This window comes from Chryseobacterium paludis (assembly GCF_025403485.1).
GTDB lineage: Bacteria > Bacteroidota > Bacteroidia > Flavobacteriales > Weeksellaceae > Chryseobacterium > Chryseobacterium paludis.
Map to the genome: position 1 here is coordinate 3,075,001 of NZ_CP099966.1, position 115,343 is coordinate 3,190,343.

The following is a 115,343-nucleotide window of genomic DNA, read 5'->3' on the forward strand; positions in this document are numbered from 1 at the left end:
CGACTAACCCTCAGCTGATTAGCATGGCTGAGGAAACCTTAGTCTTTCGGTGAGGGGGTTTCTCGCCCCTTTATCGTTACTTATGCCTACATTTTCTTTTCTGTACGCTCCACAATGGCTCGCGCCACTGCTTCTGTGCAAACAGAATGCTCCCCTACCAGATGTACATAAGTACAAATCCATAGCTTCGGTAATATGTTTATGCCCGATTATTATCCATGCCGGACCGCTCGACTAGTGAGCTGTTACGCACTCTTTAAATGAATGGCTGCTTCCAAGCCAACATCCTAGCTGTCAATGCAGTCCAACCGCGTTGCTTCAACTTAACATATATTTGGGGACCTTAGCTGTTGGTCTGGGTTCTTTCCCTCTCGGACATGGACCTTAGCACCCATGCCCTCACTGCCGTAGAACATTTATTAGCATTCGGAGTTTGTCAGGAATTGGTAGGCGATGAAACCCCCGCATCCAATCAGTAGCTCTACCTCTAATAAACTTATATACGACGCTGCACCTAAATGCATTTCGGGGAGTACGAGCTATCTCCCAGTTTGATTGGCCTTTCACCCCTACCCACAGGTCATCCGAAGACTTTTCAACGTCAACCGGTTCGGTCCTCCACTCTGTGTTACCAGAGCTTCAACCTGCCCATGGGTAGATCACAAGGTTTCGCGTCTAATCCTACTAACTATACGCCCTATTCAGACTCGCTTTCGCTCCGGCTCCGGACCTGAAGTCCTTAACCTCGCTAGTAAAATTAACTCGTAGGCTCATTATGCAAAAGGCACGCCGTCACCCAACATGTGGGCTCCGACCGCTTGTAGGCGTACGGTTTCAGGTTCTATTTCACCCTTCTATTCGAAGTGCTTTTCACCTTTCCTTCACAGTACTTGTTCACTATCGGTCTTTCAGGAGTATTTAGCCTTGGAGGATGGTCCCCCCATATTCAGACAGGATTTCACGTGTCCCGCCCTACTCATTTATCATCAAAATATACCTTTCAAATACGGGGCTATCACCCTCTATGGCTGTTCTTTCCAGAACATTCTTTTAAATATATAAAGACTTTTGGGCTAATCCGCGTTCGCTCGCCACTACTTACGGAATCTCTTCGATTTCTTTTCCTCCGGGTACTTAGATGTTTCAGTTCTCCGGGTTTGCTCCTCTTACGAGGTGACTGGTCTTCAACCAGCCGGGTTGCCCCATTCGGACATCTCGGGATCAATTCGTGTGTGCCAATCCCCCGAGCTTTTCGCAGCTTACCACGTCCTTCGTCGCCTCTGAAAGCCTAGGCATCCGCCATACGCCCTTAACGATTTCTTTCCTAATTATTAATTAGTTCAGTATTTTTTGCTCAGCATTGCTGCCAAGCTATTTTTTGTAAACTCAAACGCTTAATTGCGCTCGGTTTTCTCTTTGTGATATTTTTACCGTTAATGTCAATGATCTTAATGTCTTTCTGCTTGTCTGATGAATGAATATTTGTTTTGGCTCTATTCATTATACTTTTAAATCAGACTCACAAAACTGTGGAGAATAAGGGAGTCGAACCCTTGACCTCCTGCGTGCAAGGCAGGCGCTCTAGCCAGCTGAGCTAATTCCCCCTCTAGTCAGACTTCAGATTACAGATTACAGATCCCAGAATTAAATCTGATCCCTACCATCTATTATCTTCCCGTCTTTTTCAATTAGTAGTCTCGGGCAGGCTCGAACTGCCGACCTCTACATTATCAGTGTAGCGCTCTAACCAGCTGAGCTACGAGACTGTCTTGTTAGACTTTTAGATTAAAGACTCCAGATATCAGACCTCATTGTCTTTCTTCTTTTATCTTTCATCTTGCCTCTCTTCCCTATACTAATTTCTAGTGGGTTTTGTATTTTTATATATATAATCAACCAAATAAAAAACTAAAGCATACTTTAAGTAAGTACATGATACACTTAAGTATCTTTAATTTTGTTTATCGTCCCGAAAGACGCTCTAAAATGAGATGTTCCAGCCGCACCTTCCGGTACGGCTACCTTGTTACGACTTAGCCCTAGTTACCTGTTTTACCCTAGGCAGCTCCTTTTACGGTCACCGACTTCAGGTACCCCAGACTTCCATGGCTTGACGGGCGGTGTGTACAAGGCCCGGGAACGTATTCACCGCGCCATGGCTGATGCGCGATTACTAGCGATTCCAGCTTCATAGAGTCGAGTTGCAGACTCCAATCCGAACTGAGACCAGCTTTCGAGATTAGCATCCAGTCACCTGGTAGCAGCCCTCTGTACTGGCCATTGTATTACGTGTGTGGCCCAAGGCGTAAGGGCCGTGATGATTTGACGTCATCCCCACCTTCCTCTCTACTTGCGTAGGCAGTCTCACTAGAGTCCTCAACTTAATGCTAGCAACTAGTGACAGGGGTTGCGCTCGTTGCAGGACTTAACCTAACACCTCACGGCACGAGCTGACGACAACCATGCAGCACCTTGAAAATTGTCCGAAGAAAAGTCTATTTCTAAACCTGTCAATTCCCATTTAAGCCTTGGTAAGGTTCCTCGCGTATCATCGAATTAAACCACATAATCCACCGCTTGTGCGGGCCCCCGTCAATTCCTTTGAGTTTCAAACTTGCGTTCGTACTCCCCAGGTGGCTAACTTATCACTTTCGCTTAGTCTCTGAATCCGAAAACCCAAAAACGAGTTAGCATCGTTTACGGCGTGGACTACCAGGGTATCTAATCCTGTTCGCTCCCCACGCTTTCGTCCATCAGCGTCAGTTAAGACATGGTAACCTGCCTTCGCAATTGGTGTTCTAAGTAATATCTATGCATTTCACCGCTACACTACTTATTCCAGCTACCTCTACCTTACTCAAGACCCGCAGTATCAATGGCAGTTTCATAGTTAAGCTATGAGATTTCACCACTGACTTACGAGTCCGCCTACGGACCCTTTAAACCCAATAAATCCGGATAACGCTTGCACCCTCCGTATTACCGCGGCTGCTGGCACGGAGTTAGCCGGTGCTTATTCGTATAGTACCTTCAGCTTTCCACACGTGGAAAGGTTTATCCCTATACAAAAGAAGTTTACAACCCATAGGGCCGTCGTCCTTCACGCGGGATGGCTGGATCAGGCTCTCACCCATTGTCCAATATTCCTCACTGCTGCCTCCCGTAGGAGTCTGGTCCGTGTCTCAGTACCAGTGTGGGGGATCACCCTCTCAGGCCCCCTAAAGATCATTGACTTGGTGAGCCGTTACCTCACCAACTATCTAATCTTGCGCGTGCCCATCTCTATCCACCGGAGTTTTCAATATCTAATGATGCCATCAAATATATTATGGGGTATTAATCTTCCTTTCGAAAGGCTATCCCCCTGATAAAGGTAGGTTGCACACGTGTTCCGCACCCGTACGCCGCTCTCAAGATTCCGAAGAATCTCTACCGCTCGGCTTGCATGTGTTAGGCCTCCCGCTAGCGTTCATCCTGAGCCAGGATCAAACTCTCCATTGTATGTTTGTCTGACTCACTCAAAGTTATTTTACGCTTTAGTTTTTCCTTACTTGGTTGTTATATTATTTTTCAATGATCTCTCTTCTTCCGCTTTATACCGTAGCCTCATTTTCTGTCGTTTGGGCTACTGATTTGCGAGTGCAAAAGTAAATGTTTTTTTTGATGTGACCAAATTTTTCCGAAAGAAAATTTAAAGTTTTTTTAGTAACCTTAACCTCCATATCTTATTCAATCTCATACTCTCCTGCGCTCCCTTAATTGGGACTGCAAAGATACAAACTTTTATCAATTATCAAAATAAAATATTATTTATTTTTCTAACCTTCAGTCCTATTTACTTATCGTCTGCGCTACCTACTATCTCTCGTTTTCAGTGGGGCAAAAGTACATCTTATTAACACTACAATCCAAACTTATTTAACATAAAATTTACTTTTAATTCATATTTACTTTTAACTCCCTGAATTACAAGAACTAAAATTTTAACCCTATTTGCAAAGAACTGCCATACTGAGCTTGGGAATTAAGTAAAACCCAGTAGGCAGCAGGAGTCAGGTAAGAAAAATTAATGCTATAAAAGAAAAACAGAAGGTTTCGAGAGGGGAAATGGGAAAATTTCATTCAGAAATTAAAAAGAAATATTTTAAAAAGGCATATAGTAACAATGAATTGTTCTTCTAGTATACTATATAATAGATATAGTATTGAAAATTCTTTACTCTGTACTACTAGCTTGTTTCTATTAAGTGTACTGAGAACCGGCCAATCATAAATAAACCCCGAACTGAGCCGGGGTTTATTTATCTAACCTCTAAGAAAGAGGCTTATGAATTTTTTATTACTCTTTATCTAGTTTAATATAAATAAGACTTAAAAATTCTGCAAATGATTTCTCTAATCCTACAATATCTCCTGACTTTAAATTTAAACCACCTACTCCAGTATTATCTGATCTTACTTTTAAAGCAGATACTTGAAAATACTGATTTGTTTCGTTTGCTTTGGGTTGTACTTTAATGGTAGAACCTAAGAGTTTTTTAGTAGATATTGTATAAAGATCTCCCGGTACTGTTTTTATTATGAAAAAAGACCTCGGAGACAAGGTATAATCCTTCTTATTGACACTTATTCTTTGTTCTTTATCTGACGAAGCAAATAAATACAAATATCCTGTTTGTGAAATGAACTTTTCTTTGGGTAAATAGTACAAGCTCAATTTGTAATTGGAAGGGTTAAAAGCCTGCGGAGATCCATCCACATTTTCAAAGGGTTTTATCGAAATTGCATTTGCCCCTATTTCTTTTGCTTTTTTAAATATTAAAGAAAAAGTGCCTGCATCATCTTTTGAAAAACCCTGTACTTCAACTTCCCCTAAGTATTGAGCATCTTTTATTTCCTCATTTATTTTAAATAAAAATTTATCTGTGTTATCGCTTGTCTTTTCAACTTTAGTTAAGTATACATTCTGTGCACTAAAAAACTGAAGCAGTAAAAGAAAAATAAAAGTTAAAAGGTTTCTCATATCGTGTTTTATTATTGTAAAAGAATATTTACACATTCTTCCAGGCTGTTTTCCCAATGTTTTGGTTCTATTTTATACACTTCTTCTATCTTGTCTAAACACATAGTACTTCTTTTTGGCCTTTTCGCAGGCGTTGGATACTGTTCTGTGGTAAGAGAATTTAATTTGATTGAAGATTTAGAAAACTCAGCAATCTTTTTTGCAAATTCATACCATGTCGTCTCAGGATAATTTGAAAAATGAAAAATTCCAAAATTTAACTGAGGGTTTCTAACAATATCCATAATAGCCTCTGCTAAATCATTGGCATTTGTTGGCTGTCCAAATTGATCAGCTACAATTCCCAGTTCGTCTTTTTGTGAAAATAAATTCAGCATTGTTTTCACAAAGTTCTTATTAAACTCTGAATATAGCCAAGAGGTTCTTAGAATAATTGTTTTTGGATTGATCTCCATTGCTAATTCTTCCCCTTTCAATTTAGATTCTCCATATACTCCGATTGGATTTGTAAAATCATCTTCAGAATAACATAAATTCGTTTCTCCATCAAATACATAATCAGTAGAAACATGGATTAGAACGGCCTTATGATCGTAACATGCCTGAGCGAGATAAGCAACCCCATCAGCATTGACAGCAAAAGCCTTTTCTTTTTCTTTTTCGGCAAGATCTACAGCAGTGTATGCTGAAGCATTAATACAAAAGTCTGGTTTGCTATCATAAAAGAAAGCTTCAACCTGCCCTTCATTAGTAACATCTAAAGTTTGAGAGTCTGTGAAAATAAATTCATAATCACTTTCAAAATCCGGAGCAATTTTCTTAATACAATTCCCCAGTTGACCGTTACTTCCAATAACAACTATTTTTTTCATTATGAATTTTTTGCGTTTTGAGATCTTAAAAACTTAACTCTTGATTGAAAATCTTTCTGTTCTAAATCAACATAGAATTTATGGAAAATTTCTTTAACATCTTCAGGATGTATGTCAGACTTTCTTGTTTTAACATTAAAATAAATAACAGTAACCCATAAAACAGCATGAATTGTATTTTCGTCAAGACTCTTCATTAATATTTCAACTTTAGCAGTTCTATCCTGTATATCGATCGTCTTGCTGCTTATTACAACCTGAGTATTGTATCGCACTTCTCTTAAGTATGCTATTTCGTTTTGTATGGCAATCCAGGTACAACCAGTTTTCTTTGTATATTCTTCATAGGTAAAACCATAAAATGTTTCCACATGATCTTCTCTGGCATTAAACATATAATCCAAATATTTAACATTATTCAAATGCCCTATTGGATCGCAATCGCTGAATCTAACTTTGACCGTGGTTGATACTTCTTTTTCCATTTGGCAAAAATAAAAAAACCACCCCTAAAAGAGGTGGTTAGTTTTATAAATGTTTGTTAATTTGTTAAATTATTGAACACCTAATTCTTTTTTTACTGCTGGAGTAGCATCTGGACCTCCTTTGTAAACAAACGCAGAAGAGTTTGCATCCATGATAAAGTCATATCCGTTAGCTTTAGCAACTTTAGATACAGCTTCGTTAAGTTTTTTCTCAATAGGTTCATAAGCAAGATCTTGTTTAGCAACAAAATCTTTTTGAGCTTTATCGTTCATTTGCTGAATTTCTTCTTGCATTTTAGCTAATTCACCTTCTCTAGCTTTGTTTTCGTCGGCAGTTTTCTTAGGAGCCTCTTCAGAATATTGCTTTAATTTAGCTTGTCCTGCATCTGCTTTCTTTTTGATCTCTGCTTGCTTAGTATCTAAGAAAGTCTTTAAATCAGCATCTGCCTTTTTCTTTTCAGGCATTGCATTAAGAACACCTATAACATCTAAAGTAGCAATTTTTTGAGCTTTCGCCATACCTACAGATACAACCATCATTACTGCTGCAAATAATACACTTAATTTTTTCATAATTGGTAAATAAATAATTTAATTTGTTTTTAGATTTTTAATTTCAGTAAAAGTTAATTATAAAGATTACTTTTTACTTCTCGTATTAGTTTTTTCTTTTTTTTCTGTTGAAGTTCCTTTCAACAATATTGTTAATACTTTATCTGTATAATCATACCTTGGTAGTAGGAAAATAACATTATTATTATTGCTTTTATCAAGAACTATGCCCAATCCATTTTTCTCAGACATTGTTTTAACAGCGCCCCATATTTGATCCTGAAAAGGTTCAACGAGGTTAGATCTCAATTTTGTAATTTCTCCATTAGTCCCAAAACGTAAACTTGTAGTGGTTTTAATGTTTTTATCCAGATCCATTACTTCCTTCTCTCTTAATTTCAACTGATCCCCTACCAATAAAACTCTTTCATTTTCAAAGGCAGATCTTTTCTTTTCATATTCAGAATTTAAATTCTGAAGTTCTGATTGCCAAGTATCAATCTGCGAGTTTAATCTTGCTTCAGCTTCTTTATATTGTGGAAGCTTATTTAAGATATATTCTGTATCAACAACTCCAATTTTTTGGGCATTGCTAAAACCGAAAAGCAAAAATAATACAAATGTGAAAATGATTTTAAAGTTTTTCATATCGTGAATTATAATGATTGGTTCATCAAGAAGTGTGTCTTCCAACCTGAAGGCTCTGATCCATTAATTGGTTTATCAAATCCATAAGCAAAGTCAAATCCAATTAAACCAAATGCTCCCATATAAACTCTTACCCCTACCCCTACTGATCTCTTAAGTTGGAATGGATTGTAGTTACCCCATGAATTCCAAACATTACCTCCTTCCGCAAAAGTTAAAGCATAAATTTTAGCTGTCTGATTCAATGAGATCGGATATCTTAACTCTAGAGTAAATCTGTTATAAATTGTACCCCCTCCTTGAGGAGTAATATCTCCTTGGCTAGGATCTCCACCATAACTAGAGGCATTTTCATACCCTCGTAATGGAATTAATTCTCTACCATCATATCGTCCTCCAAAAAGTCCGGTACCTCCCATATAGAATCTTTCAAAAGGTGGTGCTCCCAATTGTTTGTTATACCCATCCATGAACCCCATTTCTGCAGAAGATCTAAGTACAAGTTTTCCAGCAATTTCGTTATAAACGTCAGCTTTGAATTTTATCTTATAAAATTCCATCCATTTATACTTATCCGTTGGAGTCATTGTAGCATAATTCTTATTCGTAAACAATGAATAAGGTGGAGTGAACTTTCCTGAAAGTTCGATATTAGAACCCATTGTAGGGAATATAGGATCAATACCAGCAGAGTTTCTGCTTAACCCTATATTTAAACTTAAGTTATTTGCAGTTCCATAGTTTTCTTGGGTTCCACCAAAATCAAATGGATAGTTCTTAAAATCATATTTCTGATATTGGATACCAGTATACAAAGAGAAATAGTCATCTGGCCATTTAAGTAATCTATTCAAACCAACAGAAGCTGAGAAAATATTCAATCTTGAAGCATCAGTACTCGTACTCGTAATAGATGTGCTATATCTAACAATTGAATTATTAATACTTACAGAAAGTGCTGTAGGCTTTGTTCCAAATAACCAAGGTTCAGTAAATGAAACTCCATAATTCTGGAAATACTGTCCAGCTTGAGCCTGAATAGACAATGTCTGCCCATCTCCCTGTGGTACAGGTCTGAAATCTTTAAACTTCAGGAAATTCTTTAGTGAGAAGTTATTAAACGTTAGCCCCAAGGTTCCAATAAAACTATTTCCACCATAACCGGCTTGTAATTGTACTTGTGATGATCCTTTTTCAACTAATTTCCAATTAACATCTACAGTATTATCTTGTTGGTTAGGCTGAATATCCTGACCAATTTGTTGTGGATCAAAGAAAGACATCCCTGCTAAATCGAAGTAGGTTCTTTTGATTTCAGTTTTCTTAAATAACTCTCCAGGTTTTGTTCTTAACGCTCTAAGGATAACATGGTCATGGGTCGTTGTATTTCCCTGCCATGTAACTCTATTCCAAGTTGCCTGCTCTCCTTCATTTACCCTAATTTCCAAATTAATAGAATCACCTGAAACAGATTTTTCAACTGGAGTTACATTAGAAAATAGGTAACCGTTATTCATATATACCGATTTGATATCTGAATCATCTTCTTTACCACCATCTTCACCAACCTTTTTGTTGAAACCTACAGCATCGTAAATATCTCCCTTCTTGTACCCTAAGAGTCTTTGTAAATATTCAGTAGAGTATACCGTGTTACCAGTGAAAGTAACATCTCCTATATAGTACTTTTTACCTTCTTTTAATTTTACGTTAATTTCGTAATTATTTCTTTTATTTCTCCAAACAGAATCAGATACAATAGTTGCATCTCTATATCCTAAAGAGTTATAATAGCTTATTAAACTTTGTTTGTCCTCTTGATATTTATCTTCAATGAATTTTGAAGATTTTAAAATACCACCGATACCAAATCTTTTTTGTTTCGTTTCCTTAAAGGCTTTATTTCTAAGCTTAGCATCACTCACACTTTCGTTTCCTTCGAACTCAATGTGATCGATCTTTACTCTTTTACCTTTTTCTACATTTATCGTCCAATCTACTAGAGCAGGGTCATTTGCATTTACTTTATCCTGAATGGATATTTTTGCATCTGCAAACCCTTTTTTAATATAATCTTTTGGGATATTTGTTTTAAGGCTTGAAACTAAATTTTGTGTAATTTTTGTTCCTGGCTTAAGGTTATTATCTTTCGCCATTTTTTCACTTTTAGATTTGCCAATTCCCCTTCCGGAAAATTTAACTTCTCCAAGCTCTTTTAAGTCCTGCAAGTAAAATTTCAAAACTACCGTTTCTCCTTCAATACTTTGAACGTAAACCTCTACTTCAGAAAATGATTGAGTATCCCAAAGCTTTTTGATAGCATTGCTAACTTTTTGCCCGGGGATATCTACACTTTCTCCTTTAGATAATCCTGTAAATCTTAAGATTTGTGCAGGTGTATACTTTTTAACCCCATCTACAACAATGTCTTTAAGAACGTAGGTTCCTGCTTGGTTTTCTGCATGCACAGGGTTATTCACTTTTGTGCTATCCTGTGGAGTTACCTGTCCATAAAAATGTGCAGAAGCAACAAACATGATGATGGGTAATAGTCTAAACTTCATTTTATCGTAGTCTTTCTTTTCTTAAAATTTTACTGGATTTTTATTTGTTCGCCGGTTAGGCCATATCGTCTTTCTTTGTTTTGATAATCTACAATACATTGAAAGAAAATATCTTTTGTAAAGTCTGGCCATAGAACATTTAAAAACTGCAGTTCTGCATAGGCGATCTGCCAAAGGAGGAAATTGCTAATTCTTGTTTCACCGCTAGTTCTTATAAGTAAATCCACTGGTGGAAAATCCTTTGTATAAAGATAGTTTTCAAATAATTTCTCATCGATATTCTCTACGTCTACCTTTCCTTCTTTTACATCGGAACTTATATTTTTCACGGCATTCAGTATCTCATTTTGAGAGCCATAGCTTATTGCTAGTACTAAATTTCCTTTTGTGTTTTCTTTTGTTAATTCTACCACTTTAAGCAATTGCTCTTTTACAAGTGATGGCAGTTTTTCTAAATTACCAATAACATGCATTCTTAAGCCTTTACTGAAAATCTCCTCAGCCTCTAACAATAATGTTTCTGTAAGTAAATTCATTAAAGTATTCACTTCATTAGAAGGGCGATTCCAGTTTTCCGAAGAAAAGGTATACAATGTTAAATATGGGATATCAATCTCATTACAAGCATTAATTGCATTTCTTACTGCATTAATTGCATTTTTGTGGCCAAAAGTTCTTTCTTCGCCACGAGATTTGGCCCATCTTCCGTTACCATCCATAATGATAGCAACATGCTTTGGTAAATTCTCTGAATTTATTTTATCTTTAATCAACGACATATTAATTACTCACAATAACATGGAGGTCTACCAAAGGAGAATGTAAGACCTAAACTAAAGGTATTCATCCAGTCTTTGGATTTAGTGTCTCCAATATTCCTATCTCTAATAAATGCAGTCTCTCTTTCTTTAGAAACAGCGTAATAATCTCCGGTTTGTAATAAAGACCCTCCGGTGGCAGGGTTTAAAATGTCTCCATTATAAGTAGATACTACATCTTTAGCCACTACTTTACTATGATCTAACTGATCTGTTAATGTATATCTAAATGTAGCTTCTGCAAATATTGCCCAGCTATGATTAAACTTATATTTCAATCCTACTCCAAAAGGAATGTGCATTGTTACTTTTTTGCCAAGTGAATATTCAGCTTTTGTTGTAAAGTCCATTTCATTAATTGGAGCTTGAGCCACACCATCTGCATCTCTTTTAAAATCATTAACAAGAGTAGCTTTAGGGGCGTCAAACATTAAACCTCCAATTCCTCCAAAGATATATGGACTTACCATACTTATCTGCTCATTATTCACAGGAAAAAAATTATATTCAAACATTAAACTAGCTTCATATACATTATTTTTCCCAAATGAGTTTCTGTTTCTTCTATAATCTTCTTTTGCTGCTTTATCACTAAACTGAACCTGATTATATCCTAAATCTAATCTAACAGTTTGATAGGGGTTAAAATTAAATCTATATAGAATACCTCCATAAAATGGAACTCCCCAATCTGATGCTCTGCTTAAATCCAACGGCTTTTGTAAAATATAACTCGTACTTCCTATATCACCCACTAGGTTACTCATACCTAGACGAACTCCCAATTCGTTTCTTTGTGCTTTCACACTCACCAATGTTCCAAGGACGGCAAGGAAGCTAAATAATAATTTTTTATTCATAAAAGAATATGGATTTATGGTTATTTTAAAATTTAATTTTTGCAAATATAAAACATTTTTATATTAATGATATTCTTAATGTTTAGTTAAAAACAAACAAAAAAACATAATTTGTTATAAAGTAAACGACAAAGTGCCGAAAATATTCTTTTTTTAATAGATTCAATAAATCTGATCTACAATAAACCCCCATTAAATGAGGGTTCAATGTATTATTTTTTATTAAATATGGTTTGTACCTTATTTCTTATTTTTATTAATAGTGGTTCTTTATAATTTTTATCTTCATCAAAATATCCGTACCCGTATCCATAACCATATCCATATCCGTATCCTTGCTTTATGATGTAATCGTTATAAACAAGACCTAAATTCTCAATTTCATTATTATGGTATTTTTCTGTAATCATCTTAAGCATATATTTCTCTGTATATTCATGACGAACCACATAGATATTGGTGTCCGAATATTTCATCAATTCATAAGAATCCGCCACAAGGCCTACAGGAGGGGAATCTATTATAATAAAATCATATATATTCTTGAGTTCTTCAATAAATTTAATATTCTTATTACTCATCAATAATTCAGATGGATTAGGTGGAATAGGTCCGGAAGTAGCAACATCCAGATTAGGAATATTTGTTTTATTAATAATTTGATCAATAGAAACTTCACCAGTTAAATAATTTGAAATTCCATATTTATTATCAATCTTAAAATCCCCAAAGATCTTTGGTTTTCTTAAGTCCATTCCTAATAAAATAGTTTTTTTATCACTTAGTCCAAGAACCGATGCAAGATTAATTGAAACATAAGTTTTACCTTCTCCACCAATAGACGACGTAATAAGCACTACCTTGCTTTTCTCATTTTCTCCGGATAGGAATCTCATATTTGCTCTTATCCCTCTAAATGCCTCCGAAACTGAAGATTTTGGCTGATCCAAAACAGTAAGCATATTTTCGTTGTTATTGTTACCTACCACTCCAAGTAGTGGAATTTTGGTTGCACTCAGTAATTCTTTAATATTTCTTACTTTATTGTCTAACAATTCTCCAATCAAGATAAATAATAAAGGCAGGAGTAATAACCCACCCATAATAAGAAGCTTAGTTCCTTTTATATTGGGTCCGATCGGAGATTGTCCCACATTTTTTGCAGGGTCAATCACAGAGATATCAGACTGATTGGTTGCCATTCTCATTTTAGTTTCATTCTGTCTTCCAAGTAAACTATTATAGGTAGCTTCAATCATATTATATCCCCTTTCTGCATCTAAATATCTTCTTTCTTTTTCAGGGTAAGCTTCAAGATCAGCATTAGCATCAGATACCTGCCTATTAATTTTATTGATCTCAATATTATATCCGTTATAATAGGTATTTAAAGAATTGGAAGAGCTTAGTTTGGCATCGCTGATAAGCCTGTTGATTTCTTTCATAGGCTCCGAATTCGGTGTATAAATTGTCGCCATCTCTCTTCTTTTAAGATACAATGCTTTCAGTTCGGAGACGGATGCTGAGAACATTCCATCATCAAAACCTGCGGCACTCGTGCTGATCATTTTATCAAAGTTCTGTGTCTCCAGAGTATTCTTGATCGTATTAAGAGAGCTTATTTTGCTCGTTAAGTCTGCTTTTTTAGCTTCTAAATCTTTGATCTTCGTTAAAGATTTTTCATCCCTATCTTTAATATCATATAATTTTTCTGAAGTTTTCAGGTAATTAAGAACGTTCGCACTCGAATCCAGTTTTTTTCTTATTCCTGTAAGATTATCCTGCAGATAGGTATCCGTATTTTTATCTACCGTAATTTTATCCAACAATCTTTTCTTCTGTAATTCACTTACAGATTTATTCAAAAAGTTAACTGTTCCGTTTAGATTAAGACCCGTTTTGGTAATAATCATAATTGAGTTGATTTCTTTGTCAAATTCAACTCCGATAGTAGAAACAATACCATTAACAGACTGATTTACTGTACTAAGGTTAACGATAATATTTTCTAGTTTTATACTTGGAGTCCCAGGATTCTGAAGTAATCTAAACTTTAAATTTGGAGCCGTAAACCACTCGCCTACTTTTATTATTTTATTTGCTGGCTTTTTGTAACCTTTAATATTTTGAAAACCTTCCAATTCGTAATTATACAAATTTGTTGATTCACCTTTTTCCGGTAGTATGACTTCGTATGTATTACCACTTTTAGGAATAAAAGTGATCGGATAATCCATCTGCTGTAGATGTTTCTTATCTATTTGTACAAAAACCGGTGAATCATCTTTATCGAGGTATGTAGATTTAATAGAACCTTTAGTTGAGTAATTTACAAATAGGTCTAATTCTTTGACTAAAAATTCATTGTGAGATCTCGACAAAAGCATTTTCTTCAAATAAATTCCATCTTGATTCCCTCCCTGTCCCCAAATAAAGTTAATTGATTGATTGGGCGTAAAATAGCTCGATGTATTATTGGAAACACTTAAGGATAGGTTTGAAGCGTAAATATTTTGTGCGTAATATTTCCCATACATCCAAGAGATACAATACCCAATTAATAGCATCAGAACAAACCAATACCAATTTTTTAATATTCTTCTTAAAAAATGTTCAATATCAAATAACTCAAAAGATCCGCTTTTGTCTTTTTGAGAATTATTTTTCTCAACAGTAGTTTCTTTTCCTGGAATCATGATATTAAAGTCTTGTTAGGATTAAATAAACTGACAACGCTGTAGTAATCAACGAAATCCCTGTTGTTATTGTTTGTACCGGGTCTTTACCCAATCCATTCAAGCTTTTTCCTCTTGTATTAAGATAAATTTCATCACCATTTTGTACATAGTAGTACGGCGAGTTCATTACATCTTCACGGGTTAGATCTATTTTGGCAATTTTGATTCCTTCCGGCAGCTTTCGATGAATAACCACCATTTTTCTGTCTACACTTTTATTTAGCCCGCCATTGATTGCCAAAGCCTCAGTGATTGTAAGTGTATTTTTATGAGTTACTTTCTCTCCAGTAATACCAACTGCTTCGGTATCTCCAAGAATGTAATATGTAATCCCATCTGTATTTAATCTTACCTGTGATTTTCCATCCTGAAAATTTTCATTTACTTTTTCCTGAATTTCTTTGGTAATTTCTTCAATAGTTCGTCCTTCTGCCTTGATGTATCCAATTCCAAAAACATTAATTTCTCCGTTCGAATCTACTTTCAATCCGTTAAAATAGAAATTGGTATTCCCACCACCATTACTTCCAGTACGTCCTAAAGTAGCTGCGGCATTAGCATTAACACCTGGAGCGACTGTGCTTCCTGAGGTATTTAGCGTAGAATAAAACTGTGCGGCATCCCCTTTAGGTGTTGTTACAATATTCAGATTTAATATATCGTTTTTTGTGATCCTGTAAACAGGAATATTGTAAGGAACAAGGCCTTCTTCATTAATCACAAGATTTTCATTGGGCTGCATATATCTTACATCTTTTTTTGTAATACAAGATGTAATAAAAAAAGGCAGTATTAAAAAGAGGGATAGATATTTAAAATTTCTTATCATAATCAAATGTTGTTCTACAAAAATAAAAATTTAATCGTTACTTCCTATTATTTCTCACGCTATAAATAAAATCGGGCAAATAAGCACCAGTAAAGCCTAATACGACAATAATCAGTAGCAAAAGGTTTACATTTAAATGTCTAAACCAGTAAGCAATTGTTACTATAAATAAATAATAGACTACTATATAAAATCCAGACCTCCTATGCGTCAAATTGAGTCTTAGTAGCTTATGGTGTATATGATTTTTATCTGCGTCAAATGGTGATTTCTTATTCCATAGTCTAACAATAATCACATTCAATGTGTCCACTATGGGTAAAATTAATATAGCAACGGCTATAGCTGGTGCAGATTGTAAATGATATCTTGGCACTTCCGGGAGTTTCTTATCAATAAATATATCAATAAAACAGATACTTGTGAATGCAAGCAAAAATCCGAGTAACATGGATCCGGTATCTCCCATAAATATTTTATTGGTCCTGTAATTAGAAAGATTATAATATAAAAATGCTAAAACAGCTCCAATTATTACTACTGACAATACAACCAAAGGGTAATTGTATTCGCCTAATCTATAATAGCTTATACCAAATAAAGCACTGCATATTACTGAATATCCTCCCGCCAGACCATCAATCCCATCGATCAGGTTGAACGCATTAATAAGAATGATAAAAGTTATAATACTAAAGATAATACTTACTGCATATTCTAATTCGTAAATACCAAAAATACCAAATAAACTTCTTATTCTGATATCTGAACCTGTAACAATAAGGGCTGATACAATAATTTGTGCAACCAGTTTTTTATAAGCCCTCATTACAACAATGTCATCCATTACCCCGATATACAGGAGAATAAGCAAAGATGCAAATAGAAATTTGTAAAGATCAAATAGTTCATATGCAAAAACAGAAGTACAGATTCCAATGGAGTAGAAAATAGCAATTCCGCCAAGATTTGGAATTTTTCTCAGATGAGAACTTCTCACACCTGGCTCATCCATAAGATTTTTTCTTCTGGATATTTTAATAATTGTAGGGATGGAGAAAAACGTGATTAAAAAAGAGAATAAGAAGCCTAATCCTATTTTCACGTAAAAAATAGAAATATCCATCTCGCTTAAGAACAATTCAAAATTCTTCATTTTTTTCTGGTTAAGTACATTACATTCTCGGCAAGAATTATTACAAGCCCGTTCTAAAATATAGCACGGAATTTTTAATACATCGAAACGGTAGTACTTACATTTGTGTTTACATCAATTTTCTTATCAATCTTTTTTGTCCTGCAAAAAATAACAGATAAAATAACTTTTTTTTCAGTGGCAAATATAAAATATAATTCTTACCAAAACGACTATAGTACAATATATCTTTAATTTTAATGTCTCTTTTAAGTATGAAAAGCTTTAACTGGTCAGCCATTTTATAAAAAGTATCGGTACTTTTAACGAACGCCAGATAAGCTAAAAATGTGTACACTCCTTCCAGGATCTGAAAGTTTTTCAACTCCTTCCTCTTTGTTGAATATTGGGATTTCTCAAATGCAGACTCAACATCACTCACTGCTTTTAAGATATCTAATCCTTTTTCTGTATGTGTTTTACTGATCGAATCTGTCCGTTCCAGATATTGATAATGGAAATTTTGAGTCTGTGCCAATATCCTACACTCCAGTAGAAGCTGCGGAATAAGCTGGATATCTTCGAAATGAATTCCTTTTTTAAATCTTTTCTGAGCAAAAAGTTCTTTTTTAAATAATTTATTACAGGCAAAATAACTTAGATCCGAAAAAACTGAAAAGTGATCTTCCAATATAATTTTTTCAGGCATATTGGGAATTTGTGTCAGCTTTTGTGTAATATTTCCATTCTCATCTACTTTTTGAATGTTACAAATTACCATTTCAGCATTGTGTCTTTCTGCTAAATACAACATTTCTTCAAACATTGTTTTTTTAACATAATCGTCACTATCTACAAAGCCTATATATTCGCCTGTTGCTTTATTAAGTCCAAAATTACGGGCATCACTTAAACCACCATTCTCTTTTTGATAGGCTTTTAATTTTTCTGGAAATTTCTTAACGTATTCTTGAATAATTTCTTCAGAATGATCTTTACTACCATCATTTACAATGATAACTTCAATGTTTTGAAGAGTCTGACTAACTAAAGAAGTAAGGCACTTTGCTAAATAATTTTCAACATTATAAACAGGGACTATGATAGAAACTTTTGGGGGAACAAGATTTGTCATATATTAAATTTTCGTCAGTCTTGCATTTAACCAGCCTTTTTTTGCTTCATCAAAATCTTTTCTTGAACATGGAATACAATTATCAATGTTTTCATCATCCCCAAAATACCATAAATTACTAAATGTATCTCTTTTAAAAGCATACTGATGATCATCAATAAGGACGTAAAACATTTCGTAATGCCTTTCTTTTGGGTGTGAATTCTGAATGTTGATTCCTTCGATCAGATACCAGATCATTTGTGCTAAAAGCTGGTGATTGAGCTGATTTTCTGAGTATATATTATAATTAAAAATCCCAACAGATTTCAAATTTTCGCTCAAACCAATTTCCTTCATATAAGCACATATCTCTCTCCTGTTTAATCCATTTACCTGAGGGTTCATTGAAAAAGGATCAGTAAAACTTTCGATAGCATCACAATTTACAGTAACTAAATCTGCTTTTCTAAAGAAGGGCTCTGTTTTTTCGGTAGTATTCATCATCTCCGCTAAGCGAATAATATCAAACTCAACTTCTTTGATTAATTTTACAGAGTCCATTTCATTCAAATGCTTCTGATACCCCAAATGATGATAATTTTTAATTGAGAAATTTTTAGCGCCTAAGATTTTACTCAAAAAAGTATGTTCATTGATACTCTCTCCTTGCTTAAGAGAAATTATATTACTGATTTGTGTGTAGTTAATATTTTTCTGATGAAAATTTAACCCCGAAAATAAGGAAAAAGCGAAATCATTCGACCCTCCTATAATTACTGGAATTGCTCTTTTATAATGACATGCAGATAGCACTTCCTGTAAGATATAATGAGAATCCTGAACTGATTTACCAGAAACAAGATCTCCCAGATCTATCAACGGGATTTCAAAATCTAATTGAGAAAGTTTATAAAACTCTTTTCTTATTGCTGTAAAATCCTGCACCTCCGCTTCACCGTTCGCTCCTCTGTAATCAGAAACAAACAAGAGAACAATGCTGTCTTCTTTTATTTCCTTCTTGATCTGATTTCCGATCTGCCAGCTTTCTGTTTTGAAATTTCTTGGTGAAATGATAAAATCTTCAAAATCCATTTATGTAATTAATCTAAATTATTTTACTTCTATAATATTCCATTCAACTTTCCAAATTCCAAATTCAACATTCATATTTTTGAATAAACATAAGGAAATCTTGATTTGTTACTCTTACGTAATAGATGTTTATAAGCTTTTTTTGCAATTAATATTTTTAATATACAGTTTCTAACTTTGCTTTTCACTTCATAATAAATCTATCACCTGAAAATAAATATATTCGTCTTAACCTTACGGGTAAACTAAATATCATATTTTGTAGCTTCCCTGATAAAGTAACATAATTTCTAATTTGTAATCTTTTTCATCAAAATATATTTCTCACAAACATACAAAAAACCTCATCAAGTAAAAACCTCGAAGCACATTTGTGCATGAAAAAACCGTTAACACACCATATTAACGGCTCCATATATCACATTAGCATTACTGCTTTTTTTAGACTTCTTTTTGATTGTTATAACAATTTTTCCTCTTTAATCCTGGAGCTTACAATTTCAAATATGAAAGAAGTTGAAGTTTCAAATTTCCCACCTTGTGTTGCGCCCACTAAAAATTTAGGTGTTTCCCCGTCTTTATCCATCAAAAGCATAGGACGTTCCAATCTCCCAAATCGGTTTAAGTTTTTTGGCGGGGTAGGCTCCTGAATATAATGTTGCATATTGAGATAAGCAATTTCCGGTTGTGACCAATGAAGTCCGTCTATTGTTGTTAAATGTAAACCATACTCATGATTGAAAAACCCCATATCACGTGCTATCATATGATATTTTCCGTTTTGTTTCCAGACAAAAGCATCTTCCAACTGCACATTATTAGGTAATGATGAGAAATCAATTACAGGATTTGAAGACACCTTTTCGTAAGGTCCCATTGGAGAATCAGCCTTTGCTAATCCATATTTTCTATTACCTCGTATGGAACCTTTTTGAGTTTCATATTCCTGAGTATTCCATGATTTATAAAACAGCCAATATTTACCATCATTCCCTTTTACAAAAGCAGGATTTGTAGTACAATGATCATCCCAGGAACCTTTTTCACCGGGAAGAAGTAAAGGATGTTCGGGTCTGGCCCAATCTCCGTCGAGATTTTTTGAAGTAGCAAGTCCTATTCTTTTAGTATTTGTTTTACCATTTGAATTCCCCATAAAGAACAAATAATATTGACCTTCTATTTCTTTGACCAAAGGATTGTGGCAAGTCGTTGCATCCCAAAATTCACCACCTCTTGGAGCCAAAACAACTTGTTTGTGCTGGAATTCAGCAAAAGGAGAATCCGCTTCTGCACGGCAAATTTCAGAACTATTTAGCCAACCACCCATTCCTTTTTCTTTTTTCCATCTGGAATAAAAAAGATGAACTTTTCCATCTTTACCCCAAATTGGACAACTGCACCAAATATAATATCCTTCCAAAGAAAATGATCGCCCGATTGGTTTTAAACTGAAATAGGGCTGGTTAGAAAAATCAGATAAATCTGTAAATGACGAACCCAAAACCATAGCCAAGATTCCCAATGCTGAAGTTTGTAAAAAATCTCTACGTGTGATATTTTTGCAATCGCTCATGCTGTCTATTTAACAGCTAATTTAATACAACCATTTAAATAGAGTATCCCGTACTTTGATGGTTTATTCTTTCTTTTGAAATAATCATTAAAATAAAAAAGGCACGGATTACGAATCCGTGCCTTTAAATATCTTCGAGCAATTTATTTCTTTTTAGCAACTGTTTTCTTTGCAGCCGGTAATTTTTTTGTTGTCGTTGTTTTTTTCGCAGCGGGTTTCTTTTTTTCTGCAAAAGCTTTAGGATCCTGATCTGTAATCCATTTTTTCACCTCATCTAAAGAAATTTCTTTCAAATCTTCAGCATCATATTTTGTATCATCTTTTTTCTTTGGTATTTTGAACATTGCTTTTCCAAATTTAATAAATGGACCCCATCTACCATTTTCAAGAGATATTTTTTCTTTTTCCCACTGCTGAATATATCTATTTGCTTCCTTTTCTAATTTAGCATCAATTAATTCGTTAATATCACTTTGAGAAAGATTATCAAAATCATATTTCTTAGGAACATTCACAAAGATGCTTTGATATTTAATGAAAGGCCCAAACCTTCCTGTTCCCTTTGTTACAGGCTCTCCTTTATAAGTAGCAATCGGAGCATCTGCTTTTTTCTTTTCTCCAATAATTTCTTCCGCCCGGTTTTGATCTACAGAAAGTGGATCTTCACCTTTTGGAATACTGATATAAGTTTCACCCCATTTTACATAAGGTCCAAACCTACCAACACCTACAGAAACAGTCTGATCCTCAAAATCTTTTAAATCAAAAGGTAATTTAAATAGTTCCAATGCATCTTCAAGACTAATTGTCGCAATATTCTGACCACTCATCAACGATGCGAAAGTAGGCTTTTCCTCATCTTCGGTTTCACCGATCTGAATCATTGCCCCAAATCTTCCGATCCTTGCATGAACGTTCTTACCTGTTTTAGGATCAATTCCTAATAATCTATCTCCATTAGCACGGTCTGCATTTTCTTCGACATCTGCAATTCTAGGGTGGAATTTGGAATAGAAATCGATCATCATTTCTTTCCACTTTTGTTCTCCATTAGCAATCTCATCAAAGCTTTCCTCCACTCTCGCGGTAAACCCATAATCTAAGATTTCTTTGAAATGATCGATCAGGAAGTCATTTACAACTTCTCCAATATCTGTGGGAACAAATTTATTTTTATCGCCACCAAACTTTTCATCAAGTATTACTTTTTTGATCTTGTCTTTAACCAAGGTCATTTTTACTACTTCACGCGTTTGTGGTTCTATTTCACGTTTATCAACATATTCACGATTTTGAATAGTTTGAATTGTTGGTGCATACGTTGAAGGACGGCCAATTCCTAATTCTTCAAGTTTTCTTACCAATCCTGCTTCTGTATACCTTGCACTAGGTCTAGTGAATTTCTCAGTTGCATTAATTGTTTTATAGCTTAAAATTTCTCCTACTTTTACTTTCGGAAGTAATTTCTCATTGTTTTCTTCATCTTCCTCTTCGGTTTTCACAATGCCATAGGCCTTTAAGAAACCATCAAAAATAATAACCTCACCTTGTGCTTCAAAATTCTGAGGCAGAACAGGATTTCCTATTTCAATAACTGTTTTCTCTATCTTGGCATTTGCCATTTGAGAAGCTAGTGTTCTTCTATATATTAACTGATAAAGCTTGTTTAATTGTGCATCCCCAATACTTTTAACAGCGAAGTCGGTTGGACGAATTGCTTCGTGAGCCTCCTGTGCTGATGCTGATTTAGTGGTATAATTTCTTGGAGAAGAATATGCTGCTCCATATTCCGATACAATCTGCTTTTTGGAACCTTCAATTGCTTCCTGAGAAAGATTTACTGAGTCGGTTCTCATATAGGTAATGTACCCTTCTTCATATAGTCTTTGTGCAAGACGCATTGTATTGGTTACATTATATCCTAATCTTGATGATGCTTCCTGTTGCAATGTAGAAGTCGTAAAAGGAGCCGAAGCAGTGCGTGTTCCGGGTTTTGTTTCAACATTCAGAACTTTAAATTCCGTAGTCTTAGCTTTTTCAAGGAATTTTTCAGCTTCATCTTCTTTTTCAAAATCCTTTTTAAGTTTTGCAGCAATTTCCTGGTCTCCACTATTTAAGAAAATTCCGTCCAGCTTAAAACTTGCTTTAGGAGTAAATACTCGTATTTCTTTTTCTCTTTCAACAACTAATCTCACAGCAACCGATTGAACTCTTCCTGCAGATAATCCTGGTTTTACTTTCTTCCAAAGAACCGGAGACATTTCAAAACCTACGATCCTATCCAAAACTCTTCTTGCCTGTTGTGCATTTACTAAATTTTGGTCGATATCTCTTGGATTTTCAATGGCCTTTAGAATCGCATTTTTAGTAATTTCGTGGAAAACAATTCGTTTTCTGTTTTCCGGTTTTAATTTTAATTCATCTGCCAAATGCCATGCTATAGCCTCACCTTCACGGTCTTCATCGGAAGCTAGCCAAACTATTTCAGCTTTCTTTACGGCAGATTTTAATTCTGTTACCAATTTCTTCTTGTCAGCAGAAACTTCGTAATCAGGACTGAAGGTCTCAAGGTCAATACCCATTCCTTTTTTAGGTAAATCACGGATGTGACCGAAGCTGGATTTTACTTCGAAATCTTTTCCTAAATATTTCTGAATAGTTTTTGCTTTGGCCGGGGACTCTACGATTACTAAATTTTTCGACATTCTAAAATTTTTGCAAAAGTAAAGCTTTTTTATTAGATAGGTTTTGTTACATCTGTTTAATTTAAAAACCGGATCACCTTAAAGAAGTTCATTTTGGGGGTTTTAGACTTTTTAAACTGATTATTTTGCTGAAATTATTGCATTCAAAATGACTTTATAGAATTTTTCTTCTATCATTATAAGATCGATAAATAATAGCATAATCAAAAAAAGCTGCTCCTAAAATGAAACAGCTTTTTTATTTTAAATAATATAGATAACTATTCTTTAATAATTTTAATAAAACTATCTGAATTATTAATTCTCATTAAATATGCCCCAGCAATCAATGATGAAAGATCGGTCTTCCCATCTAAAAATTTACCTGATTTCACTAACTGTCCGGACATATTATATATTTGATAATAGTAACCCTCATTATTATTTGATGCCTTAATGTGCAATTCATTTTTTATAGGATTAGGATATACGGAAACTCTTTCTTTAGCTAATATACCTTCAGCTTCATTTTCACTTAAAACAGTGGCCGCTTTTGTAACTGGCGAAGATGTAATCTGAAGCTTTGGAACGACCCCTTCTTCATTTCCATTTTCATCATATTTGATTTTTACACAACGGCAGCTCATTCCAAAATAAGGATCATTATTATCATGAAAAGTAATCATACGATTTGCACTTGAAGCTGCATCAAATAAAATACTAATTGGTCTCCCTATGTAGTTAGATACTAAAGCTCCTGTCCAAATTCCGGGATATTGAAAATTAAGCACATTGTAAGTCCCCTGTGCAGACTGATTTCCAGTCACACTCCTAAATCCTCTACTACCGGAATTGGGGTAATTTCCAGTATTGTAAGCGTAGTGGTTAAAAGTATATCCGATGGTTGAAGTGGTGCTCGGATTTCTAACCCTCACCCCTAAATAATCATTAACGATACTATATTGAGTAGCTACATTTTTATCTTTTTTATACCAGGGTGTCATTCCAAAATCCTTACCCGATACAATGGCAACACCAGAAACATCTGGAATTCTCCAACCTGCAGGACAGGGGTCGAATACGGACTTCTGACCTCCTCTTCCCCATCTATCTGCTCCCAGATTAGGTTCAGTTGATAACCAGTCTGTCCCATTGGTATAGTTGGGTACACTACTGTTGTAAGGAGCAAAAGTACTTGGAACCATATATACAAGAGGATTCCTTACAGAATAAGATAAAACCTTTGCAATTTTATCGGATGTTTTATCTGTGTCTAATAAATTAACATTAGCCGCATAACTATTATAAGGTACTATATAATTTCCTGAAATATTATTGTAGTTTGCAGCGGTAAGAGTAGTATAGCCGACAGCTCCACTAGCTGATACATTTCCCAAAAATACATTGTAAGAAGTTCTATTATCAGCATTTTGGAATGTAGGAATGGGATCTTTTCTTCCCCATTGATAATGTAATCCTGTAGATGCCCTTATTTTTGTCAACTCAGCAGAAGTTGGGGTAAGATTATTGACTACTGTTGGAAATGCATCAATTGCTCCTAAGTTTCTATCCATAAATTCTGTCTGTAAGATCACATCTGCTTTATCTACATAATTGATATAGTTGGTCACATTTCCAACAGGTAATTCTGTAGTATATATACGACTGTTAATAGGAGTATCCGTGACCCATATATGCCAGCTCCAATAAACAGGATTAGTAATTGCACCATTATGTAGGGTAATTACAGCATTTCCACTTTGATTAGGATTAATAACAACTAAAATTTTCGTGTTGCTTAAATCACTTAAAGATCCTGGAGTAGAATTAGCAATCGTTACATTACTGATCAGATTACTATTGGTTGTCCAAAGTACATTGCCTTTCAGGTTATTAAAATTAGCAGGGCTTAAAATATCATGATTATTAAGAATCTGACTCTGAACTGAGAACGCTTTACTAACAGGAATTTCAATAGTGGATACTGCATTAGTTTTTACTATCTGATAAGTATTAGGATTATCAATTCCTTCTCGGTACTCATCAGTAACATTTAAAAACTCAGTTGGAAAATCGTAACTATCGACAAGATATAAAGGATCTTTTATACATCTACAGCCATTAGCCTCAGAGGTATTCATGCTTGCTAATGGCATATATTGGAATCTCCCTTTTACGGTGGGGAAATTTGAATCAGGAACATCGGCCTGCCCTTTATCTGGAATCATAAATAGCCCCCTTGCAATGGTAGCTGGCGTTGTATCAAATTGTCTGGCCATAGTTGCCGTCCATATACTTGTATGATGCTGATCTGCATATTGACCAGCCTGCATATTTATAGCAATCTGACCGGTTCCTGGAAATATTCCCATATCATATCCACCTGTATCTGACAAATCAAATGCAATATTCGGATATAATTTAATACCCTGCATAAAGAGAGGCATACTTGAATCAGTGGGTTTTATAATATGATAACCATTGGATTCAAAAATATTTTTTGCCATATTGGTTCTGGTACCAAAAGGCGAGAAATCAATTCTGATATCATCGGTATAACTTGCCGAGGCCTGGTTAGCAACCAAAGCAGAGGGAATTCTCCAGCCATTTGGACATGGGTCATAAGAGGACTTATCTCGATAAGGCTGTGCTGCAGCATCAGTATTATAGTTTGTATTTAGTTTGCCCTGTGAATTATCAGACCATAAATTAAGTTCTGTAAGCTGACTATCTTTAAAATTAGATGACTTCCCAAACCAGTTAACCATTAGATTAGTATTGTTATTATAATATGCGGGACCAGAATTATCATCTTTATTTACATAGATAAGACTAAGTGGATTTCTTACCGCAAGTCTGATATTGTTCTTAACCTCAGCATCTGACAGTAATACAAATTTTCTAAGATCATCAATTTTAATAGCATTAGTAAAGTTTTTAGCACCACGATGTCTAACTCTCCCAATGGAACCTGACACTTCATAAAAATCATTACCTCTGTATACAAGGGGAGGTATTGGGTCTTTTCTTCCCCATTGATATAAAAGACCTCCATTTCTATTCCATTCTGTACCGGTTATAGTTCCGCTTACGGAGCCTAAATCCCTATCCATCCACCTCCAGTCCGAATCTGGAATAGCTTCAATAGTTCCATCATTCTTTTCTCTTGTTATACCTTCAAAACTTTTGTACGATGACCCATTTGTTGGATCATCGGTAACCCATATATGCCAGGACCAAAAAATATCACCATTTACTTTAAAAGCAATCACTGCATTTCCCTCTTTTGCTTTATTTATCGGAACTTTAATTTTTGCATTCTGTCCAGAATCTACTACTTCTAAGGAATAACTGTCTTCACTAATGATCAATCCGGGAACATCCTCCCATAATATATCGGCTGTAAGCTTTCCATCAGGAATACCTCCGCTTCCGATATATTTGTCGCTTTCCCACATAGCATATGCTTTTCTGACTGGTATAAGGAGTCCTCCATAATTTTGACTAGGATCAAAAATATAACTATTAGGAGCTTTTGTCCAATCAACAACAGCTTTTCTGGCTTCAGATCCATTTTTATCCTTTTCCGATGAAAAGGGTCTTAAATGGTCTTGTGTTTTATTTTTATTGATGTTCTGTGAAATCGTAATTAAGGAGTCATTACTTTTAGTATAATGACTGAAAGACTTTTGAATATTTCTTCCAAATCCTGAACCGGTACCAGAATAAGCACTAATTGATACAAGGCAAAAAATTGCCATTAAATTTTTGAATACTATATTTTTCATATCCTTAGCTTTGGTGTTATTACAGCAATACAAATCTTAAGCCCTCATCAACAAATAGTGATTTATATTACTAATAATGATTTAATAGAATTATTATAATGTAAACAACACAATCCTAAAGCATTATATGTAAATATTTCATTTCTGAACCCGGACGGCGCAAAACTACAATTTTATATTAGGAAATTGTAAATAAGTTGTGTAAATTTTTATAAATAATAAAATCAAATACCCCCATACAGTAACCTTAGGGCATGAATTCATTAAAAAAGACGAAACATAATGCTTCGTCTTTTTATTAATATTGTAGAGCTAAATTAAGGTAGAATATGGTTTTTGTAAAGATCAATGGTAAACCTTCCACCAATAATATTTCTGAAACTGGAGAATACCACGAAGTTGAATATCGTTAACGCAATAATAAATGAATAGATCATTTTTTTTGTATTGTCAGAAACCACATACATTGCGTTGGGAATCAGCACAAAGGAGAAGCCAATAAATGCGCCTGCCAATCTTGATGAAAATATAGGATTATTTCTAAATATAAAATAAAGACAAATTCCAATTACTGCATAATTTCTATGGTATTCGTAGTATGGATATTTCTCTTTCATTGGAGTATCAAAAACAAACAAAAAGAATGTCAGGATCGCCATCAGGGCTTCAGGAATACCAAAGCCTCCATTCAGCCTTTGAGCGGTCTCGTCCACATATCCGTTAAAGCCTTCTACCAGCATACTGTCTGAAGCAATATTACTTAAAAAATCACCAAATACCTTATAGACCTCAAATGGAGATAAAAATATTGATCCTATAATTAATGCAAGCATGACTGTTTTATTCAATGGCACCCTTGCAAGCCAGTACATTGGTAAAAATATATAACATACATTGTGGATACCGGAAGCTATAAAGACAAACAACAAATAGTGCCACAGCTTCCTTTCTTTAATATATCTGATCGCAAAATAAATAATAAAGGTTCCTAAATTCTGTCGGATTTGCCCACTTTCTCCAATGAAGAAATTGGGGATAAACATAAACAATGTAAAAGTGAATGGATAAAAAGTATTGTCCTCAGTGTATTTGATCTTAAAAAAGATAGCAAAAATCGCTATTACCAAAGTCAACATATAGAATGGAGCATTGAATACATTGAGTAATATTTTATTGATCAATGCATATAACCATTCTATATCTACATTTTCAGAGCCTTCGATATGCAGGGCCTTCAAAAAAATACTCCAATAATCTTTTGTGTCTGAATAAATATAAATCCCTTTATAACTCCCATAATCCGGACCTACACTATCTCGAAGTCCAGCAATTATTATTAGATAAATACCTAAAAACCAAAACCATTTCTTGTCTACCTTATTTCCAAAAACCTCTTGAACGCTAAAAAATAGCATATAGATAATGGCAATTATATAATATGGGTGTAATAAACTCATGCTTGATTCAGATCATTATTAAATTGGTGATACGCAACTACAATTCCAGTAAGAATCAACGGCAGGAAAAGTCTAACCTCCCAATAAAGCCCAACCATAGTTATCATCATAAGATAAGGCAGGGAAAAAAAGAGATACTTTTTAAAAACAGCCCTATTCTCAATTGAAATACACAGCTTGTACATAAAATAGAGTACAATACATCCAAATAGTAATCCTGCTAAATTAAAAGGGCTTTCAAAGTTTCTATTAATATAAAAGCCTTCAACAAAAGTTGTTTCCTGAACAATCATTAATCTCAACCCTAAGTAAGGGATCAAAAAAGCCACTACAAGAGGGATCGTTTTCCAGATAAATTTAAAGTTTCTTTTCTTAAGGTCATCAACATTTATAAAAAGTGCTGCAAAAAAAGCAATATTTAAGCAGGCCGTTTCTCTCACAAATGTTGATAAAAAAATAACAGCAATTAAAATATAGAAATAGGCAGATTTATGCGTATGTAGGTATTTCAGTGTTAGATAAACACCTGATAAATAACAAAAAAGCGCCATCATATCGCAATTAGTAGGTGCGTACTGTGTAATTACGATAAAGAAAACTGCAAGCAAATGGATTATTCTTCTTACATTAATATTCAAAAGAGGCCCTATCGATTTCAACTTGAGAATAAAATTAAAAACAATAGAAGAAAGAACAAAGAAAAAGCTATTCATTAAAAAAAGGCCATGATAAAATGCAGTTCCGTTCTTTAAAAGAAATTTGCGAAAAAAATCTAAATAATTATTAATAATGTATCCTACGGTATCTGTAAGGTATAAACTAAGATAATTAGGGATTACCCTATAAGCATATACAGATGAGAATAGATAATCGGGGGGCTCTGGCGCTGTCTTCAGTCTTGTATAAGAAGACTCAAATCCATAATAGGACATCGAAAACAGCAATAGCGGAAGTATTATTGTAAATAAAAATCCGTTCATTTTTTCATCAAATATTTTCAACATATCAAAACAGCTTTTTATTAGGAATAATTTTGTTTTAAAATATATTATTAATAGGGAACATTTGCAAAAGTATAAGTTTTTTTCATTTTACCTAAACATTTTATTGATTTTCAGACAAAACTTAAGCGGTAAAAGTTTTGAACTAATACTTAAAAAATTAAATTTGCAAACTTGATTTTTTAACGTGATGCATCGTTTTTTTATATTTCTATATTATTTAATTTCTAAAAACAAACTCCTTTCTGTATTATTTACAGTAGGGATTACCCTTGTATGCTTATTTTTTGCATCAAAAATAAATTTTGAGGAAGACATTAATCAGATTATTCCCAAAAGTGAAAAATCTGATCTGACCGCAAAAATTCTTAAGCAACTCAATTTTTCTGACAAAATTATTGTTATAATAGAAAATAAATCTTCTGATGATAATTTCCAATTGTCCGAAACAGCAAATAGCTTTTTAGATAAGCTCTCGCCCCTGGAAAAATATATAGGAGCTATTCAGGGAAAAGTAAATGATAATGAAATCTCTGAAACTTTTGATTTTGTAAATCAAAACTTACCTTTATTTTTAGATGAGAACGATTATAAGGAAATCACCAGAAAACTGCAAAAAGACAGTATTGCAAAGCAGGTAGAAAGCAACTATGTCTCATTAGTCTCTCCTACGAGTCTTGTTACTAAAGAATTTATAAAAAAAGATCCACTGGGCATTACTTTTCTGGGCCTTAAAAAACTAAATACACTTAACATCAGTAAAGATTTTAAACTTGAAGATAATTATATTGTTACCAGAGGCGGCAAAAATCTCTTACTCTTCATTGATCCTAAAAATAAAAGTAATGACACTAAAAACAATGAATTTTTTGTTGATGAACTTAATAAAATAAAAGATGATGTCAATAAAGAGTTTAAGGAAAAAACAGAAATAAGTTATTTTGGTTCTCCTGTGATTGCCGTAGCCAATGCCCAGCAGATAAAAAAAGACATCCAGAATACGGTGATGATTTCTATGACTGTTCTTTTGATCTTATTAATTTATTATTTCCGAAATTTTTTCACCCCTATTATCGTTTTCCTTCCAACTGTATTTTCAGTTCTGCTTGCCCTGCTCATATTATATTTTATTAAGGACAAAATTTCCGCCATTTCTTTAAGTGTAGGAGCAATTTTAATTGGGATCACAATTGATTATGCCCTGCATATTCTTACCCACTACAAACATAACAATAATATTGAAGAGCTTTATAAAGAGATCACTCAACCCATCATTTTGAGTAGTGCTACCACTGCTGTTTCTTTTCTTTGTCTGATCTTTGTAAGATCGGAAGCACTGAAAGATTTGGGATTGTTTGCTTCAATTACAGTAATGCTTTCTTCGATTTCAGCATTAATTATTGTTCCCCAGCTTTACCACCCGAAGGAAAAATCTGGAAAAACAAGTACTAATTTCATTGATAAGATTGGTTCTTATCCTTATGAAAAAAACAAACCACTGATCATTGGATGTTCTTTGGTAATTATTGCCTGTTTATTTGGATTCCGCCATGTAGGCTTTAATGAAGACATTGGAGATTTAAACTATATTCCTAAAGATCTTAAAATAAGTGAAGCTAAGCTACAAAAGCTTTCGGATATTACTTCAAAATCAATTTATACTATTTCTTATGGAAATTCTGAAGAAGAGTCATTAACAAGAAATACCCAATTGAATCAGTTTCTGGAAAAAGAAAAAAAAGAAGGAAAGATTTTAAGCTATAATTCTTTGGGAAATGTCGTATTATCTAAAAAAGACCAGCAAAAAAAGATCGAAAACTGGAAGAAATTCTGGGATAGCAATAAAAAAAGCCAAACGGTTTCTGAATTGATCACCAATGGAAATAAATTTGGATTCAACAATTCAGCTTTCGGACAATTTACTGATCTTTTAAATAAAAACTATTCAACTTTAAGTTTACAGGATTACGAAAAGATAAAAGCACTACAGGTTTCTGAATTTCTCAGTAATGAAAAAGGCTTTTATACTATTTCAAATGTTGTAAAGCTTGATGAAAGTAAAAGAGACGCATTCATAAAAGATGTAGAAAAGAAACATGATGCTCTGGCTATTGACCGCCAGCAAATGAATGAAAACTTTCTTGGTTTGCTGAAAAGGGATTTCAACACTTTGATCAATTATTCTTTATTGGCCATCATTCTTACGATCATTGTATTTTTCAGAAACTTTGAATTAACTGTTCTCACCATGTTTCCCATTGTATTAACAGGAATTGTGACAGCGGGAATTTTATATTTCCTGGGATTGGAGCTTAATATTTTCAGCACAGTAGTGTGTACTCTAATATTTGGGGTTGGGGATGATTTCAGTATATTCCTAACCAAGGCAATGCAAAAGGAACATACAACAGGGAAAAATGAACTCCCTACCTATAGAATCTCAATTATTCTGGCTGTCTTTACAACCATCTTATCTATAGGTTCACTGATTTTTGCAAAACATCCAGCTTTACATTCTTTAGCATTGGTCGCTCTCATAGGAATGTTTTCTGTAATCATTATTACTTCAACGCTCTACCCATTCTGGTTTAGATTTTTAATCATTAACAGAGCAAAAAAAGGACTTTCTCCTATTACATTCAGATTATTCTTACACTCCGTTGTATCATTTATCTACTATGGTTTGGGAGGATTCCTTTTCTCTCTGTTCGGAACTGTTTTTGTGAAGAACACCAAAGGGAATACACTGAGGTATATCAAAATATTTATTGCTAAATTTTTAACATCAGTTTTATACAGTAATCCTTTTGTAAAGAAAAGAGTGATAAAAAACCCTAAAGAGAATTTCAGCAAACCGGCAATTATCATCGCGAATCACACTTCTTTCCTAGATACGTTAGCTCTTGCAATGACTAATTACAAGATCATATACTTAGTAAATGATTGGGTTTACAATTCACCTGTTTTTGGAAGACTTGTAAAAGCATTAGGCTTTTACCCTGTATCCCAGGGTATAGAAAATGGAATAGATAAGTTGCGGGAAAAAGTACAGCAGGGATATTCTTTAGTTGTTTTTCCAGAAGCCGAGCGTTCTTATACCAATAATATCAATAGATTTCACAAAGGTGCTTTTTATCTTTCAGAGCAACTGGATTTAGATATTCTTCCAATGTATATTCATGGGAACTCTGAAGTATTACCAAAAGGAGATTTTATCATTTATGACGGAAGTATTACAGTAAAAATAGGAGAACGTATCCTTAAAGAAGATAATCGATTTGGAGACACTTATTCGGAAAGAACGAAAAAGATCAACGCCTATTTTAGAGTGGAGTTTGCAAAACTCAGAAGTGAGCTTGAGGATGAAAATTATTTTAAAAAGAAATTGTTTTTAAGTTTTTTATACAAAGAAAATGATATTGTAAAACAGCTTAAAAAAGATTTCACCATCAAAAAGTCGGCATACTTTGAGTTGAATAAGTACATTCCGAAAGATGCAACGATCATTCATATCGCGGATGACTATGGTCAGACTGATATTCTACTGACCCTTCAGGAGGCAAACCGGAAAATATTCAGTTTTATACATGATACTGAAAAAAGAGAAATTGCCGAACAGAATTATCTGTTAAAAAGAAGGAAAATTAATTATGTAAAAGACTTTTCAGAGATTAATAAAAAGGCTGGTATGCTTTTAGTATCTAATGAAAACTATGATCTGGGTAATCTTGCACAGCTTCCTGAAGTGATCATCTTTTTTAATATAAAAAATATATTGTTTGAAAACAGTGAATATCATTCGTATTTTAGTTCAGAATCAATTAAAATATATAAGAAATTAACAGATAAATTATAAAAGTATATTTTTGTAATCAATAAAAATGTCCATGCAGAAGAACATACTTGTCTTATACTATACACAAACGGGTCAATTAGAGGATATTGTAAAAAATATCGCTCAGCCTTTCGAGGATAAAAAGGACGACTACAACGTTACTTATTATAATATCCAACTTAAGGAGGACTTCCCTTTTCCATGGCCTGGTGATGTTTTCTTTAACACGTTTCCAGAGTCCTATTTACAGATTCCCAGAGAAATACTTCCACCTCCGGAAGAAGTTCTGAATAAAAAATATGATCTGATCATTTTTGGATATCAGGTTTGGTACCTGACACCTTCTATTCCGATAATTTCTTTCTTAAAAAGTGGCTATGCCGAAAATATTCTAAGAGACACTCCCGTAGTTACAGTTTCAGGTACCCGGAATATGTGGATGCTATCTCAGGAAAAGCTTAAAGTGTATTTAAAGAACCTAAATGCAAAACTAGTCGGAAACATTGCATTGGTAGACAGACATGATAATTATACCAGTGTTCTAACTATTTTACGATGGCTGACAACCGGAAAGAAAGAAAAATCAGGGATGTTGCCAGCAGCAGGAGTTTCAGATGAAGAAATTGCCGGAGCTGGAAAGTATGGCGCAATTATTAAAAGACATTTTGATAACAATCATTATGAAAATCTTCAGCCAGAGCTAGTCAAAAATGGCGCTGTAGAAATCAGACCTTTCCTGGTTAGGGTGGAAAAAGTGGGTAACAAAATCTTCACTGTATGGTCTAATCTAATAATCAAGAAAAAAGAGAGGCGACCATTGCTGATAAAATTCTTTAAGGTATATTTGATGGCTGCAATATGGATTATTTCCCCTATTGTTTTGGTATTTCACATACTATTAGCACCAATTTTAAGATCTAAAAGACGAAAAGAAAAAAAATATTTACAAGGAATAAATTTAAAATAAGAGATGAACGACGTATTTATAACCAAAGCTTCAACATACTTGCCAAATGAACCGGTTTCTAATGATGAAATGGAAAGTTATCTTGGTCTGGTAAATGACACTCCTTCTAAGGCGAGAGCTTTAATTTTAAGAAATAACCAAATTAAAACAAGATATTACGCATTGGATAAAAATGGGAAACCTACTCATACCAACGCTCAAATTACAGCAAAAGCTGTGGAAGGACTTTTCGATGAAAACTTCACAAAAGATGATATGCAATTGTTGTCTTGTGGAACGACTTCTGCCGATCAGATTCAGCCTTCACATTCTTCTATGGTACATGGTGAACTGAACATAGGAAAATCTATCGAAATAAATACGTCAACAGGACTTTGTAATTCAGGGATGAATGCTTTTAATTATGGATTTCTTTCTGTGAAAGCAGGTGTTCGGGATAATGCCGTTTGCGTAGGTTCTGAAAGATTCTCAGCTTGGATGACTGCAGATAAATTTAATCATGAAGCGGAAAATCTAAAATTACTGGAAGAAAGACCTATCATCGCATTTAAAAGAGAGTTTCTCAGATGGATGCTTTCCGATGGTGCCGGAGCTTTATTATTAGAAAATAAACCAAGAGAAAACAGTGTTTCTTTAAAAATAGAATTCATCGATTTTTATTCTTACGCTCATGAGATTGAAGCTTGCATGTATTCAGGTTGCGAAAAACAAGAAGATGGTAGTTTAAAATCTTGGGCAGATTATCCTTCTGATGAATGGCTAAAGCAATCTCTTTTTGCATTGAAACAAGATACAAAGCTTTTAGATCAATATATTTTAGTAAAAGGAGCAGAAAGTTTAAGAGCTTCTTTTGATAAGCATCAATTGGATCCTGACAAAATTGACCATGTTTTAGCACATATCTCTTCAGGCTATTTCAAAGATGGATTAAAAGAAGAGTTTGCTAAAAAAGGAATGGATTTCCCTTGGGAAAAATGGTATTATAACCTTTCCGAAGTTGGAAATATTGGAGCAGGTTCTATTTTTATTGCTTTGGAGGAATTAATGAATTCCGGAAAACTTAAAAAGGGTGAAAAAGTGCTTCTTTGTGTTCCTGAAAGTGGAAGATTTGCTTATTCTTGTGCATTATTAACTGTTTGCTAATGGAAATCAATCTACCAACATCAAATAAGGATTTTGTGGAGAGTCTTATTCCACAGAGATTTCCTTTTGTAATGGTGAATGAACTTTCTGAATATTCTGAAAACCATTTAATTTCAGGATTTGTTATCAAGGAGGAAAATATTTTTGTTCAGGACGGTATTTTTCAGGCGTCAGGATTAATAGAGCATCAGGCTCAAAGTGTAGCTTTACACACCGGATATAAATATTACCTATTGGGGAAAGAAGCTCCAACCGGTTACATCGGTGCCATTAAATCTTTTGAAGCTGAAGCATTACCAAAAGTTGGAGATCTATTAAAAACAGAAGTGACTATTCTTAATGAAGTGATGGGAGTGACACTAGTCAATAGCATTACCAGGTTGAATAATGTTATCATAGCAAGTTCTCAAATGAAAACTGTTGTAAAATAATTTTAATGAAAATTAAGGAAGAAAACATCATCAATATCCATCATTTTTTACCTCATCGTGAGCCAATGCTTATGGTAGATTACATTTTGGAGTTGACCAAAGAGAACGTCATTACTTCCTTTCAAATAACAACAGATAATATTTTTGTTCATAATAATGAATTTGTAGAAGCCGGATTAATTGAAAATTCAGCACAAACCTGTTCATCTATTGTCGGACAAAGTTTTTTTGAAGGTCCGGATCCAGAAACAAAGGTGATTGGTTTTATAACGAACATCAAAAAGATTGAAATTTTTTCATTACCGAAAGTAGGTGATACCATTATCTCAAAAGCATCACTTATTTCTCAATATGAAAACATTTGTAATATTTTTTGTGAAACTTATAATAATGACGAATTATTGATAAGAGCTGAAATCAATTTGTTTATTCAAAAAGTACAATAATAAAGTAAAGGATGAAAAAGCAAGATCTCCCACAAGATGAAAGTAATCTGAAATCAGCGAACATGACCGAGGTAGTATATGTTACTGATGAAAATGATAATTATACAACAGCCAACAGCATTGGCTGGGAAGCGAAGAAATTGGCTTTAGACGAATCTATGGCTCTCATTAATGAGAGAATAGAAGAAGCCAGACAAAATGTTGCTGATCAAATAGCAAGTCCTATTATTTATTTTATGGAATTAAATAAAATGGACCTGAGTGTACTTTCTGCCTACGTTGGAATATGGCAATGGCGGGTAAAAAGACATACTAAACCAAAAGTATTTAAAACACTAAGTGATACTGTGCTGAAAAAATATGCTGATGCATTTGAAATCACAGTATCGGAATTAAAGAATTTCGATGGAAAATAATGAAATGAAGCATAAACTTTATGTGTAATTCCATCTGACCAAGAAATCGTAAAAAATGTACAGATGAAATTGAATTTTGAACACCATCAAACTGCCCATTGCGAAAACGGTGTTGCCTCTAATTTATTACTCTACAAAGGTATAAAACTAAGTGAACCTATGATTTTTGGAATAGGTTCAGGGTTATTTTTTGTGTATTTGCCTTTCTTAAAAGTAAATTTTGCACCTGGTTTTAGCTATCGCCCAATGCCCGGAGCTATTTTCAGTAAGGCAGCAAAAAGATTGGGTATTAAAATTAAAAGACAAAAGTTTTCTAATCCTAAAGATGCACAATTAGCATTAGAAAAGAACTTACAAAATAATATTCCCACCGGACTTCAGGTTGGGGTTTTTAATCTCACTTATTTTCCGGAAGAGTACAAATTCCATTTCAATGCTCATAATCTGGTAGTTTATGGAAAAGAGGATGGGAAGTTCTTAATCAGTGATCCTGTTATGAATTATGTAACGACCCTTTCTGAGGCAGAGCTTGAAAAAGTAAGATATGCGAAAGGGGCATTACCTCCAAAAGGTCATATGTACTACCCTGTTTATATTCCTGAAAACATAAATGTAGAAGAGGCGATAAAAAAAGGAATAAAAGATACCTGTAAAAATATGCTTGCTCCCGTTCCTCTTATTGGAGTAAGGGCCATGAGATGGGTGGCGAAAAGCATTCCAAAATGGGCCGATAAAAAAGGAACGAAAGTTACCAATCACTATCTGGGACAGTTAATAAGAATGCAGGAAGAGATAGGAACCGGAGGCGGAGGTTTCAGGTTTATTTATGGTGCATTTTTGCAGGAAGCAGCAGAGATTCTTAAAAACGATCAATTAAGGGAACTCTCAAAAGAAATTACTGCAATCGGAGATCTTTGGCGTGACTTTGCAGTGGATATTGCCCGGGTTTATAAGAACAGAAATTCGAAAAGCAATATTTATCAGGAGCTTTCAAAATCAATGCTACATATTGCGGACCTGGAAGAAGCTTTCTATAAAAAATTAAGAAAAGCGATCTAACATGGCAGACCATATTATTGAGATTAAAAATCTATATAAAAAGTATAAGCATGCAGAAGAATTTTCTGTAAATGACATCTCATTGAATATTGAAAAAAATGAGATCTACGGAATATTAGGGCCAAACGGAGCTGGTAAGACAACTTTGATTTCTATGCTTTCAGGATTGATAAAACCAACATCAGGGCAATTTAAAATCAATGGTCTATCTCCTCAAAAAGACAGCTTTAAAATAAAACAGATTATTGGTATTGTTCCACAGGAATATGCACTTTATCCTACTCTTACGGCTAAAGAAAATCTGATGTTTTTCGGAAGTTTATATGGTTTAAAACATAAAAAACTTCATAAAGCCATTGATGAATCATTAGAATTAATGGGTTTGTCAAAGTTTGCAGATAAAAAAGTAGAGCAATTTTCGGGAGGAATGAAGCGTCGTTGCAATCTTATTGCCGGAACTCTACACAATCCAAAAGTACTTTTCCTGGATGAACCAACAGTGGGTGTTGATGTTCAGTCTAAAAAAGTAATCATCGATTTCCTTCAGGAACTCAATAAAAATGGAACCTGCATTATTTACACTTCCCATCACCTTTCTGAAGCGGAAGAATTTTGTACAAAGATTGCGATTATAGATAAAGGGAAAATCCACGCTGTCGGAACCCCGGAAGAACTCGTATCACAAATATCCAGTGCTGAAAACCTGGAAGATGTTTTTATTTCATTAACCGGAAAAGAATTAAGAGATGTTGTTGTATAAATTGTGGCGAAGCTTTGTAAAAGAAATTCTTTTATTAAAAAGAGATATCGGAGGTATCGTCATTATTTTTGTAATGCCTTTATTGTTGATTGTAACAATCACCTTAATTCAGGATTCTACATTTAAAAATCTTGAAGGTTCAAAAATCCCTATTATTTTCATTGATCAGGATAAATCTGAAGTTTCCCAAAATATAAAAAAGGAGCTTGAAAACAGTAAAACTTTCCAGTTACTAACGAATTACGATGAAAAATCTGCTCAGGATGCCGTTTTTTCAGGAAAGTATCAGATGGCTATTGTTATTCCTAAAAACTTAACAAAAGATCTAAATTCCAATATCGAATCTAAGGTTCAGACCATTGTCAGCTCTTTTGGATTAGAAGCGGATTCTGCATCTATTAAAAAACACGTTTCAAAAGCTAAAGAAATTCATTTGTATTTTGATCCAGCTACCAATGCGGGTTTCAAAAACTCAGTAATGAATTCTGTAAATAAAATGGTTTTTGAGATTGAAAACAAAAAGATATACAAAGCTTTTCAGGATCAATTAGGAACCACCGAAAACATGGCGGAAAACCAAAATCTGATCAGCTTTAAGGAAATCACACCCTCAAAAGGAAATGTCGAAATCATTCCGAATTCTGTTCAGCATAATGTTCCTGCCTGGACACTTTTTGCAATCTTCTTCATTGTAGTTCCTCTTTCTATTAATTTAGTTAAAGAAAAAAGCCAGGGCACAAGCGTAAGAGCCAGAGTGAGTCCTACTCCCTATTACATTCATATTTTGGGCAAAACATGCACTTACCTTATCATCTGTATGATACAGTTCTTACTCATGGTAGCAGTTGGAATGTATCTTTTCCCTTATATGGATCTGCCGGCTTTTGATGTTTCAGGAAAAATGTTTCATCTTATTATTGTAACATTATTTGCTGGATTGGCAGCTATTGGTTTTGGTGTTTTATTGGGAACAATTGCCAACACTCAGGAACAGTCTGCCCCTTTTGGCGCCACTTCTGTTGTCGTATTAGCGGCCATAGGAGGAATTTGGGTTCCTGTTTTTCTGATGCCTGAATTCATGCAGCATGTTGCAAAGTTCTCCCCTATGAACTGGGGATTAAATGCTTATTATGATATTATTCTAAGAAATAGTGGAGTTACTGATATAGCTAAAGAACTCATTTTATTATTTTTATTTTATATCGCAATGGTCACAATTTCTATTTTTTACGAAAGGAAACAAAATGCAGTCTAAAGAAAAAAACATTAGCGTTTCTGAGGAAATCAGAGTAAGATTCAATGAAACAGATCCTTTAGGAATTGTCTGGCACGGGCATTATATTGTCTATTTTGAGGATGGAAGAGAAGCATTTGGAAGAGAACATGGACTGTCTTATCTGGATATTCAGGAAGCGGGTTACTTAACTCCTATCGTCAAAAGTACTTGTGAGCATTTTCTACCTTTAAAATATGGAGAAACTTTCAGGATCGAAACTACCTTCGTTAATTCAGTTGCAGCAAAATTAATTTTCAAATATGAATTGTTTAACCATGAAAATAAACTGGTTTGCAGTGGTGAGACCATTCAGGTGTTTTTAGATTCTGATGGGAATTTATGTCTGTATAATCCAGTGTTTTTTCAGAACTGGAAGGATAAAATGGGACTTTTATGATGAAAGAAATCTATATTACAGACTATAACTGTGTCACTCCACTTGGAATGAATGTAACGGATAATTGGAATGCTCTACTACAAAACCAATCTGGAGTAGCACTGCACAAAATTATTAAAAATCAGGAGGCTTTTTATGCTTCAATACTAGATACAGAAAAATTAGAAGAAGCATTTAATAAGAACTTTTCCGATCAAAATTTTACGAGATTAGAAAAAATGTTTTTGTTATGCCTAAAACCTTTGGTTGAAAAACATAACATTACACATGATACTGCTTTTATTTTGTCTACTACAAAGGGGAATATCAGTTTACTGAAAAATCAATCTTCTTTACCGGAAGGAGTTTTCCTTTCTGCATTAGCGCAAAAAATTGCTGATTTTTTTGGATTTAAAACTAAACCCATTGTAGTTTCTAACGCTTGTGTTTCCGGAGTAATGGCTCTTGCTGTTGCTAAAAATTTAATTCAAGCTGGGAAATATAAAGATGCTTTTGTCATCGCTGGAGATGAAATCACTGAATTTGTAATTTCAGGTTTCAATTCTTTTCAGGCTATAGGAGCAGAACCTTGCAAACCATATGATAAAAACCGTAACGGAATAAATATTGGTGAAGCAACAGCTGCAGCTTATATTACAGGAGAGAAAACTGAAAACGAAAAATTTAGGTTTAAAGTTACAGGAGATTCTGCTATCAATGATGCCAATCATATTTCTGGCCCATCAAGAACTGGAGACGGATTGTATGCAAGTATTAAAAATGCAATGACAGAAGCTAAAGTGAGTGCAAACGACATTGACTTTATTTCTGCACATGGAACGGCAACATTATATAATGATGAAATGGAGGCTATTGCATTTAACAGAATGGGATTACAGAATACACCTTTAAATAGTATGAAAGGATTCTATGGACATTGCTTAGGGGCGTCCGGTTTATTAGAAAGCATTATTTCTATGGAGAGTGCTCAACACAGCATTCTGATTCCGTCTAAAAATTTTGAAGAAATGGGAGTTTCCCTACCTTTGAATATTATAGAAGAAAAGCAACCTGCAACCATCAAATATATTTTGAAAACGGCGTCTGGCTTTGGAGGTTGTAATGCAGCAATTGTCTTAGAAAAATGTTAAACCCGGAAAAAATGAAGAAAGACGCTACTTGTACTATAGAAAATTCAACCATCACGGTTAACGGAAATATTATTTTTGAAAGCAGGGATACAGCATTCCAGGAGTTTGCAAAAGAAGCTTATAAAAGTCTTGATATGAATTATCCCAAATTTCATAAAATGGACTCCTTAAGCAAATTGGCTTTTTTGTCTGCTGAAATGCTGTTGAAAGATCGGGACAACAATGGTACTGCATTGGTTTTTGCTAATAAATCCTCCAGCCTAGATACTGATTTTAAATATCAGGACAGCATTAACTCTGAGAATAACTACTTTCCAAGTCCGGCTGTTTTTGTTTATACGCTACCCAATATCTGCGTAGGGGAGATAAGTATCAGACATCAAATGCAAACTGAAAATGCTTTTTTTGTTTTGGACGAATTTGACGAAAAATTTTTAACCGATTATGCCACCCAAATCTTACAGACTAAAAAGGCAGAAAAGGTATTATGTGGCTGGGTAGAACTATATCAGGAAAGTTATAAAGCTTTTGTATATTTGCTAACCTTGTGAAAAAAATAAAAATGTAACAGTCTAGCAATGTAACAATCCAATAAAGAAAATACGAATTGGTGCATTCTACACTACAATTAATATATTATGGAAAATTTAAAATCAGAATTAAAACACAAAATCATAGAAGTTCTTAACCTTGAAGACATTTCAGTGGAGGAAATCAAAGACACAGATCCATTATTTGGAGGGGGATTAGGACTGGACTCTATTGATGCTTTAGAGCTGATTGTTCTTCTTGACAAAGACTACGGAATAAAATTAGCTGATCCAAAGAAAGGAAAAGAAATTTTTCAATCGATCGATACGATGGCAAAATTCATCGAAGAAAACAGAACAAAATAATTAATGGGTCATAAAATTGCCATAACAGGAATGGGCATTATTTCTTCTATCGGTAACAATGTAGAAGAAAATTTCACCTCTTTACAATCTGGTAAGCATGGTATTTCAGATATTCAGTTATTTGAGACCCGTCATGCCGGAAAAATAAAAACGGGTGAAATAAAACGTTCTAATGAAGAACTTGTACAACAGCTTCAATTAAATGAAGACAACAATGTAACAAGAACCTCTTTATTAGGAATGGTTGCTGCAAAAGAAGCTGTAGAAAGTGCTGGGATTTCAGATATTAATGCCTACAAAACAGGTTTCATCTCTTCCACAAGTGTAGGAGGAATGGATATCACCGAAAAATATTTCTATAACTACGAAGACTTTCCTGAAAAGCAAAAATATATCGATTCTCATGATGCAGGAAATTCCTCATTAGCAATTGCAGACTTTCTGGGTCTGAAAGGAATGGTTTCTACCATCAGTACAGCTTGCTCTTCGGCAGCTAACGCGATTATGATGGGAGCAAAACTTATTAAAAATGGGGTTTTGGATCGGGTGATTGTCGGTGGAACAGATTCACTTTCAAAGTTTACTCTGAACGGATTTAATACCCTGATGATCCTCACTGATTCCTATAACACTCCTTTCGATCAAAATAGAAAAGGATTAAATTTAGGTGAGGCTGCCGCTTTTCTGGTACTGGAATCCGACGAATTAGTAAAAAAGGAAAATAAAAAAGTGCTGGCTTACCTTTCCGGATATGGAAATGCAAATGATGCTCATCATCAAACCGCGTCTTCAGAAAATGGACAGGGAGCATACTTAGCAATGCAACAGGCATTACATGTTTCCAAACTTCAACAAGAACAGATTGATTATATTAATGTTCATGGAACGGCAACCCCCAATAATGACCTGTCAGAAGGAATTGCTATGATCCGGATTTTTGGAGAAGGAAACGTCCCTGAATTTAGTTCTACAAAGGCATTCACAGGGCATACCCTGGCTGCCGCTGCAGGAATTGAGGCCGTGTATTCTATTCTGGCTATGCAACACAGCCTTATTTTTCCAAATTTGAACTTCAAAAATAAAATGGAAGAATTTGATTTAACTCCGGTCACAGAGCTTAAGAAGAAAAACATCGATCATGTGCTGTCCAATTCATTTGGGTTTGGAGGAAACTGTTCAACCTTAATCTTCTCAAAATCATGAAAGTAGTTTACATCAATAGTGCTTCATGTATTTCTGTTCAGGATACTTTAAACGAAAATTTTTTCTATAATCTGAAACCTGAAAATTCAACTCAGATTGTAAAAACAATTGAACCCAATTACAAAGAGTTCATTCCTCCTGCTATGATCAGGAGAATGTCTAAAACAGTAAAGATGAGCTCAGTAGCTTCTCAGCACGCATTAAAAGAGGCTGGAATTGAAAAGCCAGATGCTATCATTGTAGGTACAGGGATGGGGTGCTCCCAGGATTCTGAAAAGTTTTTAAAAAACGTGATCGACAATCAGGAAGAGTTTTTAACACCTACCTATTTTATTCAATCAACTCATAATACAGTCGCGGGCCAAATTGCTTTAGCTCTGCAATGCCATGCTTATAATTTCACTTATGTGAATACTTCTTCATCCTTAGAATTTTCTCTTTTGGACGCTAAACTCCAAATACTGGATGATGAAGCAGAAAATGTTTTAGTAGGTTCTACGGATGAACAGACGGAAAGAACGATGGAGCTTTATAAACTCCATAACATCATTAAGAAAACTGAGGATCTACCTCTCGATTTTTTAAACTCACAAACTCAAGGTGTAATCTGGGGTGAAGGTTCTAGCTTTTTTGTTATTGGTAAAAACCAGACGGAAAATTCATATGCTCAGGTTAAGGACATTCAAATTATTAATACCTTAGAGGAAAATGAGGTTCAACGATTTATTGAAAACTTTCTGACGAAAAATAACTTAACCCATAAAGATATTGATGCTGTTATTCTTGGACTCAGTGGAGATCAGAAATCAGATATTTATTATAAAAAAGCAATGGATGTATTTCCAGAATCTGCATTATTATATTATAAACATTTGAGTGGAGAATTTAATACGGCCAGTGGTTTTTCGACATTTATGGCTTGCCATATCCTCAAAAATCAACATATTCCGGAAGTAATGAAGATTCAACCGGTAAAAAAAGATCATATTAAAAATATCCTCTTATACAATCATCTTTTAGGAGACGATCACAGTTTGGTACTATTGGGAAAAGTTTAGTCTGGCTGAAACACAAAATTGATATTCAAAGATTAATCTAGATTTCACGTTTCACTCTGAATAACATCAATATAAAATACAAATCTAAAAATATAAAAGGTGAAACATTATCCATTTATCCTATTTTATCTTTTCTGTAATGTGTTTATATATGCGTTTCACGGGAGTTTCTGGGTCTATATATTTTGTTTCCTGGCTTTTTCGGCTGTTGTTGTCTGGGGGTCATTTGATATTCAATTAGGATATTTCGTAAACAGCATTACCCATAAAAGAACAAGAATAAAAGAAATTGCTCTTACTTTTGATGACGGACCGACAGAATTCACTCCCAGATTTTTAGATTTACTTCAGGAACATCAGATAAAAGCGACTTTTTTCTGCATTGGAAAACAGATTGAAAAATACCCAGAAACCTTTCAAAGAATTATTGCTGAAGGCCATTGTATTGGAAATCACACCTACTCACATTCTAATTCAACGGGGTTTTTATCTACTGTAAAAATGATCGAAGAGATCAAAAAGTGTGATGAAGCAATTGCTTTGGCGGGAAATAGGATGACCTATTTATATAGGCCTCCATTTGGAGTTACCAACCCATCAATAGCAAAGGCTATCAAAAGAACTGGTAAAAAAAGTATTGGATGGAATATCCGCTCTTTAGATACGGTGATTGATGACAAAAAGAAGATCTACAAAAGAATTACTGGAAAAATAAAACCCGGTGGCATTATTCTTCTCCATGATACTTCTGAAAAGACTTATAACGTTTTGGTAGATTTATTGCTATTTTTGAAGGATAAAAAGTATTCAACTTTTACCATCGATTCAATTATAAAATCAAAGAAAAATGATTAAACATATTGCTTTCGGAGCATTTTTATTAGTTTCCAGTTTCTTTTTTGCACAAAATACGGCAATGACAGGATCTGAGGCAAAAGCATTTGTAACGAAAGTATCTTCAGAAACTCAGCAAATCAAAACATTGCAGAGTGATTTTACACAAACAAAAAAAATGGACTTTTTAGATAAAAACATTGTTACTTATGGTAAAATGTCTCTAAAATCTCCGAATATGCTTAGCTGGAAATATACAAAGCCTTATCAGTACAGTATTGTTTTTAAAGAAAATAAAATCTTTATCAATGATCAGGGAAAGAAATCCTCTGTTGATGCAAAAAGTAAAACTTTCGAAAAAATCAATAAATTAATTGTAGGCAGCTCTAACGGAAAAATGTTTACTGATCCTGAATTTACAGTAACTTACTTTAAAAGTACCAATTATAATATCGCGAAGTTTACTCCCAAATCTGCTCAGTTATTAAAATATATCAGACAGATCGAGCTGTATTTCCCTAAAAACGAATCTACTGTTGCACAGGTTAATATGTTGGAAGCATCTGGGGATACTACGAATATTGTTTTCAAAAACACGAAGATCAATGCGCCGATTTCTGCTTCAGAGTTTTCTCTATAGTATTCTTTTTTTATTGTTTATATCCTGTAAAACCTATCAGCTTACAGATGTAAAAACGATTCCTAATTCCGAGAAAGAAATTGAAAACTTATACTTTTCTTCTAAAGAAGATTACGTCTATAAATGTCAGATCGATATTTATAAGAACCATATCAGTGGAATTTTGATTGTTAAAAAAATAAGTAAAACAAAGCACCGTGTTGCATTAACTTCAGATTTTGGAAATAAACTTATCGATTTTGAAATCTCTGATCAGGATTTCAAGATTAATTATATCATTCCTGATTTAGATAAAAAAATCGTTAAAAATTTTTTACGAAATGATTTCCAGCAACTTTTGAAACAGAAATATCCTGTAAGTGAAAGTTTCGAAAATACCAATTCAAGGATTTATCTTTCTCAGACGGATGATAAAAAGTATTATCTGTTCTTTAATAAAGAAAATGGTTTACTCAGTCAGATCATGTTTACTAAGAATAATAAACCAAAAATCGATTTTAGTTTTGAGGCAAAAAAACATATATTCGCGGATAGTATAAATCTTCAACACAAAGATTTTAAGATCAATATAAAGCTATTTCAAATAACAGAAACCGAGTAAAAAATGCAGACCATTCTTACAGACTTTTACACCTTACAATCTTACGAGAAAGCTGAAAACGGAAGTTTCATTGCAAACATTACGTTAAACAAGGATCACGATATTTTCAAAGGCCATTTTCCAGGAAATCCGGTAACTCCCGGAGTATGTATGATGCAGATTGTAAAGGAACTTACTGAAGAGTTTACGGGTTTAAAATTATTTTTAAAAACGGCTTCCAATGTGAAGTTTATGGCGATCATTAATCCGTTTGAAACTCCAGATCTGATGGTACAATTGGACATCAATGAAACCGAAGACGAGGTTAAAGTAAAAAATACAACTTTATTTGGCGAGACAATTGCATTAAAAATGTCAGTTAATTATAAAAGACAAACTTTATGAAACTGATCTTATCATTGGTAACAGCTTTTCTTTTTTTCTTTCAATCTTCAGATTTAGAGGCCTTAAGAAATAGCTATGCGAAAGCAAATCAATCCAACGCCAATATACAGGCTTTCATCAGTGTGGCTGAAAAACAGTCTTCATCAGATCCTATCATTTCTGGTTATAAAGCAGCAGCACAAATCATGGCAGCTAAAGTAACCACGGAAAAAGGAAAGAGGAAATCATTTGTAAAAACAGGGGCAACAAGTCTTGAAAGTATTATAAAAAGTAATCCTAATAACATTGAATTAAGAGTGATCCGCTTAAGTGTTCAGGAAAACATTCCTAAAATCGTTGGATATCATTCCAGTTTAAAAGATGATAAAGCATTCATTTTGAGCAACTACAGCAAACAAAGTTCGGCTTTAAAAAGCTATGTTCAGAAATTTGCAGCACAGTCTAAAACTTTTACCTCTGCAGAAAAAGCTTCGCTAAAATAAAACAATGACCCTTCCTGAAGTACAAAATGCAATTTCCGAAAAGAAAATTTGTATTTTAATTCCCACATACAACAATGAAAAAACTCTAAACAGAGTTATTGATGGAGTATTGGGCTATACCCCTGATATTATTGTCGTTAACGACGGCTCTACCGACTCTACGACTCAAATATTAAACAGTTATCCCGAGATCACGATCATCTCATTACAAGAAAACAAAGGAAAAGGAAATGGTTTAAAAACAGGATTCAGAAAGGCAAAACAATTAGGCTATCGTTATGCTATAACCATAGATTCTGATGGGCAACATTACCCTGATGATATTCCGGTTTTTGTTGAAGCCCTAATGAATGAGAAGGAAGATGTTTTATTGATCGGTAATCGAAATATGTCTCAGAACGGTATTCCAAAGAAAAGCAGTTTTGGAAATCGTTTCTCTAATTTTTGGTTTTGGTTTGAAACAGGCATTAAATTAGAAGATACCCAATCTGGATATCGTTTGTATCCTTTGCTCAAAATTCCTAAAAAATATTTTACCCCAAAATTTGAATTTGAAATTGAGATCATAGTCAGATCAGCCTGGAGAAACATTCCCGTTAAAAACGTTCCCGTTAAGGTATTGTATGATCCAGCAGAAAGGGTTTCACATTTCAGACCCTTTAAGGATTTCACAAGAATAAGTATCTTAAACACTATTCTTGTCAGCATCACTTTAATATATATTATACCAAGAAACTTTATCAATAATTTCAGAAAGAAAAGTTTTAAAAGATTCATCAAAGAGGATGTTCTGGAGAGTGCGGGCACCAATCGTATTAAGGCATTTTCTGTTGCAATGGGTGTTTTTATAGGACTATCTCCTTTTTGGGGATTTCAGACCCTATTGGTTATTTCACTGTCTGTTCTTTTTAAATTGAACAAGGTATTAGCCTTCGTTGCATCTAATGTTAGTTTACCACCTTTTATTCCATTTATTATTGCAGCTTCATTATTTATAGGAGCCCCTTTTGTGCATGGAGACAGTAATATCCTAAATCAGGAATTAAATTTTGATTTAATAAAGAATAATCTGCTTCAATATGTGATCGGAAGTATCATTTTAGCGACAACAATGTCTGTGCTTTCAGGAGTAGCTGTTTTCCTTTTCTTGAATAAATTTGATCCGGAAAAAGACTAATTCTTTAATCAAAAAAAACTGCAAAGCCTTTCGACCTTGCAGTAAATAGTTATTATTAACTGATCATCTTCTATTTTTTCGTCACTTTCTGAGAATATGTTTTACCATTCTTATCAATTAAAACAAGTATGTAAACACCTGAAGTTAATTGTTTAATTGAAATTGAATTTCTTTCTACCTTTGTCTGTAAAGCAATTCTACCACTTAATTCGTACAATTTTGCCTCTACCGGGCTAAAATCATTTTTAGATTTAAAGTTGATCATATCTTCACTTGGATTTGGATAAACAGTAAATAAATCCTCTGTATTCTGAACTTCTTTTACACCCAGATGTGTTCCTTCAACAACATGCAATGTTGTATTGGGTGTCACATTATATAGGGTATCAACCAAACCTGAAGGCCATTTTATAACGACTTTCGTAATGGCACTTGCCTGACCAATTCCGAAATGGGTATTCAATGTATTCATATTCTGGAATCCTACACCACTTTGTACATCACGAATTTGTTTTCCCCAGGCACCATAGATCTCTACTCTTGTACCAATTCCATTTCTGTTACTCTGAGTTCCTTGTAATGTTACCTTTAGCCATTTATTGGTGTTTCCATCGTTCATCATAACCGTATTGCCATTTTGGATATCTAAAAAACCATCGTTATTAAGGTCTCCAATTGGTCTGTTATCATAATCTAAACTATAGGGAGTAAGATTGGGAGTAAATTTAAATCCTCCATCGCCAAACATAATTGTATTACCTGCCCCCAGAACGTCAAGAAATCCGTCATTATCAAAATCGTACGCAACGTATTCTCTGCTTAAGCTATTAACAACATCATATCCCGAACCTATAGAAACATCTGTAAAAGTTCCATTGCCATTATTTTTCATTACTTTACTGAGACCATTAGCAATTGAATTTATTCCTACGACAGCGTCCATCCAACCGTCATTATTAAAATCTCCCCAAGCTGAAGACCATGTCTGCGTCGGGTTGGCCATATTTGCAGCAACAGCAACATTCGTGAAAGTTCCATTACCATTATTCCTAAGCAATTCATCTATATTTCCACCAGGCCCAGAGCCCCCACCACTGCATTTTGCAATATACATATCCATATCTCCATCATTATCATAATCGATCCAGATAGAGCCGTAGTTTCCTCCTGAAGGAAAATCGCCTAATCCTCCCTGATTATGGTTCATATTCGTCCCATCATTTATATAAAATCTGTTTGGGGCATTGTCATCACATACAAAAGCATCTAGTTTGCCATCTTTATTAATATCTATAAAGTTTGTACGCTGTGTTAAAAATGACTGAGGTTTTCTATCAGAAGTATATCCTGTTCCATCAGCATTAGCTTTTACAAAAGCAATTCCACTCCCTGAACCATAGATCAGATCATTAAAACCATTATTATCATAATCTCCGGCAGCAATACTCCAGGTAGGTTGTACTACCGTATTGGGAATTGTATAAGTAACATTACTAAATCCACCTCCCGATTGTTGATAGGAGATCACCATTTGGGTATTATTTACAACAGATACAATATCATCCAAATAATCGCCATTCATATCAACTATACAGTGATTAAAGTTTCCCGCTACACTTACTGGTAGGGCTGTAAACGAAAGTCTATTGATCACAGGTGCTGTTTCAACTACTGTAAAATTAAAACCTGAGCTAGACCATCTGTTATCAAAGACAATATAATATGTAGTTCCTGCCAATGCTGTAAAAGAAACCTGTGACGAATTTCCTGAAAAATCATCATTCGCTGTTACACAGGTTAATGCTCCACAACTTCCTTTATATACCATCAGCCTCGTATCTGTATTTTGTCCTGCAATTACTGTAGAAACGGTAATGGTCTTATCTTGGACAGGGATATATTTGTACCATAATCCTGCAGTTCCAGGGCTTCCTAAAGAGCATGCTGTGGTAGGAGCCGTCCCAGTAATACTCGGTGCAGTATGTGTTCCAAGGGTAAGGTTCACTGCAGAAGCACACGTTAATTGTGCTATTCCCCATGTTATATTGAATAATAAAACAAAAAAGGATAAATTTTTTCTCATATTTTCTTCATTTTAGTTGTTATTAATTTTACGGACAGTTTTGATTCAGGGAATTAATCCACTGATTTAGGAGTGCCACTCCCTCATCATGTACTATAGTTCTTCCTAATAAGGGCATTCTGTTGCTTTCATTTACAGAATTGAGTCTAAAACTCATAACCGATTTATTGTGGTTTCCGGGAGTTATAATTTTTTGTAGTGACGCATCGATAGGTTCATCAGCCAATACACAAACACCCATATTTGTTAAGTTTGTTGTTTTACTAAAGCTTAATCTGATAGCACGATAATCACAACGTGCATTCTGCTGATGACAGTGCGCACAATTGGCATCTAAATAGGACCGTAATCGGATGTCTATAGGCTTGCTCGTATCTTTATAATTAACGGTGGAAACAATATTAGAGGGATAGCTAACCAAATAACCTTCATCCACTAATTTTTGCAGTTGATTTTTAACTCCGCCGGAGTAGCTATAGGCTGTATTAAGATTTTGCGGCTTCACACCAATAGGAATTGGTTTATTATCTAATTTATGGCAAGCATAACATTCTGACTCAGATGGTATTCTGTAATCAATTGTCATGACGTCATTATTTTCTTTTTTGAAGGTTAAATTTTTAGAGCTACCACTTGTAAAATCAGTTCCCGTAACTAAATTAGCTTCAGTCTGGTCATCATTCCACAAGTATTCCGCAAACACCCAGCCACTTGATTTTCTAATCATTAGTCGAGTTTCAAGTATCTTCGTTGTATTGTTGGGCTGTACTGTATTATAATAAAAACTTTTTATTAAAACAGTTCCCACAGGAAAGTTCAGTGTCTTATCGTCCGCATCGAAAGTAGCTTTTACTCCATCGGGCATCCAGATAAATCTCTTTTTTAAAGCGTAATCCGTGAAAAGTGAGCTCGCAGGTTCATAAGGTATTACCTTATTAGATGGGGTTAAATTTTTTAAGTCTCCGGTGAAGAAAGAATAGGTAGATAATTTAGCATAAGGAACTGCATTAATATCAAAATTAACAAAAGAACTTTCGCCCGGTACTCCTTCTATTCTATCATCATTTTTACAAGAAAATAGTACAATTAAACATAAGAGAGATAAAAAGTAGATTTTTTTCATTCATTCAATAATTTTAGATAACGAATATAAATAATAAAGCGATATATCGCCAAATATTTTGCATCTAAAAAAGCAAATCAATTAAAATAAAACAACAAAACCTACCAAATAAGATGAATTTACCAACAAAACATACACGAAGATCTAAAAAAAGCAATTATAAAAAAATGTTAAAAAATAAATAAATATTAAAAAAGCATATTAAAAGTAGATTATAATATTTAACCTTTTCAGTTTATTTTTAACATAAATTAGAATTATTTTGTAAATTAGTAACAGACTAGAGAAATAAGTTCTTTGTAGTATAAATATCGTTTCCAGTAAGGCGTACAATGAATTTAGTTGGCTTCATTTTTGCAATTTTATGATAAAAAATATTAAAATTATGGCATGTGTCTATTGTTAAAGGTAAAATATAAGGGATTATTTCAGTGGCTTTTAATAATTTCAGTTTTAGTTTTTCTGAACGGTTGTAATAAAAAGAATAATATTACTTACATAAACCTTGCTTTAAACAAAAGTGACAGACTTAGATTAGAGGGAAAAAAGGAAGAGGTCATATCTGTGAATAATGAAATAATCAAAGTTTCAAAAGAAGAAAATTATAAAAAAGGAGAAGCTTTAGCATATATAAATCTTTCAAATATTTTTGGAACCATTGGAAATTATAAATTAAGCCAACATTATTTAAAATTAGCTGAAAAAATAGCTTTCAGAATCAACGATGACTTTGTCTATACCAGATTATACCATGAATATGGGCAAATGAATTATGTCATAGGATTGATATCAACCGCTTTAAAGTACAATTCTAAAGCGATCTATTATGGTAACAAATTAGATGAAAAAGGATGGCTGTTAGGGAATATATATGACCAGAGAGCTGATTTTCTGCTTGATAAAAATAAAGATTCTGCCTTCATCTACTATCATAAAGGATTTGATGTAGATCCTTCTGCTCTTAATAGTGCGTTAATAGGTAATTATCATCTACGACAGACCAATAATCTGGATTCCGCTTCATTTTATATTAATAATGCACTCATACTATTAAAAAAGAAAGATAATTTAACAACCCGACCTGGTATTATTTACTTTTATTATGCTGAATTGTGTTTTAAACAAAAAGATTATACAAAGGCTTTAGAGTTTTATGAGAAATCTCTTGTAATCTTAAAGAAGACAAGAAGAATTAATAAACTGCCTGAAGTCTATCAAAAAGTTGCATTAACGTATAAAAAACTTAATCAATTTGAAAAAGAGAATGAGTATTTAACAAAATATAATCAACTGAATGACAGCTTAAATAAATCCGGAAATGAAGCAATAGACATTTCAACGAGCGAAGCAATAGAAAATAATAACTCTTCGATTACTAAACACTCTACACTCTATCTTATCATATTTCTTTCTATTCTGGGAGTAATTATTATCTTATTTTTCAAATACCCTAAAAAACAAAAAAATAAAGATTCTTCTGTTCCTATATCGGAAGAAAAAACCTCAGAAATAAGGAGCACCATACCTGATGAATATTTTACTGAGTTGCTTAGTCTGGCAAAAAATAATGATATTAAGTTTCTCAATAGATTTGAGGAGACCCATCCTACATTCTTTCAAAACCTTTTCAAACATAATTCTCAACTGACAAGATCAGAATTATCATTATGTGGAATGATCCTACTGGGTCTTTCTTCAAAAGATATTGCTGATTTTTCATTTATGCAACATCGGTCAGTACAGATTAAAAAAGGAAGATTAAGGAAAAAACTCAATATTTCTTCTGATGTTAATTTATATAATTTCTTTAAAACTTTAACCTAGTTTATCAGCTACTTAATTATTACATAGAAACTGAAGTAAAATTTACAAGCTATTAATTAGTTAATAGTTGAAAAGCTCTAGCTGGAAAGTATAATAGCTTTTTTAAGTTATCTACTTCATGCAAAGAATTAATTTGAGATAAATAGACCTAAAATTTGTCAAAGACACTTGAAGTTGGACTTAAGATCATTTTTATAACACTTTTTTCATCATTGATGTATTTACGTTGTATCTCTGTTGTACACTTTTTTTTGCAGTATTTATCCATGTAAATACATTTGCATATATAACAATACCCCAAAAACTTTAATGTCCAAAAATTAAAACTATTTGGATATCAACCCATAATAAAATGGATATAATGAACTGTCGGAGATTTTAATGTGAAGATAAAGTCATAAAATATAAAATCTTTCTTTTCATTTAATCTATTAAGTAATAGGAAAATATAAATACAAGCGGGAAAATACAAACAATAATGATAATATTTAACAGTACTTTATTTTGAAAAAATACTAGCATTAAAATAAAAGCGTATGCACAATTTTAAAAATATTCATATCGGAAAAACAGTTGAAACAAAGGTTATAGAAAGAAACATAGAGATATCTCGCCTTTGTAATTATTTTAAATGCAAAGAAAACGAAATCCATGTAATGTTTAGTTCAAAAAGCCTGGACGCAGAAGTCCTTTTAAAATGGAGTAAGCTTTTAGACTATGATTTTTTCAGATTTTACAGCCAACATCTGATATTGTACGCACCACAGGAAAATGCAAGTTATAACAACCAGATAAATAAAAAATCTTCTCTTCCAGAGTTTCGCAAAAACATCTATACAAAGGAAATTATAGACTCCATATTAGAAATGATAAAAAAAGGAAAGAAAAGTAAAGCTCAAGTGATAGAACAGTATAGAATACCGAAAACTACCCTATATAAATGGATTGAAAAATATACTAACGAACAACCTAATGAACTTATAATTAAAAATAAACTCAAATAATGGATCTACTTGTAGAAGGATGCAAATTCTTTAGTTAAGATTCACGACCTATATCAAATGGTTTACCACAGGTAAATTTTACGTATTGTATTCGGTAGTAACAAGATGTTCGAATTATTAATAAAAAAACAGATGAAATCAAAATCAGTAAACTATAAAAAAATATATGAAGATATTCTTAATGAGAAGTTTCCTGACAAAATATTGGATTGCATGAGTATTTTAAATAAAAAAAAATTAACTGTTCTGGACGTAATAGAACTCAACAAAAAAATTTTCGGAAAAGAAAACCTGGTATCTGAATCACAGAATAAAAGGTTTCGTTCCTACAATAAATCCGATATTCTTATGATCCTTGACTATCAGAAAAAGCACAACCTGAATAACACCCAGATGGCAATACAATTCGGGTTAAGCCGTACCACTATAGCCTATTGGAAAAAACTGTTTTTATGAAAAAAACGAAACATTAAATCAAAAAATACCTTCAACCATAGATTAATAAATAATTGAACAATTATAATAAGTATCAAACTAAGTTTGATACTTATTTTTTCTCTAAAAAAACAAAAATTGAATCAAAAACAACATAATATTTATTCAAATAAAAAGTCTGATGAAGGAACAATATGAATGAAAATAAATTTAAAAAATGAATTAATGTTCCCTTCTTTTTATTTATTAGAATGATAAACAAGATACAAAATACTTAATAAAGAGAAAATTACCATCTAAAAACGGTAGGCTAAAGACGTGATTGCTCAATGAAATCAAATTAGAAAAACAAGGCCTACACAGTGCTGAACAAGGGTCGATGTACTTGTGTTGTACCTATGTTGTATATATTTTTTTTGCAAAACTTATAAATGGAAATATTTTTGCACCACTAAAAACACAGGTTAATTACAATAATGATCAATTACAAATAATTAAAAAAATTAGGCCAAAAACACATTGCTTTTATGATAAAATGGATTTTTTGACAACACAAATTCCTTTAAAAACACAAATTCAATCATAATAAGATGTTACAACATACAAATTCATTAAACATAATAAATTGTTTTTGGCTCTTTTTTTAATCCTTCATTGATCATTCTTAAAGAAATTTCTAAGGTCTAAATATGACAGTAACTCCTTTTGAGTTGCTGGAAATAAATTACAATTAGAAAATTTTACAATATCAATAATTTATAAATTCACACGTATGAAAAAACAAATTTTAGTAATGACAATATTACTTGCTTCTTTTAGTTATGCCCAAGAAGTTGGTCCAAAAGCACTAGGTTCAGATAGAGATAAGCATGGCTGCATAGGCTCAGCAGGTTATACATACTCACAAATCAAAAAAGATTGTATCAGACTTTTTGAACAAAAGGTACTGTTAAAAGAAGCTAATCCTAAAGGAAGTTATACATCAAATGCAGCTGTAGTTTTCAGTGAAGACCATAAAAAAGCCGAAATCTTTCTCCCTACATCTAAAGGAAGTGTCATACTTTCCAGAACAACATCATATAAAAACACAACCGTTTATAAAAAAGGAGGACTCACACTTATTAAAGATAAAGACAATTATACTCTAACGAGATCTAAAAAAATAATATATAGTCTATAGAAGTAATAATAAGCACCTTCATAATAGATTTTTTTAAGAGAGATTATAACATTATTCTGTTATAATCTCTTTTGCATAATACAGATAGTTTTCTGAATATCATATAAAAATTAAAATACTATTGTAATGATCTTACTTAAATACAACACCTGAAAATAGCAAAACACTAAGTATAACCGTAATAAATATTGCAATAATGACCAATACCATTTGCGTTATAGCATAAGTTTTAGCCTTATCTTCTTCTTTAATTTCAAATGAATAATTGATCTTATCCGGTCTTTTAAGAATCCACCAAATAAATAATAAAAGTATTAAATTGAGTAAAATCGGAAAAAAAAGAAACATTTTATTCCCAAATCCATCTGTATTTTTTCCATACCCATGAATTGGAATAACCTCAGGAATTGAACCATATTTACTCAACAAATAACAGATGTAGCAAAATATAATGATGAACGGGATACTGAACAATATTTTAATTTTCTTTGAAATCATTTTATCTTTTTAAGTGTCTTTTTAAGATATTTCTGAACATTCTCTTTATCAGGAACAGTGGTAATCTCTTTCGTCAGAGCTTTCTCAAATTCTATTTTTGCTTTCGTATATTCTTTTTCCTTAAAATAATATTTTCCGGATTGATAATAAACCAACCAAAAATTAGGATTTAAGGATTGGTAATAAGAAAGAAAATCTTCTGTTAAAACCATTTTTTTACTGTTCAAAGCATCACTAATTTCCGAATTCATCATTTTGTACGTTTCATAATTTTCAAACTCTTCTGAATCCACAAAAGGATCTTTTGCAATATTAAATTGAGAAGCAGCTAGTTCTCCAGAAACCAATCGATCTTTAGAAAAGATCTTATTTAAATCATAGCATACAAACTCTCCTAATTGATATGGATTTGAGGAAACCCATACCAGCTTCTTTTGTGGCGAAAATATAACTGCGTGATGAGCTAACAGCTGATTAATTGCCTTTTCATTTCCATAACCAATTTTCTCACCTTTCAGACCTGACCTATCTCTCAGAATAGAAGCCATTTTTTCGGGATTTAATTTCTTATTCCCCTGAAAGAGCTCCTGAAGTTTTTCATAACGGTATTCGGAGTGACTTTCAACGATATGTTTCTGATTTTTCCTATCATTTTTATACGCTTCTGACTGAAAATGGTTTGTGCAAAAAATGCTGCTTGAATTCTGAACTTTAAAGACTCCAAAATTAGTAGGTGAAACTTCTATAATAACCGCTTTTTTATCATTTGCACTTCCCACAAGTATCGATTCGGATACAAATACTTTTCTTTTTTTTGCAATAGTAATTGCCTCATCAATATTTTTAGCGTATTGCAAAATCTCCCTCGTAACGAGAGAAATCGGGGTTTTGGCAGTTAATGGAATTTTGGATTTTCCTGCATTAATTGTTACAGTAATACCTTCTTTATTCATTCCGGAGACTACCCCTATCATTCCCGGCCAACTTACAGACATATAAGGAATACCTTCTTCAGGCTCTACAAATTCTATAAGTTTATTTTTAGCAAAATCGTCCCCAACGTAAAAATCAAAATTTCTACCAATTAACAAATCTCCATCTTCTGTATTTTCATTCCAAACCGCTAATGAGCTGCATCCTACCATAGCCAGATCCTGCATTGCATGACCAATGTCGTGTGCCCCATGTAAATATAAACTGCGCAAATACCGTGGTGCAATAAAATTATATTGATCAGAGGAATACCTTGATAAGCCATATAACTCAGCCTGGTAATCTTCTCTTACATTTAAGTACATTTTCCTGTTGTACCATTTCAGAAAACCGCGTAATAATTTTTGTTTGAACTTCGACGGAACAAAACCTTCCACTTTAGAAAAGAAAATAGCTTCCTGTTTTTGCATTAAATCCTGGGTAAGCGCTCCATTATTATAACCCAGTTGAAGCGCGTTTCCTTTGATATATAATTCCCAAAGCTGTTGTTTGTTTTTGGTTAAATAATTTTGATTATACCTAAAAGTCGAATCGTTGATTTTATTAACAATTGGGATTTCTAAAGGGTATTGTTTTATTTCCGGAAGATGATGAATTGATTTTCTTATGCCACAAGAAATAAGGTTAAGAATGAAGAAAAGATAGATCAACACCCTTTGAGTCATCTCATTTCTAAGAAAAGAAAAATCTACTCTCGTGGGTTTATATTCCTCACTCCATTTGATCCCCATCAGAATGATAGATCTGATACTATTTTTCTTCATTACTATTCTTAATCATTTGCGTTAAACGCTCGTTAATAACGTCTTTTCCCAAGATCTCAGCACAGGTGCTGAATGCACCGATCGTACATCCAAGAATGCCATGCATATTCACCGACTGTCCGGTTAAAAATAGATTATCAACCTTGGTTCGTGGTGAAACCATTGTTTTTAAGGGGTTATCAGAACTTTTTGCATACCCATACATATTCCCATCAAAGCTTCCGATATAATCACGATATGAAAGTGGTGAGGAAGTATGAATATTCGTAATGAATTTTCTCAGATCAGGAATTTTCTTTTCTAAGGCATCAATCATTTTATGAGCTCTTTCTAATTTAAACTCATCATAGTCTTTTCCTCGTTCATGCTCATCTACTACAGTATTTACCGTTTTCTGCCAGGTTTTCACCTCATCGAAATCCATATAGGAAATAATTGTTAAGCTTTCTGCAAATTCAGCAGCATGCTTTGAGGGCGTTGATGTAAGCATATATACTTCCGGCCAGCTTTCTTTTTCGTAGCGATAAGCTTTCCACACATGGTCTTCAGAAGAATAATGGTAAATATTATGATTGAAATAAGGAATACTATTGGGTTTTAAAACCAAATATACACTAAAACATGATGAAACCGGCTCCCAACTCAAAACCCTGTTCAGAAAGGATTTTCTCAATCTTTTCTCAGTTATTAGTTTAAGCGTCGAACGAATTTCTATATTGGAAATAAATTTTTTAGCGGCATACTCTTTTCCTGACTTAGTTTTTACTGCTATAAGAGCATTTTTATCGTTAAAAACCATTTCAGATACATCTGCATGTTTATGAACTTCTGCACCATATTCCCGGAGTTTTCGGATAAGTAATTTAGAAATCTGGCTTCCACCTCTTACACATTTATAAGCACTTTGAATACACGAATTAACAGTAAGTGCGTGAACATAAAAAGGGGTGTGTTCGGAATCCCCACCATATAGAAAATTAGATCCCAATAAAACAGACTGCAGTTTTTTATCCGAAGTAATGGATTCTATAAATCTCCTGGTATTAAGGTGAAGAATCTCCTCGTTGTAATTATCTTCTCCTGTTACATTATATCTTGGAAAATGGTTGCATACATACTGAACTCCTTCACAATATCTCTCCAGATTTTCTTTTTCGTTTGGAAAAAATTGAGATAATTGCAATACAAAATTATCATATCCTTGGGCATGGGGATATTCCTGTTCATCACCATTAAAAGTAATTTTATCAAATCCATCCCGTTCCATCTGATGGATTTCCAGATCATCCATTATCTCCAGATATGAAAAGTATTGATGTAAATTCTGCCCCTTTGAAAGGCCTCCCAGATAATGAACTCCTGTATCAAAAATCAGTTTATCACGTGAAAAGGTTTGTAAATTGCCTCCGTATTGATTGTTTTTTTCCAATACACATACTCTCAAGCCTTCTTTCGCTAAAATCAGTGCCGAAACAAGCCCCCCTAATCCGCTACCGATTACAAGTATGTCGTATTCTTTTTTCAAAGGAAATTGTGTTATTAGATCATTTTAAAATTAGGCTCGATCAGATATTATCATCTTTGAAGATTAGAAACCTTATTTTTAAAATTGACATTGATAAGTTGAGTTTATTGTTAGTTTTTATGCCTTAAAAGTATAGAAAATTAATTAATATCATCCCAGAAATCGAAATAATTAAACCATTGAAGAGGATATTTCGCCAGCATAGATTCCAGATTCTGTACATATGAGTTCAACAATCCCTGGGCATCTCGTTTTTTTACCTGTGCTACTCGTGCATAAAGGTGATAATGTAGATTTTTTTCTTTCATTACATAAACGTACACAACAGGAACGCCCAGCCTGGAAGCTATAAGAAATGGACCAGCAGGAAATTTTGCGCTTTTTCCTAATAATTTTGTCTCGAGAAACTTTGAACCTTCGAAATAACGATCTCCCGTAAAGCAAATCAACTCGTTATTGGACAAAGCCGTATTGATATCAAAAATATGGGACATATCGTCTTTAACATAGATAAACTTGATATTACTCTTTTTAACAGCAACGCTATCCATATATTCTTTGATCACTGTAACTTCCTGATCTGTTGTCACTAAATTGATCTGACAATCAAAATCTATATCTGCAAAAAAATGTTCTGCAATTTCAAAGTTTCCGATATGAGCACTGATTAGAACACCTCCTTTTTTCTCGTTAAGAAGATCTTTAAGATTTTGAATTCCATCAAATTCATAGGTAAACCGTTCTCTCAATCCTACTGAGATCGCGGTCTTATCAATTAAAACCTTTCCGAAAATAAAATAACTTTTAAATATAGAAATCTTAGATTTCCAGAAGCTGTAATTTAATCTTTTGTTGAAATAATAATAGATGTATCGATTACTCTTTTTTAGAAACAGAAAGTAATAGGTGGCTACAAAATAAAGCACAAAATACGAACTTCTAATGCCGATATTTCTAATACAGTAGACGAATATTTTATATCCTAATATTGTCCCTTTAGACTTACCTTTCCATTTGTTCATCCTTTATCCGTAAAGTTTATCGTGGAATTTTATAATAAAAAATAAAGTTCAGTCAAATAATTATGCGTTTTTATTAGTGATTTTATCTTCAATAGTCGTATAAAAATCATCAAATGTGATCATCTTTTTAAAGTCGGCCTCACCTAGTTTCACTCCGAAATTGGCTTCAATAATGACCACCATGTCAATATAATCCAGACTGTCTAAACCTAAAGTTGTTTTAAGGTTAGCGTCATTTTGTATGTCGTCGCTATCAACCTCAAATTCATTCACTAAAAAATCATTAACGATAGCAACAATTTTTTCTCTTTCCATGTTTTTAATCAAATTTTTTAACAATTAATGCGGAATTGGTTCCCCCAAATCCGAAAGAATTTGACAAAAATACGTCAATTTTTTGATTTTTTGTTTTGGATACTAAATTTATCCTTCTTGCTTCTTCATCAGGATTCTCCAGATTGATATTTGGTGCCACGAAATCATTCTGCATCATCAATACCGAATAGACCACCTCACTGGCTCCTGCCATCCAGCATTCATGCCCAGTCATCGACTTTGTAGAACTTACAGGAACATTTTCTCCAAAAATTTCATAAATCGCTCTCGCTTCGTTGGCATCCCCTATTGGAGTGGAAGTTGCATGAGCATTAATATAATCTATATCATTTGCATTTAATCCGGATTGTTTTAATGCTCTGCTCATTGCTAAAGCCGGGCCATCCACATTGGGAGTAGAAATATGCCCACCGTTTGAAGAAAATCCATATCCTATAATTTCGCCCAAAATAGGAACTCCCCTTCTCTGCGCGGATTCTAAACTTTCCACAATTAAAGTGGCAGCTCCTCCGCTTGGTATTAATCCATCTCTTGCTGAATCAAATGGCCTTGATGCTTTTTCAGGTTCATCTTCCCTTGCTGAAAAGACGCCCAATCCATCAAAACTTGCCATTGAATACTTATTGGTTTCCTGTGCTCCACCACATACGATCATATCCTGCAAACCACCTTTAATCATCAAATAAGCCAATCCTAAAGAATGTGATCCACTTGCACAGGCTGCACTAATGGTAAGATTGATCCCTTTCAGTTTAAAAATAGTAGAAAGATTCATTGTTACTGTAGAGTTCATAGATTTGAAAATCGCACCCGAACCCATTAATGTGGTATCTTTTTTTTCTCTTGCAATATCAATAGCTTCAACGACTGCCTGAGAAACACTATCATTGCCATATAAGATCCCAACTTCATTATGATCAAGAAAATCTTCATCTACCAGAGCCTGTTTTAATGCATCAACTGTAGCCAGGTAAGCATATTCGCTTTCTTCTCCCATGCTTACACGCTGTCTCCTATTGAGAAGACCCTTCAATTCAGGCTTTGGCACACGCCCTGTTAATCCAGACCTGTATCCAAAATCTTTTCTTTCCTGCTCAAGGACAATACCGGATTTTCCTTGATATAGGGATTCCTTCACCTCTTCCAAAGAAGTTCCGATGCAAGAATAAATTCCCATTCCGGTAATCACAACCCTATTTTCCATCTTACTTATAATATTGATTATGAGTAAATACCTCCATTAATATTAATCACTTCTCCTGTAATGTAGGAGGATTTTCTAGAAGCTAAAAATGCAACCAGATCAGCAACCTCTTCTGCTTCTCCAAATCTGTTGGCAGGAATCATTGCTTTCAATTCATCTTCATTAAAATCCTGTGTCATATCTGTTCTGATAAATCCAGGGGCAACCGCGTTTACTGTGATATTTCTTTTAGCCACTTCTTGCGCAAGTGCTTTCGTAGCTCCTACCAAGGCTCCTTTTGCTGCAGAATAATTGGTTTGTCCCGCTGTTCCTTTAACTCCGGAAACGGAAACCATATTAATAATTCTGCCATATTTATTACGCAACAATTTTTGAATAAAAAAATTCGTCACGTTGAAAAAGCCATTTAAACTTGTATTGATCACACTATTCCAATCTTCATGTTTCATCCACATAAATAAACCATCTCTTGTAATACCAGCGTTATTTACAATAACCTCAACCAACGCGTCAACATTATTTTCCTGCCACTCTCCTAACACTTTAAGGGTTTCTTCTGCATTCCCAACATCAAACTTAAGTATTTCTCCTGTAGCACCAAGCTCTTCAACTTTAGCCAGTGTTTCTTTGGCTGCCACTTCATTTGAAGTGTAGTTGATCAGTATATGATAGTTTTTTTCTTCAGCCAGTTTTATACAAATAGCTCTTCCAATACCTCTTGAGCCACCTGTTACAATTGCACATTTCATGTGTTTAGTTTTTAATATTTCCCCCTTAGTAATAGACAATTTATTATAGCCGATGGTTACATTGTCTTTAAATATTTTCTTACTTCCTCAAGATAAGGATACATTACCATATCATCCGAGAAAGCTGGTATAATTTTTCTTATATCATCATACAAGTTCTTTGTAGCAGATGAAACCTTATCCTGAAAACCTAAATATTCAATAGCCTGAACGATGGTAATCGCTTCTATGCTCAATACTTCAAAAGCATTTTCAATCACTTTCCTGCAAACAACAGCCGCATTGGTTCCCATACTTACAATATCCTGATTATCATTATTATTAGGGATACTGTGAACATACATAGAGTTGGACAACATCTGGCTTTCAGCGGTAGTTGAAGTTGCCGTAAACTGCACTCCCTGCATTCCAAAATTAAATCCTAATTTACCCAAATTTACAAAAGGAGGTAAAATTTCATTGATCTTTGAATTCAAAAGATAATTCAATTGTCTTTCTGCAAGCATCGTTAATTTTGTAACCACCAATTTCAGCTTATCCATCTCCAAAGAGATATAGTCTCCATGAAAGTTTCCACCATGATAAACATGTTTGTCTTCAACATTGATGATCGGGTTATCATTAGCCGAATTGATCTCATTTTCAAGAACCTTTTCTGTATACTCTAAAGTATCCAATACTGGACCTAGGATCTGAGGAACACATCTTAATGAATAATATTCCTGAACTTTTTCTTTAAATACCTTCTCCTGTTCTTCAAAGTGAGTATATAAATGATCTTCTCTTTTTCTGATCAACTTGCTGTCAGATAAATGAGCACGCATTTTTTCGGCAATCTTCTGCTGACCATAATGCCTTTTTGTCCCATTTAATACTTCTGAGAAATGATCATCATAAGCCTGAACAATTTCATTAATAGCACAGGAAAGTTTTATAGATATGTCTGTAAGCTGATTCGCTTTATATGCATTAACAGTTCCGATACCGGACATTACTGAAGTTCCATTCATCAAGGCAAGGCCTTCACGAATTTCAACTTTTATCGGTTCTAGTCCTTCAGTTTCAAAAACTGTTTTAGTTAATTTTCTTTCTCCTTTATAAAACACCTCACCCTCACCAATTAGCACTAATGCCAAATGAGCCAATTGAACTAAATCCCCACTTGCTCCTACTCCTCCATGCTCAAAGATCAACGGTGTAATATCTCTGTTTATTAACTCTTTAAGTAAATAAATTACAGAACTATGAACACCAGAATTTCCTAAAGACAAAGTATTAAGTCTTGCTAACATGCAAGCTTTAACTTCCTGCTCAGGCAACGGATTTCCTATTCCTGAAGAGTGACTTCTTATTAAATTATATTGAAGTTGGTGGGTGTCTTCATCACTGATTTTAAATTGAGCCATTGGCCCAAAACCAGTATTTACACCATATATTACCTTATTTTTTGAAAATTCTTTTAAAAACTGAAAGCTTTCTTCCACTCTTGTTAAAAGTGAATCATCCAGTTCTATTTTTTCATTTTCAATAATAATTTTTTGAAAATCCCTCAGTTCTAAAAAGTTGTCTATTTTCATTAATCAGAAGTAATAGTAGATAATTTTATAAAATATTAATTAATTGTCACTAATTTTGCGGCAAAGATAGAAGTTATTATTAAAATAAAAAATCAAAGATGGGTAAAGAATTTGTTGACGTTCTTGTAATCGGCGCCGGACCTTCCGGATGCGTATCTTCCTCATACTTAAAGAAGAACGGTATCAACGTAAAAGTTGTTGAAAAAACAAAATTCCCAAGATTAGTTGTAGGTGAAAGCCTAATTCCCAGGGTAATGGATCATTTTGAAGAAGCCGGGCTTTTTCCTGCTTTGGATAAAATGGGTTTTGAAAAAAAACTGGGAGCCCGTTTCTTAAGAGGTGATGAAGTCTGCCTATTTGATTTCAGTGATAAATTCGGTGAAGGATGGGACTGGACCTGGCAGGTACCAAGAGCTGATTTTGACAATACTTTAGCTAATGAAGTCATTAACAAAGGAATTGATCTTGAATTCGAAACAGAAGTAATTAACATCAAATTTGAGGGAACAGATTCTATCACTACCGTAAAAAACAAGAATGGAGAAACGAAAGAAATCCATGCAAAGTTTGTTATTGACTCCAGTGGATACGGTAGAGTTTTACCTCGCTTATTAGATCTTGAGAAACCTTCAAAACTATCTCCCCATTCTGCTATTTTCTCTCATGTCATAGATACAAACAGGGAGGAAGGTACAGAAGGTACGTTGATTTCTTTCGACATTATTGAAACTGAAGTATGGCTATGGGTAATTCCCTTTTCAAATGGAAATACAAGTGTTGGAATTGTAGGTCCTACAGATTATATTGAGAAACTAGCAGAGAGCGGAGATACAACAGAAGCTCTAAGAAAGGCAATTTCCTTATCCGACTATTACGTAAAACGTTTTGGAAATGTGGACTTTATATTTGAACCTAAAAAACTAGTTGATTATTCATGTTCTGTTAAAAAACTATATGGCGATGGATTTGCACTCACCGGAAATGCTTCCGAATTCTTAGATCCTGTTTTTTCTTCAGGAATGGCCTTTGCTACAGAATCGGGAATGCTGGCTGCAAAATTGGCCATCAGACAGTTAAATGGTGATACTATAGACTGGCAAAAAGAATACTCGGATTATATATTATATGGAGTAGACGTTTTCACAACTTATGTAAAGGAATGGTATACCGGAAACCTTCAGGAATTATTCTTCCACAGACCGGAAAACGAAGATGTAAAAAGAAAGATATGTGCGGTTCTTGCAGGTTATGTCTGGAATAAAGACAATCCTTTTGTAAAAAAACATGATACTGTCATAAAAAATCTCGCTAATCTTATTAAAACAGAGAAACAACAATAAAAAAAGCGGTCTGAAATTCAGACCGCTTTTTTTATTTTATAACTTTTTTTATTTCTTTTCCTATCACTTTTCCAGTAGCTTCATATGCCCCGGCAATTCTTCCATACTCCATTACAAAAGCTTTATTTTGTGGTTTCCCTAGAACTTTATCACCTTTCAGCTCCATTACAATTTTTGAAGGATTATCTGTTTCTACAAATTTCATATCAGAAGATAATTTTGCTTCCTGTCCAATTATTCCACCATGCCATCCTGCATAAATCCACTTAGCATCAATAATCAAAGTATATTTTGCCTTAACATCATTTTTAAAAGTAACTTTCTTTGATTTACCATTTATTCCTTTAAAAAAATACTGTATGTACTCTGATGATTTATATTTCTCCCATTCTTCATTCCATTTCTGCCAATCCTGCTCTGTCTTTTTAGCCAGCACCTCTTTTTTTCTTCTCTCAAGATATTGAGCTTCAGTAAAATTTTCTACCTGATAAAGAGCGTTATCAAATTTCAATTCTACATTAACTTCTGTTTGATCTTTTAAAAAATCAAAATTTCCAGAAACAATTTTTAACTCTTGAGAAAAAGCTGTCGTAAAAATTGCTACAAATAGCACTACTAATAATTTCTTCATAGTTTACATTTATTTTCTTAAATAATTTCGCAAATATATGCAAAAAGAAAGACCAGCTGCATGGGCCAGTCTTATTTCTTATTAATAATATTTTAGCAGACTATCGTATTTAATCTATCGTAGATCAACAAAAGTTATGGGTTTTCTGCTGTTAGGATTGTGAACAACTTTAGACAGAATATCAAATTCTACGATTTCTATTTTAGGGCTTACTCTTAACTTTGCGCGGAAATGATCCCGTACTTCATTTACGAAGTTTTCAGGCTCCTCGTCTGTACTTACTTTAATAATAATTTCATCCAATCCAATTTCATTAGACTGAATAATAATCTGATAGCATAGTAGATTATTAAAGTCATTCAGGATATCATTCATTGCAGGTGGATACAGAGTAGTCCCTTTATATTTGATCATTTGCTGTTTCCTTCCGACAACAGGCCCTAATCGCATTGTGTTTCTTCCACATTGACACGGTTCGTCATGTGCTTTTACAAGATCTCCTGTTTTAAATCTAAGTAACGGAATAGCTTCTACTCCTAAAGTGGTAATCGTCAGCTCCCCGCTTTCACCTTTTTGCACAGGATTTTCATTATCATCAAGAATTTCAGTAATAATTAATTCCGGATGATGATGCCCCCCGATCTGGAATTCACATTCTGTAAATGCGGTACTCATTTCTGTAGAAGCATATGTTGAGAATAATTTAATATTCCATTTTTCTTTAATTTTTTGAGAAAGAATATTATCCGTAAAATCCTGATTTTTTATACTCTCTCCAATACAAACTGCGCCATACACGCTGGAATTTTTATAATCTATTCCATGCTTTTCAGCATAGTCTATCATTTTAAGTAAGAAGGAAGGTACTGTGATCAGGTATTTCGGCTTGTATCTGAAAATAGAATCCCATTGCAATTCTGGAATTCCAGGGCCCATTCTTACCACACTTGCGCCCATTTTTCTTAACCCTAAAAAATAGGCTAAGCCAGCCATAAATCTTTTATCAATCGTAGTGATCATCTGCACAACATCTCCTTTTTGTATTCCGGCACAGGCAAAAGAAACAGCCTCATTATAAGCTAATCTTTCAAGATCATTATCTGACAATCCAAAAGTTACAGGATCTCCTAAGGTTCCGGAAGTAGTGCTGTAATCCACAATTTCAGTAGGTGGAATACAAAAAAAATCATGATTATACTGTTGTAAATCATTTTTGGTTGTCGTTGGAATCTTTTGCAAATCTTCTAAAGATCGAATATCATGAATGCTGATATTATTTTCTTTAAATAATTTCTTATAAAATGGCGATTTGCTTTCAAGGTAGGCTAAAAGCTCTTGAAGTTTTTCCTCCTGGAATGCTTTAATTTCCTGAAGATCTGATTTCTCAATTGACGGATAAAATTCCAATGATTTTAATTTTAAGCAACAAATTTATTTAATTAAAATTAAAAAGATTAAAAAATAAAAATTCCAATATTTTCACCTCTGAAATGTAAAAGTTTGAGTATTTATATTTCCTGCTGTGTTTATTGTTGTTACTTTTAAAGTGTGTAAACCAGAACCTTTGGGACAATTCTCATCAAAAATATATACGAAATCATCTTTTACACGAGCGAACCGAAGCCATTTCTCATCCAATTCTGCACGGAATGATTCAATATCACCAATCTCAGTTGTTCCTTTTAACCGTAATGAATTACTTCCAACAAGCGAACCTTCTTTCCAACCTGAAGAAACAGAGGGCAAACTATTATCCAAAAGTAATCTGGCAATACCCAATCTGTTAAACTGACCTTCCATCCAATCGCCCTTCCACTTTCCTTTGATCACATCTTTATCACTGCCGTAATTGAACTCCATAACTATTTTATCCCTTTCTTCACCATTTAATTTTCTATTAGGCTTTATCTTCAAAGAATAATTATCATGAACCGGAATGGAAGAATCATTTAATATAACAGCATTTGAAATAGCCTCTGAATCAGATCTTTCATACATATTAAAATTTACGGCATCATAAAAAGCACTTTTACTAAAATTAATTTCTGCATTCTCTGTTTTAATAATTTTTCCTTCATTAGGATTTACCGTTTTATTGCTAGAAAAGACTTTATCTGAACTTTTGATAAACTGAACTTTTGTTGTTAATCGGCTTGTATTTCCATTAACATCTTTTAAAACAATTTCAATATTGTGAATCTCTTCGTCCTGAAAATTAATAATCCCATTTGAATCAAAACTATAATCTGGCAGTTTCACTCCCGGTAAAGCAGACAATTGTTGAATACTCATTTTATCACGAATAAATTTCGGATAATCAATACAGCCATTACTATAACGGGTATCATCATAACTGATCTTATCAATTTCAAAACGGTAAATTAATTTATTATCCATCCGCAATTCAGCATCATAAATTCCTAGATTAAAACCTTGATTGGCTTTATCCACCGCTTTTATAGCTAAACTGATTGACGGTGAATTCACCTGAATTATACCCGAGGCGTACAAATTTCCCGCTTTTTTAACTGCAACAGAATTTGCTCCGGGTTCATAAGAGCTGAACCTTCTGTCGTACCAATACAAACCGCTGATAATCGGTGAAACACGATCCGGAATATTAAACCCAAAAAGTAATGGATTGAGACAGTCTTCGGTTTTTGTATCTCTTATTTCAAAATGCAAATGTGGGCCAGCAGAACCTCCTGTATTTCCACTTAGCGCAACCAGCTGCCCTTTTGTTACAGGAAACTGCTGAGGCGAAAAAGTGATATCCTGTTCCCATTTTTCATCTTTATATTGCTTTTCTTTTACATATTTATCCAGCTGATCAAAATATGCATTCAAATGGGCATAAACTGTCGTATATCCATTAGGGTGTGTAATGTAGACCGCATTTCCAAAACCATAACGCTCAACTTTTATCCTGCTTACGTAACCATCCGCTGCTGCAACAACAGGTAGATTTTCCTGACTATTAGTTCGTATATCCAGTCCCATATGAAAATGATTAGCACGGACAGCTCCAAAATTGGCAGCTAGCTGTATTGGAATATTTAAAGGATTTCTAAAATAATTCTGCGGATAATTGTTTTGAGCAAAGATTAAATTTCCACTCACAAAAAAAACAATAAGCAATAATTTGGAAAAGATTTTCATTCGAATGGTCTTTAAGTATTATTTTAAATTTACAAAATTTTACTTAACCATTTGGAAAGATCTCTCTATTCTCAATGATTTCACGGATGATTATTTTTTGTTTTAACGTAAAGATTTTATTCTTTTATTGTTTTAGTTTAAGAAGCAAAGGCTGATAAATCTGCTTCCCGAAGATTGAAAACGCAGCTTCATCAGATCAAATTGATGATCACACTTTGCTTATTTTAAAGCTAATGATCATTAAATTAAAATTTTGCGTTTAAAATGACATGATATGTTAAATGAGTAGCAGCAAACCAAAGCTTCTCATTCTGACCTCACTATTTCACATTTTAACAGGGTAAAATCAACTTTCATTTGTAGGAAAGTTCAACAAAAAATCTCCATTTTGCATTTCCCAATTCACAAATAATGAATGTCTTTATTTACATTTCTGAAATTGAACTTTTTAATAGATGATATCAAAATAAAACATATATTATAAACCGACAAAAAATCACTAAATTTGCAAACTTAATTAATCAACGATATTGAGATAGTACAATGAGCCAATTTAAAGAATACAAAAACCTCAACCTTATTGATATAGCCGAGAACGTTTCGGAATTTTGGAAACAAAATAAAACTTTCAATAAAAGTGTTGAAATTCGTGAGGGTAGCCCTGAGTTTGTATTTTACGAAGGTCCGCCTTCTGCAAACGGTATGCCTGGAATTCACCATGTAATGGCAAGAGCGTTGAAGGATATTTTCTGTCGTTATCAGACCCAAAATGGAAAGCAGGTTTTCCGTAAAGCGGGTTGGGATACGCATGGACTTCCTGTAGAGCTGGGTGTTGAAAAGGAATTAGGAATTACTAAGGAGGATATTGGCAAAAAAATTTCTATTGAAGATTATAATAAAGCATGTCGTGAAGCAGTAATGCGTTACACGGATGTTTGGAATGAGCTTACTGAGAAAATAGGATACTGGGTAGATCTTGATGATCCATACATTACCTATAAGTCAAAATATATGGAAACCGTTTGGTGGTTGTTGAAACAATTATACAGCAAAGACTTGTTGTATAAAGGTTATACGATCCAACCTTACTCTCCAAAAGCAGGAACAGGACTTTCTTCACATGAACTGAATCAGCCGGGAACATATCGTGATGTTTCAGACACGACCATAGTAGCCCAGTTTAGAGTTAAAAAAGAAACGAACGATCTGTTTAATGATATTGATGGTAATCTGGATATTTTAGCCTGGACGACTACTCCATGGACGTTACCTTCAAACACAGCACTTGCTGTGGGAAGAGATATAGAATACATTGTTGTTAAAACATTCAATCAATATACTTTCGAACCTGTTACAGTTGTATTGGCGAGAGTTCTTTTAGAAAAGAACTTCGGTAAAAAATATGCTGCAGGAACGGATGAAGATTTTACCAACTATACTTCAGAAAGCAAAGTAATACCTTATCAGATCCTTAAGGAATTCACTGGAGATAAACTAGTGGGAACTCAGTATGAACAATTGATCCCTTGGTTCGTACCATCTGAAACTCCTGAAAAAGCATTCAGAGTAATTCTAGGAGATTTTGTAACCACTGAAGACGGTACGGGTATCGTTCATATCGCTCCAACTTTTGGTGCAGATGATGCAAGAGTAGCAAAAGACGCTGGCATACCTCCTATGTTGATAAAAGATGAAAATGACAATCTTGCTCCTTTAGTAGATTTACAGGGAAGATTCATCAAAGGGGAAAATGTACCTGAGGTTTTCTCAGGAACATATATTAAGAACGAGTATTATGATGATGGAACTGCACCTGAAAAATCTTGGGATGTAGAACTGGCGATTTTATTAAAGACGGAGAATAAAGCTTTTAAAGTAGAAAAATATGTTCACAGTTATCCACATTGTTGGAGAACTGACAAACCTGTATTATATTATCCTTTGGATTCCTGGTTTGTAAAAATGACGGCTGTAAAAGACCGTTTGGTAAACCTGAACAAAGAAATCAATTGGAAGCCAAAAGCTACCGGAGAGGGTCGTTTTGCCAACTGGCTGGAAAATGTAAATGACTGGAATTTATCCCGTTCACGTTATTGGGGAATTCCATTACCAATCTGGAGAACGGATGATCTAAAGGAGGAAGTAGTTATCGGTTCGGTAGAAGAATTATACAACGAGATCGAAAAATCTGTTGAAAAGGGCTTCATGAAAGAAAACCCTTTCAAAGGCTTTGAAATAGGAAATATGTCTGAAGTAAACTATTCTTTGGTTGATCTGCATAAAAATGTGGTTGACAAGATTGTTTTAGTTTCAGAATCAGGCAGAGCTATGAGTCGCGAGAGTGACCTGATCGATGTTTGGTTTGATTCAGGTTCTATGCCATATGCACAATTGCATTATCCTTTTGAGAACAAGGAATTAATAGATAATAAAAAGGCTTTCCCTGCAGACTTTATTGCTGAAGGCGTTGACCAGACCCGTGGTTGGTTCTATACACTACATGCCATAGGAACAGCTGTCTTTGATTCAGTTGCTTACAAAAATGTGATGAGTAACGGACTTGTTTTGGATAAAAACGGTCAGAAAATGTCTAAGCGTTTAGGTAATGCAGTAGATCCATTTGAAACACTTTCTGTTTACGGACCGGATGCTACGCGTTGGTATATGATTTCCAATGCGAACCCTTGGGAGAATTTGAAATTCGACATCGAAGGAATCGACGAGGTAAGAAGAAAGTTCTTCGGAACTCTTTACAATACTTATTCTTTCTTTGCATTATATGCGAATGTAGATGGATTTAATTATTCAGAAAAAGAGGTAGAGAACCGTCCTGAAATCGACCGATGGATCCTTTCTGAATTGAATCTTTTGATCAAAGAAGTAAAGGCATTCTACGAAGATTACGAACCGACAAGAGTGGCAAGAGCCATCAGTAATTTTGTAAATGACAACCTTAGTAACTGGTATGTAAGATTATGCAGAAGACGTTTCTGGAAAGGAGAATATTCTGATGATAAGATCTCTGCTTACCAGACTTTATATACCTGTCTTGAAGTTGTTGCTAAATTATCAGCTCCTATTGCTCCATTCTTTATGGATCAATTATATCAGGATCTTAATAAAGTAACGGGAAAAGAAAATTGTGAATCTATACACCTTACAGATTTCCCTGTAGCTGACGAAAGCCTGATCGATCAGGATCTGGTTGAAAAAACACATTTAGCTCAACAGATCACAAGTATGGTCTTTTCTTTAAGAAAGAAAGAGAACATAAAAGTACGTCAACCTTTGCAAAAGGTATTGGTTCCTGTATTAGATTCTAAAGCAGAAGAGCAGATTTTAGCTGTTGCAGAACTGATCAAACAGGAAGTGAATGTAAAAGAATTACAATTAATTAATGCAGAAGAAGCTTCTCATTTAATTGTAAAGCAAATTAAACCCAACTTTAAGGCTTTAGGTCCTAAACTTGGAAAAGATATGAAAGTGGTTGGAAATGAAATTGCTAATTTTTCGGCAGAACAAATTTCCAATTTAGAAAAAGAAGGAAAAATTGACATCCAGGGCTACGAAATAACAATGAATGACGTAGAAATTTCAACAAAAGATATTCCGGGATGGACAGTAACTTCTGATGGGAAAACAACTGTGGCATTAGATTTGACGTTAACAGACGAGTTAAAATCTGAGGGGATTGCAAGAGAATTCATTAATAGAATTCAAAACCTGAGAAAAGACAAAGACTTTGACTTAACCGACAGAATAAATATCTTCATAGAAGAAAATTCACCGTTCCTTGATAATATCAAGAGAAATGAAGAATATATTTCTGCAGAGGTCTTGTCAAATAAAATAGAAATTGTATCTTCACTTTCAAATTTTAACGAAATCGAGATAGATGAGGTTAATTTTAAGGTAAATGTTGAAAAAAATTAACATATAGTTATTGCATTTCAAATTCCATTTCATAATTTTATTAAAAAAGAGAAAAGAATATGTCAGACGAAAGAGTAAGATATAATGATTCTGATTTACAAGAGTTTAAAGCGATCATTAAAGAAAAAATAGAAAAAGCAGAAAAAGATTTACAACTGATAAGAGAAAGTTTTATCAACGATCAGAATAACGGGACAGATGATACATCACCTACATTCAAGGCGTTTGAAGAGGGAGCTGAAACTCTTAGTAAAGAACAAAACTCGATCCTAGCCGGAAGACAGGAAAAGTTCGTTCGAGATCTTAAGAATGCATTAATCAGAATAGAAAATAAAACGTATGGTGTTTGCAGAGTGACTGGTAAACTGATTCCAAAAGAAAGACTATTGGCAGTTCCTCACGCTACGTTAAGCATCGAAGCGAAAAATATGCAGAAATAACCGTAAGGTTTGTAAAATAAATTTGGGTTTATATTGTATTAGCAGTAATACTTTATAAACCTAATTTTTAATTTATATCCATGAGCGAATATTTAATTTTAGGCATCATCCTTATTGCCGTTTTATGGTTTTTTAACAGAGACAGGATTAAGAATAAATTCTTTCCTCCTCGACATACCAACTATACGATGGATGACCAGTTTAATTCAGATAAACGCGAAAGGGAAAAAGAAATTGACAAACTTTTAGGTAAGATGGGCAAAAATGGCATCAATGATCTGTCTCCAAGAGACAGGAAAAGACTTGACGAATTATCTAAGAAGTAAAATGTAAATCAAGAACAATGGAATCTATAATAGTACATCCTAAAAATCCTATGGAGCTCAGTGCACTGAAAAGTGTTCTGAAAGAAATGAACATTAAATTTGAAAAAGCTCATGTTAAAAGTTCATTTAATGGGCAGAAAGTGATCAAGAAAGCAAGTGATAATAAAGTTGTAAAACCGGCTGCAAAACCTTCAAAACCTAAAGGACAGTAATGAAAAAGATATTAGCCGTAACCTTTCTTATTTTATTAATTGATCAGGCTTCAAAAATCTATATTAAAACCCACTTCAACCTTGATGATAGCATTTCTGTTCTTCCGGGTTTTAAACTTACTTTCGTAGAAAATCCAGGAATGGCTTATGGTCTTCATTTCGGTGGTGTGATTGGCAAGTACTTTTTAGTCATTTTAAGAATTTTTCTAATTGGTGGAATGGTTTATATGTTCAAAAAGTGGCTTCAACAAGGGGCCTCTAACTATCTGATCATTCCCATGGCAATTATTTTTGCCGGCGCAATCGGTAATCTTATTGACGGCATGTTTTATGGATTGATTTTCGATAGTGGGACAGTATACGATCCAAGTATCGACCGATGGATCGGCTATGGTGGCATTTCAAAAATAGCTTCTGCCGGAGAAGGTTATTCTTCTTTTATGAGAGGCTGTGTAGTAGATATGCTTCACTTTCCAATAGTAGATTGGAATGTTCCTGAAAGCTATCCGTTAATTGGCGGAAAACATATTGAGTTCTTTAAATACATCTTTAACGTTGCAGACTCTGCAATTACAGTAGGTGCCGTATTTTTATTAATTTTCAGAAAGAAAGCTTTTCCAAATGGTCTAGAATTCTAGAAAATATATACATGAAAAATTTGATTAAAAATATATTTAAAATATTCCTGCTTCTTATGGTTGCAGGAATTATTTTTATTGCATTTGCCAATTATAATATCAAAAAGCAAAGTGCACCCTTTCTTTCGAATACCATCCAAACTCTTCCTGATACTAAAACTGCAGTACTTCTGGGAACAGGCAAAACACTGAGTAACGGAATGCCGAATGCTTATTTCTATAATAGGATTCAGGCAGCTGTAGATCTCTATAAAAGTGGCAAAATAAAGTATGTTATTGTAAGTGGTGATAACAGCACAAAAGAGTATAATGAACCGGAAGATATGCAGCTTACTTTAATGAAATATGGGATACCTAAAGATAAAATCATCCTTGACCATGCCGGATTCAGAACATTAGATTCTGTAGTACGAGCTAAAGAGATTTTCGGACAAATGAAGTTCATTATTATTTCACAGAAGTTCCATAATGAAAGAGCTGTATTTTTAGCCCGGAAAAATGGGATCGAAGCATATGGATACAATGCAAATGATGTGAATAAATACGCAGGTTTAAAAACCAACCTTCGGGAATACCTTGCTAAGACTAAAGTCTATTGGGATCTTTTATTTGGAGTAGAACCGAAGTTTGGTGGAGAAAAGATTGTGATTCCTTAGATTTGTGGAACGAGTATTTTTGATTTTTTGTAAAAAGTATTCATGTAAAATGTATTCATGAGGTTTACCAAAAAATCTTTTAATCTTTTAATCTTTTAATCTTTTAATCTTTTAATCTTTTAATCTTTTAATCTTTTAATCTTTTAATCTTTTAATCTTTTAATCTTTTAATCTTTTAATCTTTTAATCTTTTAATCTTTTAATTCCCATCAAACCTCGTAAATTTGTAATTCACTAATTTTTATAAATAATAAAACAAAATGTCAAGAATTCTTACCGGCATTCAAGCCACCGGAACCCCGCACCTTGGAAATTTATTAGGTGCTATTATTCCTGCTGTTGAACTATCAAAACAGGAAGGGAATGAATCATTTTTATTCATTGCAAATCTGCATTCACTGACGCAGATAAAAGATGCAAAGGAATTAAAACAAAATACCTATGAGATCGCTGCGGCTTGGCTAGCTTGTGGGCTGGATACTGAAAAAACATTCTTTTACAGACAAAGTGATATTCCTGAAACCTGTGAACTATCTTGGCATTTATCATGTTTTTTTCCTTACCAGAGATTGACTTTAGCACACTCGTTTAAAGATAAAGCAGACCGGCTTCAGGACGTCAATGCCGGGCTTTTTACCTATCCTATTTTAATGGCAGCAGATATTTTATTATATGATGCAGAGATTGTCCCTGTAGGAAAAGATCAGCTTCAGCATTTAGAAATCGCCCGTGATGTAGCTTCAAGGTTCAATAATCAGATGGGAGAAGTTTTAGTTCTTCCACAGGCTGAACTTCAGGAAAATACGAAATATGTTCCTGGAACTGATGGTCGTAAGATGTCTAAATCGATGGGAAATATCATTAATATTTTCTTATCTGACAAGGAATTGAAAAAACAGGTCATGAGCATCGAAACAGATTCTAAATCTTTAGAAGAACCTAAAGACCCTGAAACGGATAAGGTTTTTGCGATTTACCAATTGATTGCTACTCCCGAACAGACAGAAGAATTAAGAGCAAAATATTTAGCCGGAAATTTTGGCTATGGACATGCTAAAACTGAACTCTTAAACTTAATTTTAACTCGCTTTAAAACAGAAAGAGAAACATTTACGTATTATATGACTCATCTTGACGAGCTGGAAGCAAAACTTCAGGAAGGCGCTGAAAAGACAAGGGTTATCGCAGTACAAACTATTAAACGGGTAAGAGAAAGTCTAGGAATCTAATAAAAAAACAGACTGCTACCTTTTGTTCTTAGAAAGAATAAAACGATGCATTTCATCTACAAACTCATAAACAATATCCCATCCGGGATATTGTTTTATTATGGTCTTAATAATAGAAAGCCCCAATCCTGTAGAGCTCTGATCTGAACCCTGTTTATAAAAGCGGTTAAAGATCTGAAGGCTATCTAAAGGAATTTTTGAACCTGTGTTTTGGAAAATCACCCTATCTCTTTCCGTGATAATATTTAATTTTCCATCTTGATGGTTATATTTAACCGAATTTTTAAGCAAATTAGAAATAAGAATGTTTGCTAAATCAGGATTAAAAACAGCTTCAAACACTTCTTTTTCCAGTACATTAACCTCAATCTTTTTATACCCTATAAAATCCTCATAACTATCAACAAGTTCTTTAATCAGCATGGTAAAATTGACATTTGCCAACGTATTGAACTGATTGTTTTCAATTTTAGAAAGCATTAATAAAGATTTATTCAGCCCTGCCATTCTTTTTAAATCATTTTTAACTTCATTAAAGAAATTTATATTCTTCCTATCCAGGTCATCATTCTGGATGACGAGATCAATTTTATTGATTACTATGGCCAATGGAGTCTGCAGCTCATGAGAAGCGTTTTCGATAAACTGTTTTTGCTGATCAAAAACGAGTTCATTACGACTGATCATTTCATTTATTTCCACATTTAATTCTTCAAATTCTCTAATGGAATAGCTTTGAGGCTCATGAGAAGAAGGAATTCCAAACTGATATTTTTTAAGTTTATCCAATATCAAATAGAAAGGCTTCATTGCTTTATGGAGAAGAAATCCATTGACTACAATGATACTTGCTACAAGCAACAGATATAAAACAATGAGGGCTGTTGTAAGATCATATACCAATTCATCTTCTTCTACAGTAGAAGTTCTGATAGTAAGTTGCTGATGCTTTCCAAACTGATCTATAAAATCAGTTTTAAGAACCCTGTATGGTTGATCTTCGTCATCATATTCCATATAATACATTTTATTATACAGGCTGTTCTTATCTTTATACTCAGATGCAGAAATGGCGTTGATCTTAAATTCATTAAACCCAAACTCATTATTCTTTAACAGATTTTCATCAAGATATACAGCTTTGATAATTTGTATTTTTCTATTTTTTAAACCATCATCCACATTATCATATACTTCATCTAAAATATAAGCATAGAATAGTGCGGCCCAGACGGCAATAATCAATAACAGAATTGTTATCAGGTATTTTATCGTATAATATTTCAGTGAAACTTTCATTACACAAATTTATATCCAATTCCATAGACTGCCTGAAAGTCTGCATCTGCTCCAAGAGTCTTTAATTTTTTACGGAGATTTTTTATCTGGGAATAAATAAAATCCAGACTATCTGCCTGATCAATATAATCCCCCCAAATGGCTTCAGCAAGCATTGTTTTTTGCAGCGTTTTTTCTGGATGTATCACGAAGTAGTATAGCAGATCATATTCTTTACGATTTAGGATCAATTCCTCCTCTCCTATCTTTACTTTTCTGCTTTCAGGATAGATGCAGATGTTTTTATAGCTGATCACATTCTCACCATCCTGGTTCTTTCTTCTGATCACAGATTTAATTCTCGCCATTAATTCAGCAAGGTGAAAAGGTTTTGCCAGGTAATCATCGGCACCGATTTCAAGTCCATTTACTTTATCATCTACTGAATCCTTCGCCGATAAAATGATAACCGGATCTTTTTTATGCATGCTTTTAATTTCCTTTAGGAGATCCATCCCATTACCATCAGGCAACATAATATCCAGAAGGATACAGTCATATTCATAAGAAATGATCTTCTCAAGCCCGGAGCTGTAATCTGATGCATGTTCTACAATAAAATGTTCTCCTTCCAGAAAACTCTGCACAATGTTCCTTAATTCCGGTTCGTCTTCAATGATTAAAATTTTCATAACTCTTAGCGGACTACTTATCAAATATATAAAATTATAACCTCCTGTTTCCGGGAGGCCATAATTTATCAAGATTAAAAATTATTCTTAAAATAACTTCCATCTGCATGGAAGGTAAGACTTTCACCATTCAACAGATTTATTTTATATTGGGTTTCCATTTGTTCAATGGATTCCACTACAACACATGGATGATTCCTAGTTAAAAAGGTAACAATTTCCCGTCTTATAGATTTGTTTAGTATATTCCAATTTACCATATCGTTACAATTTAAATATTAAAAAATAATGTTTGTTAATCATCAATTCGGCTAAAATTTCCATTTTTGTCAAATTTCAGATCAACACCATTTGAAAGCTCGGTCTTATAAGACCATCTTTCTTTTTCAATTTTTACGATATAGGTATTTGGAAAGCTTTTGGCTACATAGTTTCTTATAGATACAGGAATGAATCCGTAAGGAAGCTTTTGATGTTCACCATTTACTTCTTTCCAGTTTCCTTTACTATCAAATTCTATTTTTGTTCCGGTAGACAAATATACTTTATACTCATCCACACCATATATTTCACGGTCTTCAACAACCGAACCAACAGCAACTCCTTTAAAATTAGCAGCTAAAAAAGTCTTGGCTGTTTTCGGTAATTGGTTTTGGTTAATTGCCCGATCTTGTGCAAACAAGAAGCTGGCTGCAAACAAGAAAATAAAAGTAATTACGCTGGTGATCTTTTTTAAATTTTTCATAATATAAAATTTTTGTTCATTATTATGAGACAAAATTCTATATTAATTTAGGAAAGAATTAGGAAAAAAATCCAAAAGCAGTTTTTATAGATATTCCTTAATCTGAAGAAGGTGTTTGATTGATTTCAATCCTTCTTCCTTTCTATTCTCATTCAGTGCATCAAAGAAAATAACATCTATTCCAAAATTTTGTGACCCAACTACATCTGCAATCCAGTCATCACCAATCAAAACACTTTCCTCTTTATGAGCATTTGAAAGACCTAAAGAATATTCAAAAATTTTAGGATTAGGTTTTCTTACTCCTACAGCATCTGCACTGGTAATCGTTTTGAAGTAGCCATCAATTCCTGAAAGGATACATTTTCTTTCCGTTACTTCTTTAAAACCATTCGAAATGATGTGTAATGTATAATTTTTAGATTTCAGGTAATCCAGAATATATATTACACCTTCTACCAATTCATTATGATTGAGGATATTATCCAAAAAGTGTTCTTCAAAATAATCGGACAACTCCTCATTCTCTATCCCAAAATGTTTAAAGGTATCATAAAAACGGTGTTTTCTAAGATATTCTTTATCAATAAGACCGTCTCTTATTTTCTCCCAAAGACTTTCGTTAATATTATGATAAATCATATGGAATTCCTCAAAATCAATATTATAATTAAGAGTTATTTCCTGCTTATCAAAAAGGTCTTTAATGGTACGGTGAGCGTTCTTGCGATGATCCCAGAGCGTATTGTCCAGGTCAAAAAAAATGTGCTGAATTTTCATACAGCACAAAATTAATAATTTTAATTCTTGGAAATCGAATAATTCTTATTCTTAATCTTAGCTATTTCAAGATTTTTTGAAAAGCTGAGTAAAAAATCAACAGTTTGTTTTTTAGGTTTCAAAGTTTTCACTTTTAAGGAATCATTTTTTTTCATAGGCGAAACATGTTTATCCTTAAAACGGGAATTTTTAATAATTATTATCTTGTTAGGATAATATTATTCTCTTCCATGATTTTTCTTAAGTTGATCAAAGCATACCGTACACGTCCCAGCGTAGTGTTAATGCTCATATCCGTGTGATCAGCAATTTCTTTAAAACTTAAGCCATCAAAAAACCTGAGTTTAATCACCTCTTGTTGATTTTGTGGTAGGAATTGAAGCATTCTCAATAAATCTTCCTGAATTTGATTAGTCACTAATTGGTCTTCAATATTTTCTGAAGGCTCCCTGATCAGATCGAAAATAGAGTATTCATCGGTTTCAAAAGTAGTTTCTGAAACTTTGATATTTTTCGATTTTAATCTAAAGTGGTCGATAATAAGATTGTAAGCAATCCTTTTTGCCCAAAGAATAAATTTTCCTTCTTCGTTATAACGTCCTTCTTTCAACATCACAATAATTTTCATGAATGTATCCTGGAAAACATCATTTGCAAGGTCTTCATCATTAATTTTGTAAAAAATGAATGTAAACAGTTCTCTCTGATGACGATGAATAAGAGTTGATAAAGCTCCTTCGTCTCCTTTTTGGTAAAGGGAAATTAATACGCAATCCGATTTTGATTTCATGACTTTCTTCTCAATATATATATTTGCCGACAGTTCTTCTTCCAGATATTTTATCTGGTAATAGCTGTAAATACAAAACAGTTTTTAAGAGTAAAGTCCAATCAATAAGCGGTACGTTTATTTATGGATGTAAATATAATAAATTTTTAATAACTGTTAACCTATTATTAATATTTAGAAATATTTTTTAAAAAAAACTACTTAAACATATCATGAATGAAGACAGTGGGGATATTTAATGTAAAGTTGACATTCACTCCTTTTAGCTGTTTTCCATTCAGTTCAGCGTCTCCAATAGGGAAAGCATAGCCCGCCGTTAAATCTAACAGCCCAAAAAGAGTAACTCCAACTTTCGGCGCTATATATTTATTTGTCCCTTCAACACCGGCTAAAAAATAATAAGAGTGGTAAAAATCTACATTTTTCTCAAAATTTAGTAATACATCAGCCTGAAGTTTGGGCATGATAGCAAATTTAGAGTCCGCTGAACCCATTAATGCAGAACCACCAATTCTGTAAATAACATCATCATTCTTCAGAAACAGTAATTTTCCACCTACTTCTCCAAAGCTTTGATTCTGGTACACGTATCCTACATTAATCATCTTATGCATGGTATATTGAGCATTTGCGTAAGTTGACAGAAAGAATATAGATATAACACTTATTACCAATCGAAAGTTCATCATTTCTTATTTATTTAAGGTGTAAAATTAAAAAAAACTGCTTTATCTAATGGAAGATAAAGCAGTATAAATATCTTAAAGAAAAAATTAAATGCCAAATGCTGTTTTAATCTCTTCTACTTTGTCTAATTTCTCCCAGGTGAAGAATTCCAGGTCTTTTAACGTAAGCTCGTTTTTATGCCCCTTATTGAAGGTTTTATCAGCAATATAATGTTCCTTACCCATATGTCCGTAAGAAGCTGTTTCCTGATAAATAGGATTTCTTAATTTTAAGTTTTCCTCAATAGCGTAAGGTCTCAGGTCAAAGATCTTAGAAACTTTTTTGGCCACATCTCCATCATGAAGATCAACTTTTGAAGTTCCGTATGTATTGATATACAATCCACAAGGTTCTGCAACACCGATAGCATAAGAAACCTGCACTAATACCTCATCAGCAACGCCAGCAGCCACAAGGTTTTTAGCAATATGTCTTGTTGCATATGCAGCACTTCTATCTACTTTTGAAGGATCTTTTCCAGAGAATGCACCACCACCGTGAGCTCCTTTTCCGCCGTAAGTATCTACAATGATCTTTCTTCCTGTAAGTCCTGTATCTCCGTGAGGCCCACCAATCACAAATTTACCTGTCGGATTGATATGATATTTGATCTGATCATTAAATAAAGCTTTAATTTCATCAGTTTGTTGAGCAACCACTCTTGGAATCAAAATACTTTTGATATCCTCACGAATTTTGTTCAACATTTCTTCTTCAGATCCAAAATCATCATGCTGCGTAGAAACAACAATAGAATCAATTCTTACCGGCTTATGATCATCAGAATATTCAATGGTAACCTGGCTTTTCGCATCAGGACGTAAATAAGTAATTTCAGTATTCTCTCTTCTTACCGCAGAAAGTTCTTTCAGGATCGTATGTGCCAAGTCTAATGCTAAAGGCATATAATTAGCCGTTTCATTGGTTGCATACCCAAACATCATCCCCTGGTCTCCTGCACCTTGTGCATTGGCTTTACTTTCGAAAGTTTCATCCGCAACTTTTCTGTCAACACCCTGATTAATATCTGGTGACTGCTCATGAATTGCAGAGATCACTCCACAAGAATCTCCGTTGAACATATATTCACCTTTTGTATAACCAATACCATTGATAACCTCTCTGGCAATAGTCTGAACATCAAGATAAGCATCTGACTTAACTTCTCCTGCCAATACTACCTGCCCAGTTGTAACAAGGGTTTCACAAGCTACTTTTGAATTTTTATCGTATGCTAAAAAATGATCAATTAAAGCGTCAGAAATCTGATCAGCAATTTTATCAGGATGTCCTTCTGAAACTGATTCAGATGTAAATAAATAAGACATATTATTCTTTGTTTTATTAGATTAAAATTTGAGGAATAATGAGAATAATTGCCTTGAAAGCTCAAAAAGGAATACTGTTTTAGCTTTTTTTTATAGAGGTTGCAATCAGGTCAAATTTTTCCTCGTTCGTAAACGTCTGCAAAGTTAAGTACTATTTTTTAATACTCAAAACTTTTAAGAAATAATTATAATTTTCTTGAAATTAGGAATTTATCCCGCTCAGAATTAAAAACTATTGTGGTTTTATGCTTACGAAATCTTTTGGATTTTCATTGTAATTTAGCCTTTCTTTCAAAGAAGTCTGTATTGAAGAAGATAATTCGTCAATAATTTTCTGTTTGAAGGTTGGCTTATAATAGATAATACTTATTTCTCTGTAAGGGAAGGGTTTTTTAAATCTGAAAACTTTACTTTTCTGTTCGTCAGAAAGCTGACTTAAAGCCAGTTCTGGTAAGATACTGATTCCTCCAACCTTATCAACCATATGAACTAAAGTTTGAATATTCGAAGCTAAGAAGTCTAAATTCTTAGGTTTCAATGTATTCTCTTTTAAATGACAAATATTTTCAAATTGATTTCTCAAACAGTTTCCTTCTTCTAAAAGCCATACTTTTTCAACATTCAACTCTTCAGGAATGATATAAGAATTCTTTTTGTTAGCCTGTGTATCTGAACTGTAGATCATCAATTCTTCGTTGAATAAGAAATCCTGATAAAATTCGTCCGCTGTATCATATGGCGTTGAAATAATTCCAGCATCTAGCTCACCAGCTTTTAAAGCCTTGATAATACTATCTGTTGTCATTTCTTTTACATTCATCTGAATTTTTGGATTTTCATCCAAGAATTTGAAGATCTCACTTGGTAAAATAAAAGAAGAAACGGTAGGGATAATTCCAAGATTAATGGTACCTCCTAAAATGTTATTTAAAAGGTTAGCCTTATTCCTCAGCTCATTGACAGATTCTATAATTACCTTCGCCTGATCAATGATTTGAAGTCCCACATCTGTTGTACGGATCGGGTGTGTAGTTCTATCAAACACCTTTACATCCAGTTCATCCTCAAATTTCTGTATCATCGCACTTAGTGTAGGTTGCGTAATGAAGCATGCTTGAGCTGCTTTTCCAAAATGTTTGTACTTATCTACAGCGATAAGATACTCCAATTGCTGAATGTTCATCTGATTAATATTATCTATTACAAAGATATGATGTTTTTGCTATAAGCAATTAAAAATTCAAGTAAATTTGATAATTATTACACCCAAAACGACACAATAAATAAATCAAATCTTAACTATATGGATTCAAAAAAATTAACATTAAGCAGTGGTGCGCCATATTTTGAGCATCAGGATTCTCAGACTGTAGGTCCAAGAGGTCCGGTTTTATTGCAGGATTTTATACTTCAGGAAAATTTAGCACATTTTGTAAGAGAAAGAATCCCTGAAAGAATTGTTCATGCCAAAGGAAGTGGCGCCTATGGAACTCTTACTGTAACACATGACATTAGTAAATATACCAAAGCTAAATTGTTTTCAAAAGTGGGAAATTCTTGCAGGATGTTTGCAAGATTCTCGACGGTAGGTGGTGAAAAAGGAAGTGCAGATACAGCAAGAGACCCAAGAGGTTTTGCTCTAAAATTCTATACTGAAGATGGGAATTGGGATCTGGTAGGTAATAATACTCCCGTATTTTTTATTAAGGATGCAAAAAAATTTCCAGACTTCATTCACACTCAAAAAAGAGTTCCAAAAACCAATTTGAAAAGCGCAACGATGATGTGGGATTTCTGGAGTCTGAATCCTGAATCACTTCACCAGGTTCTTATTTTAATGTCTGATAGAGGAACTCCTCATGGTTATAGACATATGCATGGTTTTGGTTCTCACACTTTTTCGATGATCAATGAGAACAATGAAAGAGTATGGGTGAAATTTCATTTTAAAACAAAGCAGGGAATCAAAAACTTCAATAATGAAGAAGCGGTTAAGCTTTCGGGCGAAAATCCTGATTTCGCGCAGGAAGATCTTTGTAATGCTATTGAAAATGGAGATTTCCCAAAATGGACCATGTATATTCAGGTGATGACTGAAGAACAGGCTAAAGATTTCCGATGGAATCCTTTTGATGTCACTAAAGTCTGGTTCCAGGGAGACTTTCCGTTAATTGAAGTAGGAGAAATGGAATTAAATGAAGTTCCTGTTAACTATTTTGCCCATGTAGAGCAATCTACTTTTTCTCCAAGCAACCTGATCAATGGAATCAGTTTTTCTCCGGATAAAATGTTGCAAGGAAGACTGTTCTCTTATCCTGATGCACACCGATACAGAGTGGGAGTAAATGCCCATCAGCTGGAAGTGAACCGATGTCCTTTTGCTACTCATAATTACCAAAGAGATGGTTACATGGCAGATTCTAAAGATTATGGAGATAAGCCTAACTATCACCCTAACAGTTTTGATGATATTAAACCAGATGCAGCCTATAAAAATTATGAATATGAATTAGACAGTGCACATGTTGCCAGTTATAATAGAAATGAAAATGATGATGATCATTATACCCAACCGGGGCTTCTTTATACAAAAGCCATGAACAATGAAGACAGAGAACATCTTATTCATAATATCGTTGGAAGCATGAAAGGAATAGATGGACCAAAGAAAGATGAGATTATAAATCGTCAATTATGTCATTTTTTTAGAGCTAATATAGAACTTGGCATGAAAGTAGCATCACAACTAAATATCAATATTGATAGCAATATGATGAATCATATTAAATAGTCATACTAAACAATATTTCAACATAAAAGGAAAAAATATCAATTTTTTTTCCTTTTTTTTGTAAAAAAATTATAATTTGCAGGCGATACTATTTTAAAGTGGAAAAATGAGTTACGAGAATATTTTATTAAAAAAAGAAGATAAATTAGCTATTATTACAATAAACAGACCTGAAAGTCTTAATGCCTTAAATGCTAAAACAATTCAAGAAATAAGTACAGCTTTAGACGAACTAGATTCGGACAATTCTTGTAGGGTAGTTATTCTTACAGGAAGTGGAGAAAAATCTTTTGTTGCTGGAGCTGACATAAAAGAATTCAGCGATTTTGGACAGGAAAGAGCTGAAGAATTAGCTAAAAATGGTCAGAATTCTCTTTTTAACAAAATAGAAAACTTATCTAAACCTGTAATTGCAGCCGTAAATGGTTTTGCTTTAGGCGGTGGTTTAGAGCTTGCTATGGCGTGCCATATCAGATATGCATCGGAAAATGCCAGATTGGGGCTTCCAGAAGTAACGTTGGGATTAATTCCAGGTTACGGGGGCACACAAAGACTTCCAAAGCTTGTCGGAAAAGGCCTTGCCAATGAAATTATCTTCTCTGCTAAAATGATTCCTGCTCAACGAGCAAAGGAAATTGGATTAGTAAATGAAGTATATCCTATTGAAGATTTATTAACAAAAACAAAAGAATTAGCTAACATTATTGCCTTTAATTCACCAATGGCAATATCGAAAGCTATTCATGCTGTAAATCTATCGGATACTGATAAAGGTTTTGAAACCGAAATTAAATATTTTGGCGAGCTTTTTGAACTAGCTGATAAACAAGAAGGTGTTGCTGCTTTTATGGAAAAAAGAAAGCCCAACTTCTAAAAAAAATTATTACTACAAATTATTTCGAAAAAACCAATGCAGCGGTATGAATAAGTTTGATAAAGCTTATCTAAAAATGGCTCAGGAATGGGCGAAACTTTCCTACTGTGAGAGAAAACAGGTAGGAGCTCTTATCGTAAAAGATAGGATGATTATTTCAGATGGTTACAACGGAACTCCTTCGGGATTCGAAAATTGCTGTGAAGATGCGGATGGAAAAACACACTGGTATGTATTGCATGCAGAAGCTAACGCTATATTAAAATTAGCAGCTTCTACTCAATCTGCAAAAGGAGCAACGTTATATTTAACGCTTTCTCCATGTAAGGAATGCAGTAAATTAATTTTACAGGCAGGAATTACAAGACTAGTGTATATTAATGAATATTCGGATGACGACGGGATATCATTCTTGAGAAACCATAATATTGAAATAGAACAAATTTCTGATTGTGAACTAAAAAAATAACACAAATGACTTGGGATGAAAAAATTAAGGATTTTGAGATCTTTCTTCGTTTCGAAAGAAATTTTTCAGAAAACACTCTCGACGCTTACGTTAGAGACATTAAAAAACTAAAAGAATACGCAGAAGAAGACCTTGGGAACATTGCACCCGATGTTATCGGATACGACAATCTGCAAGAGTACATCTTTAACCTTTCTAAACAAAAGTTCAGCGAACGATCACAAGCGAGATGGATTTCTTCCATCAAAGCCTTCTTCAAGTTTCTGCTTGAGGATGAAGCCCGTGAAGATAATCCTGCTGCATTGCTTGAAGGCCCCAAATTAGGATTGTATCTCCCTGATACACTAAGCTTGGTAGATATCAATAAGATTATTGGTGCTATTGAAGTTTCATCTGATCTGGGACGAAGAAACCAGTGTATTGTTGAAGTATTGTATGGCTGTGGCCTTCGTGTATCAGAGCTTATAGATCTAAAGATTTCAAATATTAATTTCAATGAAAATTATATTAAGGTAAATGGAAAGGGAAATAAAACCCGTTTCGTTCCTTTAGCTGACTATACAGCAGATTTACTAGGGAATTACATAAAGGAGATTCGTGCTAAAAATAAGATCAATAAAAAGTATGAAGACTCTTTATTTCTTAACAGTAGAGGAACTTCCATGTCCCGGGTTATTGTATTTCTGATCATTAAGGAACTCACTGATAAAGCTGGAGTTAGCAAAAAAATATCTCCACATACCTTTAGACATTCTTTTGCAACTCATTTGTTACAAAACGGGGCTGATCTACGTTATATTCAAGAAATGCTGGGACATTCCAGTATTACAACAACAGAAATATACACTCATTTAAAAACTGAAGAACTACGGGACGTAATTTTAAATTATCATCCGAGAAACATTAATATTACTCAGTAAAAACGAAGTTGCATCTGACACTTAAAAAATAATTATAAACAGATGAAGACATTGAAATATTGCCCAAATTGTGGCAAAGAATCTCTAAACTGGGACGGCGAAAAAAAATGGAGCTGCAATCATTGCGATTTCAGGCTATATAATAATGTTGCCGGTGCGGTAGCTGTCGTTATCAGACATGGAGATCAAATCTATCTGACAAGGAGAAATCAGGATCCTAAAAAAGGAAAATTAGATTTGGCTGGTGGTTTTGTTGATCCTAGAGAAAGTGCTGAAGAAGCTTGCAAAAGAGAGCTTTTTGAAGAACTGCAGTTAGATATTGATATTTCAAGCTTAAAGTATATTACAAGTCTTCCAAACATCTACCAGTATAAAGAAATTGATTATAATACAATCGATTTATTTTATGAGTATCGTGTTTCAGAAAAATTTGAAGTTAATCTTGCATTATCTGAGATATCAGAAACGCAATGGATACCACTGAAAAATATTAATCTTGATGATATCGCTTTCGACTCTCAAAAAATATTTTTTGAGCAGTATCTAAAGAATTTATAGATTACACACCTATTTAAAAATATTAATAGCAGAGCCCAGGCTCTGCTATTATTGTATAGAAACTATTTTATCCACAAACTCAAATCCTTTTTAGGATCAAGAGACTATATTGATCTAATAAGATTTTGATTTCAACATTTCCTCAAAGTAATTGGTCAATAACTTTCTTTCGGCATCAGATAAATTTGCTTCTTTATGATAAACAATGTATCCTGGCATTGGCATAGTCTTAGCTTGAAGTGTTGGAAGAATACCGGTAAGCATGCTGGCTTTCAGATCCGAGTTGTAAGTCTGCCATATTGAAAAATTAAGATGTTCCCGCCCTTCATTGACATGGCTTTTTATAGACCATGATATCGGTGCTATATAAGAATATTTTGGATATACTGTCTCATTTGAATGACAGTCATAGCAAGCTCCTTTTATCAGAGTTCTGATCTTTTCAGGAGTTTTCTTTGCATCAACAAAATTCACTTTATGATCAATAGGTTTGTTAGCTCTATCAATAGGAACAAACTGGATCAGTGCAAAAACAACTAAGCTCCAGAATACGATCTTCTTTACCATTTTCATTATTTCTATCTCAAAGGCTGTAATGCTGTATTGCCCGATTTTAGCGTACGATCATCCTTCTTCTCAGGAGGTTTATTATTTTCCGGTTTAGGAATATTCAGCGTTTTAGTATCTAATACCCTTGTATCTTTCAGATCCCAGTCTTCATTACTGTCCCATAAAGGTCTTACGACAGCTACTTTATAGAAAATATAAGAATCTTCAGCAAAAATATCCTTTTGAAAGTCGGCTTCATCCCAATATTTATTATCATTATTATCAACCAATATTCTGACAATATACTCGCCAGGTTTCAGTATATCGAATTTGAGCTGGTCTCCTTTCGTATATTTCTGATACACTACCTTTTCTGATGTATCCAGTAGCTGAAGCCAATAATTTGATGTTGGTGCATTTTGAAGTTTAAATGTCAGACTGCCATAGTTTTCCACTTTATCCGTTTCAAAATCAAAACGTTTTGATGCAGGATTCTTATCATAGAAAGACAATACGGTCGTTTTAGGAACTATTAACTGATATTTCTTGCCTTCAATAAAATCCGATTGTATTAAGATCTGATATGGATTGGTTTCGGAAATCTTTGCCGTAAAATTCTGAGTTGTTAAACTATCACTTTTCAGCACCCATTTATCAGTATTGATCTTATCAATTACATAATTTGAAGTAATTTTAAAATCAGTTTTAGGAGGTAAAAGCGATCCATCATTATTATCAAGGCTCATTGCATTTTTGGCATTGTACTTATAAAACACAGAAACCGTATCCTTTTTATTATCAGCATCATAACTGAATTTTAAATTCTCAGTTACTGTTTGCCCTATATTATTTTTCACTGCATCAAACCAGATCTTTACAGTATCTGATTTAGGACGATGGGTTACTTTTATATCTTGTAATTTTTCATTAATGGAAAGAACTTTCACATTATCGGGACGCCCTTCAAACATCATTGTAATTCCTCCCGGTGTTTCTTTCATTTCCCCATATTTCAATGGCTTTTTAGATGGATAAATCTTTAAATTCAATCCAGAAATGGACTTTTCAATCTCTACAGGTTCTTTTTGAAAACCCACTTTTTCTTTACCTGGATCATACATAGAATTACCATTCTCATCTTCAAAGGCAATGATCTTATATTTCCCAGGCGATAAATAATTAAGCTCATAATATCCATCATCATCAACCTTTGTAATGTAGTAAGGTTTTTGCTTGTAATTCATAGTGTCCTGTACCTTGTACAACCCCACAACTAATTTATTATCTGAGCTCGTTTCTTTTTTTATGGATACTGCGTCACGGACATCACCACTTATATACAGATCATCAAGCTTATCGCCTGTGGAAAATGCAAAATTGAAGTATCGTAAAACATTTGCTTCATTATTATCTACAATCGAATTTCCAAAATTAAAATTATAAGTCGTATTGGCCTGTAACGTATCTTCCCACTGAATTAAAAGATATTTGTTGGCAATATTTGATGGTAAAATTCTTTTGATCTTTTTGATCGGCGGAGAAATAATTAAATTCTTATTGATATCCTTTAAAGTCACATATTCATCAAAATCAATACGCAGTTCCTTAATATCTCTTCGCACATTTATTCTGGTGGTATCAATATTTGAACTTAAAAATTTTGGAGCCAATGTGTCCTTGGGACCTCCAACCGGAGAACCCACTCTCGCACAAGATTGCACAAGAAAACCGATAATAAATAGTAAAAGAAGTCTTTTCATGAATATGTTTAAGCAAAAGTAAACATTATTCTCCAAAAACTTCATGTCCGTTTTTTAAAGAATCCTGATTATCATTCATTACACTGTGGAGCTTGTCTTTCTGTACCGGAAAATCCTCGAATAATCCCGATAAAGCCAGTGCAGTATATACTCTGTTTGAATATTTGTTTCCGATTGCTACAATCGTTACTTTAGAGTTAAGCAAATGAGCAAAAACAGAATTTGTACCATGCCACCATCCATTATGGTAGGTCAGCTTTTCTCCATTATCAAAAATCTTCATTCTGAAACCTAGGCCATAATTATTCATTCCAGCTTTTTCATTGCTGTAAGGTGTGAAAACCATCTGCATCAATTCAGGTTTTAAAAAGTCTTTTGAATACATCGCTTTCGAAAAATTAAAAAGATCTCTAGGTGTGGTATATACATTTTTATCTCCATAAATGAGATCAAGTCTGTCTAGAGGATACAATTTGTTTCGTCCGTAATAAAAAGACTGTGCGGCAGTAGGAATATCCTCCTCCTGAAAAATATATGTATTTTTCATTTTTAGTGGTGAAAAAACCATTTCTTTCATCGCCTGGGGGAAAGGAGTTTTGGTAACCTGTTCTATAATTAGTGCCAGTAAAGCAAAATTGGTATTACAATACATAAACCCGGTATCGGTATCTCTTGCCAACTCAGGTTTATATTTAATAATCATATTTAATACATCCTGATTGGTAATAAATGCTTTTGAAAGTTCTGCAGGTGCGGGTTGAATTTTAGTAATAAAATATTCGTACTTCGGAAGACCGCTTCTCTGTGACAATAAATTTTGAATGGTAACATTAGGATATGGAAACCCTGGAAAATATTGAATCAGATGATCTGTCAGTTTTACCTTCCCCGCTTCAATCAATTTCATCATTGCCATTGCGGTCATAGTTTTCGAAACTGAAGCTACGTGTAAAGGTGTATTTTTATCAATAGGCATCTGATTTCCTTCTCTCCCGAAACCTCTGTAATTTTCATATAAGATATCATCTCCTTTTGCAACCAGTATTCCGCCACTTAAGTCACCTGCATCCCATACTTTTTTGTAATATTGATCAATATATTGAACTAAAGAGGTCTTATCAGAAAGTTGATCATCCGCTTTTGTAAAAACTTTATTAAGATCTACATTCCCATAGTTAGGAAGGTTAGTCGTGTTTTCAGTTACAGATTCTTTACTTTCGGATTTATTTTTACAAGAAAATAGAAATGCAAAAACAGTTAAAATAAGGACAAAATTATGCTTCTTCATGAGTATCAAAAATGAGCGGCAATTTAATAAAACAAAAAATTAATAATGAACAGAGAAGATAAATTATGAATTATTTAACACAAAAAACGGGATTCACAAAAAAAGTAAAATTTTGAAATCTCAGAATTATCAATTGTAGAAACAAACAACAGCTTAGAAAATGTTGAATTAGATTATCGGCTCTAAAACATTAATAGAGCGAATCATCAGCAATAGATAGTGATTTAACCTAAAAAGAACCTATGATTTTATCAACAATAACCTGAGCCAGCTTTTCTTTGCTCTGATGAGTCCAACCTGCGATATGAGGCGTTACAATTACTTTTTCGGAGTGTAAAAGATATTGTAGATCTTCATTTTCTCCAATTTCTAGATTTTCAAAAGAAGACTTCTCATATTCCAAAACATCCAGGCAAGCGCCTTTTACTTTTCCAGCCTTTAAAGCTTCTACTAAACTTTTAGTTTCTATGTTTTTCCCTCTCGCTGTATTTACGAAATAGAAGTCATTTTTCATATCGGAAATAAATGGGCCGTCGATCAGATAGTAAGATTCATCAGTTAATGGAATATGTAAACTTAGAACCTCAGCCTGTTCTTTTAGTTCCTTTAAAGAAACCTGTGTTCCATATTCATCAGAAAGGTTAGGTAAAATATCATGGAAAATTACTTTACAGCCAAATCCCGAAAGTCTTTGTGCAGTGGCTTTTCCCATATTTCCATAGCCAATAAGTCCAACTGTTTTCCCCAACAACTCATCTCCTCTGTTTTCTTCACGCAACCAGATCCCATTCTTCACTTCCTGAGAAGCAATGAAAAGTCTATTCATCAAGATCAATAACATCCCGACAACATGTTCTGCCACGGAATCTCTATTTCCTTCTGGAGAATTGATAAGTTGAATTCCTAATTTTTCGGCAACAGGGATATCGATGTTTTCCATTCCAGCCCCTACTCTGGCAATAAATTTCAGGTTTTTTCCTTTTTCAAGAAAGTTTTTATCTAAGGGAATTCTACTCCTTATAATAACGCCATCGTACTGATCAATCTTATTACAAACCTCATCATAGGAAGAAGTAAAATCCTCTTCTAAAACAAATTTTTTCGCTAAAAGCTGTTCAGTGATAAGGGGGTGATTTTTATCTAAAAGGAGGATTCTCATGATATAAGTATTGAAAGCTTAAAATTAACCTTAATCTATGATGACACTATAACTGAGCATTTGATCATTTTTAAAGAATTTCAACAAAAAGATAATAGATAGATGTTTAGATTCCTACGAAATGACAAGAACTCTGTATTATTCTATAATTAATTATATACAAGTATTTGGTTATATACAAAGCCCTGATACTATTTATCTTTTTTTCCTTTCTCTGGCTCCTGGAATAATTTCTTCAGCTCTACAGATTCCAAAGGCTTCATTCTTCCAGAAAGGATCAATGAAAGTTCTTTTCTACGGAAAGCGGCAGCAAACCTCTCTTTTTCTTCTTCCGTTTCAGGCATCATTTCAGGGATCGGGATCGGACGGTTAAACTCATCTACAGCAACGAAAGTATAAATTCCTTCATTGGTATGAATCTTCTTCTGATTAATAGGATCATCCAACCAAACATCAACATACACCTCCATAGAAGTAGAAAATGCTCTAGAAACTTTAGATTCTAAAATCACAATCCCTCCTTCAGGAATTGGATGATTAAAAGAAACATGATTTACAGAAGCTGTCACTACTCTTCTTTCACAATGTCTTGCTGCAGAAATAGATGCACAACGATCCATTTTTGCTAAAAGTTCACCTCCAAAAAGATTTCTTAAGGAATTTGTTTCATTGGGAAGAACAATGTTAGTCATAATCGTCAGTGAATCTGACGCTTTTTTTATTTTTTTTGCCATGTTGCCTTAGTGTTGTTTTGAGTGGTTTTGAGGTTGCCTCCTTTTTGAGCTGGTTGTATTAAGGAATCTTTTTTTAAAGAATCCAAAACCTTCATCTGTGTAGAATCTCTTTTAACTTTTACTGTATCCTTTTCTATCCTTCTTGTTTTAGTCTGTACAGAAACACTATCAAAAGATTTTTTACCAAATAAAAGTTCTTGTTGTGTAAATGCCAGATAAAGTATACCTAAAACAGGAATTATAAAAAGAAAAATCCAGAGAATAGATTTATTGAACTTGTAATCTTTATCTGTATTTTCAGAAACTGATGACTTCTCTGTACTACTTATATCAGAAAGCTTGATCTCTTCCAAACCATAATAATCCGGATGATTAGATTCTAATCTATTCCCTTTGAAGTGTGTCACTCCATCTTCGATGAAAATCGACCCCAAATTCTGAATTTCTAAAGTCTGGTCTGCCTGAAGTTTCTTTTTCCAAAAATCAGTCTGAATCTGTAATTCACTTTGAGCAGATTCCTGTGAAATTTGTTTTTGATTACTTATAAAAGATATCAATTCATCAGATTCCACCTCATAATCTGATGCAAATGCAATCTGACTGGAGGGAGGAAGTATACTTCCATTTTCTGAATTAATAATCGCTTTAGAGTTTTCCAAAGAAAACACACCAAAAGCCGGAACTGTAACAGTACCAAATTGTTTCAGATATTCTAGAATGTAAGCAGAAATATTCATTTGGCAGCAAATTTATAACTTTTTCAGGACTTTTTATGACATTTATTTGCATAAAAAAAGACTGCCATAACAGTCTTAAAATGTATAATTTCAGGTTTAAATTCGTTTTTTAAACATTTGGAAATAAATACCTCTTATTTTTGTAATATCGTTATTGAATTTTCCAACTTATTCCAAACATAAAATTAGTTCCTGCCTGTGAAAAATAGTAAGGCTCTCCACCATACACAGCTCCATTGTTTACGTATTTCTTATTAAAAATATTATTCACCAGTAGCTTTAAAGCAATATCGTTATTGGCAATTTTGAATTCATACTGTGCATTAAAGTCAGTAAGAAGATAGTCTTTAAGCTGCAAATTTTTATCTTCTGTATTATCAAGATACTGTTTCCCTACATATTGATTCATCAAAGAAAACTGGAAATTTTTATTAGGATTAAATTTCAATCCTAAGTTGGCAACAATGTCCGGTGAGAATGAAATCTGTGTATTTCCCAACTCCTTAACCAACGTTTCATTTTCTATTTTAAAATCCTGATTTCTATTTTGGCTCACACTCACATTACCTGAAACTTCCCATTGTTTTGAAAGTTTTGCTACTGCCCCCACTTCAATTCCTCTTCTATAACTTTCACCAGAATTTGTTCTTATAAATGCACCAACGTTATTAAGCTCACCATTTAGAACCAACTGATTTACATAATACATATAATACAAGTTAGCAGTCAACGAAACAATTCCTAACTGCTTTTCAAATCCTGCCTCAAAATCATGAAGCTTTTCTGCTTTTACATCATTATTAGCGATAAGATCATCCCTATTCGGTTCACGTTGAGCATGGGCATATGATAAGAATATTTTCCCATTTCCAATTCTATAATTTACACCGGCTTTTGGATTAAAGAACAACCAATTCTTCTTTAGATTAGCACCTTCATTATCACCAGCCAATATAATTTTTGTGTCATAGTCTATATTTCTAAGCTGTAGATCTCCGAAAAACTCAAAGTCATTTATTTTATACAAAGCCTTAGCAAATCCAGCCACTTCATTTTTTACAGATCGTCCCCTGTAGTATTCGTGTTCATTAATAGGATAAAAAACTCCGGTTACATTACCATAATGTCTTCCATAATATTGATTTCCAACTACTCCAAAATTAAGATCAAGGTTTTCATACTTTCCGTAAAGCGTTGAAACAATTCCGTAAAAGTCATTATTCAGCCATTTTTTCCTGATAAAGTCAGAATCTTTTATTAGCTCTCCTTCATCAAGGATATCCGGCAAGTTATATGTTGAAAAAGGATCCCCCTGTTTGTAGTTTTCATAATACCCTTTTCCTTTCGTATAATGTAAAGTAGTTTCTAAATTCCAGTGATCATTAAACCTTTGTTCCCAAAGTAATTGATAATGATTCTGTCTGTAATTATCTGTTTCATTATTATAAAAACCGGTGATATTCCCATCTGTTCCGTAGATTGCTCCTGAATAATTGAATTTAGGATCTGTTTCCCAGGTCTTTCTGTCTATTCCGTTCCAGGCCTGATAGGTTTTTTCTTTCCCACCAAAAGCCATTAAACGAATTCTTGTTTTACCTTCCTCAAATAAAGCAGTGAAATTATAGGAATCCAATCTAGATGAAGCTCTATCAATATATCCATCAGAACTAATGTGCGTGTATCTTCCCATTAGAGAAAGACGGTTGTTCCAGAATTTTCCAGAACCAACTTCCGCTGAATATTTATAAGTACTGAATGATCCATAGCTATCATCAGTTTTTACATAGAACTTATCATCCGGATCTTTAGAGATCACATTAATACTTGCTCCAAAGGCTGAAACTCCATTGTTTGATGTCCCTACTCCTCTTTGAATAATGATCTGTGAAGCAGAACTCGTTAAATCAGGAACATTCACAAAAAAGGTCCCCTGACTTTCGGAGTCATTGAAAGGAACTCCATTCATCATCACATTGATTCCTCTACCAGCAACCCCACGAATTCTAAATCCGGTATATCCAACTCCATTTCCAGCATCTGAAGTAGATATAACAGAAGTCTGATTTTTTAAAAGTATAGGTAGATCCTGACCTAGATTTCGACTATCAAGATCTTTCTGAACATTAATAATTTCTTTAGCAACAGGAAGTCTTTTGGTGAAGTTGACAGCCTCAATTTCCTTAATTTTTATGGTGTCTGTTTTTTGGGCTTGTACAAAACCCAACGAGCTTGCAGTAAGCCCTAAAAAAAGTAATCCTTTCATTCTATAAATTTTAAAATTTAATGAATAAAAGGGGATCAATAAGATATTATACATTTCCGACATTTAGTCGAAGCGTCCCTAAACAGCATTACCTGTTCCAGGTTCATTGGGTATAATCTCAGCCTGTAAAAGCACCCCTTTATTTCAGCCGCAAAATTACAAAAAATATATGAGACGAGAAACGGGGTTCTAGATTCAGCTAACTGGCTCCATTTGCGAGATTCAGGAGCAGGGCTTCGAGTTAAGAATAGTCAACATTTACGAATAATTCACGTTTTTGAAATATTCTTTTCCCAGATCGAATAACAGGCACAAATATTTTACACCTCGCCCCTTATCTAATATGCTTTGTTCTTTGAATCAATATAATAGTAGTTGATTCCATCTTTGGTTACTTCAAACATTTTCCCCAATTTCCAACTGAAGTTTCGCTTGATATTAGAATACTCAAAAGGAATGACCACTTTATTATGAACATCGATCACTCCAAATCTGTCATTATGAGATGCTACGATCATAGGGTCTGAAACATCATCCCCTTCCATGATATGAAGATATTCATACTGAGGATAGATCTGATAATCTCTATAATCGGCTGCGTTTACGAATTTTGAAGGTTCAATAATTCCATAGAAGCCATTCAAAATATAAGCCTGATATTGCTGTTGTTTAAATTCAGTTTTACATTTTCCCAAATCTGGATTTTTGTATTGGTAAACTCTTTTACCGGACTGATCTATTCTGTAGGAAATCAGATCTTTTTCAACAGTAGCATAATCTTTTGTTCCAAACTTTCTGATTTTTTCATTAGGAGAGTACAAAAGATTGCAGTCTTCAGCAAAAAATACGGCAATATGATATTCAGGTTGAATAATAAATTTTCCTTTTTGATTAATATATCCGAATTTTCCATCCTTCTTTTGAGGAATCAGGACAGGAATATCTTCATTAATAAATACCAGATCAGGATTAATTTTAGGTTGAGCTACTTTTTTCTGAACCGTTTTTGAAGTTTTTTTAACCTGATATTTTTTCACAGATTTTGTTTGGGAAAAAACAAAAACCGAAATAAAGAGGGATAGAAGACTTATTGTGTTTTTCACTTTCATCATTTTTTTGCAAAAGTACAGCCAAAATAGAAAATATAAAAATCATATTTATAAAGAATCTAAATAATTACACCCTGATAAAATATTAAAAATTCGTAATTTTGGGAACATTTTTAATTGTTTGATAATTTTAAAACGTATTGAGATCGAACTTTTGACACTAACATGATCAAAAAAGTATCCGAACGTTACCCGGAAAGAGTTTTTTGCGGCAAGAAAGATTACAGGTAAGCTACTTACACTTTTCAGACAAGGCCCTTTTATAATCACTTTTGGGACGGAATTATTATCTCACATTTTTAAAAGAGGTATAGATTATGCTGATTTTACTTCAGTCCATCTTGCATATCAAGATTCGACAGCTCAAATGGTATTATTGTAGTTTATACAGACTGGCAAAAAATGTGGCAGTACTACGAACTGCGTTATAAATTTACCTTTAACATTGAAAAAGAGACTTCTATTATGAATATTTATAAGGATTACATCAAAGAGATTGAAGAAAGAAAAAACCAGGGGCTTAATCCAAAGCCAATTGATGGTGCTGAATTACTAAGTGAAATTATCACACAAATTAAAGATTCAGGTAATGCAGATCGATCGGAGTCTCTTAAATTTTTCATTTATAACACCTTACCCGGAACGACAAGTGCAGCGGGAGTGAAAGCTAAATTTTTAAAAGAAATTATTCTGGGTGAATCTCTAATAGATGAGATCTCACCAGCTTATGCTTTTGAGTTGTTATCTCATATGAAAGGTGGCCCTTCAATTGAAGTGTTGCTGGATCTGGCTTTGGGTAATGATATATCTATTGCCAAAGAAGCGGCAAACGTTCTTAAAACACAGGTTTTCCTTTATGATGCTGATACAAATCGTTTAAAGGAAGCATTCAATTGCGGTAATGAAATCGCAAAAGAAATTATTGAAAGCTATGCACAAGCAGAGTTTTTCACTAAACTACCGGAAGTTGCTGAAGAGATTAAAGTAGTGACATTTATTGCTGGTGAAGGGGATATTTCAACTGACTTACTTTCTCCGGGTAATCAGGCTCACTCAAGATCAGACCGTGAACTTCACGGTAAATGTATGATTACTCCTCAAGCGCAGGATGAAATTAAAGCATTACAGGCACAACATCCTGACAAAAGTGTGATGTTGATTGCAGAGAGAGGAACAATGGGTGTAGGCTCATCAAGAATGTCAGGGGTAAACAACGTAGCTTTATGGACTGGTAAACAAGCAAGCCCATATATCCCATTCGTAAACATAGCTCCAATTGTAGGAGGAACAAACGGTATTTCTCCAATTTTCCTTACAACTGTTGATGTTACAGGAGGTATTGGTATTGACCTTAAAAACTGGGTAAAAAAACTGGATGCAGATGGCAACCCGATCCGTAATGAAAATGGAGAACCCATCCTTGAGGAAACTTATTCTGTAGCTACAGGAACTGTTCTTACCATTAATACAAAGACAAAAAAACTTTATAATGGTGATCAAGAGCTGATTGACATTTCTAAGGCATTCACTCCACAGAAAGTTGAATTTATAAAAGCTGGTGGATCATACGCTATCGTATTTGGTAAAAAACTTCAGACATTTGCAGCAAAACTTCTAGGAATAGAAACACCCCTTGTTTTTGCTTCGTCAAAAGAAATTTCTCATGAGGGACAGGGTCTTACAGCAGTAGAAAAAATATTCAACAGAAATGCAGTAGGTACAACACCAGGAAAAGTGTTACACGCAGGTTCAGATGTTCGTGTAGAAGTTAATATCGTTGGTTCACAGGACACAACTGGTCTTATGACTTCTCAGGAATTGGAATCAATGGCGGCTACAGTAATTTCCCCAATTGTTGATGGTGCATACCAATCAGGTTGTCACACCGCTTCAGTATGGGACAAAAAAGCTCAGGCCAACATTCCAAAATTAATGAAATTCATGAACGATTTCGGTTTGATCACAGCTCGTGACCCGAAAGGTGAATATCACGCTATGACTGACGTGATTCACAAAGTTCTTAATGATATAACAATCGATGAGTGGGCAATCATTATTGGTGGTGACTCACACACAAGAATGTCCAAAGGTGTTGCTTTTGGAGCAGATTCAGGAACAGTTGCTCTTGCACTCGCTACAGGTGAGGCTTCTATGCCAATTCCCGAATCTGTTAAGGTAACATTCAAAGGAAACATGAAGGAGCATATGGATTTCCGTGATGTGGTTCATGCAACACAAGCTCAAATGCTTAAACAGTTTGGAGGAGAGAATGTATTCCAGGGAAGAATCATCGAGGTTCACATTGGAACGCTTCCTGCTGACCAGGCATTCACATTTACAGACTGGACTGCCGAAATGAAGGCAAAAGCTTCTATCAATATTTCTGAAGATAGCACCCTAATTGAATCATTGGAAATTGCAAAAGGCAGAATCCAGATCATGATTGACAAAGGCATGGATAATCATAATCAGGTTCTTCAGGGATTAATTAACAAAGCTGACAAGAGAATCGCTGAAATCAGATCAGGTGAAAAACCGGCTCTAACTCCAGATGCAAATGCTAAGTATTATGCTGAAGTGGTTGTTGATCTTGATGTGATTATAGAACCAATGATTGCCGATCCTGATGTAAACAATGATGATGTTTCTAAACGATACACCCATGATACGATCAGAGCGCTTTCTTTTTATGGAGGAGAGAAAAAAGTAGATCTTGGTTTTGTTGGATCTTGTATGGTTCACAAAGGAGATTTGAAAATTGTTTCTCAAATGCTTAAAAATATTGAAAGACAGCAAGGCAAAGTTGAGTTTAATGCTCCACTTGTTGTAGCTGCACCAACATACAACATCATCGATGAATTAAAAGCAGAAGGAGACTGGGAGTTTTTAGAAAAATACTCTGGCTTCGAATTTGATGATAATACTCCTAAAGGCGAGGCTCGTGTTGAATATAAAAACATGATGTATCTTGAACGCCCCGGATGTAACCTTTGTATGGGTAATCAGGAAAAAGCGGCTAAAGGAGATACTGTATTAGCGACTTCTACCCGTCTTTTCCAAGGAAGAGTAGTTGAAGATTCTGAGCGTAAAAAAGGAGAATCTCTACTTGCATCAACTCCGGTTGTTGTTCTATCTGCTATCATTGGAAGAATTCCTAACATAGACGAATATAAAGCTGCAGTTGAGGGCATTGACCTGACTAAGTTTGTACCCCCTATTAAAGAACTGGTTCAGGTTGGTCATTAACAGCATTAAATGACAAGTCAAAAGACTGTTTTACATTATATAAGAAAGATTTTAATCCATTGGATTTGAAATCTTTCTTTTTTTATTTAGAACCTTTCCATTTAAGAGTCAGTAGAATTATTTTAACCTATGTCAACGGCTCAAAAATTATTTTTTCCTTAACTTGATAGGTATTAAAAATATTAATGATTCATCTTATTTATACCATTTTTAAATGGTAGGAATAGAATTTGATGAGTACATTTGAGGAATTTCTGCTCCTAATTTTAAATTTTTTAAATTAAAGTCCGGAAAAAATTATTGAAAAAGAAAAATTAAAATAGATATGACTTTCGACATTGATATGATTAAAAAGGTGTACGAGCGCTACCCCGAGAGAATTGCTGCGGCAAGACAAATCGTGGCAAAACCTCTTACGCTATCTGAAAAAATATTATACACCCACCTTTGGGAAGGAAATGCAACACAAGCACATGAAAGGGGAAATTCTTATGTAGATTTCGCTCCAGACAGAGTAGCCATGCAGGATGCAACAGCGCAGATGGCACTTTTACAATTCATGCAGGCTGGAAAAGCTAAAGTGGCTGTTCCTTCAACTGCTCATGCCGATCACCTGATCCAGGCAAGAGTAGGTGCAGAATCAGATTTACAGGAAGGTATCAACAAAAACTCTGAAGTTTTCAATTTCCTGAGTTCTGTTTGTGATAAATATGGAATTGGCTTCTGGAAGCCGGGAGCTGGTATCATTCACCAGGTTGTATTGGAGAACTATGCTTTCCCTGGAGGTATGATGATCGGTACGGACTCTCATACGGTAAATGCAGGAGGCCTTGGTATGGTAGCCATCGGAGTAGGTGGTGCTGATGCGGTAGATGTAATGGCAGGAATGGCTTGGGAACTTAAAATGCCTAAATTGATCGGTATCAAATTAACCGGTAAAATGAGTGGCTGGACTTCTGCAAAAGATGTGATCTTAAAAGTGGCAGGAATCCTTACCGTAAAAGGGGGAACAGGATGTATCGTAGAATATTTCGGAGAAGGAGCAGAATCTCTTTCAGCAACAGGTAAAGGAACCATCTGTAACATGGGTGCTGAAATCGGAGCGACTACTTCTACTTTCGGATATGATGATTCAATGAGAAGATACTTGGCAGCAACAGGAAGACAAGATGTAGTAGATGCGGCTGACAAAATTGCAGAACACCTAACTGGTGATGCTGAAGTATATGCAAACCCTGAACAATATTTTGACCAAGTAATCGAAATTAACCTTTCAGAACTGGCACCTCACTTAAACGGACCTTTTACTCCAGATTTAGCAACTCCTGTTTCTGAATTCAGAGCTAAAGCTGAAGCTAACGGATGGCCATTAGAAGTTGAATGGGCTCTTATCGGTTCTTGTACCAACTCTTCTTACGAAGATTTATCAAGAGCTGCTTCTATCGTTGAAGATGCGGTAGCAAAAGGAGTAAAACCAAAAGCAATCTTAGGAATCAACCCTGGATCCGAGCAAGTGAAATTCACAGCAGAAAGAGATGGTTTCTTAGATTCTTTCAGAAAATTTGAAAACACGAGAATCTTTACGAACGCTTGTGGGCCTTGTATCGGACAATGGGACAGAGAAGGTGCTGATAAAGGAGAGAAAAACTCAATCATCCACTCTTTCAACAGAAACTTTGCAAAGAGAGCAGATGGTAATCCAAATACTCATGCTTTCGTAGCTTCTCCAGAAATGGTAGCAGCAGTAGCAATTTCAGGAAGATTAGACTTTAACCCTATTACAGATACATTAACTGCAGAAAACGGTGATCAGGTAAGACTTGACGAGCCAAAAGGATCTGAATTACCGGCTAAAGGATTTGCTGTAGATGACAACGGTTACCAGGCTCCATCTGAAGATGGTTCGTCCGTAGTAGTAAAGGTAAGCCCTACATCTGATAGACTTCAATTGCTGGAAGAATTCCCAGCTTGGGATGGTAAAAACATTACCGGAGCTAAAATTCTAATTAAAGCTTTCGGAAAATGTACAACCGACCATATTTCTATGGCTGGGCCATGGTTGAAATATAGAGGTCACCTTGATAACATTTCAAATAACATGTTGATTGGAGCTGTCAATGCTTACAACATGGAAACGAATCATGTTAAAAATGAATTAACAGGTGAATTTGGTGAAGTTCCTGCTGTACAGAGAGCTTATAAAGCTGCTGGAATTCCTACGATTGTAGTAGGAGATCAAAATTATGGTGAAGGTTCATCAAGAGAGCATGCCGCAATGGAACCAAGACATCTTGGTGTAAAAGCAGTATTGGTAAAATCATTTGCACGAATCCACGAAACGAATCTTAAAAAACAAGGTATGTTAGGGTTAACATTTGCTAATGAAGCTGATTATGATAAAATCTTAGAAGATGATACTGTTAACTTCTTAGATCTTGATCAGTTTGCCCCAGAAAAACAGCTTACACTAGAATTTGTACATGCTGATGGAACAAAAGACATTATTATGGCAAACCATACGTACAATGCTCAACAAATTGACTGGTTCAAAGCAGGTTCTGCGCTAAACCTTATCAAGAAACAGGAAAACTAAATAAATTTTAGTTCTATATAATTAAAGCCTCGCAAATGCGAGGCTTTTTCTTTTCCAGTTTGGATTATATTATTAAAATTTAAATTCAACTCTTGCGAATAAAAATCTCCCACCAATACCATATTGGGAAACCTGTCTCGAATAAACAAACTGATTATCTGCAGTTAAAGAATTGATAAGAGGATTTTTAGAAGGCATAACATTGAATATATTATTACTTCCTATTGTTGCTGAAACATTTTTATTAAAATCATATCCAACAGAAAGATCGGTTACAAAGCGATTATTCAATACAAAATGTTCCTGTTTACCTACAACTCCATCAAAGTTAGCATCCAAAACATCAGCATCTGTTACCTTACCAAAGAAAGAATTTCTTACCAGAACATTAAAGGCAGAAAATTTTAGAGCATTCGAAAGAGTAGCTTTTACACGAGGAACTGCTTCTTCAAAATACACTCTGTTAGGCTCTGAAAAATAACTATCAATTTGACTTACTAACTTGGGAGACGCATGGATCTCACCAATCCTTTTGGTCTGATTAAGATTGAAACCAAAATAGTTTTCCAGGCTAATTCCAGAACCTAATCTCGTGGTCTGTGAAATAGTAAGATCAAGTCCTTTTGTTTGCGAATCAACTGCATTAGCAAAGAAATTAGCAGCGCTCGCCCTGGCAAGATCAAAAGCATTTTGAAGAACAGCTTGGTCAGATCCCGGAGCGAAAGTTCCATCCGGTCGCGAAAACAAGTCAGTTAATACCACTCTGTCTTTAATTTTAATATAATAGACATCTGCTGTAACGACCAAATTCAGTTTCGGAACTTTCCAAGTAAGCCCAGTACTATAAGATTGGGAAGTTTCCTGTTTCAATTTTGGAATTCCCAAAGCCTGTGCCGCTTCAGAATTATTTCTAAAGGTTCCCACCTGTGTAGTCTGTCCCTGCTGAATCAACGTAGATGTTGAACTATAATAAATCTGAGCCAATGATGGTGCTCTAAAACCTGTAGATACAGCGCCTCTCCAATTGAAATTATCAACCAATCTTACATTGGTCGCAAATTTATAATTGAATGTTGATCCAAAATCTGAATAATTCTCATATCGTAATGCTCCTTCTACCAACCACCAATCAGTTGGCTCCAGTTCAACATCCAAATATCCCGCAACACTATTTCTATTACCAGAAACTGCATTATCAGGGCTGAAACCCGGAAATACCTGTGAACCGGCAGGTCTGGTATTTCCAAAAAAATCGGTTACCAACTCATTTTTAGGAGTATTGACTGTTACTACATTTCCAAAAATATCATAAGAAGCATAAGAGTTTTCTTTACCCGCATTCACTTTATAATTTTCGTAACGGTACTCTCCTCCAAAAGCTATGTTTAGCCCATGTAGTACATCATATTTTTTTGAGAAATCAAGATTAAGTGTGTTCTGTAAAAACTCTAAACCTCCGGCATCAAAACTTCTTGGAGAGTTACTAACCAGGGAAGAATTAAAAGTATTTACTACTCCGAAATTGAATATGTTTTTACCAAAAGTATTGCTTAGGTCTACATTCCAGCCATTCCATTTTCCTTTAATTCCAGCTGCATAAGAATAGTCATTAATGGTTGCTTCAATCTGTGGTAAATATCCGTTAGGGGTAATAAAATTGATATTCCTTTCCGTATTTGGTAAACGGAAAAAACCACCCGCATTTCCTAACCTGTAGCTATAACCACCAAAAGAATAAACTTTCCAGTCATCATTAATAGGAACTTCTGAATTATAGTACACCTGTGCCGACTGCAGTTTCGATTGTCCAGCTCTGATACTGAAATCTTTTCGTTCTAATCCTCTGTAAGCAAGTTCATCATTAGTAACGTCTCCACCCAGTAATCCCTGTAATGTTGAAATACTATTTGCATTTGAAATTTGCGACTGTAAATCAGATGAAAAGTAATTTACTTTTGTTGCATATTGCTTGATCGCATTGATAATCTGTTGGTTATTAGGTGTATTACCAATATTTTTATACAATCCATCAATGTCCACTCCATCTTGTGCTGCTCTATAGTTAATGGCATTATAGGCATTGTAAATATCACCATTTCTCACCCCTGCTCTTGAATAAGGATCCCGATATTGCGTTGATGTGGTAATATTAAAAAAACCTTGTTTCCCCAATTTAAAACCATAATTAAGATCTAAGGAAATGGTTTCTCCATCCAAGCCTCCCGAAAAATTATTGGTAACAGGTGAAGCATATCCACCCAAAAATAGTTGACCAGAAAAACCTAATCTCTTTTTAAGACCTAAATTGACAACTCCGGCAATCGCATCGGAACCATATTGTGCAGAAGCACCGTCTCTTAATACTTCGATTTTATCCAATGCAAAAGCAGGAATAGCATTAAGGTCTGTTCCTACAGAACCTCTTCCAGGTGTAAGGGTAACGTTAATCAGTGAAGATTGGTGTCTTCTTTTTCCATTAAATAAGACTAAAACCTGATCCGGTCCTAACCCTCTTAGTTGTGCCGGATCGACAAAATCGGTTCCATCATTCACAGTATGTGATGTAGAAGAAAAAGAAGGGACTATATAGTTTAAGGCCTGACTTATATTATTAACCGGACTTTGTTTCAATATTTTTGAAATATTAATAACATCTACCGGAACGGGTGTATCTGTTAGTGATCTACCAGATCCTCTGGATCCAAGTAGAACCACCTCGTCTATTTTCTTAGATTTTATAGTATCTGATTGTGCGTAGTAAAATGTCGAAATAAGGGTGGCTGAAGTGATGATACTTCTGTGTTTAAAATTGCGCATGTGTTTTATCTTTTTTGTATTAATGATTGTCTGCTTAAAGCTTTTAAGCAATAGAAATTCCTAACCCTGCAAGTACAAGGCTAAAAAAGGAAATGATAAACGGTTTTATTAGTTAATAGAAACTAAAGGAAGCTAAGAACAGCAACACATACACATCGAATAATGATATGCATATTGATAGAAATAATGAAGCTTCGCTTCAGTATTCAAAAGACAAAAAGTCAAATTTGTTGTGGTGTCATTTCCCGTGTTCTTAAACATTGATTTATACTTTAAAACAAAAATTATAAGATGGGAAGAATAGAGTAAACATTTTTTCCGAAACTGAGTCGGCTTATCTATTTCAGCACCTTGCTTGTTTTGCAGGTTGCTATCCCATCTATGAGATTCTTGATAATTATGGGGCAAAGATATAACTATTTTGCAAATAAAAAAATAATTCACGGAAAAATTACATTAATCGCAAAATCAATCCAAGTCCTTAGAGTCTATAATTTAATGTATTCTTGGCACATTTAGGGAAATATCATATGATACAAGAAAAGAATCTTGTAACAAAATTTACTTTTACGCGTCTAACCAAGTAGTAGTAAAAAAACATTATGAAAAAAATTATACTCGTTTTATCTTTTCTAGGTATTACAGTTATACATGCACAGGAAAAGACCAATAATCAGGTAAAGGAAAAGCAAATTGAAGAGGTTGTAATGACCAAAACTAAAAAAGCCGTTGAACAGAAAGCAGACCGAACAATTTTCGATTTCTCTGAGCAACCTCAGCTTAATAACGGGAATGTATTAGAAGGAATCAAAAAACTTCCAGGGCTTGTTTCAACAGATATTGCAGGAATGATGTATCAGGGAAAAATACTTGATGTCTATCTTAATGGGCGTCCCTTGAATATTACGTCCAATGAACTTAATTCTTTTCTGGAAGGAATGCCAGCTAATTCGGTAGACAGGATTGAAGTCATTACACAACCTGGAGCTGAATTTCCAGCAACTTCAGGGGGTGCAATCATGAATATCATTACGAATAAAAACGCTAATAAGTACCTAACAGCAACCTATTCAGGAAACTATTCTTTTAGCAATTATGGTAAATTCAGAAATAGAACCACTAATTCTTTAAATTTAAATGCCAGAAATAAATATTTCGGATGGCAATTGAATTTTGGTCAGAATTATCGTGAAAGTATGCTAAACTCGAATCAAAATGACTTATTACTAAGTAATACGGATAGGGTTGGTCGTGGCTATTTTGCAAAGTCAGGATTAACCTTCGATCTTGGTCAGGATAGATTGCTATTAAACTATGATATCTATCACAACAAAAACAGCAATTATACTGATAGTAATGGCTTTGCTGATCTCCCTTACATTCCTATAAAAGACAGTATAAGAGAAGGTTATTTTCATGCATTTGATGCTGCTTACACGAACAACTTAAGACAAGAAGCTGTTGTTACCTATCAGAAACGCTTTAGCGATAAATCCCAAAAATTAGATTTTCAATTTGGATATACTAAATCTACCAGTAAGTTTGATCAGAATAATATTTTTAGAGACATCAATTATATTAATCCTGATAAAACTATCCCAAGGTTTTCAGACGGAGTACTGCTAAACAATGAATCTGATATGAGAATAGCCAATTTCAAAGTGGACTATTCTCAGCCAATTAAAATTCTTGATGGTGGAAAGGTAAGTTTTGGAGGATTATATGAAAAACAAAACTTCGATACACAAAGCAGAGGTCTGACCAATCTGGATTACCAGAGACAGACAGCATCTACTTACTTAGAGTTTCAGGCAAAATTGAAAAAATTCGATTTTACGTTAGGATCACGTGCTGAGAACTATGACATTTCCGGAATAACGAGAGTCATTGATAGCAAAGGGGCAGTTGTTCAGAAAGACTTACTTCCTTTTAATAAGTTTAAATTGTTTCCAAACGCCAGTGTACAATATAGCCTGATGAATCAGGTTTCTATTTCGGCTAACTACAATAAGAAGATAAGCTTACCAAGTATTTCTGCGCTTAACCCAAACAACACAACATTCCAAGGGCCAAACACTCAGGTTACAGGTAACCCTAATCTACAGCCAACAATTTTTGATAACTATGAAGTAAAGCTTTCTGCTTTTGATTATGCATTTATTGGATATAGTGTAAGTTCAGCAAAGAATCAGGTGGCTCAGATTATCAGAAAAGATGGTAAGAATCTCTTCAACGAACAGGTGAATATCTCCAGTATGAGGATTCATAATTTCAATATAGGCCTTCCTGTACCATTTATGATTTTCAGTAAGCCTATGAGTGAGATCATGAAGTTTGATTTTAACCCTGATAAGATTAACTTTATGTATATCTACGCCGGATACCAAAAACATGAAATTGATAATTTAAACAATAGAGGATTTTGGATTTTCAATGTGATGACTCAGTTAATTTTACCTAAGCAAATAAAGCTGACGGCTAATTATAGTTATCTGACTCCAAAAGCAGGCTATTTCTACTTTACTGCAGAGAAACCATTCAGCAACACGGTTGATATTACCTTAACTAAAAAGTTTTTGGATAATCGCCTTACAGTCTCTGTTTTTGCCAATGATATCTTCAATGGGCAGGTAATGCAGGTACGTTCTAATCCACCAAATGGCGAAGCTGTTACGCTAAGAACGAAATATGATACAAGAAACTTCGGGATCTCTATTAATTATAAAATTCCAACTAAGAATAAATTAGCTAAGGAAGACCCTAATATCTTAAACAGTACTAAAAAAGAGGACAACGGCGGAGTAATGCAACAGGACAATAAATAAAACTTCGTGAAATTGCAAAATCGTTGATTTGTTAATTTGTACACTCGTGCTCAATGTTGTCTGTCATTTCAACAAAGGAGAAATCTATACTAAGTATTAAAATAAAAAAGGAGGCAGTAAGAATATTCTTACTGCCTCTCTTATTTAAAACAATATAATTTAAAAATTAATGGTTTGAAATCGCCATTCTAAAGTATCGATAAGAGTTAGTTGATTTAGATTTAAAGGTAAATCTGTTATTATTTTTAAAGTCAGATGCGCCATCATACTTCCCACAATTCCGGGTAATGAACCCAGGACACCAAGGCTGTCACAATCATTAAGGTCTTCATCAAAAGGAGGTTCAGGAAAAAGATCTCTTAAATTTTTGCTCTCTTTATAATTAAATATTGCAACCTGGCCAGAAAACCCAAGTATACTTCCATATACCAAAGATTTTTCTAATGTTACACAGGTATCATTAATTAAATATCGAGTGGCAAAGTTATCTGATCCATCTACTACAAGATCATATTCAGAAATTATTTTTTCAATATTGGATTGATCTATTTTCTCTTCAATAGGAATGACATTTACATGATGATTGAGACTCTCAACAAACTCGACTGCGCTTTTTACCTTTGACGTTCCTACACTGTTTTCACTATAAATAATCTGTCGGTTTAGATTATGTAATTCTACGACATCAAAATCTGCGATTCCCAATGTTCCAACCCCTGCAGCAGCCAAATACTGAATAACCGGACTTCCAAGTCCTCCAGCACCAACAACAAGTACTTTTGCATTGATTATTTTTCGCTGGCCTGCAACACCTATTTCATTAATAAATATTTGCCGGCTATATCTTGAAAACATCTCTTCACTATTCATGATCATCTTTTTTAAAAACCACTGTATACGGAGTCCCAATCTTTCATTACCGGATCATATCCCGCTCCTTTAATCATATTCTTAATCACGTGCATACTTCTTTCATCACTGGTTTCAAATTGTTCCAGAGACTGTTTATCGACCGCATAACCACCTGGATTTGTTTTTGAACCGGCACTCATTGCTGTAGCACCTAATGAGACAATATGATTTCTAAAACTCTCATTCTCCCTGGTAGAAATAGATATTTCAATATCTTCATTCCAAATCCTATATGCACAGATAAGCTGTAACAGATCTTTATCCTCCATGATAAAATTGGGTTCTATGATTCCTTCTGCGGGTCTTAGTCTTGGAAAAGACACTGAGAGTTTACTTTTCCAATATTGTTTTTGCAGATAGTCAATGTGCATTGCATTAAACAAACTATCTACCCGCCAGTCTTCCAATCCAAGTAAAACTCCTAAGCCCATCTTATGAATTCCAGCTCTTCCAATTCTGTCAGGGGTATCCAAACGAAAATGAAAATTAGATTTTTTTCCTTTGGGATGGTATTGTTTATAAACTTCCTGATGATAAGTTTCCTGATATACCAAGACAGAATGAACCCCTTCCTTATGTAATAATCTATACTCCTCTTCTGATAGCGGCTGTACTTCAATTGAAATATTAGCAAAATGAGTCTTTAATAAACGGACTGCATTAATAAAATAGGAAATACCTACTGTCTTATTTGCCTCACCACTTACGAGTAACACATGATTTACCCCCATTGTTTTTAAGACCATCGCTTCCATCATAAGCTCAGTATCATTGAGCGTTTTTCTTTTCAGCTTATTATCTAAGCTAAAACCGCAATAGGTGCAAATGTTCTGACATTCATTACTAAGATATAAAGGAGCATACAGCTGTATAACTTTCCCAAATCTTTTCTGAGTAATAGCCCGCGTCATAGCAGCCATTATTTCCAGTTTTGGGGCAGCAGCTTTTGAAATCAGATTGAGAAAATCATCTAATGTTTTTTGTTTTTTATGCAAACTGTATTCTACGTCGGATAATGTGACGTTTTCCAATCTTTGTTTAACATCGTCCCATTCATAGCAGCTAAAAACTTCTTCAAAATTATTCATTAGATGATCTTTATTATTCAAATAAAAATGAAGTCAGTGGACTCGATGCCTCGGCATGAGAACTTATTGATCCAAGTCCTGCTTCATAAGCTCTTCTTCCGGCAATTACCCCTTCTCTAAATGCCAGTGCCATATTGATGGGATCTCTGGCAACCGCAATTGCTGTATTTACTAAAACGGCATCTGCTCCAATTTCCATAGCCTTTGCAGCATCAGATGGAGCGCCTATTCCGGCATCAACCACCACCGGAACCTTACTTTGGCTGATGATAATTTCTAAAAAATCCATCGTTCTAAGTCCTTTATTAGTTCCAATCGGAGCCCCCAGAGGCATCACCACAGCTGTTCCCACATCTTCAAGACGTTTACACAAAACAGGATCAGCGTGAATATAAGGCATTACAATAAAACCAAGTTTGGCAAGTTCTTCTGTCGCATATAATGTTTCAATAGGGTCAGGTAATAAATACTTGGGATCAGGATGTATCTCCAATTTTACCCAGTTCGTTTCGAGTGCTTCTCTTGCCAATTGCGCCGCTAAAACAGCTTCTTTAGCAGTTCGTGCTCCTGAAGTATTGGGTAAAAGATGAGTATTTGCAGGCTTTAAAGCGTTGAGAAGATCATCTTCCTGTGAATGGGCATCAATTCTTTTTAAAGCCATTGTCACCATATTACTTTCTGATGCAATGATAGATTGTGTCATTTCCGCCAGGTTTCCGAATTTACCTGTTCCAAGGAAAAGCCTTGATGTAAAATTTCTGTCTGCTATTGTTAGTATTTGATTCATTTGAAAGATTTTATAATGTCATTTGCAATGGATGGCTGATTTGTAATTTGTCCGGAAACTGCCACTCCATATATTCCGATCTGTTGTAATAATTCTATATCATCCAGTCTTACCCCTCCAATTGCGAATATTTTAGGTAGATCAAAAGATCTTTCTTCTAAATATTGAATCAGATGCTGATATCCCTCAAAACCAAGTATTGGACTGAGTTTCTCTTTTGTGGAAGTAAACCTTAATGGTCCCAAACCAATATAATTACATGGTTCTGACATTCTTTGAAGGACATCTTCCAATGTGTTTGCTGTTCCTCCAATTATTCTATCTGTTCCTAAAATATGTCTTGCTTCTAATATAGAACAGTCATTTAATCCTAAATGCACTCCATCTGCATTGATGTCTTTTGCCAGTTTTACATGATCATTAATAATGCATATTGCCTTATAATCAGCACACAATAATTGGGCTTTTTCACAGAGTCCAATCAATTCCAGTTCAGAAGCATTTTTCCATCTTACCTGAATCCATTTTACTCCCGCATCCAGGGCTTTATAAATATTTAATTCCTGTTCTTCTTTTGTACTTCCCTGTGAGATATATTGTAATTTTTCCATGACCAATTTTCAATAATTCATTTTATTTTCTCTACACCTTTGAAATATATCAAGTGGGTTTTCACTTTGCCATATAGCTCCTAATAAAGCAACCCCATCAGCTCCTGCTCTAAGTGCTTCTTTCATATTTTTATCAGTAATCCCACCTAAAGCAACCAACTTTACATTTGGATTATCACTTGCTTTACTATCTTCCAGAATGGTGGTCTCATTTCCATATCCTCTTTTAGAGATACTTGGAAAGAAGGGACTGACGAAAGCATATTCCCACTCTTGTCCAAGTGCATTAAAAGTATCAATACCATGTACTGAAGTAGAGATCATATTTTCTTTAACGTACATTTGATATGAGCCATTAATCCGATCAGATTCCCGGAAATGAAGTCGGGAAATACCATATTCTTTAGCAAGTTCAAAATGGCTGTGTAAAACTAATTGAGGCCAAAAAGATTCATTAGTTTGGTTTAAGAAACCTTTCATTTCATGATCATTGATGAAAGGTTTCCTTACATGAAATAAGTCCAATCCCTCCAGAAATAATTGATTTACAACCTTAGCTTCATTAGAAATTGTTTCTTCAGAGCTTATTACAATGATCATAAATAGATCTCCTTTCCATTCTCAATAAACTCCTGTGACTTCACCAACATTCCCATTTCTGCTGATTCCCGGATTTCCTGAGTGATTTTCATAGAACAGAATTTTGGTCCACACATAGAACAGAAATGGGCAATCTTCGCTCCTTCTGCGGGTAGTGTTTCGTCGTGATAAGCCTTTGCCGTTTCCGGATCTAACGAGAGATTGAATTGATCTTCCCACCTGAATTCGAATCTCGCTTTACTTAAAGCGTTATCTCTATACTGAGAACCAGGATGACCTTTTGCCAGATCTGCAGCATGTGCTGCCAACTTATATGTAATAACTCCGTCTTTTACGTCTTTTTTATTCGGAAGTCCCAAATGTTCTTTTGGAGTAACATAACATAACATTGCACATCCGAACCATCCGATCATTGCCGCTCCGATTCCCGAAGTAATATGATCATAACCTGGCGCAATATCTGTAGTTAATGGACCCAGAGTATAAAATGGAGCCTCGTGACATTCTTCCAATTGCTTATCCATATTCTCTTTGATCATATGCATTGGTACATGGCCAGGGCCTTCAATCATCACCTGCACATTATGTTTCCAGGCAATTTTTGTAAGCTCTCCTAAAGTTTCCAATTCAGCAAACTGTGCCTCGTCATTAGCATCTGCAATTGAGCCCGGACGTAATCCGTCGCCAAGAGAAAATGCAACATCATATTTTTTCATGATCTCACAGATCTCTTCAAAATGAGTATATAAGAAGTTTTCTTTATGATGGAAAAGACACCATTTTGCCATAATTGAACCACCTCGCGAAACAATTCCCGTCACTCTATTCACGGTAAGATGAATGTATCTTAATAAAACTCCAGCGTGAATGGTAAAGTAGGAAACTCCCTGTTCTGCCTGTTCTATAAGTGTATCTTTAAATACTTCCCAGGTAAGATCTTCAGGAACACCTTTCACTTTTTCCAGTGCCTGATAAATGGGAACTGTTCCAATGGGTACCGGGCTGTTTCTGATGATCCACTCTCTGGTTTCATGAATATTTTTTCCTGTGGATAAATCCATA

The 115,343-nt window shown here is 34.1% G+C and carries 95 protein-coding genes, 2 tRNA genes, 2 rRNA genes and 1 riboswitch (2 of these 100 only partly in view); of the genes, 41 read left to right on the top strand and 58 right to left on the bottom strand.

Annotated features, from left to right (window positions below; genetic code table 11):
• The 22 genes from NG806_RS13895 to NG806_RS14000 form a co-directional block, all read right to left on the bottom strand.
• Positions 1-1,323: ribosomal RNA gene (locus tag NG806_RS13895) — 23S ribosomal RNA — on the bottom strand (it extends 1,431 nt beyond the left edge of the window).
• A gap of 207 nt (positions 1,324-1,530) precedes the next feature.
• Positions 1,531-1,604 (bottom strand) — tRNA-Ala (locus NG806_RS13900).
• A gap of 88 nt (positions 1,605-1,692) precedes the next feature.
• Positions 1,693-1,766, bottom strand: a tRNA-Ile gene (locus tag NG806_RS13905).
• 218 nt (positions 1,767-1,984) lie between these two features.
• Positions 1,985-3,501, bottom strand: a 16S ribosomal RNA gene (locus NG806_RS13910).
• The 16S and 23S rRNA genes sit together here with 2 tRNA genes alongside, the layout of an rRNA operon.
• 838 nt (positions 3,502-4,339) lie before the next feature.
• On the bottom strand, positions 4,340-5,023 hold the full coding sequence (locus NG806_RS13915; RefSeq protein ID WP_261510152.1) for a hypothetical protein: 684 nt from the start codon (positions 5,021-5,023) through the stop codon (positions 4,340-4,342).
• A gap of 11 nt (positions 5,024-5,034) precedes the next feature.
• A complete protein-coding gene (rfbD, locus tag NG806_RS13920) occupies positions 5,035-5,895 on the bottom strand; it encodes a dTDP-4-dehydrorhamnose reductase (RefSeq protein ID WP_261510154.1) in 861 nt (286 codons plus the stop codon).
• Complete coding sequence (locus NG806_RS13925; RefSeq protein WP_261510155.1) at positions 5,895-6,380, bottom strand: acyl-CoA thioesterase; 486 nt, start codon at positions 6,378-6,380, stop codon at positions 5,895-5,897. Before NG806_RS13925 ends, rfbD begins: the two co-directional genes overlap by 1 nt.
• A 69-nt stretch (positions 6,381-6,449) precedes the next feature.
• Positions 6,450-6,953 (bottom strand): OmpH family outer membrane protein, encoded by a 504-nt coding sequence (locus tag NG806_RS13930; protein WP_261510156.1) that lies wholly within the window; start codon positions 6,951-6,953, stop codon positions 6,450-6,452.
• A 66-nt stretch (positions 6,954-7,019) separates the two neighbouring features.
• The gene (locus tag NG806_RS13935; protein ID WP_261510157.1) at positions 7,020-7,580 is read right to left on the bottom strand and encodes an OmpH family outer membrane protein; all 561 of its coding nucleotides are present in this window, start codon (positions 7,578-7,580) and stop codon (positions 7,020-7,022) included.
• 8 nt (positions 7,581-7,588) lie between these two features.
• Positions 7,589-10,144 (bottom strand): outer membrane protein assembly factor BamA, encoded by a 2,556-nt coding sequence (gene bamA, locus NG806_RS13940; protein WP_261510158.1) that lies wholly within the window; start codon positions 10,142-10,144, stop codon positions 7,589-7,591.
• A 29-nt stretch (positions 10,145-10,173) separates the two neighbouring features.
• Positions 10,174-10,923, bottom strand: a complete 750-nt coding sequence (locus tag NG806_RS13945; protein WP_261510159.1) for an isoprenyl transferase — start codon at positions 10,921-10,923, stop codon at positions 10,174-10,176.
• A 5-nt stretch (positions 10,924-10,928) separates the two neighbouring features.
• A complete protein-coding gene (porG, locus tag NG806_RS13950; RefSeq protein WP_261510161.1) occupies positions 10,929-11,822 on the bottom strand; it encodes a type IX secretion system protein PorG in 894 nt (297 codons plus the stop codon).
• Between the two features lie 212 nt (positions 11,823-12,034).
• Positions 12,035-14,518: an exopolysaccharide transport family protein gene (locus NG806_RS13955; protein WP_261510162.1), complete on the bottom strand. Its 2,484-nt coding sequence runs from the start codon at positions 14,516-14,518 to the stop codon at positions 12,035-12,037.
• Positions 14,519-14,522: 4 nt separating this feature from the next.
• Positions 14,523-15,389: a polysaccharide biosynthesis/export family protein gene (locus tag NG806_RS13960; RefSeq protein ID WP_261510163.1), complete on the bottom strand. Its 867-nt coding sequence runs from the start codon at positions 15,387-15,389 to the stop codon at positions 14,523-14,525.
• A gap of 37 nt (positions 15,390-15,426) precedes the next feature.
• Entirely contained in the window at positions 15,427-16,545 is a 1,119-nt protein-coding gene (locus tag NG806_RS13965) for a glycosyltransferase family 4 protein (protein ID WP_261510164.1), read from the bottom strand.
• 109 nt (positions 16,546-16,654) lie between these two features.
• Positions 16,655-17,659, bottom strand: a complete 1,005-nt coding sequence (locus tag NG806_RS13970; protein ID WP_261510165.1) for a glycosyltransferase family 2 protein — start codon at positions 17,657-17,659, stop codon at positions 16,655-16,657.
• Positions 17,660-17,662: 3 nt separating this feature from the next.
• Positions 17,663-18,733 (bottom strand): formimidoylglutamase, encoded by a 1,071-nt coding sequence (locus NG806_RS13975; RefSeq protein WP_261510166.1) that lies wholly within the window; start codon positions 18,731-18,733, stop codon positions 17,663-17,665.
• A 460-nt stretch (positions 18,734-19,193) separates the two neighbouring features.
• Positions 19,194-20,306: a family 43 glycosylhydrolase gene (locus NG806_RS13980; protein WP_261510167.1), complete on the bottom strand. Its 1,113-nt coding sequence runs from the start codon at positions 20,304-20,306 to the stop codon at positions 19,194-19,196.
• 143 nt (positions 20,307-20,449) lie between these two features.
• Positions 20,450-23,011 carry a type I DNA topoisomerase gene (gene topA, locus NG806_RS13985; RefSeq protein WP_261510168.1) on the bottom strand — a complete coding sequence of 854 codons (2,562 nt, stop codon included), beginning with the start codon at positions 23,009-23,011 and terminating at the stop codon, positions 20,450-20,452.
• 260 nt (positions 23,012-23,271) lie between these two features.
• Positions 23,272-26,778 (bottom strand): T9SS type A sorting domain-containing protein, encoded by a 3,507-nt coding sequence (locus NG806_RS13990; protein WP_261510169.1) that lies wholly within the window; start codon positions 26,776-26,778, stop codon positions 23,272-23,274.
• Positions 26,779-27,095: 317 nt separating this feature from the next.
• Entirely contained in the window at positions 27,096-28,235 is a 1,140-nt protein-coding gene (locus NG806_RS13995; RefSeq protein WP_261510170.1) for an EpsG family protein, read from the bottom strand.
• On the bottom strand, positions 28,232-29,239 hold the full coding sequence (locus tag NG806_RS14000; protein ID WP_261510171.1) for a hypothetical protein: 1,008 nt from the start codon (positions 29,237-29,239) through the stop codon (positions 28,232-28,234). The genes NG806_RS13995 and NG806_RS14000 overlap by 4 nt, the downstream gene beginning before the upstream one ends.
• 187 nt (positions 29,240-29,426) lie before the next feature.
• Between NG806_RS14000 and NG806_RS14005 the strand changes: the two genes are divergently transcribed.
• The 21 genes from NG806_RS14005 to NG806_RS14105 all read left to right on the top strand — a co-directional run bounded on the left by NG806_RS14005 (position 29,427) and on the right by NG806_RS14105 (position 48,371).
• Positions 29,427-33,092, top strand: coding sequence for an MMPL family transporter (locus NG806_RS14005; protein WP_261510173.1), 3,666 nt, complete (start codon positions 29,427-29,429; stop codon positions 33,090-33,092).
• 31 nt (positions 33,093-33,123) lie between these two features.
• Positions 33,124-34,038 (top strand): dialkylrecorsinol condensing enzyme DarA, encoded by a 915-nt coding sequence (locus tag NG806_RS14010; RefSeq protein WP_261510174.1) that lies wholly within the window; start codon positions 33,124-33,126, stop codon positions 34,036-34,038.
• Between the two features lie 3 nt (positions 34,039-34,041).
• A complete protein-coding gene (locus NG806_RS14015) occupies positions 34,042-35,181 on the top strand; it encodes a beta-ketoacyl-ACP synthase III (RefSeq protein WP_261510175.1) in 1,140 nt (379 codons plus the stop codon).
• Complete coding sequence (locus NG806_RS14020; protein WP_261510176.1) at positions 35,181-35,612, top strand: hypothetical protein; 432 nt, start codon at positions 35,181-35,183, stop codon at positions 35,610-35,612. The genes NG806_RS14015 and NG806_RS14020 overlap by 1 nt, the downstream gene beginning before the upstream one ends.
• Before the next feature lie 5 nt (positions 35,613-35,617).
• Positions 35,618-36,058, top strand: a complete 441-nt coding sequence (locus tag NG806_RS14025; RefSeq protein ID WP_261510177.1) for an ABC transporter permease — start codon at positions 35,618-35,620, stop codon at positions 36,056-36,058.
• An 11-nt stretch (positions 36,059-36,069) separates the two neighbouring features.
• The gene (locus NG806_RS14030) at positions 36,070-36,474 is read left to right on the top strand and encodes a helix-turn-helix domain-containing protein (protein ID WP_261510178.1); all 405 of its coding nucleotides are present in this window, start codon (positions 36,070-36,072) and stop codon (positions 36,472-36,474) included.
• 63 nt (positions 36,475-36,537) lie between these two features.
• Positions 36,538-37,533 carry a BtrH N-terminal domain-containing protein gene (locus NG806_RS14035; RefSeq protein ID WP_261510179.1) on the top strand — a complete coding sequence of 332 codons (996 nt, stop codon included), beginning with the start codon at positions 36,538-36,540 and terminating at the stop codon, positions 37,531-37,533.
• Position 37,534: 1 nt separating this feature from the next.
• Complete coding sequence (locus tag NG806_RS14040; protein ID WP_261510180.1) at positions 37,535-38,293, top strand: ABC transporter ATP-binding protein; 759 nt, start codon at positions 37,535-37,537, stop codon at positions 38,291-38,293.
• Positions 38,280-39,548 (top strand): ABC transporter permease, encoded by a 1,269-nt coding sequence (locus NG806_RS14045; RefSeq protein ID WP_261510181.1) that lies wholly within the window; start codon positions 38,280-38,282, stop codon positions 39,546-39,548. The genes NG806_RS14040 and NG806_RS14045 overlap by 14 nt, the downstream gene beginning before the upstream one ends.
• Positions 39,538-39,966: an acyl-CoA thioesterase gene (locus NG806_RS14050; protein ID WP_261510182.1), complete on the top strand. Its 429-nt coding sequence runs from the start codon at positions 39,538-39,540 to the stop codon at positions 39,964-39,966. The genes NG806_RS14045 and NG806_RS14050 overlap by 11 nt, the downstream gene beginning before the upstream one ends.
• Complete coding sequence (locus NG806_RS14055; protein WP_261510183.1) at positions 39,963-41,096, top strand: beta-ketoacyl synthase N-terminal-like domain-containing protein; 1,134 nt, start codon at positions 39,963-39,965, stop codon at positions 41,094-41,096. Before NG806_RS14050 ends, NG806_RS14055 begins: the two co-directional genes overlap by 4 nt.
• 11 nt (positions 41,097-41,107) lie before the next feature.
• On the top strand, positions 41,108-41,647 hold the full coding sequence (locus NG806_RS14060) for a 3-oxoacyl-ACP synthase (RefSeq protein WP_261510184.1): 540 nt from the start codon (positions 41,108-41,110) through the stop codon (positions 41,645-41,647).
• An 87-nt stretch (positions 41,648-41,734) separates the two neighbouring features.
• Positions 41,735-41,992, top strand: coding sequence for a phosphopantetheine-binding protein (locus tag NG806_RS14065; RefSeq protein ID WP_261510185.1), 258 nt, complete (start codon positions 41,735-41,737; stop codon positions 41,990-41,992).
• A gap of 3 nt (positions 41,993-41,995) precedes the next feature.
• Entirely contained in the window at positions 41,996-43,195 is a 1,200-nt protein-coding gene (locus NG806_RS14070) for a beta-ketoacyl-[acyl-carrier-protein] synthase family protein (RefSeq protein ID WP_261510186.1), read from the top strand.
• A complete protein-coding gene (locus NG806_RS14075; protein ID WP_261510187.1) occupies positions 43,192-44,253 on the top strand; it encodes a beta-ketoacyl synthase N-terminal-like domain-containing protein in 1,062 nt (353 codons plus the stop codon). Before NG806_RS14070 ends, NG806_RS14075 begins: the two co-directional genes overlap by 4 nt.
• Positions 44,254-44,352: 99 nt before the next feature.
• Positions 44,353-45,108, top strand: a complete 756-nt coding sequence (locus NG806_RS14080; RefSeq protein WP_261510188.1) for a polysaccharide deacetylase family protein — start codon at positions 44,353-44,355, stop codon at positions 45,106-45,108.
• Positions 45,101-45,727, top strand: coding sequence for a LolA family protein (locus tag NG806_RS14085; RefSeq protein WP_261510189.1), 627 nt, complete (start codon positions 45,101-45,103; stop codon positions 45,725-45,727). The genes NG806_RS14080 and NG806_RS14085 overlap by 8 nt, the downstream gene beginning before the upstream one ends.
• Positions 45,693-46,328: a hypothetical protein gene (locus NG806_RS14090; protein WP_261510190.1), complete on the top strand. Its 636-nt coding sequence runs from the start codon at positions 45,693-45,695 to the stop codon at positions 46,326-46,328. Before NG806_RS14085 ends, NG806_RS14090 begins: the two co-directional genes overlap by 35 nt.
• A 3-nt stretch (positions 46,329-46,331) precedes the next feature.
• Positions 46,332-46,712 (top strand): 3-hydroxyacyl-ACP dehydratase, encoded by a 381-nt coding sequence (locus tag NG806_RS14095; RefSeq protein ID WP_261510191.1) that lies wholly within the window; start codon positions 46,332-46,334, stop codon positions 46,710-46,712.
• Positions 46,709-47,194 (top strand): hypothetical protein, encoded by a 486-nt coding sequence (locus tag NG806_RS14100; RefSeq protein ID WP_261510192.1) that lies wholly within the window; start codon positions 46,709-46,711, stop codon positions 47,192-47,194. Before NG806_RS14095 ends, NG806_RS14100 begins: the two co-directional genes overlap by 4 nt.
• A 4-nt stretch (positions 47,195-47,198) precedes the next feature.
• A complete protein-coding gene (locus NG806_RS14105) occupies positions 47,199-48,371 on the top strand; it encodes a DUF2062 domain-containing protein (protein WP_261510193.1) in 1,173 nt (390 codons plus the stop codon).
• A gap of 70 nt (positions 48,372-48,441) precedes the next feature.
• Here the strand turns inward: NG806_RS14105 and NG806_RS14110 are convergent, their stop codons facing one another.
• Together NG806_RS14110 and NG806_RS14115 are read right to left on the bottom strand one after the other, a co-directional pair.
• Positions 48,442-50,454 carry a CRTAC1 family protein gene (locus tag NG806_RS14110; RefSeq protein ID WP_261510194.1) on the bottom strand — a complete coding sequence of 671 codons (2,013 nt, stop codon included), beginning with the start codon at positions 50,452-50,454 and terminating at the stop codon, positions 48,442-48,444.
• A gap of 28 nt (positions 50,455-50,482) precedes the next feature.
• Positions 50,483-51,577 (bottom strand): hypothetical protein, encoded by a 1,095-nt coding sequence (locus NG806_RS14115; RefSeq protein ID WP_261510195.1) that lies wholly within the window; start codon positions 51,575-51,577, stop codon positions 50,483-50,485.
• 390 nt (positions 51,578-51,967) lie between these two features.
• Between NG806_RS14115 and NG806_RS14120 the strand changes: the two genes are divergently transcribed.
• The 4 genes from NG806_RS14120 to NG806_RS14135 all read left to right on the top strand — a co-directional run bounded on the left by NG806_RS14120 (position 51,968) and on the right by NG806_RS14135 (position 56,020).
• Positions 51,968-53,401: a LuxR C-terminal-related transcriptional regulator gene (locus tag NG806_RS14120; protein ID WP_261510196.1), complete on the top strand. Its 1,434-nt coding sequence runs from the start codon at positions 51,968-51,970 to the stop codon at positions 53,399-53,401.
• Between the two features lie 536 nt (positions 53,402-53,937).
• Positions 53,938-54,405, top strand: coding sequence for a transposase (locus NG806_RS14125; protein WP_261510197.1), 468 nt, complete (start codon positions 53,938-53,940; stop codon positions 54,403-54,405).
• Positions 54,406-54,537: 132 nt separating this feature from the next.
• Positions 54,538-54,861 (top strand): helix-turn-helix domain-containing protein, encoded by a 324-nt coding sequence (locus tag NG806_RS14130; RefSeq protein ID WP_261510198.1) that lies wholly within the window; start codon positions 54,538-54,540, stop codon positions 54,859-54,861.
• Positions 54,862-55,612: 751 nt separating this feature from the next.
• Positions 55,613-56,020, top strand: coding sequence for a hypothetical protein (locus tag NG806_RS14135; protein ID WP_261510199.1), 408 nt, complete (start codon positions 55,613-55,615; stop codon positions 56,018-56,020).
• A gap of 132 nt (positions 56,021-56,152) precedes the next feature.
• Here the strand turns inward: NG806_RS14135 and NG806_RS14140 are convergent, their stop codons facing one another.
• The 8 genes from NG806_RS14140 to NG806_RS14175 form a co-directional block, all read right to left on the bottom strand.
• The gene (locus NG806_RS14140; RefSeq protein WP_261510200.1) at positions 56,153-56,518 is read right to left on the bottom strand and encodes a hypothetical protein; all 366 of its coding nucleotides are present in this window, start codon (positions 56,516-56,518) and stop codon (positions 56,153-56,155) included.
• Positions 56,515-58,176 carry a C45 family autoproteolytic acyltransferase/hydolase gene (locus NG806_RS14145; RefSeq protein WP_261513106.1) on the bottom strand — a complete coding sequence of 554 codons (1,662 nt, stop codon included), beginning with the start codon at positions 58,174-58,176 and terminating at the stop codon, positions 56,515-56,517. The genes NG806_RS14140 and NG806_RS14145 overlap by 4 nt, the downstream gene beginning before the upstream one ends.
• 85 nt (positions 58,177-58,261) lie before the next feature.
• Positions 58,262-59,800 carry a phytoene desaturase family protein gene (locus NG806_RS14150; protein ID WP_261510201.1) on the bottom strand — a complete coding sequence of 513 codons (1,539 nt, stop codon included), beginning with the start codon at positions 59,798-59,800 and terminating at the stop codon, positions 58,262-58,264.
• 140 nt (positions 59,801-59,940) lie between these two features.
• On the bottom strand, positions 59,941-60,822 hold the full coding sequence (locus NG806_RS14155; RefSeq protein ID WP_261510202.1) for an LpxL/LpxP family acyltransferase: 882 nt from the start codon (positions 60,820-60,822) through the stop codon (positions 59,941-59,943).
• 60 nt (positions 60,823-60,882) lie between these two features.
• The gene (locus NG806_RS14160; RefSeq protein WP_261510203.1) at positions 60,883-61,137 is read right to left on the bottom strand and encodes an acyl carrier protein; all 255 of its coding nucleotides are present in this window, start codon (positions 61,135-61,137) and stop codon (positions 60,883-60,885) included.
• Between the two features lie 4 nt (positions 61,138-61,141).
• A complete protein-coding gene (locus NG806_RS14165) occupies positions 61,142-62,362 on the bottom strand; it encodes a beta-ketoacyl-[acyl-carrier-protein] synthase family protein (protein ID WP_261510204.1) in 1,221 nt (406 codons plus the stop codon).
• Positions 62,363-62,379: 17 nt separating this feature from the next.
• Positions 62,380-63,111: a 3-oxoacyl-ACP reductase FabG gene (gene fabG / locus NG806_RS14170; protein ID WP_261510205.1), complete on the bottom strand. Its 732-nt coding sequence runs from the start codon at positions 63,109-63,111 to the stop codon at positions 62,380-62,382.
• A gap of 56 nt (positions 63,112-63,167) precedes the next feature.
• On the bottom strand, positions 63,168-64,688 hold the full coding sequence (locus tag NG806_RS14175; RefSeq protein WP_261510206.1) for an HAL/PAL/TAL family ammonia-lyase: 1,521 nt from the start codon (positions 64,686-64,688) through the stop codon (positions 63,168-63,170).
• A 98-nt stretch (positions 64,689-64,786) separates the two neighbouring features.
• On the opposite strand from NG806_RS14175, the gene NG806_RS14180 reads away from it, so the two are divergent.
• Positions 64,787-66,028: an NAD(P)/FAD-dependent oxidoreductase gene (locus NG806_RS14180; RefSeq protein ID WP_261510207.1), complete on the top strand. Its 1,242-nt coding sequence runs from the start codon at positions 64,787-64,789 to the stop codon at positions 66,026-66,028.
• 31 nt (positions 66,029-66,059) lie between these two features.
• Here NG806_RS14180 and NG806_RS14185 read toward each other — a convergent pair whose 3' ends face one another.
• From NG806_RS14185 to NG806_RS14195, 3 genes are all read right to left on the bottom strand, one after another.
• Positions 66,060-66,659, bottom strand: a complete 600-nt coding sequence (locus NG806_RS14185; protein WP_261510208.1) for a hypothetical protein — start codon at positions 66,657-66,659, stop codon at positions 66,060-66,062.
• A gap of 114 nt (positions 66,660-66,773) precedes the next feature.
• The gene (locus NG806_RS14190; RefSeq protein ID WP_261510209.1) at positions 66,774-68,066 is read right to left on the bottom strand and encodes a phenylacetate--CoA ligase family protein; all 1,293 of its coding nucleotides are present in this window, start codon (positions 68,064-68,066) and stop codon (positions 66,774-66,776) included.
• Positions 68,067-68,138: 72 nt separating this feature from the next.
• On the bottom strand, positions 68,139-69,818 hold the full coding sequence (locus NG806_RS14195; protein WP_261510211.1) for a M23 family metallopeptidase: 1,680 nt from the start codon (positions 69,816-69,818) through the stop codon (positions 68,139-68,141).
• A gap of 543 nt (positions 69,819-70,361) precedes the next feature.
• Between NG806_RS14195 and ileS the strand changes: the two genes are divergently transcribed.
• The 7 genes from ileS (at position 70,362) to trpS (ending at position 77,252) form a co-directional block, all read left to right on the top strand.
• Positions 70,362-73,751 carry an isoleucine--tRNA ligase gene (gene ileS, locus NG806_RS14200; protein ID WP_261510212.1) on the top strand — a complete coding sequence of 1,130 codons (3,390 nt, stop codon included), beginning with the start codon at positions 70,362-70,364 and terminating at the stop codon, positions 73,749-73,751.
• 59 nt (positions 73,752-73,810) lie between these two features.
• The gene (locus tag NG806_RS14205) at positions 73,811-74,191 is read left to right on the top strand and encodes a TraR/DksA family transcriptional regulator (protein ID WP_034740299.1); all 381 of its coding nucleotides are present in this window, start codon (positions 73,811-73,813) and stop codon (positions 74,189-74,191) included.
• 80 nt (positions 74,192-74,271) lie between these two features.
• On the top strand, positions 74,272-74,517 hold the full coding sequence (locus NG806_RS14210; protein ID WP_261510213.1) for a DUF6576 domain-containing protein: 246 nt from the start codon (positions 74,272-74,274) through the stop codon (positions 74,515-74,517).
• Between the two features lie 17 nt (positions 74,518-74,534).
• Complete coding sequence (locus NG806_RS14215) at positions 74,535-74,729, top strand: DUF2683 family protein (RefSeq protein ID WP_261510215.1); 195 nt, start codon at positions 74,535-74,537, stop codon at positions 74,727-74,729.
• Positions 74,729-75,367 carry a lipoprotein signal peptidase gene (locus tag NG806_RS14220; RefSeq protein WP_261510216.1) on the top strand — a complete coding sequence of 213 codons (639 nt, stop codon included), beginning with the start codon at positions 74,729-74,731 and terminating at the stop codon, positions 75,365-75,367. The genes NG806_RS14215 and NG806_RS14220 overlap by 1 nt, the downstream gene beginning before the upstream one ends.
• An 11-nt stretch (positions 75,368-75,378) precedes the next feature.
• Entirely contained in the window at positions 75,379-76,023 is a 645-nt protein-coding gene (locus tag NG806_RS14225) for a SanA/YdcF family protein (protein ID WP_261510217.1), read from the top strand.
• Positions 76,024-76,283: 260 nt separating this feature from the next.
• The gene (gene trpS / locus NG806_RS14230) at positions 76,284-77,252 is read left to right on the top strand and encodes a tryptophan--tRNA ligase (RefSeq protein ID WP_261510218.1); all 969 of its coding nucleotides are present in this window, start codon (positions 76,284-76,286) and stop codon (positions 77,250-77,252) included.
• Positions 77,253-77,267: 15 nt separating this feature from the next.
• On the opposite strand, the gene NG806_RS14235 is transcribed toward trpS, so the two are convergent.
• The 8 genes from NG806_RS14235 to NG806_RS14270 all read right to left on the bottom strand — a co-directional run bounded on the left by NG806_RS14235 (position 77,268) and on the right by NG806_RS14270 (position 84,774).
• Positions 77,268-78,551, bottom strand: a complete 1,284-nt coding sequence (locus NG806_RS14235; protein WP_261510219.1) for a sensor histidine kinase — start codon at positions 78,549-78,551, stop codon at positions 77,268-77,270.
• Entirely contained in the window at positions 78,551-79,222 is a 672-nt protein-coding gene (locus NG806_RS14240) for a response regulator transcription factor (protein WP_261510220.1), read from the bottom strand. The genes NG806_RS14235 and NG806_RS14240 overlap by 1 nt, the downstream gene beginning before the upstream one ends.
• Before the next feature lie 295 nt (positions 79,223-79,517).
• Positions 79,518-79,967 (bottom strand): PepSY-like domain-containing protein, encoded by a 450-nt coding sequence (locus NG806_RS14245; RefSeq protein WP_261510221.1) that lies wholly within the window; start codon positions 79,965-79,967, stop codon positions 79,518-79,520.
• Between the two features lie 84 nt (positions 79,968-80,051).
• On the bottom strand, positions 80,052-80,747 hold the full coding sequence (locus tag NG806_RS14250) for a YjjG family noncanonical pyrimidine nucleotidase (RefSeq protein WP_261510222.1): 696 nt from the start codon (positions 80,745-80,747) through the stop codon (positions 80,052-80,054).
• A 199-nt stretch (positions 80,748-80,946) separates the two neighbouring features.
• Positions 80,947-81,537: an RNA polymerase sigma factor gene (locus tag NG806_RS14255; protein ID WP_261510223.1), complete on the bottom strand. Its 591-nt coding sequence runs from the start codon at positions 81,535-81,537 to the stop codon at positions 80,947-80,949.
• Between the two features lie 197 nt (positions 81,538-81,734).
• Positions 81,735-82,226 (bottom strand): hypothetical protein, encoded by a 492-nt coding sequence (locus NG806_RS14260; protein WP_261510225.1) that lies wholly within the window; start codon positions 82,224-82,226, stop codon positions 81,735-81,737.
• 84 nt (positions 82,227-82,310) lie between these two features.
• The gene (gene metK / locus NG806_RS14265) at positions 82,311-83,591 is read right to left on the bottom strand and encodes a methionine adenosyltransferase (protein ID WP_261510226.1); all 1,281 of its coding nucleotides are present in this window, start codon (positions 83,589-83,591) and stop codon (positions 82,311-82,313) included.
• Between the two features lie 232 nt (positions 83,592-83,823).
• Entirely contained in the window at positions 83,824-84,774 is a 951-nt protein-coding gene (locus NG806_RS14270; RefSeq protein ID WP_261510228.1) for a LysR substrate-binding domain-containing protein, read from the bottom strand.
• Between the two features lie 120 nt (positions 84,775-84,894).
• On the opposite strand from NG806_RS14270, the gene NG806_RS14275 reads away from it, so the two are divergent.
• From NG806_RS14275 to NG806_RS14295, 5 genes are all read left to right on the top strand, one after another.
• Complete coding sequence (locus NG806_RS14275) at positions 84,895-86,382, top strand: catalase (protein ID WP_261510229.1); 1,488 nt, start codon at positions 84,895-84,897, stop codon at positions 86,380-86,382.
• A 106-nt stretch (positions 86,383-86,488) separates the two neighbouring features.
• Entirely contained in the window at positions 86,489-87,256 is a 768-nt protein-coding gene (locus tag NG806_RS14280; RefSeq protein WP_261510231.1) for an enoyl-CoA hydratase/isomerase family protein, read from the top strand.
• A 46-nt stretch (positions 87,257-87,302) separates the two neighbouring features.
• Complete coding sequence (locus NG806_RS14285; RefSeq protein WP_200243497.1) at positions 87,303-87,725, top strand: deoxycytidylate deaminase; 423 nt, start codon at positions 87,303-87,305, stop codon at positions 87,723-87,725.
• Between the two features lie 5 nt (positions 87,726-87,730).
• Positions 87,731-88,645: a site-specific tyrosine recombinase XerD gene (xerD, locus tag NG806_RS14290; RefSeq protein ID WP_261510235.1), complete on the top strand. Its 915-nt coding sequence runs from the start codon at positions 87,731-87,733 to the stop codon at positions 88,643-88,645.
• Positions 88,646-88,687: 42 nt separating this feature from the next.
• Positions 88,688-89,203 (top strand): NUDIX hydrolase, encoded by a 516-nt coding sequence (locus NG806_RS14295; RefSeq protein ID WP_261510236.1) that lies wholly within the window; start codon positions 88,688-88,690, stop codon positions 89,201-89,203.
• Positions 89,204-89,317: 114 nt separating this feature from the next.
• On the opposite strand, the gene NG806_RS14300 is transcribed toward NG806_RS14295, so the two are convergent.
• The 8 genes from NG806_RS14300 to NG806_RS14335 form a co-directional block, all read right to left on the bottom strand.
• Complete coding sequence (locus NG806_RS14300; protein ID WP_390882517.1) at positions 89,318-89,770, bottom strand: heme-binding domain-containing protein; 453 nt, start codon at positions 89,768-89,770, stop codon at positions 89,318-89,320.
• An 11-nt stretch (positions 89,771-89,781) separates the two neighbouring features.
• Entirely contained in the window at positions 89,782-91,512 is a 1,731-nt protein-coding gene (locus NG806_RS14305) for an Ig-like domain-containing protein (RefSeq protein ID WP_261510239.1), read from the bottom strand.
• Between the two features lie 25 nt (positions 91,513-91,537).
• Positions 91,538-92,800, bottom strand: a complete 1,263-nt coding sequence (locus tag NG806_RS14310) for a serine hydrolase domain-containing protein (protein ID WP_261510241.1) — start codon at positions 92,798-92,800, stop codon at positions 91,538-91,540.
• Between the two features lie 229 nt (positions 92,801-93,029).
• A complete protein-coding gene (locus NG806_RS14315; protein WP_261510242.1) occupies positions 93,030-93,959 on the bottom strand; it encodes a 2-hydroxyacid dehydrogenase in 930 nt (309 codons plus the stop codon).
• A gap of 191 nt (positions 93,960-94,150) precedes the next feature.
• Positions 94,151-94,693, bottom strand: a complete 543-nt coding sequence (locus tag NG806_RS14320) for an acyl-CoA thioesterase (RefSeq protein ID WP_261510244.1) — start codon at positions 94,691-94,693, stop codon at positions 94,151-94,153.
• Positions 94,678-95,430: an HU domain-containing protein gene (locus NG806_RS14325; protein ID WP_261510246.1), complete on the bottom strand. Its 753-nt coding sequence runs from the start codon at positions 95,428-95,430 to the stop codon at positions 94,678-94,680. Before NG806_RS14325 ends, NG806_RS14320 begins: the two co-directional genes overlap by 16 nt.
• A gap of 151 nt (positions 95,431-95,581) precedes the next feature.
• Positions 95,582-97,693, bottom strand: coding sequence for a TonB-dependent receptor (locus NG806_RS14330; RefSeq protein ID WP_261510247.1), 2,112 nt, complete (start codon positions 97,691-97,693; stop codon positions 95,582-95,584).
• A gap of 338 nt (positions 97,694-98,031) precedes the next feature.
• Positions 98,032-98,730 (bottom strand): WG repeat-containing protein, encoded by a 699-nt coding sequence (locus NG806_RS14335; protein ID WP_261510248.1) that lies wholly within the window; start codon positions 98,728-98,730, stop codon positions 98,032-98,034.
• A 537-nt stretch (positions 98,731-99,267) separates the two neighbouring features.
• Between NG806_RS14335 and NG806_RS14340 the strand changes: the two genes are divergently transcribed.
• Both NG806_RS14340 and NG806_RS14345 read left to right on the top strand, forming a co-directional pair.
• The gene (locus NG806_RS14340; RefSeq protein WP_261513111.1) at positions 99,268-102,048 is read left to right on the top strand and encodes a bifunctional aconitate hydratase 2/2-methylisocitrate dehydratase; all 2,781 of its coding nucleotides are present in this window, start codon (positions 99,268-99,270) and stop codon (positions 102,046-102,048) included.
• A 325-nt stretch (positions 102,049-102,373) separates the two neighbouring features.
• A complete protein-coding gene (locus tag NG806_RS14345; RefSeq protein WP_261510250.1) occupies positions 102,374-104,641 on the top strand; it encodes an aconitate hydratase in 2,268 nt (755 codons plus the stop codon).
• Positions 104,642-104,713: 72 nt separating this feature from the next.
• On the opposite strand, the gene NG806_RS14350 is transcribed toward NG806_RS14345, so the two are convergent.
• Positions 104,714-107,458 (bottom strand): TonB-dependent receptor plug domain-containing protein, encoded by a 2,745-nt coding sequence (locus NG806_RS14350; RefSeq protein WP_261510252.1) that lies wholly within the window; start codon positions 107,456-107,458, stop codon positions 104,714-104,716.
• A gap of 302 nt (positions 107,459-107,760) precedes the next feature.
• Positions 107,761-107,860: riboswitch (SAM-I-IV-variant riboswitch) on the bottom strand.
• A gap of 200 nt (positions 107,861-108,060) precedes the next feature.
• Here NG806_RS14350 and NG806_RS14355 point away from each other — a divergent pair.
• Entirely contained in the window at positions 108,061-110,283 is a 2,223-nt protein-coding gene (locus NG806_RS14355) for a TonB-dependent receptor domain-containing protein (RefSeq protein WP_261510254.1), read from the top strand.
• Between the two features lie 159 nt (positions 110,284-110,442).
• On the opposite strand, the gene NG806_RS14360 is transcribed toward NG806_RS14355, so the two are convergent.
• The 6 genes in view from NG806_RS14360 to thiC are tightly spaced (at most 13 nt apart) and all read right to left on the bottom strand, a layout consistent with a single transcriptional unit that may run on beyond the window.
• Positions 110,443-111,153 (bottom strand): HesA/MoeB/ThiF family protein, encoded by a 711-nt coding sequence (locus NG806_RS14360; protein ID WP_261510255.1) that lies wholly within the window; start codon positions 111,151-111,153, stop codon positions 110,443-110,445.
• Positions 111,154-111,164: 11 nt separating this feature from the next.
• Complete coding sequence (thiH, locus tag NG806_RS14365) at positions 111,165-112,283, bottom strand: 2-iminoacetate synthase ThiH (RefSeq protein WP_261510256.1); 1,119 nt, start codon at positions 112,281-112,283, stop codon at positions 111,165-111,167.
• Between the two features lie 13 nt (positions 112,284-112,296).
• On the bottom strand, positions 112,297-113,070 hold the full coding sequence (locus NG806_RS14370) for a thiazole synthase (protein ID WP_315941731.1): 774 nt from the start codon (positions 113,068-113,070) through the stop codon (positions 112,297-112,299).
• A complete protein-coding gene (locus tag NG806_RS14375) occupies positions 113,067-113,681 on the bottom strand; it encodes a thiamine phosphate synthase (protein ID WP_261510258.1) in 615 nt (204 codons plus the stop codon). Before NG806_RS14375 ends, NG806_RS14370 begins: the two co-directional genes overlap by 4 nt.
• Before the next feature lie 9 nt (positions 113,682-113,690).
• Positions 113,691-114,281, bottom strand: a complete 591-nt coding sequence (locus tag NG806_RS14380) for a thiamine phosphate synthase (RefSeq protein WP_261510260.1) — start codon at positions 114,279-114,281, stop codon at positions 113,691-113,693.
• Positions 114,278-115,343, bottom strand: partial view of a phosphomethylpyrimidine synthase ThiC gene (gene thiC / locus NG806_RS14385; RefSeq protein ID WP_261510262.1) — the 3' portion only. Its footprint extends 746 nt past the window's final position; the window shows 1,066 of its 1,812 coding nt (coding positions 747-1,812); its start codon lies beyond the right edge, outside the window — the gene reads right to left on this strand; it ends in the stop codon at positions 114,278-114,280. Before thiC ends, NG806_RS14380 begins: the two co-directional genes overlap by 4 nt.

Excerpts from the sequence above, each read along its gene's own strand:
- NG806_RS14315 (WP_261510242.1), bottom strand. The coding sequence starts at position 93,959 with ATGAGAATCCTCCTTTTAGATAAAAATCACCCCCTTATCACTGAACAG.
- topA (WP_261510168.1), bottom strand. The coding sequence starts at position 23,011 with ATGTCGAAAAATTTAGTAATCGTAGAGTCCCCGGCCAAAGCAAAAACT.
- NG806_RS14050 (WP_261510182.1), top strand. The coding sequence starts at position 39,538 with ATGCAGTCTAAAGAAAAAAACATTAGCGTTTCTGAGGAAATCAGAGTA.
- porG (WP_261510161.1), bottom strand. The coding sequence starts at position 11,822 with ATGAATAAAAAATTATTATTTAGCTTCCTTGCCGTCCTTGGAACATTG.
- NG806_RS14000 (WP_261510171.1), bottom strand. The coding sequence starts at position 29,239 with ATGTTGAAAATATTTGATGAAAAAATGAACGGATTTTTATTTACAATA.
- NG806_RS14275 (WP_261510229.1), top strand. The coding sequence starts at position 84,895 with ATGGATTCAAAAAAATTAACATTAAGCAGTGGTGCGCCATATTTTGAG.
- NG806_RS14070 (WP_261510186.1), top strand. The coding sequence starts at position 41,996 with ATGGGTCATAAAATTGCCATAACAGGAATGGGCATTATTTCTTCTATC.
- NG806_RS14210 (WP_261510213.1), top strand. The coding sequence starts at position 74,272 with ATGAGCGAATATTTAATTTTAGGCATCATCCTTATTGCCGTTTTATGG.
- NG806_RS13955 (WP_261510162.1), bottom strand. The coding sequence starts at position 14,518 with ATGATTCCAGGAAAAGAAACTACTGTTGAGAAAAATAATTCTCAAAAA.
- NG806_RS14320 (WP_261510244.1), bottom strand. The coding sequence starts at position 94,693 with ATGGCAAAAAAAATAAAAAAAGCGTCAGATTCACTGACGATTATGACT.
- NG806_RS14310 (WP_261510241.1), bottom strand. The coding sequence starts at position 92,800 with ATGAAGAAGCATAATTTTGTCCTTATTTTAACTGTTTTTGCATTTCTA.
- NG806_RS14300 (WP_390882517.1), bottom strand. The coding sequence starts at position 89,770 with ATGGTAAAGAAGATCGTATTCTGGAGCTTAGTTGTTTTTGCACTGATC.
- NG806_RS14130 (WP_261510198.1), top strand. The coding sequence starts at position 54,538 with ATGAAATCAAAATCAGTAAACTATAAAAAAATATATGAAGATATTCTT.
- NG806_RS14350 (WP_261510252.1), bottom strand. The coding sequence starts at position 107,458 with ATGCGCAATTTTAAACACAGAAGTATCATCACTTCAGCCACCCTTATT.
- NG806_RS14145 (WP_261513106.1), bottom strand. The coding sequence starts at position 58,176 with ATGACTCAAAGGGTGTTGATCTATCTTTTCTTCATTCTTAACCTTATT.
- NG806_RS13930 (WP_261510156.1), bottom strand. The coding sequence starts at position 6,953 with ATGAAAAAATTAAGTGTATTATTTGCAGCAGTAATGATGGTTGTATCT.
- NG806_RS14235 (WP_261510219.1), bottom strand. The coding sequence starts at position 78,551 with ATGAAAGTTTCACTGAAATATTATACGATAAAATACCTGATAACAATT.
- NG806_RS14220 (WP_261510216.1), top strand. The coding sequence starts at position 74,729 with ATGAAAAAGATATTAGCCGTAACCTTTCTTATTTTATTAATTGATCAG.
- NG806_RS13960 (WP_261510163.1), bottom strand. The coding sequence starts at position 15,389 with ATGATAAGAAATTTTAAATATCTATCCCTCTTTTTAATACTGCCTTTT.
- NG806_RS14140 (WP_261510200.1), bottom strand. The coding sequence starts at position 56,518 with ATGATTTCAAAGAAAATTAAAATATTGTTCAGTATCCCGTTCATCATT.
- thiH (WP_261510256.1), bottom strand. The coding sequence starts at position 112,283 with ATGAATAATTTTGAAGAAGTTTTTAGCTGCTATGAATGGGACGATGTT.
- NG806_RS13970 (WP_261510165.1), bottom strand. The coding sequence starts at position 17,659 with ATGACAAATCTTGTTCCCCCAAAAGTTTCTATCATAGTCCCTGTTTAT.
- NG806_RS14215 (WP_261510215.1), top strand. The coding sequence starts at position 74,535 with ATGGAATCTATAATAGTACATCCTAAAAATCCTATGGAGCTCAGTGCA.
- NG806_RS14225 (WP_261510217.1), top strand. The coding sequence starts at position 75,379 with ATGAAAAATTTGATTAAAAATATATTTAAAATATTCCTGCTTCTTATG.
- NG806_RS14370 (WP_315941731.1), bottom strand. The coding sequence starts at position 113,070 with ATGAATCAAATACTAACAATAGCAGACAGAAATTTTACATCAAGGCTT.
- NG806_RS14020 (WP_261510176.1), top strand. The coding sequence starts at position 35,181 with ATGGAAATCAATCTACCAACATCAAATAAGGATTTTGTGGAGAGTCTT.
- NG806_RS14015 (WP_261510175.1), top strand. The coding sequence starts at position 34,042 with ATGAACGACGTATTTATAACCAAAGCTTCAACATACTTGCCAAATGAA.
- NG806_RS14060 (WP_261510184.1), top strand. The coding sequence starts at position 41,108 with ATGAAGAAAGACGCTACTTGTACTATAGAAAATTCAACCATCACGGTT.
- NG806_RS14270 (WP_261510228.1), bottom strand. The coding sequence starts at position 84,774 with ATGAACATTCAGCAATTGGAGTATCTTATCGCTGTAGATAAGTACAAA.
- NG806_RS14285 (WP_200243497.1), top strand. The coding sequence starts at position 87,303 with ATGAATAAGTTTGATAAAGCTTATCTAAAAATGGCTCAGGAATGGGCG.
- NG806_RS13915 (WP_261510152.1), bottom strand. The coding sequence starts at position 5,023 with ATGAGAAACCTTTTAACTTTTATTTTTCTTTTACTGCTTCAGTTTTTT.
- NG806_RS14240 (WP_261510220.1), bottom strand. The coding sequence starts at position 79,222 with ATGAAAATTTTAATCATTGAAGACGAACCGGAATTAAGGAACATTGTG.
- NG806_RS13925 (WP_261510155.1), bottom strand. The coding sequence starts at position 6,380 with ATGGAAAAAGAAGTATCAACCACGGTCAAAGTTAGATTCAGCGATTGC.
- NG806_RS14110 (WP_261510194.1), bottom strand. The coding sequence starts at position 50,454 with ATGAGAAAAAATTTATCCTTTTTTGTTTTATTATTCAATATAACATGG.
- NG806_RS14260 (WP_261510225.1), bottom strand. The coding sequence starts at position 82,226 with ATGATGAACTTTCGATTGGTAATAAGTGTTATATCTATATTCTTTCTG.
- xerD (WP_261510235.1), top strand. The coding sequence starts at position 87,731 with ATGACTTGGGATGAAAAAATTAAGGATTTTGAGATCTTTCTTCGTTTC.
- NG806_RS14305 (WP_261510239.1), bottom strand. The coding sequence starts at position 91,512 with ATGAAAAGACTTCTTTTACTATTTATTATCGGTTTTCTTGTGCAATCT.
- fabG (WP_261510205.1), bottom strand. The coding sequence starts at position 63,111 with ATGAAATGTGCAATTGTAACAGGTGGCTCAAGAGGTATTGGAAGAGCT.
- trpS (WP_261510218.1), top strand. The coding sequence starts at position 76,284 with ATGTCAAGAATTCTTACCGGCATTCAAGCCACCGGAACCCCGCACCTT.
- NG806_RS13990 (WP_261510169.1), bottom strand. The coding sequence starts at position 26,778 with ATGAAAAATATAGTATTCAAAAATTTAATGGCAATTTTTTGCCTTGTA.
- NG806_RS14005 (WP_261510173.1), top strand. The coding sequence starts at position 29,427 with ATGCATCGTTTTTTTATATTTCTATATTATTTAATTTCTAAAAACAAA.
- NG806_RS14205 (WP_034740299.1), top strand. The coding sequence starts at position 73,811 with ATGTCAGACGAAAGAGTAAGATATAATGATTCTGATTTACAAGAGTTT.
- NG806_RS14340 (WP_261513111.1), top strand. The coding sequence starts at position 99,268 with ATGAATATTTATAAGGATTACATCAAAGAGATTGAAGAAAGAAAAAAC.
- NG806_RS14165 (WP_261510204.1), bottom strand. The coding sequence starts at position 62,362 with ATGGAAAATAGGGTTGTGATTACCGGAATGGGAATTTATTCTTGCATC.
- NG806_RS14025 (WP_261510177.1), top strand. The coding sequence starts at position 35,618 with ATGAAAATTAAGGAAGAAAACATCATCAATATCCATCATTTTTTACCT.
- NG806_RS14155 (WP_261510202.1), bottom strand. The coding sequence starts at position 60,822 with ATGAACAAATGGAAAGGTAAGTCTAAAGGGACAATATTAGGATATAAA.
- NG806_RS13935 (WP_261510157.1), bottom strand. The coding sequence starts at position 7,580 with ATGAAAAACTTTAAAATCATTTTCACATTTGTATTATTTTTGCTTTTC.
- bamA (WP_261510158.1), bottom strand. The coding sequence starts at position 10,144 with ATGAAGTTTAGACTATTACCCATCATCATGTTTGTTGCTTCTGCACAT.
- NG806_RS14255 (WP_261510223.1), bottom strand. The coding sequence starts at position 81,537 with ATGAAATCAAAATCGGATTGCGTATTAATTTCCCTTTACCAAAAAGGA.
- NG806_RS14045 (WP_261510181.1), top strand. The coding sequence starts at position 38,280 with ATGTTGTTGTATAAATTGTGGCGAAGCTTTGTAAAAGAAATTCTTTTA.
- NG806_RS13980 (WP_261510167.1), bottom strand. The coding sequence starts at position 20,306 with ATGAGCGATTGCAAAAATATCACACGTAGAGATTTTTTACAAACTTCA.
- NG806_RS14160 (WP_261510203.1), bottom strand. The coding sequence starts at position 61,137 with ATGGAAAGAGAAAAAATTGTTGCTATCGTTAATGATTTTTTAGTGAAT.
- NG806_RS13945 (WP_261510159.1), bottom strand. The coding sequence starts at position 10,923 with ATGTCGTTGATTAAAGATAAAATAAATTCAGAGAATTTACCAAAGCAT.
- NG806_RS14380 (WP_261510260.1), bottom strand. The coding sequence starts at position 114,281 with ATGATCATTGTAATAAGCTCTGAAGAAACAATTTCTAATGAAGCTAAG.
- NG806_RS14180 (WP_261510207.1), top strand. The coding sequence starts at position 64,787 with ATGGGTAAAGAATTTGTTGACGTTCTTGTAATCGGCGCCGGACCTTCC.
- NG806_RS14030 (WP_261510178.1), top strand. The coding sequence starts at position 36,070 with ATGAAAAAGCAAGATCTCCCACAAGATGAAAGTAATCTGAAATCAGCG.
- NG806_RS14135 (WP_261510199.1), top strand. The coding sequence starts at position 55,613 with ATGAAAAAACAAATTTTAGTAATGACAATATTACTTGCTTCTTTTAGT.
- NG806_RS14105 (WP_261510193.1), top strand. The coding sequence starts at position 47,199 with ATGACCCTTCCTGAAGTACAAAATGCAATTTCCGAAAAGAAAATTTGT.
- NG806_RS14125 (WP_261510197.1), top strand. The coding sequence starts at position 53,938 with ATGCACAATTTTAAAAATATTCATATCGGAAAAACAGTTGAAACAAAG.
- NG806_RS14280 (WP_261510231.1), top strand. The coding sequence starts at position 86,489 with ATGAGTTACGAGAATATTTTATTAAAAAAAGAAGATAAATTAGCTATT.
- NG806_RS14010 (WP_261510174.1), top strand. The coding sequence starts at position 33,124 with ATGCAGAAGAACATACTTGTCTTATACTATACACAAACGGGTCAATTA.
- NG806_RS13995 (WP_261510170.1), bottom strand. The coding sequence starts at position 28,235 with ATGAGTTTATTACACCCATATTATATAATTGCCATTATCTATATGCTA.
- NG806_RS14295 (WP_261510236.1), top strand. The coding sequence starts at position 88,688 with ATGAAGACATTGAAATATTGCCCAAATTGTGGCAAAGAATCTCTAAAC.
- NG806_RS14035 (WP_261510179.1), top strand. The coding sequence starts at position 36,538 with ATGAAATTGAATTTTGAACACCATCAAACTGCCCATTGCGAAAACGGT.
- NG806_RS14355 (WP_261510254.1), top strand. The coding sequence starts at position 108,061 with ATGAAAAAAATTATACTCGTTTTATCTTTTCTAGGTATTACAGTTATA.
- NG806_RS14250 (WP_261510222.1), bottom strand. The coding sequence starts at position 80,747 with ATGAAAATTCAGCACATTTTTTTTGACCTGGACAATACGCTCTGGGAT.
- NG806_RS14175 (WP_261510206.1), bottom strand. The coding sequence starts at position 64,688 with ATGAAAATAGACAACTTTTTAGAACTGAGGGATTTTCAAAAAATTATT.
- ileS (WP_261510212.1), top strand. The coding sequence starts at position 70,362 with ATGAGCCAATTTAAAGAATACAAAAACCTCAACCTTATTGATATAGCC.
- rfbD (WP_261510154.1), bottom strand. The coding sequence starts at position 5,895 with ATGAAAAAAATAGTTGTTATTGGAAGTAACGGTCAACTGGGGAATTGT.
- NG806_RS14330 (WP_261510247.1), bottom strand. The coding sequence starts at position 97,693 with ATGAAAGGATTACTTTTTTTAGGGCTTACTGCAAGCTCGTTGGGTTTT.
- NG806_RS14055 (WP_261510183.1), top strand. The coding sequence starts at position 39,963 with ATGATGAAAGAAATCTATATTACAGACTATAACTGTGTCACTCCACTT.
- NG806_RS14065 (WP_261510185.1), top strand. The coding sequence starts at position 41,735 with ATGGAAAATTTAAAATCAGAATTAAAACACAAAATCATAGAAGTTCTT.
- NG806_RS14095 (WP_261510191.1), top strand. The coding sequence starts at position 46,332 with ATGCAGACCATTCTTACAGACTTTTACACCTTACAATCTTACGAGAAA.
- NG806_RS14195 (WP_261510211.1), bottom strand. The coding sequence starts at position 69,818 with ATGAAAATCTTTTCCAAATTATTGCTTATTGTTTTTTTTGTGAGTGGA.
- NG806_RS13965 (WP_261510164.1), bottom strand. The coding sequence starts at position 16,545 with ATGAAGAATTTTGAATTGTTCTTAAGCGAGATGGATATTTCTATTTTT.
- NG806_RS14345 (WP_261510250.1), top strand. The coding sequence starts at position 102,374 with ATGACTTTCGACATTGATATGATTAAAAAGGTGTACGAGCGCTACCCC.
- NG806_RS14100 (WP_261510192.1), top strand. The coding sequence starts at position 46,709 with ATGAAACTGATCTTATCATTGGTAACAGCTTTTCTTTTTTTCTTTCAA.
- NG806_RS14040 (WP_261510180.1), top strand. The coding sequence starts at position 37,535 with ATGGCAGACCATATTATTGAGATTAAAAATCTATATAAAAAGTATAAG.
- NG806_RS14185 (WP_261510208.1), bottom strand. The coding sequence starts at position 66,659 with ATGAAGAAATTATTAGTAGTGCTATTTGTAGCAATTTTTACGACAGCT.
- NG806_RS14120 (WP_261510196.1), top strand. The coding sequence starts at position 51,968 with ATGTGTCTATTGTTAAAGGTAAAATATAAGGGATTATTTCAGTGGCTT.
- NG806_RS14245 (WP_261510221.1), bottom strand. The coding sequence starts at position 79,967 with ATGAAAAATTTAAAAAAGATCACCAGCGTAATTACTTTTATTTTCTTG.
- NG806_RS14075 (WP_261510187.1), top strand. The coding sequence starts at position 43,192 with ATGAAAGTAGTTTACATCAATAGTGCTTCATGTATTTCTGTTCAGGAT.
- NG806_RS14085 (WP_261510189.1), top strand. The coding sequence starts at position 45,101 with ATGATTAAACATATTGCTTTCGGAGCATTTTTATTAGTTTCCAGTTTC.
- NG806_RS14115 (WP_261510195.1), bottom strand. The coding sequence starts at position 51,577 with ATGAAAAAAATCTACTTTTTATCTCTCTTATGTTTAATTGTACTATTT.
- NG806_RS14375 (WP_261510258.1), bottom strand. The coding sequence starts at position 113,681 with ATGGAAAAATTACAATATATCTCACAGGGAAGTACAAAAGAAGAACAG.
- NG806_RS13975 (WP_261510166.1), bottom strand. The coding sequence starts at position 18,733 with ATGGATTTTGAAGATTTTATCATTTCACCAAGAAATTTCAAAACAGAA.
- NG806_RS14090 (WP_261510190.1), top strand. The coding sequence starts at position 45,693 with ATGCGCCGATTTCTGCTTCAGAGTTTTCTCTATAGTATTCTTTTTTTA.
- NG806_RS14325 (WP_261510246.1), bottom strand. The coding sequence starts at position 95,430 with ATGAATATTTCTGCTTACATTCTAGAATATCTGAAACAATTTGGTACT.
- metK (WP_261510226.1), bottom strand. The coding sequence starts at position 83,591 with ATGTCTTATTTATTTACATCTGAATCAGTTTCAGAAGGACATCCTGAT.
- NG806_RS14360 (WP_261510255.1), bottom strand. The coding sequence starts at position 111,153 with ATGAATAGTGAAGAGATGTTTTCAAGATATAGCCGGCAAATATTTATT.